Raw genomic sequence first — 115,343 nt, forward strand, 5'->3', positions numbered from 1 at the left:
GGCGCTACGACCCGGAGCGCCGCCGGCTCACCCTGGTGATCGTCTTCGGCCCGGACACCGATGTGCAGCTGCCGGGCGAGTCGCCGGACAACATCTGCCTGGCGGCCGGCGGCGGCCTCATGGTCTGCGAGGACGGCAACGGCGCCCAGCACGTCTACGGGGTCACCCGGCGCGGCGAGGTCTACGCGATGGCCCGCAACCGTCAGAACATCGGCACCGAGCAGGAGCCCGAATGGGGTGAGTTCGCCGGGGTGACGTTCTCCCCGGACGGAGACACGATGTACGTCAACTGCTACACGCCCGGCACCACGTTCGCGGTGACGGGCCCCTGGCGCCGCTAGCCGGCGCTCCGCTCCCGACCCGGGCGCCGGGTGCGAAGCCCGGCGCCCCGCCGGACCATCGAGGCACAGGACCGCGAAGGGGGCCCGGTGACACACAAGGACAGCACCTCCTTGCGGGAGCGGTTGCGCCTGCCCGCCGGTGAGCCGGTCGACCTGAGCCGGTACGACGCCGCCGCCACCCCCGCCGGTCCGCACGGCAAGGCGGCGGGCAAGGCCGCCACGACCCGGATCGGCGAGCGGCTGGCCGTCCTCCAGGAACGGCTGTGGGCGGCGAGCACCGGGGGCGACCGGCGCCGCGTGCTGCTGGTTCTGCAGGGCATGGACACCAGCGGCAAGGGCGGCACGGTCAAGCACGTCATCGGCCTGCTCAACCCGTCCGGCTGCCGGATCACCGCGTTCAAGGCACCCACCGCCGAGGAGCGCGCGCACCCCTTCCTGTGGCGCGTGGAGCAGGCGCTCCCGATCCGCGGCGAGCTGGGCATCTTCGACCGCTCCCACTACGAGGACGTGCTGGTCGCCCGCGTCCGGGAGCTCGCGCCCGCCCCCGAGGTCGCCCGGCGCTACGAGCAGATCAAACGCTTCGAGCGGTCCCTCACCGGCGACGGCGTGACCCTGATCAAGTGCTTCCTGCACATCTCCTACGAGGAGCAGCGGCGCCGGTTGCTCAAGCGCCTCGACAAACCGGAGAAGCGCTGGAAGTTCGCCGCTTCCGACATCGACGACCGCGCCCTGTGGCCGGCGTTCCAGGAGGCCTACGAGATCGCCCTCGAGCGCTGCGGCACCTCGGACGCGCCCTGGTACCTGATCCCGGCCGACCACAAGTGGTATCGCAACTGGGCGGTCAGCACGCTGCTCCTGGAGCACTTCGAGGAGCTGGATCCGCGGTACCCGGAGGCGGACTTCGACGTGGCCGAGTGCCGGAAGCGGCTGCTGGAGCAGCCCTGATCCGCCGTTCGGGCGGACGGCGGGGCGTCGGGACACTGAAGCCGCCGGACGGGGGTACTCGGCGGCTCATGAGCGAGAACCAGCAGGTCAGCAGCTCTTATTGGCTTCAGACGGCACCGGACGGCCGCCACCCGGCGCTGACGGAGGACCTGGACGTCGACGTGGCGGTGATCGGCGCCGGGATCGCCGGGCTGAGCACGGCGTGGGAGCTGACGCGGGCCGGGCGGAGCGTGGCCGTCCTGGAGGCCGGCCGGGTCGCCGCCGGCGTCACCGGACACACCACCGCCAAGGTCACCGCCTTGCACACGCTCGTCTACGACAAGCTGCGGCGCACCCGCGGCCCCGAGGGCGCACGGCTGTACGCGCGGTCCCAGTCGGAGGCGATCGAGCACGCGGCCCGGGTGGCCGAGGAGTTGGGCGTCGACTGCGAGTGGGAGACGAGGAGCGCCTACACCTACGCCCGTGACACCGGCCGCGTGGAGGAGCTGCGCGCCGAGGCCCGGGCCGCGGCCGAGGCCGGGCTGCCCGCGTCGTTCGTGACGGAGACCGGGCTGCCCTTCCCGGTGGCGGGCGCCGTCGAGGTCACCGGGCAGGCGCAGTTCCACCCCCGCAAGTACCTGCTGGCCCTCGCCGCCGACCTGGTCGAGCGCGGCGGGCGGATCCACGAGGACACCACCGTCCTCGGCCTGGACGAGGGCGAGCCGTGCAGGCTGTCGACGACGACCGGCGCGACGGTCCGGGCCCGGGACGTCGTCGTCGCGACGCACTACCCGATCTTCGACCGTGCCCTGCTGTTCGCCCGCCTCTCCACACGCCGCGAGCTGGTCGTCGCCGGCACGATCCCCGCGGACCAGGACCCGGACGGCATGTTCATCACGCCCGACGAGGACACCCGCTCGGTGCGCACCGCGCCCCACGAGGACGGCCGGCGGCTGCTCATCGTCACCGGTGAGCACTTCACGCCGGGCACGGGCGACCCGCGGGCCCGTTTCGAACGCCTCACCGCCTGGGCCACCGGCCACTTCCCGGACCTGGAGGTCACCCACCGGTGGGCGACCCAGGACACCGAACCCACGGACACGGTGCCGATGATCGGCCCCCTGCACCCGGGCGCCCGCCACACGTACGTGGCCACCGGCTTCGGCGGCTGGGGCATGACCGGCGGCATCATGGCGGGCCGGCTGCTGACCGCGCAGATCACCGGCGAGGAGTGCGAGTGGAGTGCGCTGTACGACCCGCGCCGGGTCATGCCCGCGCTGCGTGAGGCGCCGGCGTTCCTCAAGACGCAGGCCAAGGTCGCCGGGCACTTCGTGGGAGACCGGCTGCGGCCTTCCCCGCCGGTGGAATCCCTGCCGCCCGGCGAGGGCGCCGTGGTCCGTGCGGACGGTCACCGCGTCGCTGTGTACCGGGACGACGACGGCGGGCTGCACGCCGTCTCCGCCCGCTGCACCCACCTGGGCTGCCTCGTCGACTTCAACGCGGCCGAACGCGCCTGGGAGTGCCCCTGCCACGGGTCCCGTTTCGACACGGACGGCAAGGTGATCCAGGGCCCGGCGACCAAGCCGCTGGAGCAGCGGGACCTCTGACGGTCCGCCCCCGGCCTACGCTGGGCGTATGAGCGAGGACGACTACTGCCTGATCGACGCGACCAGGCCGCCCCGGGCGGACGGACCGCCGTACGCGGAGTGCGTGCTGTGCCGGGAGCCGACGGAGTACCCCGAGTCGTACAAGGGCATCACGCTCTGCCCCGCCTGCGAGTGGCAGGAGGCGCAGCGCACGGCCTGTTCAGGGTGACCTGCGGGAGGCGAGAGCACCGGCCAGGGCCAGCGCCCCGGCCGTGACCAGGGCTGCCGCGCCCAGGGGCAGCAGCGGCAGCGGGACGGTGCCCCGCTGCGACCCGGTGACCAGGCCCCGCACGGCCGCCTGGGCCGGTGAGCCGGTGGCCACCAGCGACAGCAGCGCCGCGAGGAGCAGGGCGGGAACCGCCCGGCCCGGCGACCGCAGCAGGGGCCGGCTGGTGAGCGCGCCGACGGCGGTGCCGAGCAGGGCGCAGGCCAGGGTCGCGAGCAGCCCGGCACCGCAGGCGGCCGGGAGCGGCACCCGGGTGCGGTGGTCGGAGGTGACCGGGTCGCTGAGCAGCGTCACGACGAAGGTCGCGAGCGTGCCGAGCGCCGCCGCACCGGCCAGGGCCACCAGCAGAGCGGCCACATGAGCCCGCGCGGGCCCGGCGGCCGCCGCCACGCATCCGCGTGCGGCGTCGGGTTCGCCCGTGACGCAGAGCCGCGCCAGCCACGCGGCGACGGGCAGCAGGGCTGCTGCCGTGTACCCGAGCGAGTCGAGCACCGGCTGCCCGGCCTGGATGCTGATCGCGAGGAAGGCCGCGTACAGCAGGAATGGCTGCAGCCAGCGCTGCGAGCGCATCAGCAGGGCGGCGTGGTAGCGCGTCAGGGCGGTCATCGGCGGCTCCTGTGGGCGATGTCCCGGGGGTCGACGCACCGGGCGTCCCGCACCCCGACAACAGCCGGCGGCGGTTCTCTGCGGCAGTCTCCCGATGCCGTACACCGAGGGCCCCACACCCCGACGACAACCGGCGACGACCCTCTGCGGCAGGCCGGGGTCGCTCCGCGGGCGGTCACCCCTGCCTCCCCGGGGCGGCCGTCCGCCGTGTCACGCTCACCACGTGCCAGGGCGGGCGGGCCGCAAGCAGGGTGCGGAGCAGGACGTCGGAGTGCGGGGCGGGGACGGACAGACGATAGGTGCCGGGGCCGCTCTCCTCGGCTGAGGTGACCGTCCGGCGCACCTCCTCCGGCAGCCGCCCGTCCGGCGGGCCCTGCGCCTCGACCAGCACCTGCGGACCGGACGCTACCGCGCCCTGCGCGGGCTCCTGCCGGACGACGCCCGCGTCGCGCACGACGTACGTCGCGTCGGGCAGGCCGGCGAGGCGGCGCGGGTCGTGGTCGACGAAGACCACCGAGCCGCCGGCCGCCGTGCGTTCGGCTACCGCGCGCTCCAACTCGGCGCGGGCGGCGGTGTCCAGGCCGGTCCACGCCTCGTCCAGCACCAGCAGCTCGGGCTCCCCCAGCAGGGCCTGGGCGACCGCGACCTTCTGACTGCTGCCCTTCGACAACCGGGCCATCGGCGTCTCGGCGTACGCGAGGGCCCCGAGGCGCGCCAGCCACTCCCCTGCGGCCCGGGCCGCCGCCGCCCGGGTCAGGCCGTGCACGGTGCCGAGGTGGGTGAGGTAGCCGGCGGCGGTGAAGGGCAGGGCCGGCGGAAACCGCTCGGGGACGTAGGCCGTGCGCGGCCGGCCGGTGATGCGGCCCTCGCTCGGCGCATCGATGCCGACGAGCAGCCGCAGCAGCGTGGACTTGCCGCTGCCGTTGGCGCCCTCGACGCGGACGAGCCGGCCGGGGGCCACCGCCAGGTCGATTCCGCGCAGCACCCAGGGGCCCCGCAGACCGTAGCGGCGGCCCACGTCGCGCAGGCACAGGTCGGGTCGCATGCGGCCATCCTGCACGATCTTCCGGCTGGCACACTGGGGTTCGTGAGCGAAGACCCGACGCCCGTGAGCGAGAGTGCCAGTCCCTTCCGGTCCGAGCCCTCGGCGCGCGACGAGGCACCGCAGTTCGTGCTGCCGCTCGTCGTGCGGATCGAACGGGCGGACCCGCCGGCGCGCACGGACGCACTGGAGACGGCCGCGCGGGCGGTGCTGACGATCCTGGCCGACGAGCGGTCGGCCGGCGAGGGCGAGTGGGCCGGGGCGATGCGGGACTGGCAGGACGCCAGGATCCGCAAGGTCGTGCGGCGGGCGCGCGGCGCCGAGTGGCGGCGGGCCGAGGCGCTGCCCGGCATCACGGTCACCGGCAAGGCCGCCGAGGTGCGGGTCTTCCCGCCCGTCCCGCTGGACGGCTGGCCCAAGGACCTGGCCAGGCTCCAGGTCTCCGGCACCGACCTGGACGACCCGCAGCCGCCGGTGGACGCGGACCCGTCCGCCCCCGTGCTGTGGCTGAACCCGGACCTCGGCATGTCGGCGGGCAAGGCCATGGCGCAGGCCGGGCACGCCGCCCAACTGGCCTGGTGGGAGCTGCCCGACGAGGAGCGGGCCGCCTGGCGCGACGCGGGTTTCCCGCTCGCCGTCCGGACGGCCGGCGCGGCCCGCTGGCCCGGACTCACCGGCAGTGGGCTGCCGTTGGTGCGCGACGCGGGGTTCACGGAGATCGCGCCCGGCTCGTGCACGGTGGCCGCGGACCACCCGGCGCTGCGCCGACGGCCGCACGGGACCGGCCGCGCGGCACCCACCCGTTCGGAGTAGCCGCGGGCGCGGCGGCCTGGGACGAGTGCTCCAGTGGGGTTACCAGCCGACCGACTCCAGGAGGCAGCCATGACCAGCGCCGCGCCCCCTCCCCCCGCCCCGCCCGCCCCCGGCGGCCGGATGCCCGACGGCTCCGGCGCGGGCGGTTCCGGCGATCCGTGGGCGGCCGGGGGACTCGCTCTCGGTGGCATCCTGATGGTCGTCTACGGCCTCTTCGCGGTGCTCCAGGGCATCGCGGCGATCGCCGGCGACGAGGTGTACACGAGCTTCGGCCAGTACTCCTTCGCGTTCGACCTGACCGCGTGGGGCTGGATCCACGTGATCGTCGGGGTGCTCGTGGTGGCCGCCGGGCTCGGTCTGTTCGCCGGAGCCGCCTGGGCCCGGGTCGTGAGCGCGGTCGTGGTCGGCCTGGCGCTCATCGCGAACTTCCTCTGGCTGCCGTACCAGCCGTTCTGGTCGATCATCATGATCGTGACCGGCCTGTTCGTCCTCTGGTCGGTGTTCAACTACCGCTCCTCCCGTCCGGTGTAGAGCCCCGGTCAGGGCGGCGGGCGCCGCTCGCGCTCCGCGACCACCGCGTGCATCCGGCGCGTCAGCGCGGTGGCCGCCGCCGTGAGGAACACGAAGGTGTAGACGATCTGGACGACGGTCACCATGCGGGCCTCCTGCCCGCGCGGGGTGATGTCGCCGTAGCCGACGGTCGCGAGCGTGACGACGGTGAAGTACAGCGCGTCGACCCGGGTGCGCAGGCCGGTGAACTGACCCGGCTGCTGCGCGAGGGCGTAGTACCCGGACGAGAAGACCAGCACGGCCAGGCACATCAGCAGGGAGATCATGATGCCCGACCGGGCCTGCGGCTTCTCCAGCACGACGTCGCGCACGTGGCGCAGCAGCAGTGCGGCGACGAGCGTCAGGCACAGCACGAACAGCGGCCAGCCCAGCCAGGGGCGGTCGGCGCCCAGGCCCTCCAGCGGCAGCAGGAAGTAGGCCGTGCCGCCCGCCAGGAGCACCGCTCCGGCCCCGATCCGCAGCCGGCGGACGGCCGCCTCCCCGAACTCCTTCTCCCGCCTCCGCGCGGGGCGGTGGGGCTGCTCGCTGCCTTCGGGCATAGGTCCGGTCTACGACGGATCGGGACGGGACGCGACCCTTGCGCCTCCGTCAGTGGGGACGACGGCCGGGCCCCCGAACCTCAAATGTTGCTCTGAAGGCGGGCCGTGCGGGGTTCGGGGGCGAGCGGCTGGGCCATACCCCCCTCACGTTCGAGGAACGGGCCGGGTGGAGGAGGGGACGATGGAGCGACTGGGGACGGGCATCGGGTGGCGACCGGAGATCGCGGACGCCGTGGAGCGCATGCCGGGCATCGACTGGGTCGAGGCGGTGGCCGAGAACGTCTGCCCCGGGCACCTGCCCGACTCCCTGCGGCGGCTGCGTGAGCGCGGCGTCACCGTGGTGCCGCACGGCGTCTCGCTCGGCCTCGGCGGCGCGGACCGGCCCGACGCCGGACGGCTGACCGCACTGGCCGAGCGCGCGGAGGCCCTGGGCTCCCCGCTGGTCACCGAGCACATCGCGTTCGTACGGGCGGGTGGGCCGCTGACCGTCTCCCCGCACCTGGAGGCGGGCCATCTGCTGCCGGTGCCGCGGACCCGGGACGCCCTGGACGTCCTGTGCGAGAACGTGCGCATCGCCCAGGACGCGCTTCCGGTGCCGCTGGCCGTCGAGAACATCGCCGCACTGGTCTGCTGGCCGGGCGAGGAGATGACGGAGGGCCAGTTCCTGTACGACCTCGCCGACCGCACGGGCGTTCGTCTCCTCATCGACGTGGCCAACCTGCACACCAACCACGTCAACCGCGGCGAGGACCCGTCCAAGGCCCTCGCCGAACTGCCCCTGGAGGCCATCGCCTATGTCCACGTCGCCGGCGGCTTCGAACGCGACGGCGTCTGGCACGACAGCCACGCCCACCCCGTCCCCCGGCCGGTGCTCGACATCCTGACGGACCTCGCCTCCCGCGTCAGTCCTCCGGGCGTCCTCCTGGAACGGGACGAGAACTTCCCGGAACCGGCGGAACTGGAAGCCGAGTTGACCACGATCCACCGCGCGCTGGAGGCGGGGGCGGTCGAACGCGTGAAGACAGAGCTCCGCTCGGCCGCCGACAACGCCGTGCGGCGGGCGGGAACCGGAGCGGTCGGTGACGAACCGCTGCTCACGGCGACCGCCGCCGGGCGGCGGGAAGCGACCGCGGGCCGCGGCGGTGAGCTGCCCCCGGCAGCCGACGCCGGAGCGCGGGTAGCCGCTTCCGGCGGAAACCGTGCCGTGTGGCACGGCCATGAGACCGGGGCGGCCGGGGCGACACGGGGCGTCTCCGGCCTGCCCCATCCAGAAGGGGACGCCGACGCCCGGCAGCGGCTCGGGCTGGCGCAGGCCGCGTTGCTGTCGGCGCTGGTCGCGGGCACGCCCGTGCCCGAGGGGTTCGACCGGGTGCGGATCGGTGTCCAGGCGCGGGCGCTCGCCGCGAAGCGGGCGGACGTCGTGGCGAAGGTCGCTCCCGAGTTGCCGGTGATCCTCGGGGACGGGTACCGCACGGCGTTCCTCGGCTACGCCCAGGCCCGCCCGATGACCGCCGGGTACCGGCGCGACGCCCTCACCTTCGCCGAGCACCTGCTGTCCGCCGGGCTCCCCGGGGACGCGCGGGCGCGGCGGGAGCTGCGGGAATGGTGGCTGGAGCGGTCGGGCCCGGCACCGCGCTCCCGGCGGCCCGGCCACCGCCTCGCCGGCGCCACGCGCAGGGTGCTGCTGCGGCGTTGACGGGTGAGGAGCCCGGCGCGGCCCTCACCCCTCGTCTCACTCCTGCCGGGTTCCGGGCGGAGGCCCCCCGCGCATCGCACCGGCCTTCTCCGGCACGGCGTCTCCCGCCGGGGCGTCACCGCGGCCGTAGTGGTGCGTGGTGAACATGTAGAGCAGGCCGGTGCCCAGCACCACGCCGCCGCACAACAGGACGATCCAGTTCTCCCACCAGGACTTCTCCGGGGTGCGGGCCCAGCAGATGTTGATGATGGCGAGGATGCCGTAGACCAGCGCCGCGACGTTCACCGTGAGGCCCCAGCGGCCCAGGGTGAACTCCCCCGCCGGGCGCCAGCCCTTGAGCCGGGCACGCAGTGCGGCCAGGACCACCATCTGGAACGAGCCGTAGATGCCGAGGATCGCGAACGAGACGATGTTGGTGAGGGCGTCCTCGGAGAGCAGCGACGCGAAGGCGATGACCAGCGGCACCGCCGCGGAGACGAACAGCGCCCAGCTCGGCACCGCACGGGCGTGGACGAACCGCCGCAGCAGCGCGTGTCCGACGATCATCTCGTCCCGGGCGTAGGAGTAGATGAGCCGCCCGGCCGCGGCCTGGAGGCTGATCGTGCAGGACAGGAAGGAGATCAGCACCACGGCCATCACCATCCGCGCCCCGGTCTCGCCCATGGCGTCGTACAGCACGTCCACCACCGGGTCGGCCTGTTCGCCCGAGATGATCGCGTTGAAGTCCGTGACCGACAGCAGCAGCGACATACAGGTGAACGTGGCCGCCGCGCCGCCGATGTAGATGGTGCGGCGCATCGCGCGGGGGATGACCCGGCCCGGGTGGGCGACCTCCTCGGCGGTGTCGCCGCACGCCTCGAAGCCGTAGTACTGGTAGAGGCCGATGATGCCGGCTGCCAGGAACGCCGGCAGGTAGGAGCCGTCTCCCCCGGTGCCGTAGGTGTCGAAGATGACGCCAAGGCCCTGGTGACGGTGGGTGGCCAGCAGGTAGACGCCGACCACGAGGGCTCCGATGAGCTCGCCGGCGAAGCCGATGAGCGCCGCCGTCGACAGGGCCTTGGTGCCCATGTAGTTGATGAGGATGGCGACGACGATGAGCACGGCGGTGCACAGCACGGTGGTGTGCACGGTGGCTCTGAAGCCGAAGAGGATGGCGATGTAGGGGCCGGCGCCGTAGGCGACGGAGGTGATGGTCACCAGCAGCGCCCACATGTACACCCAGCCGGTCATCCACGCCCAGCGCTTGCCCCACAGCCGCCGGGCCCAGGGGTAGACACCGCCCGCGATCGGGTACTGGGCGACGATCTCGCCGAAGATCAGCGCGACAAGGAACTGGCCGCAGCCGGCGACCAGGAACGCCCAGATCATCGGCGGTCCGCCGTCGGCGATCGCGATGCCGAAGAGGGTGTAGGTGCCCACCACCGGGGAGAGGTAGGTGAAGCCGAGGGCGAAGTTGGCCCAAGGGCTCATGTCCTTGCGGAACTCGGAGCCCGGCTCTCCCGAGGGGGCGCCGGACGCCGGTGCGGGAGGCTGTGTACCGGTCACTGCTGGGACCTCCGAGCCGCGGTGATCAGGTCGGCGGCCCGTTCGGCGGCGAGCAGCACGGTCACCATCGGGTTGATGGTGGGCATCGTCGGGAACACCGACGCGTCGACGATCCGCACGCCGTCGAAGCCGCGCAGTCTCAGCTCGGGGTCGCAGACGGCCATGGGGTCGTCCGCGGCGCCCATGCGGCAGGTGCCGGCCGGGTGGTAGACGGTGTGGGCCGCCCGGCGGCCGTACTCCGACAGGTCGGCGTCGGACACGACGTCCGGGCCGGGCGCGACCTCGCGGACCAGCCAGTCGCGCAGCGGGTCGGTCGCGGCGACCTCGCGCGCCACCTTCAGGCCGTCCACGATGGTGCGCTCGTCGTGGCCCTCGGGGTCGGTGAAGTACCGGAAGTCCAGGGCGGGGTGCTCGGCGGGGTTGTTGCTGCGCAGCCACATGCGGCCGGTGGAGCGGGCCCGCGGCACGTTCGGCGTCATGCACACCCCGTGCCGCGGGACGGGGTAGCCGAGGCGCTCGGTGTTGACGGTGAACGGCACCTGGTAGAAGTGGAACATCAGGTCGGGGCGCGGCTGGCCCTTGTCGCGGCGCAGGAACAGGCCGGCGTCGGAGTCCATCGCGGAGTTGGGCGGCAGCGGCCCCGCGGTCTCCCAGACGATCACGGACTCGGGGTGGTCCAGGAGGTTCTCCCCGACGCCGGGCAGGTCGGCCCGTACCGCGATGCCCAGGGCGCGCAGGTCGTCGGCCTGTCCGATGCCGGAGAGCATCAGCAGACGCGGGGTGTCGATGGCGCCCGCGCACAGCAGGAGTTCGCGCTCGGCGCGCACGGTGGCGGGTTCGCCGTCGGCGCCCCGGACCGCGACCCGGGTCAGCCGGCCGGACTCGTCGGGGATCAGCCGGTGGGCCCAGGTCTCCAGCTTCAGCGTGAGGTTGGGCCGGTCCAGCACCGGGTGGAGGTACGCGACGGACGCGGAGGAGCGCAGGTTGCCCTCCGGCTGGTAGGCCAGCGAGAAGAAGCCGGTGCCGTCGGTGAAGGGTTCGGCGTTGAAGTCGTCGACGACGGGGACGCCGAGGGCGCGGGAGGCGGCGGTGACGAAGTCCTCGGCGATGGGATTGCGGTCGGCTTCGGCCACCGGGACGATCTGTGTGAGCAGCCGGTCGCGGTAGGGCAGGATCGTCGCCGGGTCCCAGCCGGAGCCGCCGTGGCCGACCCAGTCGTCGAGGTCCTGCGGCAGCGGCAGGAAGCTGATCAGGGTGTTGTGCGAGGAGCAGCCGCCGAGCACGCGGGCCCGGGAGTGCAGGATGTGCGAGTTGCCGCGCGGCTGCTCGACGGTGGTGTAGCCGTAGTCGAACTCCGTGTCCAGCAGGTTGATCCAGTTGCGCAGGCGCAGGATGCGCTCGTCGCCGACATCACTGGGGCCGCCCTCGATGACGCAGACGCGGCAGTCGGGGTCCTCGCTCAGCCGGGCGGCGAGCACGCAGCCGGCGGTGCCGCCGCCGACGATGACGTAGTCGTAGGCGGACTCGTCACCGTGCGCGGGAGTGGTGGCCATGCGGTGCCTTTCTTCGGTGGCCGGTCAGCCCTTGAACCAGCCGGAGGGGGCGGGGGCGAGGTTCTGGTAGATGTGCTTGGCCTCCTGGTACTCGCGCAGCCCCGTGGGGCCGAGTTCGCGCCCGACGCCGGAGCGGCCGAAGCCGCCCCACTCGGCCTGCGGTACGTAAGGGTGGAAGTCGTTGATCCACACGGTTCCGTGCCGCAGCCGCTGGGCGACGCGCTGGGCGCGGCTCGCGTCCGAGGTCCACACACCGCCGGCCAGGCCGTAGCGGGTGCCGTTGGCCAGTTCGACCGCCTCGTCCTCGCCGCGGAAGCGCTCGACGGTGACCACCGGGCCGAAGACCTCCTCCTGGACGATGCGCATGGACCGGTCGCAGTCGGCAAAGATCGTCGGCAGCAGGAAGAAGCCGCGGCCGAGGGCCGGGTCGTCGGGGCGGGTGCCTCCGGTGACGAGCCGGGCGCCCTCCTCTTTGGCGACGGCGATGTAGGCCTCGACCTTCTCGCGGTGCTCGGCTGAGCTGAGCGGGCCGCTCTCGGTGCCCTCGTCCAGGCCGTTGCCGAGCCGGATCGCCCGGGCGCGCTCGGCGTAGGCCTCGACGAACCGGTCGTGCAGGGAGTCCTCGACGAGCAGGCGTGAACCGGCCGAGCAGACCTGCCCGGAGTGCAGGAAGGCGGCGTCGAGGGCGTAGTCGACGGCGGCGTCGAAGTCGGCGTCGGCGAAGACGATGTTGGGGTTCTTGCCGCCCAGTTCCAGGGCGATGTTCCGCGGCCCCTCGGCGGCGGCGGCCATGATGGCCCGGCCGGTGTTCAGGCCGCCGGTGAAGGAGACCAGGTCGACGTCGGGGTGGCTGGTCAGGGCCGCGCCGACGGTCGCCCCGGAGCCCAGCACGAGGTTGGCGACGCCGGGTGGGGCTCCGGCCTCCTCGATGAGCCGGATCATGGCGATGGTGGTGAGGGGTGTGGTCTCGCTGGGCTTGAGGACGAAGGTGTTGCCGGCGGCGAGGGCCGGGGCGACCTTCCAGGAGGCCTGCAGCAGCGGGTAGTTCCACGGGGCGATGAGCGCGCACACGCCGACGGGCTGGTAGACGACGCGGCTGAGGACCTCCGGGCCGACGTCGACGACCCGGCCGCCGTCCTTGCCCGCTAGTTCGGCGAAGTAACGGAAGGCGTTCGCCACGTCCTCCACGTCGATGCGGGCCTCGGTGAGCGTCTTGCCGGTGTCGAGGGTCTCGGTGCGGGCGATGTCCTCCCGGTCGCGCAGCAGCAGGTCGTGGACGCGCAGCAGGAGGTCGGCCCGGTGGCGGGAGGGGGCGTTCGCCCAGTTCTCCTCGGCGAAGGCGCGCCGGGCGGCGCGCACGGCGCGGTCGACGTCGGTGGCGTCGGCCTCGTCGACGGTGGTGACGACCGAGGCGTCGTAGGGGTTGACCACCTCGCGCCTGCCACCGGCCGCCGCCTGCGTCCACTGGCCGTCGATGTACAGCTCACCCACCGCGGGGCCTCCTTCGCGTCCGGCCGGAGCCCTTTCGGCTCGACGGTCAGCAACATGGCCCATCGGGCGGGCGGCGGCCACGGGGCACACCGCCGCGACGGCGTCCGGGCGGCCCAGTAGACCCGGGTGGGCTAGTCGCCCGGACCCGGGCACGCGCACCCGGTGCCGGGCCTGACACCCGGATCACATACGCGGAAAACACCCCTACGGCAGTTGAGGAGAACACGCTCCCGCCACCCGCCCACAGCCCGCCACCGAGCTGAAGCGGAACGTCACATACCGACAACACTCGGTCCGGAGTGAACAAGGCATGGTGTTTTCGGGACCGTGTCCCATACAAACAACATATGCTCTGGGTCCTTTTCCTGCTGGCGGCCTGGGCCGTGGCCGGCACGGCGTGCACGCGTCTGTGCCTGGCCGCCGTACGCGCCGCGGCCGTGGACGCGGACACCGGCCCGGGTCGTGAACTCACGCTGTACGAAGCCGCGTTCCTCTCCGGCGGCCCCCGCCGGGTCGCCGACGTCACGCTGGTCGCGATGGCCCGTCAGCGCCGGCTGCTCCTGGCACACACAGGCTGGGCGACGGTCGTCGACCCGCGCGGGCGGGACGAGATGGAGCGGTCGGTGATAGGGGCCATCGGTCCCGAGGGGCAGTCCCTGATCGCGCCGGTGCGCTCCACGGCCGCTGCGGCCGACGCGGTGCGCGGGATCGCCGAGGGGCTGGTGCGCGCGGGGCTCGCGGTGCCGGACAGCGCCCGCACGACGGTCGCGACGGCCGTCCGGCAGGTCCGCGTGGCCGCCGTTGCCGTCCTCGGGCTGGGCGTGGCCGCGCTGCTGACGCCCGCTCCGCCGGACATGCCGCGGCACCTGGTCGCCCTGTGGTTCGCGCTGCCGCTCGCCCTGACCCTGAGCTGCCTGGCGGTCGCGCGGGTCGAGATCCACCCCTACTCACGCTGGGCCTCCCCGGCCGGGCGGCAGCTGCTCGGCACGCTGACCCGGAGCGCGGACGACACCGCCGACGACCGTACGTACCTCACCTCGGTGGCCGTGCGCGGCGTCAGCGCGATCGGCGAACCGGACCTGCGCGCCGCTTTCGCGCACCGCGAGTCGCACGGCTGACCGGGCGGGGACGCACAAGGGGCACGCAGCCCGACACCGGCGGACGGTGCTTGCCTTCCCCCCGCACCGAACGAAACATCCCTTTTGTCGCCACCGTGCACCGAAGGGATACGTATGAGAGCCGCCCTCCTCTACTCGGCCGCCGGGTCCTTGCTGTTGAGCACCCTCGCCGGGACCCCTGACACCGAGGACCCGGCGGGGGCGGCGGAGCGGCGCGGCACCGCCGTGGCGGCCGCACGGGCGAAGGCGGCAGGTGTCGATTTCGGCCCCTGCCCCGACGCGCAGGACCTGCCCGGCAGCATGCGGTGCGGCACGGTGCGCGTCCCGCTGGACTACGCCCGCCCGGGCGGCGAGCAGATCGAACTCTCCGTCAGCAGGACCCGGGCCACGCAGAAGGACCCGCACCACGGCGAGCAGCCGGTCGGGCGGCAGGGCGCCCTGGTCTACAACCCGGGCGGGCCGGGCGCGACCGGCCTGTACTTCCCGCTCATCGGGCTGCTCCCGGAGTGGAAGCGGATGGCGGCCGCGTACGACCTCGTCGGCTACGCGCCGCGCGGGGTCGGCCGTTCGGCGCCGCTGTCGTGCACGGACCCGGAGCAGTTCTTCAAGGGGCCCTCGCAGGCACCGGCCCAGCCCTCGGAGTCGTACAAGAGGGAACGCATCGCGCGGGCGAAGGCGTACGCGCGTGGCTGCGCCGAGCGCGTGGGCGGCGCCCTGCGGCACTACCACTCCCTCAACAACGCCCGTGACCTCGACGTGCTGCGCGCCGCGCTCGGCGAGGAGCGGCTGACCTTCATGGGCTCGTCGTACGGAACGTACTTCGGTGCCCTGTACGCGACGATGTTCCCGGGGCACGTGCGGCGGATGGTGTTCGACTCGGTGGTCCACCCCGGCCCGCACCGGATCTGGTACCGCAACAACCTCGCCCAGTCGGCGGCGTTCGAGCGCCGCTGGGCGGACTTCCGGGCCTGGGTCGCCCGGCACCACGACGTGTACGGGCTGGGCGCGACCGCGCGGGAGGTGCTGCGCAGCTACCAGCGGGCGAGCGCGCTGCTGGCGGCCGAACCGGCGGGTGGGAAGGTCGGACCGGGCCAGTTGCAGGGGGCGTTCCTGCAGGCCGGGTACTACGACGACCAGTGGCCGCACCGCGCGCACGCGCTGTCGGCCTATCTCAAGGGTGACCCGAAGCCCCTGATCGAGCAGGCGGAACAGCGTCCGGAGGCGGCGGCCGAGGCGGAGAACTCACGCGCGGTGTATCTGGCCGTCGAGTGCAACGACGCCCCCTGGCCCACGGACTTCGCGGTGTGGGACCGGGACAACACCCGGCTCGCGCGGATGGCACCCTTCGAGACCTGGGGCAACGTGTGGGCGAACCTGCCGTGCGCCTACTGGCGGGCGCCCCGGCAGCGGCCGCTCGACGTCGGCACCGGTCCGGGCGAGCTGCCGCCGACGCTGATCCTGGCCGCCGAGCGGGACGCCGCCACCCCGTACGACGGGGCCCTCGACCTCCACAACCGTCTCGCGGGCTCGGCGCTGGTGACGGAGCGCGACGCCGGCGCCCACGGGCTGGCGGGCGGCCCGAACACCTGCGTCAGCGGCCATCTGGAGGCGTATCTGCTGGAGGGGCGGCTGCCGGGACGGCGCGCGGACTGCGCCCCGCACGCCGAGCCGAAGCCGACGGCCCCGGACAAGCCGGGGGCCTCGGCTCTCAGAGGCGTCCGCTGAATCAGGCCAGCGAGGCGACCAGCTCGGTGATGTCCTTGCGGCGGCCCGTGTAGAACGGCACCTCCTCGCGCACGTGGCGGCGGGCCTCCGAGGCGCGCAGGTGACGCATCAGGTCGACGATGCGGTACAGCTCGTCGGCCTCGAAGGCGAGGATCCACTCGTAGTCGCCGAGGGAGAACGAGGCGACGGTGTTGGCACGCACGTCCGGGTAGCCGCGGGCCATCTTGCCGTGGTCGGCGAGCATGCGGCGGCGGTCCTCGTCGGGCAGCAGGTACCAGTCGTAGGAGCGCACGAAGGGGTAGACGCTCACGTAGTCGCGGGGCGTCTCGTCGGCGAGGAACGCCGGGATGTGCGCGCGGTTGAACTCGGCGGGGCGGTGCAGCGCCATGTTCGACCAGACGGGCTCCAGGGCGCGGCCCAGCTTCGTCCGGCGGAAGAGGTTGTACGCCTCCTGCAGCGCGTCGCTGGTCTCCGCGTGCCACCAGATCATGAGGTCGGCGTCGGCGCGCAGGCCCGAGACGTCGTACGTGCCGCGGATCGTCACGTCCTTGGCGGCGAGCTGGTCGAACAGCTCCTGGACCTCGTCGGCGTACCCGGCGCGGTCCTCGGGGAGGACGTCCTTCAGCTTGAAGACGGACCAGAGCGTGTAGCGGATGACCTCGTTGAGGTCCTTGGCCAGCTTGCCCTTGTTCGGGATCCTGCCGGACTCGGGGGTGGGGGCGTCGTTGCTCATGGCCTCATTCTCCCGCTCCGCCGTGCAAGCTCTGCACCGGGTGGGCGGTGAGCTCCCGAACGGCGACCGGGTCACCGTGGACCTGGTCGACGGCGGCGTACGCGCTCGCGATGCAGGCGGGGATGCCGACGCCGTCGTACGCGGCACCGCAGACGGCGAGGCCGGGGAGGCGGGCGATGTGCTCGCGGATGCGGGCCACGCGCGCGTAATGGCCGACGGGGTACTGGGGCAGGCCGTCGTCCCAGCGGGTGACGCGGGTGGCGACGGGTGTGGCGTCGAGGCCGGTCGCCGCCTTCAGGTCCTGCCGGGAGACGTCGGCCAGCTCGCTGTCGTCGCGCTCGAGGATCTCCGTCTCGCCGTACCGCCCGACGGAGGTGCGCAGGACGACCAGTCCGTGGTTCTCGTCGGCGATCCAGCCCCATTTCTGCGAGGCGAACGTGGACGCCTTGATGGTGTGGCCGTCGACCGGCGGCACGAGGAAGCCGCTGCCGTCGGGCAGGGCTGTCTCGCTGCGGCGGTAGGCGAGGGTGACCAGGGCCATGGAGGCGTACTCGACGGCGTCCAGCTCGGCGGCGGCCCCGGGGTTCTCGGCGCGCAGCAGCCGGGCGGCCGCGGGGGCGGGCGCGGCGACGATCACGGCGTCCGCGAGCCACTCGTGCCCACCGGAGACGATGTGCCAGCCGCCCTCGGGGGTGCGACGCAGCCCGGTCACCGGCGTCCCCGTGAGGATCTCGCCCCCGCGGGCCCGGACCGAGTCCGCCACCGCGAGGGGCAGGGTGCCGATGCCGCCCCGGATGCCCATGAAGACCGGGCCGGTCTGCCGGGCCGCGGCCGCCTTGGCCTGGAGCTCGCGGACCCCTGCCGTCAGGGAGGTGTGGCTCCGGGCCACCTGGAAGAGCTGCGGAACGGCCGAACGCATGGAGATGCGGTACGCGTCACCCGCGTACACCCCGCCCAGCATGGGCTCCAGCAGGCGGTCGACGACCTCCCGGCCGAGGCGCCGCGCCACGTACTCCCCGACCGCCACGTCGTCGCCGACCTCGGTGCGGGGCAGCTCGGCGTCCCGCTCGATGCGGGCGAGGCCCTCCTCGGACAGCACACCGGCCAGTGCGGACGCGGTGCCGGGCACGCCCATCACATGCCCCTTGGGGAAGGGGCGCAGGGCGCCGCGGGTCCACAGCGAGGCCGTCGCCGTGGCCGGGGGCTGGAGGCGGTCGGCGAGGCCCACCTCGCGCGCGAGCGCCACGGCCTCGGGCCGACGGGCCAGCAGCGACTCGGCGCCGAGGTCCACCCGCGCGCCCGCGACCTCTCCGGCCAGCAGCTTGCCGCCGACCCGGCCGGAGGCTTCCAGCACGGTCACCCGCGCCCCGCGGTCCAGCAGCCGGTGCGCGGCGGCCAGCCCCGCGATGCCCGCCCCGATGACGACGACCCGCCCTTGCACTTCGCGCATGCCCCCAGCCTCTCAGATCCCTCTGACGGCGCCGCCGCGCCCCGGTGTCCTTCACGAGTCCCGACCGTGACCGCATCGGGACCGTCCCGGGCCAAACGTTCTGCGCCGTCCGGGCGTCGAAGAAGCGTCAGCAGAATCGACCCTCGGGGGATGCCCGTATGCGCACACGACGATCCGTACGACACCCCGCATCGGCCCTGGCCGCACTCCTGGTGGCGGCCGCCCTCGCGCTCACGGGGTGCAGCGCGGGGGACGACGCGGCGGGCGGCAGCAGCTCCGCCGCCGACCGCGGGGCGGACGACAAGGGCGTCTCGGGCGAGGCCGCTCCCGGCGGCACCGGAAGCGGCGCCAAGGCCGCGGCACCGCCGAAGCTCGCCGCGAGCCACATCATCCGCACGGCCTCTCTGACCGTGCAGGTCAAAGACGTCCCCAAGGCCCTGGACCAGGCCCGCACCGGCGTCGAGAACGCGGGCGGCTACGTCGGCAACGAGACGACCACCCGGGACTCCGAGGGCCATGAGCGCACCCGGGTCGTGCTGCGCGTGCCCGCCGAGAAGTACGACGGGGTGCTCGCCGAACTGGAGGGCTCCGGCAAGCTCCTCGACCGCAGCGCGAAGGCCGAGGACGTCACCGACCAGGTCGTGGACGTGGAGAGCCGGATCAAGACGCAGCGTGCCAGCGTGGCCCGGATCCGCGAGCTGATGGACCAGGCCGGCAAGCTCGGTGACGTGGTGACCCTGGAGGGCGAGCTGAGCACCCGCCAGGCCGACCTGGAGGCGCTGCTCGCCCGGCAGAAGTCCCTGAAGGACCGCACCAGCCTGGCCACCATCACCCTGTCGCTGTCCGAGACCCCGGTGAAGAAGGCGGCCGAGGACGGCGATCCCGGGTTCGTGGACGCGCTCGCGGGCGGCTGGAACGCCTTCGTGACGATGCTGCGCTGGCTGGCGGTGGCCATCGGCGCGCTCCTGCCGTTCGCGGCGGTGGCCGCGCTGATCGTCCTGCTGTGGCTGCGGGTCGTGCGCCCCCGCCTGCCGCGCCGCCCCGCGCCGGTGTCCGCGACGACCGCGCTCGGCCCGCTGCCGACGGCCCGGCCGGCGCCGGAGTCGACGCACCAGCGGCACCCGGGTGAAGGGGACTGAAGTGCCCTGCTCCCGTAGCGTGTTCGCATGAACATGAGCCGTGCACGGGAGCGACTGGTCGTCATCGGCGGTGACGCCGCGGGTATGTCCGCGGCGTCACAGGCGCGCCGCCTGAAGGGCCCCGGCGAGCTGGAGATCGTGGCGTTCGAACGGGGCCACTTCACGTCGTACTCGGCGTGCGGCATCCCCTACTGGGTCGGCGGCGACGTCACCGACCGGGACGAGCTCGTCGCCCGCACGCCCGAGGAGCACCGCGCCCGGGACATCGACCTGCGCCTGCGCACCGAGGTGACCGAGCTCGACGTGGACGGGCAGCGGGTACGCGCGCGTGACGTCGACTCCGGCGAGGAGTCCTGGACGTCGTACGACAAGCTCGTGATCGCGACCGGCGCCCGGCCGATCCGGCCGGACATGCCCGGGACGGACGCGGCCGGGGTGCACGGTGTGCAGACGCTGGACGACGGCCAGGCGCTCCTCGACACGCTGGAGGGCACGCGTGGCCGCCGCGCGGTGGTGGTCGGGGCCGGCTACATCGGCGTGGAGATGGCCGAGGCCCTCATCAAGCGCGGCTACGAGGTGACGGTCGTCAACCGCGGCAGCGAGCCCATGTCGACCCTCGACCCCGACATGGGCCGCCTGGTGCACGAGGCCATGGAGGGCCTCGGCATCACGATGGTGAACGACGCCGAGGTCACGAAGATCCTGACCGGCGACGACGGGGCGGTGCGGGCGGTGGTCACCGAGGACCGCGAGTACCCCGCGGACGTCGTCGTGCTGGGCATCGGCGTCCGCCCCGAGACGGCCCTCGCGAAGGCCGCCGGACTCCCCCTGGGCCCGCACGGCGGTCTGCTCACGGACCGCTCGATGCGGGTGCGCGGCCAGGAGAACATCTGGGCCGGCGGCGACTGCGTCGAGGTCCTCGACCTGGTCTCGGGCCAGGAGCGGCACATCCCGCTCGGCACGCACGCCAACAAGCACGGCCAGGTCATCGGCACCAACGCCGGCGGCGGCTACGCCACCTTCCCGGGCGTGGTCGGTACAGCGGTCAGCAAGGTCTGCGACCTGGAGATCGCCCGCACGGGCCTGCGCGAGAAGGACGCCCACCGCGTCGGGCTCCGCTTCGAGTCGGTCACCATCGAGTCGACCAGCCGCGCGGGTTACTACCCGAACGCCTCCCCGATGACGGTCAAGATGCTGGCCGAGCACCGCACGGGCCGTCTCCTCGGTGTCCAGATCGTCGGCCGGGAGGGCGCGGGCAAGCGGGTCGACATCGCGGCGGTCGCCCTCACGGCGGGCATGACAGTGGAACAGATGACGGCCCTAGACCTCGGCTACGCCCCACCCTTCTCCCCGGTCTGGGACCCGGTCCTGGTGGCGGCCCGCAAGGCGTCGGCGAAGGTCCGCGGTTCAATCTGAGAGGCGGCAGGTCCACGCCCCGAGGGACGCGGGGCTGTATCGATGTGCGGCTCCGCCGCGTGGGCGCGAACGGCCACCACGGGCCGGCACCCGGCAACGCCCCCGCACCCCTACGGCGAATCCCTTACGCCGTCCCCGCCGTGCCGGTGATCCGGTCGATCGCCTGCCGCGCCTGCTCCGCCGGCGGCCGCGACGGCAAAGAGGACACCGACGCGGCCCCAGCCGTCACCGCCGGCGGCTGCTCCCCCGCCGGCTTCGCGTGCGACGCCACCCGGGTCGAGCGCAACCGGTGGCTCACCGCCTCCTCCAGGGTCACGGGCCGCCGCAACTGGGTCGCCAGCCGCCCCGCCTCCTGGCCGAGGCGGGCCACGTCCTCCCAGGGCAGCCGCACCACCAGCGTCAGCTCCGCCTCACCGTCGGGCAGAGCGTGCATCGCGGGGGTCACTCGGTCGTTCATCGCCTGTTCCTCACGTCGGCCCCGCGACCCGCCTTCCCCGCGCCGCGGGCGGTTGCCGACACATACGCACGCCCCGGCGACTGCGTTCAGCACCGCACCCTTTCGTCCACCGGCACCAGAGTGCGGAATCAGCGGCGGTGCGGGGAGCCTCCCGTGGGCAGCAGCAGGATGTAACGGAGTTCCTGCCGGTATGCCGGGAGCAGGACCTGCGAGGTGACGGTGATCGTCTCGGGGGAGACGTGGGGCAGGCGCAGTTCGTAGCGATGCCCGTGCCGGTGGGCGAGGACCTTCGGACTCCAATCCCACAGCCTGCGGCACTCGGCGTCGTCCAGAACGGTGGCGCACAGCGCGGTGAGATTCTCGTCGTCCCAGGGGAACCAGTGGGCCATGGCCGCGTTGTGGTCGAGGACGTTCCACGCGCCGTCGGTGAGGTAACTGGGGAAGTCGGCCTGCGCCGAAGCGAGTTCCGCCAGCTCCTCCTTGGAGTCCGACGGGCCCTCGCCCGCCGACTGTCCACCTGCATCGCCGAGCGCATCCCTCGCCAACCGGGAGCTGGCGAAGGTCCTCTCGTCCTGGGACTCCTCCCCCGCTCACGTGCACCCCGACGCGCTCGTCGCCCCCTCTTCCCCGAACCGCCGCCCGCGACAGGGGTCCCCTTCCTGCCGAAGGAGCGGCTCCTGTCGCGGGAGGAGAAGACCGCGGCCGCCGACGCCTTCGCCCGCGTGCTGGAGACCTGCGAGTTCACGAGCGGTCCCGCGGTCACCGCCTTCGAGGACGCCGTGGCCGACTACCTGGTGTCGACGCCGTGCCGGTGCTGCTGGCCGTGCCCGCGGCCGGTTGTCTCGCGGCCACCTGGTGGCTGATCCGGGCCACCGGGAACCGTCCGCCGTCGTGAACGGACGAGCCGTCCGGCCGGGTGGCCCACCAGCGCCATGGCGGCATTCGAGGGGCGGCCGGGACGAACCGAGCCCCGACGGTACCGGGCGGGCCCGGGCCGCCTCAGCGCGCGGTCAGCGTGTGCACGTGCTCCACGAGCCTCGTCAGGGCGTCCGGGTCGGTGGACGGCATGACGCCGTGGCCGAGATTGAAGACGTGGCCCTCGAGGTCCTTCGCCGAGTGCAGAACCTCGCGGGTCTTGGCCTCGACGGCCTCGGTCGGGGCGAACAGCACGGTCGGGTCGAGGTTGCCCTGGAGTGCCTTGCCGGGGCCGACCCGGCGGGCGGCCTCGTCCATCGGGACACGCCAGTCGACGCCCACGACGTCCGCGCCGGCCTCGCCCATGAGGCCCAGCAGCTCGCCGGTGCCGACACCGAAGTGGATGCGCGGCACGCCGTAGCCGGCGACGGCCTCGAAGACCTTCGCCGAGGCCGGCAGCACCGAGCGGCGGTAGTCGACGGGGGCCAGCGCACCGGCCCAGGAGTCGAACAGCTGGACCGCCGAGGCGCCCGCCTGGATCTGCACCCTGAGGAACGCGGCGGTGATGTCCGCGAGGCGGTCGAGCAGGTCGCTCCACAGCTCGGGGTCGCCGTACATCATGGCCTTGGCGTTCTCGTACGTGCGGGACGGACCGCCCTCGACGAGGTAGCTGGCGAGGGTGAAGGGGGCGCCGGCGAAGCCGATGAGGGGCGTGGCGCCGAGCTCGCGGGTGAGCAGGCCGATGGCCTCCGTGACGTAGGCGACGTCCTCGGGAGTCAGGTCGCGCAGCTGCGCCAGGTCCTCGCGGGTGCGGATCGGGCGCTCGACGACCGGGCCGACGCCGGGCTTGATGTCGAGGTCGATGCCGATGGCCTTGAGCGGGACGACGATGTCGCTGAAGTAGATCGCCGCGTCCACGCCGTGCCGGCGCACCGGCTGGAGCGTGATCTCGGTGACCAGGTCGGGCCGCATGCAGGACTCGAGCATCGGGATGCCCTCGCGCACCTTGCGGTACTCAGGCAGTGAGCGCCCGGCCTGCCGCATGAACCACACCGGCGTGTGCGGCACGGGCTCGCGCCGGCAGGCCTTGAGGAAGGCGGAGTCGTATGCGGCGGACGGCTGCTGGCCCCGAGGGGCGTCGTTGGCACTCACGGGGCCAAGTTTCGCACGCCGCCGAACGGCGTGATTCAGCCCCTGGAGAGGCGCGGGGTGTCTAGCCCCGCACCCGGGCTCCGGTCCCCGTAATCTTCCCGCATGGCTGCGGCTCAGGGACGACTGTCGGACGGCGCTGGCGGAATGGACGAAGCGAAGGACACCGAGAACGACCGGCGGGAGGCGGACTCCGCCCCGCCGCCCTTCCGGGCCGCCGTCGACGCGCTCAAGGCGGCGCGGCTGCGGCCCCAGATCGAGGTCGAGGCGACGCCCCCGCCCCGGCGGCTCGCTCCTCACAGCTACGCGCTGGAGGCCGCGGTAGTCGACGGCGACCAGGATCTGGCCGACGGCCGGCTGGTGCTGCTGCACGACCCGGCCGGGCACGACGCCTGGCGGGGCACGTTCCGGCTGGTGACGCTGGTGCGCGCGGAGCTGGAGCCGGAGATGGCGGCGGACCCGCTGCTGCCGGAGGTGTGCTGGTCCTGGCTGACCGGCGCGCTCCAGGCGCGCGGGCTGACCTACGGGGAGCCGAGCGGCACGGTCACGCGCGCGAGCTCCCACTACTTCGGCGGGCTCTCCGCGCGCCCGGCCGCCTCGCAGATCGAGATCCGCGCGTCGTGGACGCCGCGCGAGGGCCTGGGCGGCGTCCCGGACACGGCCGCGCACCTGGCGGCCTGGTGCGATCTGCTCGCCCAGATCGCGGGCCTGCCCCCGGCCGTTCCCGGTGACGCGTCGGTGGTGACGCTGCCCCAGCGGCGAGGCCCGCAGTCCCGCTGACCGCCCCCCTGATCAGCCCTTGATCGCCCCCTGATCAACCCCTGACCGCCCCGCACTGATCGACCTTGTGCGGGGCGGTCAACCATGTCCGGTCGACGATCACACCTGAGTACCCCTCTTGGCCGAATCACTTTGTCGATACGGCCACTTTCGACCGCGTATCGACGCAGACCGAAACCGTTCGACCTTCGAGTGATCGACCGCGTGTCCGAATTGCACGGATTGTTATCACCGATTCGTGATCATTCTCTAAAGGCGGACGGGTTCGGTGCCGAAGACGACTGTGACCTTGAAAGCACGGTTCGTCCCGGCTTCACCCCCCACGAGCCGGCCCCGTCCCGCACCCCAGGAGGCCTGGTGTCCGTTCTCCTCGAGCAGCCCGCAAGCCTGGTCGCCTACCGCCCGAACAAGCCGACCGCCATGGTGGTCGTGGCCGACCCGCGCGTCCGCTCCACCGTCACCCGCCACCTGTGGGCGCTCGGTGTGCGCGACGTCATCGAGGCCTCGTCCATCGCGGAGGCTCGTCCCCGCATCGGCAACCCCCGCGACATCTGTGTCGCAGACGTCCACCTGCCCGACGGCTCCGGCCTCACGCTGCTGTCGGAGACCCGCGCCGCCGGCTGGCCCAACGGGCTCGCCCTCTCCGCCGCCGACGACATCGGTGCCGTGCGCAACGCACTGGCCGGCGGCGTGAAGGGTTACGTCGTCACCGGCACTCGTACCAACGTCGGGCTCCCCACCCGGCCGGGCGCCGCCCCCATCGGCGCCGCAGCCGCGCGACTGCACCGCCGCCCCCCGGGTTCCCCGAGCCACCCGGGCGGCTACCGCGAACTGTCCGGCCGCGAGGTCGAGGTGCTGAGGCTGGTCGCGGAGGGCCAGTCGAACAAGGCGATCGGCGTCTCGATGGGCCTGTCGGCCCTGACCGTCAAGAGCCACCTCGCCCGTATCGCGCGCAAGCTCGGCACGGGCGACCGCGCCGGCATGGTCGCGGTGGCGCTGCGGACCGGGATCATCCACTGACCCGTTCCGCCGTGACCCCTCGTGATCACCCCCTCACGTGACACGGGACCGGCCGTCGGCCCCGGCCACGTCACTCACGGTTCGTGAACCCGCCGCTTCCCCGACATGACTGGTTTGCGACCCTCGAGCGCCCGCCGCCGGAACGTTCCGTCGGCGGGCGCTGTCCACACATGGATACCCTTGACATGTGACCGACGCCCACGACACCGCAGCAGACAGCTCACTGCGAACCACCGGAGGCGCCCCTCCGGACGACGGCGGATCTTCTGCTACGGAGGCGCCGATCCCTCTGCTGGAGCCGCGTGAGGGCATTCCGCCCGTCATCGCGGACGAGACCGCCCTGGCCCGGATGGTCGCCGCCTTCGAGGCGGGGTCCGGGCCCGTCGCCGTCGACGCCGAGCGCGCGTCCGGCTACCGCTACGGGCAGCGCGCCTACCTCGTGCAGCTGCGCCGCGCGGGAGCCGGAACGGCCCTGATCGATCCCGTCGCCTGCCCCGACCTGTCCGCCCTCGGCGACGCCCTGTCCGGCGTCGAGTGGGTGCTGCACGCCGCCACCCAGGACCTGCCCTGCCTGCGCGAGATAGGCATGGTGCCGACGCGGCTGTTCGACACGGAGCTGGCCGGGCGGCTCGCCGGGTTCCCCCGGGTCGGCCTCGGCGCGATGGTCGAGAGCGTGCTGGGCTTCGTCCTGGAGAAGGGACACTCCGCCGTCGACTGGTCGACCCGGCCCCTGCCCGAGCCCTGGCTGCGCTACGCGGCGCTGGACGTCGAACTGCTCGTGGACCTGCGCGACGCGCTGGAGAAGGAGCTGGACCGGCAGGGCAAGCTGGAGTGGGCCCGTCAGGAGTTCGACGCGATCGCCTCGGCTCCGCCGCCCGAGCCCCGCAAGGACCCGTGGCGTCGTACGTCCGGCATGCACAAGGTGCGCCGACGGCGGCAGCTGGCCGTCGTACGGGAGCTGTGGCAGGCCAGGGACCGGATCGCGCAGCGGCGGGACGTGTCGCCGGGCAAGGTGCTGGGGGACGCTGCCATCGTCGAGGCCGCGCTGGCGGTTCCGGCCAATGTGCACGCGCTGGCCGCGTTGAACGGTTTCGGCCACCGGGTGGGCAAGCGGCAGCTGGAGCAGTGGCAGGCGGCCGTGGACCGGGCCAAGGCGCTGAGCGAGGCGCAGCTGCCGCAGCCGGGGCAGCCGGTGACCGGCCCTCCGCCGCCGCGTGCCTGGGCCGACAAGGACCCCGCGGCCGCGGCGCGGTTGTCCGCGGCCCGGGCCGGGGTGTCGGCGCTGGCCGAGCAGCTGAACATGCCGCAGGAGAACCTGATCACGCCGGACACGGTGCGGCGGGTGTGCTGGGAGCCTCCGGCGGTGGTCGGCGCCGAGTCGGTGGCCGCCGCCCTGGCCGGGTACGGTGCGCGGCCGTGGCAGGTGGAGCAGGTGACGCCGGTTCTCGTGGAGGCGCTGTCCGTCAAGGAGGCCTAGCCGCCGTCGGGTCTCTCGTCGAACGGCGGCTGCGGGCGGTCTTCGGCTTGTCGCGCGGTTCCCCGCGCCCCCAAACAGGGACGCCTACTTCGTGGCGCCTTGCGTGAAACCGTTGTAGATGAACCGCTGAAGGAACAGGAAGACGACCAGGGTCGGGACGATCACGAGGATCGCGCCCGCCGAGATCGTCTCCCAGTGGGCGCCGAAGGGGCCCTTGAAGCGGAACAGCGACGTCGAGATCACGCCAAGATCTTCGGAGGGCATGTAGAGGAAGGGGATGTAGAAGTCGTTGTAGACGGTGATCCCCTTCACGATCACGACCGTCGCGATCGCCGGTTTCAGCAGCGGGAAGATGATCTTGCGGTAGACCGTGAAGGCGTTGGCGCCGTCCAGGCGGGCGGACTCGTCCAGTGAGACCGGGATGGACCGGACGAACTGCAGGAAGATGTAGATCGAGACGATGTCCGTGCCCATGTAGAGGGCGATCGGCGCCCACAGGCTGTCGAACATGCCGAAGCTGTTGACGATCTGGAAGGTGGCCACCTGCGTGGTCACGCCGGGGACCAGCGCGGCGACCAGGAACAGGGCCAGGACCGCCTTGCGGAAGCGGAACCGGAAGCGGTCGATGGCGTAGGCCGTCATCGAGCCGATGAGGACCGTGCCGCCGATGGCGACGACCAGGATGATCGCCGTGTTGCCGAAGGCCGAGAGCATCCGGCCGTCCTGGAACGCCGTCACGTAGTTGTGGAAGTTGAACGGGTCGTCGGGCAGCGCGAGCGCCCCGCTGCCGTCGGCCATCTCCCGCTCGGACTTGAGGGAGGTCAGGAACACCGCGGCCAGCGGGAGCAGGACCACCGCGGTCGCGGCGATCAGCGACAGGTACACGAGGACGCGGGTCACCGCGCGGCGGGTCATACGAGGTCCACCTTGTCGTCGGGGGCGAGGCGCCGCTGCACCCAGGTCACCGCCAGGACGATCAGCAACAGCACGACCGCGGCCGCCGAGGCGAGGCCCGTCTTGTTGAACTGGAACGCCAGTTTCACGGTCTGGATCACGAACGTCTCGGTGCCGGTCGCGCCGCCCGTCATGATGTACGGGATCTCGAAGACCGACAGGGAGCCCGAGATCGACAGGATCACGGTGAGGGACAGCACCGGCTTGATGCCCGGCGCGATGATGTACCGGAACTGGTGCCAGCGGTTCGCGCCGTCCAGCTCGGCCGCCTCGTACAGCTCCCCGGGAATCGACTGGATCGCGCCGAGGAAGAGGACGAAGTTCAGGCCCAGGTAGCGCCAGACGGAGACGCCGGCCAGGGAGGTGTTCGCCGACTCCGGGGTGCCGAGCCAGGCCCGGTCCGTCTCGACGCCGAACAGGCTCAGCACCGAGTCGAGGGTGCCGCCGTCCTGGAAGAAGTAGAGGAAGACGAACCCGATCGCCACCCCGTTGATCAGGTACGGGAAGAAGAGCACGCCCTTGAAGAAGTTCCGGAAGCGGACGTCGAAGCTGAGGATCGTGGCGAAGTAGAGCGCGGCGACGATCTGGACGACGGAGGCCGCCAGGTAGTAGCCGCTGACCCAGAAGACCTCGAACAGCTCGGCGCGGGTGAAGAGTTCGGTGTAGTTCTCGGCGCCCGTGTAGTGCAGTTCGGGGCTCACTCCGTCCCAGTCGGTGAAGCTGTACGCGACCATGTTGGCGATCGGCGCGTAGGTGAAGACGACCAGGAGAGTGAGCGGGGCGAGCAGGAAGAGCCAGGGGGTGGTCCCGCGCCACAGGCGTGCCGGGCGCGGGGCGGGAGCCGGGGCGGGGGCGGCGGTCGCCTTCGCGGCGGCCTCGACGGCCGCCGTCTCGGTGGCGCCCGTCATCAGGACCCCAGTGACTTCTGCGTCTCGGTCCACTTCTCGCCGAGGCCGTCCAGGAAGTCGTCCGGGTCGCCCTTCCTGGCGCCGCGGGCCAGGTCGACGAGTTCCTGGCGGTAGTCGGGCTTGTTGATGCCGACCTCGGACTGGTTGTCGATGCTCTTCACCTCGGCGCCCTTGCTGTCGTCGAGTTCGAGGAGCTTGACGCCCGCCTCCTCGTACGGCTTCAGCACACCGGGCAGCGGGGCGTCCTTGAGCGGGGACAGCGCCAGGTTGTCCTGCGCGTAGCCGGACTTCTCGGTGAACCAGTCCAGCCAGGCGCGGGCGGCCTCCTTGTGCGAGGAGTTGACGTTGACGGCCTGGTTGTAGTCGGGCGACGTCACCGCGCAGAACCTGCCGTCCTTCTGGGCGGGGAAGGGCATGAACCCGATGTCGTCCGGTTCGGCGCCGGCCTGCTTCGCCGCGCCCTGCATCTGGATGACCGCCCAGGAGCCGAGCCACATGGTGGCGATCTCGCCCTTGGCCAGCTTGGGCTTGGACGCCTCCCAGTTGGTGGTCGTCGGGTCCTTCTCGACGAGCCCCTCGTGCACGATGTCGTAAAGCAGGGTGTCCGCCACGCGCAGGTCGGCTCCCTCGGCCCAGGGGTTGCCCTCGGCGAGCCTGGTGGTGGCCTGCTCGTCACAGCCGACCGAGCCGTTGACGCCCGTCCACTGGCTGAGCGGCCACTTGTCCTTGAAGTTCGTGTAGTAGGGGATCGCGTCGGTCTTCGACTTGATCGCCTTGAGGCCGGCGATGAACTCGGCCGGTGTCGTGGGCCATTCGGTGACCCCGGCCTGGCTCCACACCTTCTTGTTGTAGATGAACCCCGGAAGGGCGCCGAGCGGGCTCTGGCCGTAGACCTTGCCGTCGACCGTCGTGAAGTCGGTGAAGCGGTACTTCTTGCTCCGCTCCGCCTGGCTGCCCAGCGAGGCGAAGAACCTGGGGTAGTCCTTCTTCTCGATCACCGAGGGAATCATCAGGACGTCGCCGTAATTCTCCGTGTTCATACGGATCTTGACTTCGCCCTCGTAGTCGGTGATGCCGTCGAACTCGACCTTCACCTTGGGGTACGTCTTGTTGAACTCGGCGGCGTACTTCTTCATCGTCCCGTCCTGCACGAGGTCGGTGCGGTGGGTGAGGACGGTGATGGTTCCGCTGACCTTCGCGGGATCGTCGGGCGCCTCGGCGTCGGCGCCCTTCGAGGAGCCTCCGGTGCCGGTGCAGCCGGAGGCCAGCAGGGCGGCGCCCGCGGCGAGGGCGAGGAGGGTACGGCGGTTCATGTGCATCAGCTCCGTTCGCTGAGGGGAACTCGGGACGGACGAGCACGTGCGGTATGGCTGGTTCGGAACTCTGACAGCGCTTACTCAACCGGTAAAGTCCCAATCCCGCCAACGATGCGAAAACCGACACACGACTCTTCACTGGACCGGTTAAGGGAGTGCGCATGCTGGAGGCCACACCGCTCGGCGACGGATGGATCCTGCGGCACGACTCGGACAGGCTGCCCGCCACCGTGCCGGGGTGCGTGCACACCGACCTGATGACGGCCGGGGTGATCCCGGATCCGTTCCTCGGCCGGAACGAGACCGAGGTTGCCTGGGTGGGGCGCCGCGACTGGACCTACGAGCGGGAGCTCGGGGACTCGTCCGCGCAGGAGCAGACCGACCTGGTCTTCGACGGGCTCGACACCGTCGCCGAGATCTCCCTGGACGGGCGGCTGCTGGGGAGGGTGCGCAACATGCACCGCTCGTACCGGTTCGACGTGACGGGCCTGTCCGGACGGCTGTCCGTGCGGTTCGTCTCGGCGTACGCGGAGGCGGAGGCCGTACGCGGCCGGCTGGGCGAGCGGCCGGCCGCCTACACGGAGCCCTACCAGTACCTGCGCAAGATGGCCTGCTCCTTCGGCTGGGACTGGGGGCCCACCCTGGTGACCGCCGGGATCTGGCGGCCGGTGCGCCTGGAGCGGTGGTCGACGGCCCGGATCGCCCGGGTGCGCCCCCTGGTGACCGTCGAGGAGGGCGCCGGGGTCGTCGAGCTGGCCGTGGACGTCGAGCGGACCCGGGTCGAGGCACCGCTCGCCGTGGAGGCGACCGTCGCCGGGGTGCGGGCGCGGGCCGAGATCGAGGGGGCGGGCGGGGTCGTACGGCTGCGCGTCCCGGACGCGGAGCTGTGGTGGCCGCGCGGGTACGGCGAACAGCCTCTCTACGACGTCGAGTTGACGCTGCTGCACGGTGAGGACGCCCTGGACGTGTGGCGGCGGCGGGTCGGCTTCAGGACGGTGGAGCTGGACCAGGGGCCCGACGCGCACGGCACCGGCTTCACCCTTGTCGTCAACGGCGAGCGGCTCTTCGCGCGGGGCGTCAACTGGATCCCCGACGACGTCTTCCCGTCCCGGATCACCCGCGAGCGCTACCGGGAGCGCCTGGAGCAGGCGGCCGGGGCGGGCGTGGATCTCGTACGGATCTGGGGCGGCGGGATCTACGAGAGCGAGGACTTCTACGACGCTTGCGACGAGCTCGGGCTGCTGGTCTGGCAGGACTTCCCGTTCGCCTGCGCGGCCTACCCGGAGGAGCAGCCGCTGCGCGGCGAGGTGGAGGCCGAGGCGCGGGAGAACGTCGTACGGCTGATGCCGCACCCCTCGCTCGTGCTGTGGAACGGCAACAACGAGAACCTGTGGGGCTTCAGGGACTGGGAGTGGGAGCCGCGGCTGGCCGGGGACTCCTGGGGCGAGGGGTACTACCTGGGCCTGCTGCCTCGTGTGGTGGCCGAGCTGGACCCGACCCGGCCCTACACGGCGGGCAGCCCCTGGTCGGGGTCGTGGGACCACCATCCGAACGACCCTGCCCACGGCACCCACCACTCGTGGGAGGTGTGGAACCGGGAGGACTACGCGGACTACCGGTTGAGCGTGCCGCGCTTCGTCGCCGAGTTCGGCTGGCAGGCCCCGCCCGCGTACAGCACGCTGCGAGGGGCCCTGCCCGGGGAGGAGCTCGCGCCGGACTCCCCCGGCATGCTGCACCACCAGAAGGCCGACGACGGCAACGGCAAGCTGGAGCGGGGGCTCGAGCGGCATTTCGCCGTACCGGAGGGCGACTTCGACCGGTGGCACTACCTGATGCAGCTCAACCAGGCGCGGGCGATCGCGGCCGGGATCGAGCACTGGCGTGCGCACTGGCCGGTGTGCGCGGGCACGATCGTCTGGCAGCTCAACGACTGCTGGCCGGTGACGTCCTGGGCGGCGATCGACGGGGACGGCCGGGAGAAGCCGCTGTACCACGAGCTGAGGCGGCTGTACGCGGACCGCCTGCTGACGATCCTGGCGGGGGACGGCGGGTATGAGCTGGCCGCCGTGAACCAGGCGGCCGGGGACTGGACGGGGGCGCTCACCCTGCGCCGGATGTCCGTGGCGGGAGAGGTGCTGGGGCAGGCGGGTGTGAAGTTCACGGCAGGGGCCCGGGCCGTGGCCCGGGTCGAGGTGCCGCGCGAGCTGACGCCCGCCGGGCCGAAGGAGTTCCTGGTCGCCGACGTGTGGGGGTCCCCCCGCTCGAGCGAAGCCGAGAGTGGGGGAGGGCTGCGGGCGGTGCACTTCCCGCTGCCGGACCGTGACGTCGCCTACCCGCGGCCCGAGTTCGATGTCGCGCTCGCGCCGGGCGGCATCACCGTGACCGCCCGCACCCTGGTCCGGGACCTGCTGCTCCAGGCGGACCGGCTGGCGCCGGGGGCGCGGGCCGACCGGGGGCTGGTCACCCTGCTGCCGGGCGAAGAGGTGACCATCGGGGTGCGCGGCTGGAAGACTCCGGACGCGGAGACCGCCCGTTCGGCCCTGTACTGCGTGGAGCCCACCCGATGACGGCAACGCCGACCCCTCGCGTCACCATCAAGGACGTCGCCGCGCGCGCCGGCGTCTCGAAGGGTGCCGTGTCCCTCGCCTTCAACCACAAGCCCGGGCTCTCGGAGGCCACCCGGGACCGGATCTTCCGGGCGGCGCGCGAACTGGGCTGGGCGCCGAGCCTCACGGCTCGCACCCTGGCCGGATCGCGGGTGGACGTGGTGGGCCTGGCGGTGTGCCGGCCGGCGCGGGTCCTGGGGCTCGAACCCTGGTACATGGAGTTCGTCTCCGGTGTGGAGAGCGTGCTGGCCGAGCACTCCAGCTCGCTGCTGCTGAGGCTGGTGCGGAACATGGACGAGGAAGTGGGCGTCCAGGAGGCGTGGTGGCGGGCGCGGCAGATCGGCGGGTCGATTTTCGTCGACTTCCGCGCGGACGATCCGCGGGCGGCCCTGACGCAGCGCCTCGGGATGCCGGCGGTCGCCGTCGGGCATCCGTCGCTCACCGGGGGGCTCACATCGGTGTGGACGGACGATGCCACGGCCGTGACGGAGGCGGTGCGGTATCTGGCCGCCCTCGGACACCGCCGGATCGCCCGGGTGGGCGGGGCCGCGGACCTCGGGCACACGGCGATCCGGACGGCGGCGTTCGACGAGGCGGCGGGCGCGCTGGCGCTGGCCGGGGCGTGGCAGGTCGCGACGGACTTCTCGGGGGACGCGGGGGCGCGGGCGACGCGCTCGCTGCTGACTTCGGCACCGGCCGACCGGCCGACCGCGATCGTGTACGACAACGACATCATGGCGGTGGCGGGGCTGGCGGTGGCGGCGGAGATGGGGCTGCGGGTGCCGGAGGACGTGTCGTTGCTGGCCTGGGACGACTCGCAGCTGTGCCGGCTGACGCATCCGACGCTTTCGGCTATGAGCCATGACGTGCACGGGTTCGGGGCGGAGGTGGCCAGGACGTTGTTCTCGGTGATCACCGGAGGGGAGGGTGGTTCCCATCCTGTGCCTACACCGGTGCTGACGCCTCGGGGCTCCACAGCGCCGCCTCGGTAGCGGCCGTACGAGGGTGCGGGCGGTCGTGGGTTGCTCGCGCAGTTCCCCGCGCCCCTGAAAAGCGGGGCGCCGCGCGACTCGGCGGTGTGACCTTCACCGCTCCGCCTGCCAGGACTGTGCAGCTACGTTACCCATAAGTAGCATGGGCCTGAGCGCGCGCTCAGCGCATCGCAGCAGCAATGCAGATCCTGACCCTGGAGGAGAGCCATCGTGCCTCGTACCGTCAGGGACGTCGTCTTCGTCGACGGCGTCCGCACCCCGTTCGGCAAGGCGGGCCCGAAGGGCATCTACCACGAGACCCGTGCCGACGACCTCGTCGTGAAGGCGATCCGGGAGCTGCTGCGCCGCAACCCCGGACTCGACCCGAAGAAGATCGACGAGGTCGCCATCGCCGCGACCACGCAGATCGGTGACCAGGGCCTGACCATCGGCCGCACCGCCGGCATCCTCGCCGGTCTCCCGCAGTCCGTGCCGGGCTACTCCATCGACCGCATGTGCGCCGGCGCCCTGACCGCCGTCACCTCGGTCGCCGGTTCCGTCGCCTTCGGCGCCTACGACATCGCCATCGCGGGCGGTGTCGAGCACATGGGCCGCCACCCGATGGGCGAGGGCGTGGACCCGAACCCGCGGTTCGTCTCCGAGAAGCTGGTCGACGAGTCGGCCCTCTTCATGGGCATGACCGCGGAGAACCTCCACGACCGCTACCCGCAGATCACCAAGCAGCGCGCCGACGAGTACGCGGTGCGCTCCCAGGAGAAGGCCGCCAAGGCGTACGCCAACGGCAAGATCCAGGCCGACCTGGTGCCGGTCTCGGTACGCCGCACCTCCCCCGAGGCCGGTGAGACGGGCTGGGGCCTGGTCACCGCCGACGAGCCGATGCGCCCGGGCACCACCCTGGAGAACCTCTCCGGGCTGAAGACCCCGTTCCGTGTGCACGGCCGGGTCACCGCCGGTAACGCGGCCGGTCTGAACGACGGCGCCACCGCCTCGCTCATCGCCTCCGAGGACTTCGCGCGCGAGCACGACCTCCCCGTGAAGATGCGCCTGGTCTCCTACTCCTTCGCGGGCGTGGAGCCGGAGGTCATGGGCTACGGCCCGATCCCGGCGACGGAGAAGGCGCTGGCCCAGGCCGGCCTGTCGATCTCCGACATCGGCCTGTTCGAGATCAACGAGGCCTTCGCCGTCCAGGTCCTGGCCTTCCTGGACCACTACGGCATCGCCGACGACGACGAGCGCGTCAACCAGTACGGCGGCGCCATCGCGTTCGGCCACCCGCTGGCCTCCTCCGGCGTCCGCCTGATGACGCAGCTGGCCCGCCAGTTCGAGGAGCAGCCGCACGTCCGCTACGGCCTGACCACCATGTGCGTCGGCTTCGGCATGGGCGCGACGGTCATCTGGGAGAACCCGCACTTCGAGGGGGACAAGTGAGCACCACCGCCGAGCTTCTCAAGCAGGCTTCCGAGCTGTTCCCGGACGAGGTCGTCACGAGTGCGCACGTACGCCACTTCGACCTCCCCCTGGGTGCCGGGCGCTTCGCGCTGATCACCCTGGACAACGGCCACGACCACACCAAGCCGACCACCTTCGGCCCGGCCTCGCTGGCGAATCTGAACACCGCCATCGACCAGGTCGAGAAGGAGGCGGCGGACGGCGAGATCATCGGCGTCGGCATCACCGGCAAGCCGTTCATCTTCGCGGTCGGCGCCGACCTCAAGGGCGTGGAGATCCTCAAGGAGTACGAGCACGCGCTCGCCATCGGCAAGGGCGGCCACGAGGTCTTCAAGCGGCTGTCGAAGCTGGCCGTGCCGACCTTCGCGTACTACAACGGCGCCGCGATGGGCGGCGGTGTCGAGGTCGGTCTGCACTGCACCTACCGCACCGTCTCCGCGGCCCTGCCGGCGTTCTCGCTGCCCGAGGTCTTCCTCGGCTTGGTGCCCGGCTGGGGCGGCTGCACGCTGCTGCCGAACCTGATCGGCCCCGAGAAGGCCGTATCGGTGATCATCGAGAACAGCCTCAACCAGAACAAGCAGCTCAAGGGCAAGCAGGTCTACGAGCTCGGGATCGCCGACGCGATCTTCGAGGGCGCGGACTTCCTTGAGCAGTCGCTGATCTGGACCGCCGCCGTCCTCAAGGGCGAGCTGGAGATCGAGCGCCCGGTGATCGACCGCGGCGAGGGCTGGGACCAGGCCGTCGCCAAGGGCCGTTTCATCGCGGACTCCAAGGTGCACGGCGCGGCCCCGGCCGCCTACCGCGCCCTGGACATCATCGCCGCCGCCAAGAACGGCGACCTCCAGCAGGGCTACGACGCCGAGGACAAGGCCCTCGCCGACCTCATCATGGGCGGCGAACTGCGCTCCGGCATCTACGCCTTCAACCTGGTGCAGAAGCGCGGCAAGCGCCCCGCCGGTGCCCCGGACAAGAACCTGGCCCGCCCGGTCACCAAGGTCGGTGTCGTCGGCGCCGGTCTGATGGCCAGCCAGCTCGCGCTGCTGTTCCTGCGCCGCCTCGAGGTGCCGGTCGTGCTGACCGACATCGACCAGGAGCGTGTCGACAAGGGTGTGGGCTACGTCCACGCCGAGATCGACAAGCTGCTCGGCAAGGGCCGCATCAACCAGGACAAGGCCAACCGCCTCAAGGCGCTGGTGTCCGGTGTGCTGGACAAGGCCGAGGGCTTCTCGGACGCCGACTTCATCATCGAGGCGGTCTTCGAGGAGATCGGCGTCAAGCAGCAGGTGTTCGCGGAGGTCGAGGCGGTCGCCCCGGCGCACGCGATCTTCGCCACCAACACCTCCTCGCTGTCGGTCTCCGAGATGGCGTCGAAGCTCAAGAACCCCGAGCGGGTCGTGGGCTTCCACTTCTTCAACCCGGTGGCGGTGCTCCCGCTCCTGGAGATCGTCCGCGGCGAGAAGACCGACGACGCCTCCCTGGCCACGGCCTTCGCCGTCGCCAAGAAGCTGAAGAAGACCGCGGTCCTCACCAAGGACGCCCCGGCGTTCGTCGTGAACCGCATCCTGACCCGCTTCATGGGCGAGATCCAGAACATCATCGACGAGGGCACCCCCGTCGAGGTCGCCGAGAAGGGCGTCGAGCCGCTCGGTCTGCCGATGTCGCCGCTCGTCCTGCTGGAGCTGGTCGGCCCCGCGATCGGTCTGCACGTCTCGGAGACCCTCAACCGGGCCTTCCCGGACCGCTTCACGGTCTCCCCGAACCTCGCGGCCGTCGTCAAGGCCGGCAAGCGCGGCTTCTACGTCTACGACTCCGGCAAGCCGGAGCTGGACCCCGAGGTCGCCGCGCTGCTGAAGCAGGGCGACACCGTCCTGACGGAGGAGCAGGTCCGCGACCGCGTGCTCGACGCGGTGGCGCAGGAGATCGGCATCATGCTCGACGAGGGCGTCGTCGCCGAGGCGCAGGACATCGACCTGTGCCTCATCACGGGCGCCGGCTGGCCCTTCCACCTGGGCGGCATCACGCCGTACCTGGACCGCGAGGGTGTCTCCGAGCGCGTGAACGGCAAGCGGTTCCTGGCGCAGGGCGTCGCGAGCGTTCCGGCGTAACGCGTTACCCCTGAGGGGGGTGGGGCGTACGGTAACAATCCGTGCACCCGCCCCCCTTTCGCAGTCCTGCGGGGCGTCGCCTCGTCGCCGGACACGGCCGACCTGCTTCGAGGCCTTCGACGACACTCAAGAGGAAGTAGCTGGTTCCGCTTCTTGCAAGCGGTCAGATCTCCCGCCAGGCCTCCAGTGCCAGCCCCGGCTCGTCCTTGCGGCGGGTGAGCAGCACGGTCCCCGTCGAGGGCGACAGGGAGGCCGCGACGACCTCCTCGTGCTCGTCGAGCGCCACCGACACGACGGCGTCGGCAGGCAGCCGGGGGCCGGACTCGGTCCACCAGGCGCCGGCCGGCTCCTGCTCGGTCGGATACGCGGCGAAGGCGACCCGGCCGCTCGCCGACCGCTGGGCGAGCACGGTGCAGTCGTATCCCTCGATGACACACCGCACGGCGGAGACGGGCCCCGGGCCGGCGGAGGGCAGCAGGGTCACCGGCTTCGCTCCGGGACGCCAGGCGCACAGGTCGCCGGAGTCGTCGGTGAAGAAGAGGGTGGTGTGCTCGGCGGACGTGGCGAGCGCGCGCAGGGTGCCCGGACGGACGGGAGCGTCGACGCCCTCGGTCCGCACCGGCTTCTTGCCGTCCGACTCCTGCCGCCAGCGCAGAATCCCGCCGGGTACGGCGGCGTACAGCTCGACCAGCCCCGACTCGCCGGTGACCGCGGCCAACTCCCCCTCGACGTCATGCCCTTCGAGGTCCAGCCAGCCTCCCCAGCCGCCCTTCACCTTCTGGTTGCGCAGGCTGACTCCGCCTTTCGCGTTACGGACGAAGACATAACCGCGCCCCGCCCCGTCCACGGTCACGGCGGGCGGCCCCGTACGGTCACCGTTCTTGTCCGGGTGGCCGATGGGAGTCCAGTCCAGGGGCGCGAGGTGGGGGCGGAAATGCGTGGAGTGCACGAGCCCGGACTCCCCCGGCGCGGTGGGCCGCCAGGCCGCCAGGTGCGCGTAGCCGTCGGCGCCTTGTCCGACCGCCGCCCCCGGGTGCAGCTTCTGGGCACCGCCGACGGTTCGCGGGTCCTCCTCCCAGGGGCCTGAGGGGCCGCGCTCCGCCCGGCACAGGACGGCGTCGCCGGAGGGCAGATACACGGTGAGGCGGCCGTCGCGGCCGCGGATGAGCCAGTCGCCGTTCACCAGTTCACTTTATGCGGGTCCGACGGCTCGGCGCGCGGCCCACCCCCGCCGTGCGACCCTGGCCGCATGAACGAGCCTTCGCCTCTCCTCGTCGTGGTCGACGCCGCCAACGTCGTCGGGTCGGTCCCGGACGGGTGGTGGCGGGACCGCCGGGGTGCGGCGGAACGGCTGCGGGACCGGTTGGCCGCGGAGGGGGTTCCTGCCGTGTCCGGCCCGGTGGAGGTCGTCCTGGTGGTGGAGGGGGCCGCGCGGGGGGTGGAGTCCGTGCCCGGGGTGCGGGTGGCGTCTGCGCCGGGCAGTGGGGACGATCACATCGTGGAGGTGGTCGCGTCGGCCGGCGACCGTCCCGTCCTGGTCGTCACGGCGGACCGGGAGCTGCGCAGGAGGGTCGGGGAGCTGGGGGCGGAGGTGGCCGGGCCGCGTTCTGTCCGTTCGTAGGTCCTGGGCGATGTGGCTGGGGCCGGGTGGGTCCGCAGCCCGGCGGAGCGGGGTGCCTCCCACCCGTGCCGCCCCCAGCGACACGACTGCCCGCAGCTAGGCGAGTCACGACGCGCCCGCACCCGCGTACGGCGAGAAGGGGCCGTGTCGGGGGGTATCCGCCCGCAGCGGTTGGCGCGTCAACGGACAGTCAGTCGGTAAGGGTGTCCATCGCGCCGTTCCGAGGACGGACACCCCCCGGCGCGGCCCCGACCCACATACGGCGAGCGGGCGCAGACACCCCGGCGGTCAGGCGAAGGCTAAGGCGTGTCACCACCCACGCTCGGCTGCTCCTCCCCCGTCTCGCGGCGGGCGAGGCGGCTGTGGGTGCGGCCGTACAGGAAGTAGACGAGGAAGCCTGCGGCCATCCAGATGGCGAAGCGGACCCACGTCTCGGCCGGCAGGTTGATCATCAGCCACAGCGAGGCACACACCGACAGGATCGGAAGGACCGGCACCCACGGCGTGCGGAACGCCCGGGGCAGGTCGGGCCGGCTCTTGCGAAGGATGATCACACCGATCGCGACGACCACGAAGGCGAACAGCGTGCCGATGTTCACCAGCGCGGCGAGCTCCGTCAGCGGCGTGAACCCGGCGAGGATCGCGATGATCACGCCGAGCAGGATGGTCGGCCGGTGCGGCGTCTTGAACCGCGGGTGGACGCGCGAGAAGAACCGCGGCAGCAGCCCGTCCCGGCTCATCGCGAAGAACACCCGGGTCTGCCCCAGCAGCAGGATCATGCACACCGTCGTCAGGCCGACCGCGGCGCCGAAGCTGATGAAGCCCGCGAACCACGGATGTCCGGTGGCCTTGAAGGCGTCGGCGAGCGGCGCGTCCACGTCCAGTTTCGTGTAGTGCTGCATGCCGGTGACGACGATCGACACGAGGACGTACAGCGTCGTGCAGATGATCAGGGAGCCGATGATGCCGCGCGGCATGTCCCGCTGCGGGTTCTTCGTCTCCTCCGCGGCCGTGGCCACGACGTCGAACCCGATGAAGGCGAAGAACACGACCGAGGCCGCGGTGAAGATGCCCATCACGCCGAAGTTGGAGGGTGCCCAGCCGAACATCAGCTGGATCAGCGGCGAGTCCAGGCTGGACCCGGCCTCCACGGGCTTCGCCTTGGGGATGAACGGGTCGTAGTTCTTCCCCTCGATGAGGAACGCACCCGCGATGATCACCACGAGGACGACCGTCACCTTGATGGCGACGACGAGCGAGGTGATCCGCGCCGACAGCTTCATGCCGACCACGAGGATGGCCGTGAGGACGAGGACCAGCACAGCGGCGAGGATGTCGAAGCCGAAGACATCGGAGCCCTCACGGCTGCCCAGCCCCGCGGGCATCGTCCAGCCCGCGTTCTCCATGAGCGACTGGATGTAGCCGGACCAGCCGACTGCCACCACCGCCGTGCCCAGCGCGAACTCGAGGACCAGGTCCCAGCCGATGATCCAGGCGGGCAGCTCCCCGAGCGAGGCGTACGAGAACGTGTAGGCGGACCCGGCGACCGGAACCGTGGAGGCGAACTCGGCGTAGCAGAGGGCGGCCAGCGCACAGGCGACGCCGGCGGCCACGAACGCCAGGGCGACCGCGGGCCCCGCGTTGTCCTTGGCGACTGTGCCGGTGAGAACGAAGATGCCGGTGCCGATGATCACACCGACGCCGAAGACGGTCAGATCCAGCGCGGACAAGGACTTCTTGAGCGCGTGCTCTGGCTCCTCGGTGTCGCTGATGGACTGCTCGACCTTCTTCGTCCGGAAGAGGGTGCTGCTCACGGGGTACCTCCCACGCTTGTCGTCCTCGACATGATCGAGAGGTGGCACCCTCCGTATGCCCCGGCACGGGCCAATTCACGCCAATGGGCCGGTTCCGCCACCCTCATGGTGGGAAAACCGGCCCATCTCGAACCCGTTCGGCCGTGTCGGCCGTGTCGGCCGTCTCGGCCGCGTCAGTCGCGCGCGGCGTCCACGGCGTCCGCCGCACTGCGCTCGAAGCGCCCGTCCAGCTTGGCGACCAGACCGGTCACCTGCCGGGCGATGTCGGGCGCGGTGAGCCCGATCTCGGCGAGGACCTCGGCCCGCGAGGCGTGGTCGAGGAAGCGCGGCGGGATGCCGAAGTCCCGCAGCGGCACGTCGACCCCCGCGTCGCGCAGGGCCTGCGCGATCGCCGAGCCGACCCCGCCGACGCGGCTGTTGTCCTCGACGGTGACGACCACGCGGTGCTGCTCGGCGAGCGGGGCCATGGCCTCGTCGACGGGCTTGACCCAGCGAGGGTCGACGACGGTCGTGGAGATGCCCTGCTTGTCGAGGAGCGCGGCGATCTCCAGGCACATCGGCGCGAGGGCGCCGACGGAGACCAGCAGCACGTCCGGCCGGTCGGTGCCGGGTTCGCGCAGGACGTCCATGCCGCCGACGCGCCGCACGGCGGGCACGGCGGGGCCGACGGCGCCCTTGGAGAAGCGGACCACGGTCGGCGCGTCGTCGACGGCGACGGCCTCGCGCAGTTGGGCGCGCACCTGGTCGGCGTCGCGCGGGGCGGCGAGCCGCAGCCCCGGGACGACCTGCAGGATCGACATGTCCCACATGCCGTTGTGCGAGGCACCGTCGGTGCCGGTGACGCCGGCGCGGTCGAGCACGAAGGTGACGCCGCACTTGTGCAGGGCCACGTCCATCAGCACCTGGTCGAAGGCGCGGTTGAGGAAGGTGGCGTAGACGGCGAACACCGGGTGCACGCCGCCCGTGGCCAGGCCGGCCGCGGAGACGGCACCGTGCTGCTCGGCGATGCCGACGTCGTAGACCCGCTTGGGGAAGCGCTTGGCGAACTTGTCCAGGCCGACCGGCTGGAGCATCGCGGCCGTGATGGCGACGATGTCCTCGCGCTCCTCGCCGAGCTTGACCATCTCCTCGCCGAAGACGGAGGTCCAGTCGGCGCCGGAGCTCGCGATGGGCAGGCCCGTGTCGGGGTGGATCTTGCCCACGGCGTGGAAACGGTCCGCCTCGTCCTGGAGGGCGGGCTGGTAACCGCGGCCCTTCTCGGTGAGGCAGTGCACGATCACCGGCCCGCCGAACCGCTTGGCCTTGGCGAGCGCGGACTCCAGGGCCTCCAGGTCGTGCCCGTCGATCGGGCCGACGTACTTCAGGCCGAGGTCCTCGAACATGCCCTGCGGGGCGATGAAGTCCTTCAGTCCCTTCTTGGCGCCGTGCAGAGTGTCGTAGAGCGGCCGTCCGACGACGGGCGTGCGCTCCAGGACCTCCTTGGTGCGGGCGAGGAAGCGCTCGTAGCCGTCGGTGGTGCGCAGGGTCGCCAGGTGGTTGGCGAGACCGCCGATGGTCGGCGCGTAGGAGCGCTCGTTGTCGTTGACGACGATGACGAGCGGGCGGTCCTTGGCGTCGGCGATGTTGTTCAGCGCCTCCCAGGCCATGCCGCCGGTCAGGGCGCCGTCACCGATCACGGCCACGACGTGGTCGTCGCGCTCCATGATCTGGTTGGCCTTGGCGATGCCGTCGGCCCAGCCGAGGACGGTCGAGGCGTGCGAGTTCTCGATGACGTCGTGCTCGGACTCGGCCTGCGAGGGGTAGCCGGACAGGCCGCCCTTCATCTTCAGCTTCGAGAAGTCCTGGCGGCCGGTGAGCAGCTTGTGGACGTAGGACTGGTGGCCGGTGTCCCAGAGCACCTTGTCCCTGGGCGAGTCGAAGACCCGGTGCAGGGCGATGGTGAGCTCCACCACGCCGAGGTTGGGGCCGAGGTGACCGCCGGTCTTGGAGACCGCTTCGACGAGGAAGCTCCGGATCTCCTCCGCCAGCTGGTTCAGCTCCTCCGGGTTGAGCCGGTCCAGATCGCGCGGTCCCCTGATACGGGTCAGCAGCGGCACCCGTGCCTCCTTGCAGTAGAGCTGTTGCCGGGCTTGTCGAGTCTAATGTTCCGCCTGCGCGGGCGGCGCCGTGGCCTTGCGTCGTACGTCACGCGTTCGGCTCTACCCATGGTGCGCCACCTCTACGACACAGCTGTGCCCGGTACCTGGGAGGCACCGGGCACAGGGGGGTTGTCGGGCGCTATGCGCGCCCGGCGGTCTTCTGTGTCTTGCGGGTGACGGCGTCGATCACGACCGTGGCCAACAGCACACCACCGGTGATCATGTACTGCACCGGGGAGGCGATGCCCTCCAGGGCGAGGCCGTACTGGATGGACACGATCACCAGGACACCGAGCAGCGCGTTCCAGGTGCGTCCGCGGCCACCGAACAGCGACGTGCCGCCGATGACCGCCGCGGCGATCGCGTTCATCAGCAAGTCACCGCCGCCGGCGCCCTGGTTGGCCGCGGCAATCTTGGAGGCGATGAACAGGCCGCCCACCGCGGCGAAGGTGCCGGAGATCGCGAACACCGAGATCCGGACCATCTCCACGTTGATACCGGCCCGGCGGGACGCCTCCACGCTGCCGCCGAGCGCGAACACCTTCCGGCCGTACGGCGTGCGGCGCAGCACGAAGTCCGTGACCAGCAGCACCACGATGAAGATCACCACGGCGAGCGGCAGGCCCTTGTACTGGTTGAAGACGATGGCGACGGTGAAGGCGAGAACCGCCAGCAGCACGGTCCGCACGATGGTCTCGCTCAGAGGCCGCGACGGCACGCCCGCGGCCTCGCGGCGCCGGTTGCCGAGGAAGGAGCTGACGAAGAACCCGGCGGTCACCACCGCGGCCAGCGCGTAGGCGGCGGCCACGTCGGAGAAGTAATAGCTGGTCAGCTGGACGACGATCCCGTCCGGGTCAAGGTTGATCGTGCCGTTGTCGCCGAGGATCTGGAGCATGAGGCCGTTCCAGAACAGCAGACCGGCCAGGGTGACGGCGAACGCGGGGACGCCGATCTTCGCGAAGAAGAAGCCGTGCAGCACACCGGCGACGGTGCCGGTGAGGATGGCCAGCACGAAGGCGAGCCACTCGTTCATGCCGTTGGTGACGTTCAGCACCGCGAACGACGCACCCGCCACACCGGACACCGAACCGACCGACAGGTCGATCTCGCCGAGCAGCAGTACGAAGACGATGCCGACGGCGATCATGCCGGTGCCGACCATGGCGACGGACATGTCGGACAGGTTGCCCGCGGTGAGGAAGTTGGAGTTCAGGCTCGTGAAGATGAGCCAGATGATCGCCAGGCCGATGACGACCGGGATGGATCCCAGGTCACCGGACTTCATCTTCCGCTTGAACTCGGTGACGTAGCCCTTGAGGCCCTGCTCGCGCACCAGCAGCCGGGGGTCGACCACCGTGACGGCGGCCTTGGCCGCCTCGGGGTTCTCCACGACGTGGTCGTCCGGAGCCGCGGAGGTCTTGTCGATGCTCACTTGGAAACCTCCCCGTTCGTGCGCGCCGCACGGCGGGTCACGGCGTTGTCGGTGGCGCCGGTGATGGCGGAGATGATCTCTTCCTGCGAGGTCGACTTGACCTCGAAGACGCCGTTGTTGCGGCCGAGGCGCAGCACGGCGACCTTGTCCGCGACGGCCTTCACATCGGCCATGTTGTGGCTGATGAGGATCACGGCGTGGCCGCGCTCGCGCAGCCGCTCGACCAGGTCGAGGACCTGAGCGGTCTGCTCGACGCCGAGGGCGGCGGTGGGCTCGTCGAGGATGACCAGCTTGGGCTCGCCGAGCATGGAACGGGCGATGGCCACGGTCTGGCGCTGACCGCCGGAGAGCGAGGCGATCGGGATGCGCACGCTGGGGATGCGGATCGACAGCGTGTCGAGCAGCTCGCGGGAGCGGCGCTCCATCTCCACCTCGTCCAGGACACCGCGCTTGCGGATCTCCCGTCCCAGGTAGAGGTTGCCGACGACGTCGATGTTGTCGCAGAGCGCGAGGTCCTGGTAGACGGTCGCGATGCCCAGGTTCTGGGCGTCGTGCGGCTTGTTGATCTGGACGGACCTGCCGTCCCATTCGATGACGCCCTCATCGATGGGGTGCACGCCGGCGATCGTCTTGACCAGCGTGGACTTTCCGGCGCCGTTGTCGCCCACCAGGGCGACCACTTCACCGGCGTGGACCTCAAGCTCTACGTCGGTGAGCGCCTGAACGGCACCGAACCGCTTGGAGACCCCGCGCAACGCCAGCACGGGCGTAGCGGACACGTGAACCATCTCCTTCGCCGCCTGACCCGGCGGGAGGTTGTGCAGAAGGGTGGGAGGAGTGATCACTCCGGCGCCCCGCATAGCTTGCGGGGCTGATGTGGCGGGGCGCCGGAGGAACTCGGGGGCAACCGGTCCCCGCATGGAGTCACGGGAGTCCGGCTCGGACTCCCGTACTCCGCAGGGGACTTGGCGGTTGCCTACTCGAGACCGATCTTGTCGCAGGCGGCCTTGTACTTGCCCGCGCAGATCTCGTTCACGGTGTAGATGCCGTCCTTGATGACGGTGTCCTTGATGTTGTCCTTCGTCAGCGAGACGACCGGGACGAGGACGGAGGGGACGGCCTTGGTGGTCGGGCTGTCGACCTTGTCCTTGGCGATCGAGTCGAGCGACTTGCCCTGGGCGAGGGCGACGGCCATCTCGGCCGCGACGTCCGCCTCCTGCGGGTAGGGCTTGTAGACGCTCATGTACTGCTCACCGGTGACGATGCGCTGCACACCCGCGAGCTCGGCGTCCTGGCCGGTGACGGGGATGTCGGCGATGCCCGCGGCCTTGAGGGCCGTGATGATGCCGCCCGCCATGCCGTCGTTGGCGGAGTAGACGCCGACGATCTTGTCCTTGCCGAGGGCGGAGATGGCGCCCTCCATGTTGGAGTTGGCGTTCTCCGGCTTCCACTCCTTGGTGTCGTACTCGCGGCCGATCTTGACCTTGCCGTCGAGCACGGAGTGCGCGCCCTGCTTGAACTGGGCGGCGTTCGGGTCGGTGGACGACCCGTTCATCATGACGATCTGGCCGTCCTTGGCCTTGTCGCCGAGGGCCTTCAGCAGGGCCTCGCCCTGGGTCTTGCCGACGGTGACGTTGTCGAACGAGGTGTAGGCGTCGATCGGGCCCTCGGCCAGGCGGTCGTAGGCGACGACGGGGATGCCGGCGTCCTTGGCCTTCTTCACCGAGCCGGCGATGGCCTTGGAGTCCACCGCGTCCACGATCAGCACGTCGACCTTGTTGGTCACCATCGTGTCGACCTGCTGGTTCTGCGTGCTGGCGTCCTGCTTGGCGTTGGCGTAGACGACCTCGCCCTTGCCGTTGGTGAGCTCCTTGACCTTCTTCTCGATGAGAACCCGGTCGAACTTCTCGTAGCGGGCGGTCGCGTTCTCGGGAAGGAGCAGGCCGACCTTGATGTCGTCGCCCTTCTTGGCGGACCCGGTGGAGTCGGCCTTGTCGCCCGACTCCTTGGCGCTGCCACAGGCAGCAAGCGAAACGGCCATCGCACCGGCGGCAATAGCAACAGCGGCGCGACGCATACGCGTGTTCACTTCAGAAACCTCCCTGACGAGGCCGCGACATTGCGGCCGAGGTGGCTGGAAGTCAACTCGGCCACACGTGCGACGTCAAGAAGTAAATCCTTAACGAGATGGCAACGGTGCCATCCGTTCTCTAAGTGAAGGCAGGGGTGGCTGCCCGCAGTGCACTGGGGGCAGTTCCGTCCAGAAGGGTCGAATCACCCATCTCGCTGAGGGCGAGAGCGAGCGCTCCGAGCACCTCCGCACGGCCGCCGAGGGCACCGGGGAGAACGGACAACTGGCGTGCCGCACTGGGGATCGCATAGCGGCCGACGGACTCCCGGATCGGCCCGAGCACCAGCTCACCGGCCTCGGCGAGATCACCGCCGAGGACCACCCGGCTCGGGTTCAGCAGGTTGCAGAGATTGGCCACTCCACTGCCGATATGGCGGCCGACGTCGGCGATCACCCGACGACAGCCCGGGTCTCCGTCCCGCGCGAGCCGTACGACGCCTTCCATGGTCAGGTCGGTGCCATGACTGGACTGGAGGAGCGGCAACACGTAGCGCGCCGCCGCGAAGGTCTCCAGGCAGCCGCGGTTTCCGCAACGGCAGACCGGGCCGGATTCATCGAGTGTAATATGTCCGATTTCTCCGGCGGTGCCGCCGGGGCCCCGGTAGATCCTGCCGCTGATCACCAGTCCGGCGCCGACGCCGCTGGCGACCTTGATGTAGGCCAGGTCGCGGACGCCCCGGCCGCTGCCCCAGACCATCTCGCCGAGGGCGCCGAGGTTGGCGTCGTTGTCCACGTGCACGGGGACGCCGAGGCGGCCGCGCAGCTCCTCGGCGGGCTTGGTGCCGGTCCAGCCGGGGAGGATGGCGGTCGAGCCGAGCGTGCCGGACTCTACGTCGATGGGGCCGGGGACGCCGAGACCGACACCGGCGATCTTGGTGCTGTCGACGCCGGTGGCTTCGATCAGGCGGGTGACCAGTTGTTCCGCGCGGTCGAAGCCCTGGGTGGACGAGGCGTCGACGTCGAGGGGTTCGGATTCCTCGGCGAGGACCTGGTGGGCGAGGTTGCCGATGGCGACCCGGAGGTGGGTGTGGCCGAAGTCGACGCCGATGACGATGCCGGCGTCGCCGCTCAGCGACACGCTGCGGGCCCTGCGGCCGCCGGCGGACGTGGGTGTGACCTCGACGGTGCCACCGTCCTTCAGCTCCCGGACGATGTTGGAGACCGTGGCCGCGGACAGGCCTGTCGTCCGCGCGATCTCGGCCTGGGTGAGGGAACCCGCCAGACGCACGGCACGTACGACCCGCTCGAGGTTGGCTCGGTGCAGCGATGACTGCGACCCCGGAGTCTCCACGACGACCTCCTGCGCACGGGGCCGCATCGATGGGGCCCCGTCTTTGTCCAACTAGTGAACTCTAAGCTGAGCCGTTCGGGTTGCCTCCCGTCAAGAGGTTGAACTGATTCCGGGGTGTGTACGAGTCGTCGCGGAGCGCTATGTGGGGGTACGCGCTTTCTGCCTGCGGCGCTTGTGCCGGTTCGGTGGGGGTGCGCGTCTTCGCCTTGCGCCGGGTGGTGGGTCGGGGCCGCGCCGGGGGGTGTCCGTCCTCGGAACGTCGCGATGGGCTTGCACACCGACTGACTCTTCGTTGACGCGACAACCGCTGCGGGCGGACACCCCCCGACACGTCCCCTTGCGTCCGACGGCGGGTGCGGGTGCGTCCCCGCCTAGCTGCGGGCATGCGTGCCGCTGGGGGCGGCACGGGTGGGCGCAGCGGCACCCCGCTCCGCCGGGCTGTGGACCCACCCGGCCTCAGCCCCGATCGGTCCGGGCTACTTCAGTGCCCCCGCAGTGAGCCCCTGCACCACCTGCCGCTGGAAGATGATGTACGCGGCGAGTACCGGCAGCATCGCCATCACCAGGCCCGCGAAGAGCCCCGACCAGTCGCCCTTGTAGCCCTGGCTGACCGCCAGCTGGACCAGGCCCTGGGTGAGGACCCGCTTGTCGGGGTCGGTGTTGAGGACCGTGGGGAGCATGTACTGGTTCCACTGGCCCAGGAAGTTGAAGATGCCGACGCTGATCAGGCCCGGCTTGGCCATGGGCAGCATGATCTGGAAGAACGTGCGGCTGTGGGAAGCGCCGTCCACGAAGGCCGCTTCGGCGATCGACGTCGGCAGGGTGCGGAAGAACGCCGTGAGGAAGAACACCGTGAACGGCAGCGAGTAGGCGATGTAGACCAGGATCAGGCCATGGATGGTGTTCAGCAGGCCCATGTTGTTCACGACGTAGAACAGCGGGACCAGCGCGAGCATGATCGGGAAGCTCATGCCGCCGATGAACAGGAAGTAGATGAACCGGTTGCCCGGGAAGTCGAAGCGGGCCAGGACGTAGGCCGCCATGGAGCCCAGGACCAGCGTGCCGATGAGTGAACCGCCGACCACGAGGACCGTGTTGAGGAAGTAGTCGCTCATGTTGGCCTGGGTCCACGCCCGCGACCAGTTGTCGAAGTGCAGGGAGTCCGGGAGCGACCAGGGCGAGCTGAAGATGGAGCGGTCGTCCTTGAAGGACGTCATGACCGCCCAGAGCAGCGGCATGACCACCATGAACGCCCAGATGACCAGGACGCCGTGGGAGAAGACGTTGAGGACCGTGCCCTCCTTCTTCTCCTTCACGGGAGGGGGCGGCCGGAGGTCCGTCTTGGTGATCGGGGCTCCGGACTCGGCCGGGAGCGGCGCGGGGGTTTCGGTCGTCTTCATCGGTCAGTACTCCAGCCGCTCGCGACGGCCCAGCCGCATCACCACGGCGGCGAAGGCCAGCGTGACGACGAGCAGTGCGACGCCGATGGTGGTGGCGTAGGCGGCCTGCCCGTCACGGAACGCCTTCTGGTACACGTACAGGACCATGACGGTGGTCGAGTAGTCGGGGCCGCCCGGCCCGGTCGTCATGATCTGCACGACCGCGAACGACTCGGCGCCCAGGGCGAGGATGCCCATGTAGACCCAGCCGGACTGCACCGTGTCCCAGAGGAGGGGCAGCGTGATCCGGAAGAACGTGGTGACGCGGTTCGCGCCGTCCAGCAGGGCCGCCTCGTACATGTCCGAGGGGATGGAGGCCATGCCGGCGGAGAAGAGGACCACGAAGAAGCCGACCGTGGACCAGACGAGGACCCCCATCACCGCCCAGAGGGCCAGGTCGGGGTCGCCCAGCCAGAGGGGCTGGAGGTTGTCGAGGCCGATGCCGCGCAGGAGCGAGTTGATCGCGCCGCTGTCCGGGTTGTACGCGAACGCGAACAGCAGCGCGACGATGGCGATCGAGAGGACCTGCGGGAAGAAGTAGACGATCTTGTAGAACGAGGAGCCCCGGACACCGGTGATCACCGGGCCGTTCTTCCTCTTTCTGCCACCCACGTTGATCATGAAGGCGAAGAACAGCGCGAGGCCGATCGTCACCACCGGCAGCAGGAGGGCGAACAGCAGGCTGTGCTGCAACGACTTCCAGAAGATGTCGTCGTCGAGCATGCGGCTGTAGTTGTCGAAACCGACCATCTTGAATTCGGGGCTCAGGCCGGTCCAGTCCGTGAACGAGTAATAGATGGACTGGATGAACGGCCAGACCACGAAGAGCGCGTACAGTCCCAGGGGCAACGCGAGGAAGCCCACGATGAACCGGTACTTGCCGTGCTGCATCGCCACTCCGGTGCCGTGTGCGGAATTGGTTTTCCGGTGCCGTTACTGGTGCTTGTAGTGCTTGATGGAGTTGTCGTTGGCGGCCTCGTCGGCAAAGCCCTGGATCTTCTTGATGGCCTCGGCCGGGGTCAGGCGGCCGGCCATCATCTCGCCCAGGCCGGAGACGCCGATCTTCTCCTTCTGCAACTGCACGTACCAGTCCTGCATACGGGGATTCACCACGTTCTCGCCGGCCTTGTCCAGTGCCGCGACACCGGATTTCAGGCCGGGGGTGAGGGCGATGCCGTCGGTGCCGCCGTTGTACGCGGTCAGCGACTTCACCTTGCCGGTGAAGTTCTTCGAGGAGGCCTCGCTGAGCATGATGCGCAGCTGCTCCATGCCGCCGGGGGCGTTCTTCGCCTTGGCCGGGACGATGAAGGGCTCGCCGCCGGAGGCCCAGATGGTGCCGAACGGCATCTTGTCGGAGGAGTCGATGCCGGTGGGCGCGGAGACGGCCAGGTCGAAGTCCTTCGGGATGACGTTCGCCGACTCGTTCTCCACCCAGGAGCCGTTCGGGATGAACAGCGCTTTGCCCTCGGCCCAGGCCGTCTGCGACTGGATGTGGTCCAGGCCCGGGGTGCCCTTGAGGACGTAGCCCTTCTTGTAGAGCTCGTAGTACGCCTCGAAGCAGGCCTTGACGGCCGGGTGCTTCCAGGCGTTCGGCTCGAGGTTGTCGATGGCGTCGAGGACCTCGCGGCCGCCGACCTTCCCGATCATCGGGTAGAGCGAGAAGGGGATGTAATACGGGTATTTGCCCGCATACGTCCAGCCTGCCATGCCCTTCTTCTTGGCCTTCGCGCAGACCGCGAGCATCTGGTCCCAGGTCTCGGGGTACTGCTCGTCGAGCGAGTCCAGGGCCTTCTGCGAGTACCAGACGCCGTACACCGTGTAGGCGTAGTAGAGGATCCAGACCTTCTCGCCGTCGAACTGGCCCATCTCGACGATGCCGGGGCGCAGCGTGTCGCGGACCTTCTTGTCCGGGTCGTCGTAGGAGGGTGCGTCCAGCAGCGGGGTGAGGTCGGTGAGCTGGTTCTTGCCGACCAGGACGCCCATGTCCATCTGCTCGGCGCCGGAGTTGTCGATCAGGTCCGGCGGGGTGCCCTGGTTGAAGCGGGGCTGGAGGGTGGACTGGATCTTCTGGGTGGCGGAGAACTTCACCTGAACCTCGGGGAAGTTCTTCTCGTAGATCTTCACGGCGTCCTCGGCGTATTCCTTGCCGAAACCGCCGTCGAACAGGACGAATTCCATGCCGGCCGTGTCGTTGACGGCGAGCGGGTTCTTCGCGGTCTTCTTGCCGGCCTTGGCCTTGTCGCCGCTGTCGTCGCCGCCGCTGCTCGCACAGGCGGACAGGAAACTCATGGTGGGGACGGAGATCAGCCCGAGCGCGGCGGACCTCTTGATCAGATCACGACGGCCGACACCCTCGGTGCCGTGGTTCTCGGCGGAAGTGGATCCCATGCTCAAGTCCTCGCCTTCTCCAGGACTCAGGCGGTGAACCGGATCCTTCCGGGCACCGCGATCGGGTCAAGCTGGGTCGTGCAGGAACGTGCGGGTGGTGATGTGCAGATCGGGTGAAGCGTGCGACAGGTATAGTCCACTTCCCGCCAGCGGATCAACATCGAACACAGAGTTGGCCGTGGGTCTTATCCGAGTTGAGACCTCGCGGAAGTATGAGCGGCCTGTGGGTGCTCCGCCGGAAATATCCCGGTCACGGCGCCCGAATGCCACAGGCAACACCCTTGACACTCCCGGCCACTTGGGCGACTACTGGTCCTTGCGCAACGAAGGTGACAACGTTGTCCACTGCGCAGGGAGGGTACCCGTTGATGCAGCGGAAAGCTCGGCACAGATGGGGTTCGGCGGTCGTGTCGGCGACCGCCTTCGCTTTGGCCCTGGGCTCACAGGGCGTTGCAGTCGCACTGCCTCAGGACCCCGGGAAACCCGTCCGGGGATTCGCCTCCTCCTTCGAGGCGGACGACCCGGTTCCGGACTGGCTGAACACCGTCGACAGCGCCCCCGACGGCGGCAAGCGGGCCTCGGGCGTCGACGGCGGCTACAGCAGCGGCATACCGGGCAACGTGACCGACCGCGTCACCGACGTCCGGGCCAGCGCCGAGAACACGGGCGGCGGCGAGGTGAAGGAAAATCTCGTCGACGGCGAGCCGAGCACCAAGTGGCTCGCCTTCGAGCCCTCCGGCTGGGCCGAGTTCGACCTGGACAAGCCGGTCGAACTGGCGCGTTACGCGCTGACGTCGGCCAATGACCATGACGAGCGCGACCCGAAGGACTGGGCCCTGAAGGGCTCCGCCGACGGGAAGGAGTGGAAGACGCTCGACACCCGCTCCGGCGAGTCCTTCTCCGAGCGCTTCCAGACGAAGACGTACGACCTCGCCGAACCCGGGGAGTACCGGCACCTCCGGCTGGAGGTCACCGGGAACAACGGGGGTGACATCCTCCAGCTCGCCGACCTCCAGCTGTCCACGGGCGGCACCGACGGGCCCGTCCCGCAGGACATGCTCTCCCTGGTCGACCGCGGTCCGAGCGGCTCCCCCACCGCCAAGGCGGGCGCCGGGTTCACCGGAAAGCGGGCCCTGCGGTACGCCGGCCGGCACACCGCCGAGGGGCGGGCGTACTCGTACAACAAGATCTTCGACGTGAACGTGGCCGTCGGCCGGAACACGCGGCTGGCCTACCGCGTCTTCCCGTCGATGGCGGACGGCGACCTCGACTACGACGCCACCAACGTCTCCGTCGACCTCGCCTTCACCGACGGCACCCACCTGAGCGACCTGCGCGCCACCGACCAGCACGGTTTCCCGCTGACCCCGCGGGGGCAGGGCGCGGCGAAGATCCTCTACGTCAACCAGTGGAACCACGTGGCCTCGCGCATCGGGTCGGTCGCGGCCGGGAAGACCGTGGACCGGATCCTGGTGGCGTACGACTCCGCCGAGGGCCCGGCGAGATTCCGGGGCTGGCTGGACGACGTCCGCATCGAGTCCGTCGCGCCCGAACGGCCGAAGGCGCACCTGTCCGACTACGCGGTGACGACCCGGGGCACCCATTCCAGCGGCGGCTTCTCGCGGGGCAACAACTTTCCGGCGACGGCGGTGCCGCACGGCTTCAACTTCTGGACGCCCGTGACCAACGCGGGTTCGCTCAGCTGGCTGTACGACTACGCGCGGGGGAACAACGCGGACAACCTGCCGACGATCCAGGCGTTCAGCGCCAGCCACGAGCCGAGCCCCTGGATGGGTGACCGGCAGACGTTCCAGGTGATGCCGTCCGTGGCCACCGGGACCCCGGAGTACGGGCGGGAGGCCCGGGAGCTGGCCTTCCGGCACGAGAACGAGACGGCGCGGCCGTACTACTACGGGGTGCGGTTCGAGAACGGGCTGAAGGCGGAGATGGCGCCGACCGACCACGCGGCGGTGCTGCGCTTCACCTACCCCGGCGACGAGGCGAGCGTCCTCTTCGACAACGTGACGGACCAGGCGGGCCTGACGCTCGACAAGGAGAACGGGACCGTCACCGGCTACTCGGACGTCAAGTCCGGTCTGTCGACGGGCGCGACGCGGCTGTTCGTCCACGGCGAGTTCGACCAGCCGGTGACCGAAGGCGACTCCAGCGGCGTCAAGGGCCACCTGCGCTTCGAGGCCGAGGACCGGACCGTCACCCTGCGTCTGGCGACCTCGCTCATCAGCCTCGACCAGGCCGAGGACAACCTCCGCCAGGAGATCCCTCAGGGCCGCTCCTTCGAGGCGGTGAAGAAGAGCGCCCAGCGGCAGTGGGACCGGCTGCTCGGCAGGGTCGAGGTGGAGGGCGCGACCCCCGACCGGCTGACGACGCTGTACTCCAGCCTGTACCGCCTCTACCTGTACCCGAACTCCGGCTTCGAGAAGGTCGGTGGCAGGCACCGGTACGCCTCGCCCTTCTCCCCCATGCCGAACCCGGACACCCCGACGCACACCGGCGCGAAGATCGTCGACGGCGAGGTGTACGTCAACAACGGCTTCTGGGACACCTACCGGACGACCTGGCCCGCCTACTCGCTCCTGACCCCGTCCCGGGCGGGCGAGCTGGTCGACGGATTCGTGCAGCAGTACAGGGACGGCGGCTGGACCTCCCGCTGGTCCTCCCCCGGCTACGCGGACCTCATGACGGGCACGTCCTCGGACGTGGCGTTCGCCGACGCGTACGTCAAGGGCGTCGACTTCGACGCGGAGGCGGCCTACGAGGCGGCGGTGAAGAACGCCACGGTCGTACCGCCGAACCCGGGCGTCGGCCGCAAGGGCATGACCACCTCCCCGTTCCTCGGCTACACGAGCACCGAGACCCACGAGGGCCTGTCCTGGGCGCTGGAGGGTTACCTCAACGACTACGGCATCTCCCGCATGGGCCAAAGGCTCTACGAGGAGACCGGCGAGCGGCGCTACAAGGAGGAGTCGGAGTACTTCCTGAACCGTGCCCGGGACTACGTGAACCTCTTCGACGCGAAGGCCGGCTTCTTCCAGGGCCGGGACGCGAAGGGCGACCGGCGGGTGGAGTCGTCGAAGTACGACCCGCGGGTGTGGGGGTACGACTACACCGAGACGAATGGGTACGGGTACGCATTCACCGCTCCGCAGGACAGTCGGGGTCTGGCGAACCTGTACGGCGGCCGGAAGGGTCTCGCGGACAAGCTCGACGACTACTTCTCCACCCCGGAGACGGCCTCCCCCGAGTTCGTCGGGTCCTACGGCGGTGTCATCCACGAGATGACCGAGGCGCGGGACGTCCGGATGGGCATGTACGGGCACTCCAACCAGGTCGCCCACCACGCGATCTACATGTACGACGCGGCGGGGCAGCCGTGGAAGGCGCAGGAGAAGGTCCGCGAGGTGCTGTCGCGGCTGTACACGGGCAGCGACATCGGGCAGGGCTACCACGGTGACGAGGACAACGGCGAGCAGTCGGCCTGGTTCCTGTTCTCCGCGCTCGGCTTCTACCCGCTGGTGATGGGCAGCGGCGAGTACGCGATCGGATCGCCCCTGTTCACCAAGGCGACCGTGCATCTGGAGAACGGGCGCGACCTGGTGGTGAAGGCGCCCCGGAACAGCGCGCGGAACGTGTACGTGCAGGGGTTGAAGGTGAACGGCCGGACCTGGACGAAGACCTCACTGCCCCACGCGCTGGTCGCCGGGGGCGGTGTCCTGGAGTTCGACATGGGCCCGCGGCCGTCGTCCTGGGGCACGGGCGAGCACGCGGCGCCCGTGTCGATCACCCGGAACGACGAGGTGCCGTCGCCGCGCGGCGACGTGCTGAAGGGTGACGGCGCCCTGTTCGACGACACGTCGGCGACGGACGCGACGGTGACCTCCGTGGATCTGCCGGTCTCCGAGGGCTCCGAGGCGGTGCAGTACACGCTGACGTCGTCGGCGGACCGGGCGAGGGCACCGGCCGGCTGGACGCTCCAGGGCTCCTCCGACGGGACGACTTGGCGGACGCTGGACCGGCGCTCCGGTGAGTCCTTCGCGTGGGACAGACAGACCCGCGCGTTCTCCGTGAGGTCGCCGGGTACGTACGAGAGGTACCGCCTGGTCCTCGACGGTGAGGCCACCCTGGCGGAGGTCGAACTGCTCTCCTGAGCAGCCGAGTTGGGGGTCCGATGCCGCTTCCCGTGCCCGTCCTGCCCGAAGGTGTGGATCCGGCCTGGTTACCGCCCGCCGCGTTCCGCGCGGTCGGTGGCAGGCGGACGCTGATCCGGGGATCGGGGCCGTTGGTGGAGACGGTGCACGGGGAGGTGGCCGAGGCCTGCCGGCGGTTCGGGGGCCGGGTCGTGCGGGACGCCGTCGCGGACGGCGCCTACGACCTGGTTCTCGGCCTCGGTACCGGCGAACTCGGTGACGAGGGCTTCACCCTCGCGCGTGAGGGCGGCACGACGACCGTCACCGCCTCCGGCGGCCGGGGGCTGCTGTACGGACTGTTCCACGTCGTCCGTCTCGGGGAGGCGGCGTTCCGGGGCGGGTGGGCGCCGCAGGCCCATCGCCCGGCGCTCGCGCTGCGGATGCTCGATCACTGGGACAACGTGGCCGTGCACCCGGTCATGGGCCAGGTGGAGCGCGGGTACGCGGGCGGCTCGCTGTTCTGGGAGGGCGGCAGGGCCCGGGGCGAACTCGAGCGGGTGCGGGCGTACGGCAGGCTGCTCGCGGCGTGCGGGATCAACGCACTGTCCGTGAACAACGTCAACGTGCACGCGGCCGAGGCGCGGCTGCTGACCGACCGCATCGGTGAAGTGGCCGAGATCGCCGGGGCGTTGCGCCCCTACGGCATCCGCACCCACCTCTCCGTCTCCTTCGCCTCCCCGGTCACGCTCGGCGGGCTGCCCACGGCCGATCCGCTGGACAAGGCGGTACGCGACTGGTGGGCCGGGGCGACGCGGCGGGTGTACGCGGCGATTCCCGACTTCGGCGGGTACGTGGTGAAGGCCGACTCGGAGGGACAGCCGGGGCCGTTCGCGTACGGCCGCAGTCACGCCGAGGGCGCGAACCTGCTGGCGGCGGCGCTGGAGCCGTTCGGCGGCACGGTGCACTGGCGGGCCTTCGTCTACGACCACCGCCAGGACTGGCGGGACCGCACGACGGACCGGGCCCGGGCCGCGTACGACCATTTCGTGCCGCTGGACGGGGAGTTCGCGGCCGGCGCCGTGCTCCAGGTGAAGCACGGGCCGATGGACTTCCAGGTGCGGGAACCGGTCTCGCCGCTGATCGGGGCCATGCCGCGGACCCGGCTGGCGGTCGAACTGCAGGTCACCCAGGAGTACACCGGGCAGCAGCGGCACACGTGCTGGCTGGGGCCGATGTGGAGCGAGGTGCTGCGGTTCCGGCACGAACAGGGCTCGGACGTAGCGGGGTTGGCGCGGGGCGGGCTCGTCGCCGTGTCCAACGTGGGTGACGACCCGTTCTGGACGGGGCATCCGCTGGCGCAGGCCAATCTGTACACCTTCGGGCGGCTGGCCTGGCAGCCGGACGCCGAGCCGGGCGCGGTGCTCGACGAGTGGATCGGGCTCGGCTTCCCGGACGCCCCCGCACGGCTGGCCGACGGTCTGCACGCCGTGCTGGACGGCTCGTGGCGGACGTACGAGAAGTACACCGCTCCCCTGGGTGTCGGCTTCATGGTGCAGCCGGGGCACCACTACGGCCCGGTGTGGAGGGGTACGAGTACAGCCCGTGGGGGACCTATCACTTCGCCGACCGGGACGGCGTCGGGGTCGACCGCGGTGTGACGGGCGGTACGGGGTTCGCCGGGCAGTACGGCCCGCCGTGGGCCGAGCTGTACGAGTCGCCGAAGACCTGCCCGGACGAGCTGCTGCTGTTCTTCCACCACGTGCCGTACGGGCATGTGCTGAAGAGCGGGAAGACGGTGATCCAGCACATCTACGACACCCACTTCGAAGGAGTCGAGGAGGTCGAGGAAGCCCGGGCGGTATGGGCCTCGCTGGCCGGGCTGGTGGACCCGGCGCGCCACGCCCGGGTGGCGGAGCGCTACGAGGAGCAGCTCCGCAGTGCCCGTGAATGGCGCGATCAGGTCAACAGCTACTTCTTCCGCGCATCCGGGGTGCCGGACGCGCGGGGGCGGCGGATCCACTGAAGGATCGCCACGCCCATCGGGTCGAGGACCAGGGGTTCGCCCTGGTCCACCCGCTTGCCGGTGAGCAGGTCGGTGGCCGTGCCGAGCGCTGTCAGGTGGGCGGGCGCGGGGGCGTGGTTGAGGAGGAAGAGCAGACGGGTGCCGTCGGGGGCGACCCGGGTGGCGGTCTCCACCGCCGGGTGGCCGGCGTAGGGGCCGCGCAGGTCGTGGCGGTTCAGGATCCGGCGGACGACCTGCGCGGTGCCCTGCTGGTCGAGGGCGGTGGCGACGTACCAGGCCTCGCCGTCGCCGAAGGGGTGGCGGGTGACGGCGGGGGTGCCGGCGTAGAAGTCGGTGCCGTAGCCGGCGACCGGTTCGGCGCCGCGCGGGAGCACGATCTCGAAGACGAGCCCGGCCCGCGCCCCCAGTTCGGGGACGGTCTGGGTGAACTCCGGCGGGCGGGCGTCCCATTCGTCGACACGGATGCCCATGAGGGGCGCGAGCGGGCCGGGTACGTCGGTGAGGAAGGCGCGGTCGTGCTCGTCGACGCGGCCGGAGAGGAACGTGGTCAGGACCGTGCCGCCGCGGGCGGCCACGGCTTCGAGGCGCGGGGCGAGGTCGCCCTTGACCATGTGCAGGACGGGGGCGAGGACCACGTCGTAGGGCGTGAGGTCGGCGGTCTGCGGGATCACGTCCACGTCGGCGCCGGCCTCGCGGGCCGCCCGGTAGTAGGCGTGGACCACGTCCGGGTACTTCACCAGCCGGGACGGGCCGTCGGAGATCTCCAGGGCCCACCAGCTGTCCCAGTCGAAGAGGAGCGCGGTGCGGGCGGGGGTCCGGGCGCCGAGGGTCCGCCCGCCCAGGGCCTCCAGCTCCGCTCCCAGGGCGGCGACTTCCCGGAAGACCCGGGTGTCGTCGCGGCCCGCGTGGCCGATGACGGCCCCGTGGTACTTCTCGCAGGCACCTCGTGAGGCGCGCATCTGGAAGTAGAGGGCGGCGTCCGCGCCGTGGGCGATGGCCTGGAAGGTGGCGAGGCGGAGTTCGCCGGGGCGCCGCAGCGGGTTGACGTCACGGCACGCCGTCGTCGACGGGGTCTGCTCCATCAGCCAGAACGGGGCACCGTCCTTCAGGCCCCGCATCAGGTCGTGGGCGAGGGCGGCCCGGGTCGGCGGGGCGTCCGGGGGCGGGTAGTTGTCCCAGGACGCGAAGTCGAGGTGGGGCGCCCAGCGGTGGTAGTCGAGGGGACGAAAGAGGCCCATGAAGTTGGTGGTGACGGGTGTGTCGGGGTCGTGGGCGCGGATCACCTCCTTCTCGGCCAGGAAGCAGCCGAGGAGGGCGTCGGTGGTGAAGCGGAGGTAGTCCAGGGTGATGCCTTGGAAGGCGGTGTGGTCGGGGCCGCGCCAGTGCTCGGTGAGGGCGTTCGGCGGCTCGATCTGGTCCCATGCGGTGTAGCGGTGGGACCAGAAGGTGGTCCACCAGGCGTCGTTGAGGGCGTCGAGGGTGGCGTGCCGGTCCCGGAGCCACTCCCGGAACGCCTCGGCACACAGTTCGCAGTAGCAGGCGCCGCCGTACTCGTTGTTGATGTGCCAGGCGAGCAGGGCCGGGTGGTCTGCGTACCGTTCGGCGAGGCGGGCGGCCATCGCGGTGGCGTGTTCGCGGTACGCCGGTGCGCTGGGGCAGAAGGTGTGACGCTGACCGTAGCGGTGGCGGCGGCCCTCGAAGTCGGTGCGGTTGACCTCGGGGTGCCGCTTCGCGAGCCAGGGCGGGACGGCGGCGGTCCCGGTGGCGAGGCAGACCCGGCGTCCCTCGGCGGCGGCCCGGTCGAGCGTGTCGTCCAGTTCTGTGAAGTCGTAAATGTTCGGGGCGGGTTGGGTGAGGGACCAGGTGAAGACGCCGACGGTGAGGGTGTCGATGCCGGCCCGGGTGAACAGGCGGTGGTCCTCGTTTCGGACGTCCCGCGGCCACTGCTCGGGGTTGTAGTCGCCGCCGTAGCGGATCTTGCGCGTCATGCGGTGAAGTCCTTCCGCGTCTCGGCGATCACCGAGCGGCTGCCGTGCAGCAGGGACAGCAGCAGCGGCGCGGCCAGCAAGGCGGGCAGGGCCTCCGTCAGCAGGGTCGCCGACGCGGCCGTCAGGACCAGCAGGGAGACGGCGGCGAGGGTGGCGCGGCCGTGCCGGAACAGGAAGTACGCGGCGAGGCGAGCGGTGTCCCGGGCGCGGAAGGCGAACAGGGAGGTCAGGACGAGAGCGTGCGCGCCCCAGAGCAGGGAGCCGGTGCCGATCACCGCGAGCAGCAGCGCCCACCAGCCGGGCAGGCCGGTGGCGGAGAAATGCGTGAGGGTGAAGGCGATGACCGTCAGCCACACCAGCAGGGGCGCCCACAGCTTCAGCGCCGGTACGGCGTTGAGCCGCCAGCCGCGCAGGCAGTCCCGGGCCGGGTGCAGCTCGGTGAGGTCGTGGCTGCGGTGGTGGAGGGCGTAGAGCGCGGCGGACAGGGCCGGCCCGAGGGGCAGCAGGCACAGCGCGGCGAGGGGAAGGTTGGCGGGGTCGGGGCCGAGCAGCAGCAGTGCGGCCAGGCCCGGGGAGGCGGTGAGGAGGAGCAGCGCCTCGACGGTCAGGAGGGTGTGGGTCAAGGCGGAGGCGCGGGAGAGGGTTCCGGTGCCGAAGCCGGAGGTGCGCACGGTGCTCATGCGGCGGCCTCCCGGCCGGGCGGCCGCCGCACGTGCCTGTGGCCCTGCAGGGCCCGGGGCGGGTGCACCGCCGTGCCGTGGGTGAGCCGGCTGCTCGGCGTGCCGGGGAGGCGGATCACCCGTTCTCCTTCCTGAACCGTTCGTAGGCCTTGTTGTGCAGGTCGACGAGCTGCTGCATGTTCTTCGACTTCAGCTCGGCGAGGTAGGAGTCCCACTGGGACAACGGGCGTTTGCCGAGGACGAACTGGAGGGTGTTCTGGATGACGTGGTCCTTGAGCGGGGTCTCCCAGAGGGTGGCCTGCTCCTGTTCGAAGGACTGGAGGGGGTGGGCCGGGTCGATGGGCAGTTGCCGACGCTGGGCCATGGCGTCCTGGAACTTCTTCTCGTCCGGGCTGAACATCGAGGAAACGAGCTCCCAGCTGCCGCCGTAGGCGAAGACGCCGTCGTAGAAGCCGAAGTCCTTCTGCATGTCCTTCGGGGCGTCCGGGTCGGAGCCCATGAGACTGATGCCGGACTTCGGCTCGTACCGGCCTCCGGAACGCGTGTAGGTGACACCCTCGATGCCCCAACGGGCCAGCCGCTGGCCCTCGTCGGAGTACCAGAGCCAGTCCACGAACTGCATCATGGCGACGAAGCTGTCGCTCTTCAGCGCCTTGCTGGAGATCATGACACCGTTCTCCAGCCGGCTGCCGCCCAGCACCACGGGACCGGCGGGCCCCAGCGGCACCGGCACCATCTCGATCCTCGCGCCCTTGACCTGCTTCTCCAGGTTGTACCGGTAGTCCTGCACCAGCACCTGCGGGTTGGCGCTCATCACGTAGGACTTCTCGGCGAGCAGCTTCTGCAGCGCCTGGTCGTCGGTCTGGCTGAAGCTCTCGGGGTCCATCAGCTTCTCGGCGACGAGCCTGCGCAGGTACTCGACCATCTGGCGGTAGGCGTCCTGCGCGCCGGTGAAGACATACTTCTGCGCCTTGTGGTCGAAGCTGATGTTGTCGTACGTCCAGCCGGACCTGACGCCGAAGGCCTGGCCGAGGTAGCTGAACAGGGCGCCGCAGGGGAACGGGGTGTTGGTGCTCCAGCGGTCGGTGAGGGGGTACTTGCCCGGGTGCTCCTCCTTGAGCGCCTTGAGGACGTCGTACACCTCGTCCCAGGTGGCGGGCAGACTCAGGCCCTGCTTGTCGAGGACGTCCGTGCGGAAGGACAGGGAGTAGCCGGCCTTGGCCTTCTCGTGCAGGCCGGGCAGCAGGTAGTAGCTGCCGTCGGACTGGCGGATCGAGTCGAGCTCGGGCTCCAGCTTCCACTTGCGCACCTTCTCGCGGAAGTTGGGCATCAGCTTCACGTAGTCGCTGACCGGCAGGATCGCGCCCGAGGACACGAAGGCGACCTCGGAGGGGTGGTACGTCTTCGGGATCAGGAAGGGTGCGTCGCCCGCGCCGATGAGCACGCTGCGCTTCTTCTCGTAGTCGGCGAGCGGCACGTCGAGCGGCTTGAGGGTCACGCCGGTGCGCTCGGTCAGCTCCTTCCAGAACAGCCAGTCGTTCTTCATCGGGTAGACCGGGTTGTTGTTGTGCAGCACCGCGAAGGACAGCGGCCGGGAGGCCTTGAACTGCTGCCCGGCCCGGTAGTTCTTCATGGCCCCGTCCTGTTTCTTCGACAGGTCCTTGCCGTCCCCGCCGTCGTCACCGCCACCGCAGCCGGTGACCGTGGCGAGGCCGATGAAGCCGGCCGCGGCGAGCATCCGGCGCCGCGACAGCTGTCCTTCGTTCTTCACGGGAACCCCCTTGTTCCGTAGTCGAGTTGCGGAGCGGTGCGCGGTCAGCCCTTGACCGCGCCGAGCATCACGCCCGAGACGAAGTAGCGCTGGACGAACGGGTACACGCACAGGATCGGCAGGGCGGTGAGGACGATGGTCACCGACTGGATGTTCGCGCCGACCTGGCTGAGCTGCTCGGTTCCGGCACCGGCGTTGCCGCCGCCGGTGGCGCCCTGGATGAGGTTGCGCAGGTAGACCGTGACCGGCATCAGCTCGGTGCGGTCCATGTAGAGGAACGCGCTGAACCAGGAGTTCCAGAAGGACACCGAGTAGAAGAGCACCATGGTCGCCACGACCGCCTTGGACAGCGGCAGCACGATTCTCAGCAGGGTGCCGTAGGTGCTCAGGCCGTCGATCTGCGCGGCCTCCTCCAGCTCCGTCGGCAGGTTCTCGAAGAAGGCCTTCATCACCAGCAGGTTGAAGACACTGATCGCGTTCGGCAGGGCGATCGCCCAGACGCTGTTCTTCAGGCCGAGGCTGGTGACCAGGATGTAGTTCGGGATCAGGCCGCCGGTGAAGAACATGGTGAACACGGCGACGCCGACGAGCACGCCCCGGCCCCTGAGGTGCTTCTTCGACAGGACGTAGGCGTAACAGGTCGTCAGGATCATGGCGATCGCCGTCGCCACGACCGTGTAGAGGACGGTGTTGCCGTAGTTCCGCCAGAACATCGAGTCCTGGAACACGATCCTGTACGTGGTGAGGTTGAACCCCCTGGGCAGCAGGGTCACCTCACCGGCCCGGATCTGCCGCTCCCCGCTGAAGGACCGCGCGAGGATGTTGACGAAGGGGTAGAGGGTCACCAGCACGACGAGCGTGAGGATCACCCCGTTGACACCCTGGAAGACCCGCTGGGAGCGGCTCGGCCTCACCACAGGCTCGTCCCCACCGTGCGGCGCGAGAGCGTGTTGGCGGACGTGATCAGGACCAGGCCGATGACCGCCTCGAACAGGCCGATGGCGGCGGCGTAGCTGAAGCTGTTGGACTCCACGCCGGAGCGGTAGACGTACGTCGAGATCACATCCGCGGTGGGATAGGTCAGGGGGTTGTACAGCAGCAGCACCTTCTCGAAGCCGACCGCCATGAACGTGCCGACGTTGAGGATCAGCAGCGTGATCATGGTGGGGCGGATGCCGGGCAGGGTGACGTGCCAGATCTGCCGCCAGCGGCCCGCGCCGTCGATACGGGCGGCTTCGTACAGGTCCTCGTCGATCGTGGTGAGCGCGGCGAGGTAGAGGATCGTGCCCCAGCCTGCGGTCTGCCAGATCTCTGAACCCACGTAGACGGTGCGAAACCACCCGGGTTCCTGGATGAAGCGCACCGGGTCGTGTCCGAGCACGCCCAGGAGGTGATTGACGGGGCCGTCGCTCGCCAGCATCTGCATCGTGATGCCCGCGACGATCACGATCGACAGGAAGTGCGGGAGGTACGACACCGACTGCACGAACCGCTTCAGGGAGCGCCGGCGCACCTCGTTCAGCAGCAGCGCGAGCACGATCGGGATCGGGAAGCAGAAGACGAGCGTGAGCCCGCCCAGCCACAGGGTGTTGCGGAACACCTGCCAGAAGGTGGGGTCGCTGAGGAACATCCGCACATAGCGCAGGCCCACCCATTCCTCACCGAAGATCGATCCGCCGGGCTCGAAGCGCCGGAAGGCGATGACGTTGCCGATCATCGGCAGATAGCGGAAGACCAGGAAGAACAGCAGCGGCAGGATCGCCAGCGAGTACAACTGCCAGTCGCGGCGCAGTGCCCGCCGCCATCCGGTCCGGTCGGGCACCCGTTTGCCGCGCCGGGGAGCGGCCCGGGCCGACGGCCGGCCCTGGGCGCCCGGCGGGGCCGGTGTGGTGGACGTGCTCATTGCTCGGGCCTCCCGTGGACATGGGACGCGGAACCGAAACTTTCGAGCTCTTGCCGGTAACTTGCGGCAACCTATGGGGCTCAGAAAGCGCTGTCAATGGGTGCTGCGACACTCAGGCGGGGCGCCTGGGGCGCGTTGGAATCCCATGAGACCTGGGTATGACCCCGGAATCACGCGCGTTGCTCGACCGCAAGTTTCTGGATGACCACCGATTCCTGCGAGGTGTCACCGTGCCCGCGTTCGACCTGCCGCTGCCCGAACTGGAGCGCCACCGCCCGGACATCGAGGAGCCCGCCGACTTCGACAGGTTCTGGCAGGACACCCTGGAGGCGGCCGGGGAGGCGGACCCCGTGGTGTCGGTGCGGCCGGTGGAGACGGGCCTTCGGCTGACGCGGACCTGGGACGTGACGTTCCGGGGTTTCGGGGGCGACCCGGTGCGGGCGTGGTTCAGCCGGCCGGCCGAGGCGGACGAACCGCTGCCCGCCGTGGTCGAGTTCGCCGGCTACGGGCGCGGTCGCGGCCTCCCGCACGAGCGCCTGACGTGGGTCAACGCCGGGTACGCGCACCTACTCATGGACAACCGCGGTCAGGGCGACCAGTACGGATGCGGCGGCGACACCCCCGACCCGCACGCCGTCGCGCCGGGCGGGCCCGGGCCGGCGGTGCGCGGGCTGCTCGCCGCCGAGGACTACCACTACCGGCGCCTGATCACGGACGCCGTGCGCGCCGTCGCGGCCGTACGGGAGTTGCCGGGTGTCGATCCCGGGCGGGTCGCCGCCCTGGGCAACAGCCAGGGGGGAGGGCTGGCCCTGGCGGTCGCGGGGCTCGCGCCCGGCCTGGCGGCACTGCTGACCACGGCGCCGTTGCTGTGCGGGATCCGGCGCGCCCTGGACCTCACGGAGGCCGGGCCCTACGGCGAGATCGCCGCCTACCTCTCCGTCCACCGGGGCGCCGAGCGCGCCGCCTTTCGCACCCTCTCCTACGTCGAGGGCGTCTCCTTCGCCCGCCGCGCACAGGCCCCGGCCCACTTCGGGGTGGGCCTGCGGGACACGGTGTGTCCGCCGAGCGGGGCGTACGCCGCCTTCAACCGCTACGCCGAACTGACCGGCGCGGACCCGCGCAAGGAGATCCACGCCTATCCGTTCAACGGGCACGAGGGCGGCGACGCGTACAGGTGCGGCGGCAACTGGATTGGCTGCGGCGGGTGTTGGGCTGACGGCGGGGCGGCACGAGGCCGGCCGGCCCGTCGGCGACGCAGCCGGGAGGCTGCGCCATCCCGCCCGCCCCTCCCCTGGGTCATCCCGCGACCGGGGACTCCGCGGTGCAGCCGCCGGCACTCACCAGACCCTCGGCACTCTGCTCCTCGATCACCTTGCCCTTGTGGATGATCTTGCAGGTGATCCGGGAGCCCTCGGGGTCGGCGGCGACCGGCATGACCGCGGCGGGCATGATGCCGCGCAGCGTGACCGTCTTCTTCCACGGGAGTTCGGGCTTCGACACCGACTCGATCTTCGGGTCCATGGCCTTGCCCCCGCCGCCGTGGAATTCGATCGAGTCGATGTTCTTCCCCGTCACCTCGTAGGTGACCTCGTACGTCTCGTCCACCGCCTTGTCGACCTGGTCGACCGCCTCGGAGCAGGCCGTGAGGCCGAGCGCGAGACCGGTGACGGCGACGGAACAGACGGCGGCGCGAAGAGTGCGCTTCACAGAGATCCCCCCGGATCATGATGGTCGAGTCCCGCAGCCAACCGCAAAGGGAAAGTAAAGTCAACTTGCTTTCCGTGCGGGTCTGTTGGGCCGTCACCGGGGGCGGCCCGCCACACCCCCGCTGACTTCGGTGGAGGCGTTGGACACCTCGGCAGGGGCCCTCGGCCCAGACCCTTGCCCCCGGAGCCGTTTACATCTGCGCCGCCGGGCGCTAACTTCCGCAACAGCGGGGTGGGAGCGCTCCCATTACGGTGGACCGGAACCCGCCCTCGAGCCGCTCCCATCCCGCGCGTCCGCACCCGCACATCCGGCAGGCCCGTACCCCCACGAACGGATGGTGCTGTCATGATCCCGACAAGCGAGCCGGGAGGATCGGCGATGCCCCGACCAGCGCTGAACTCCCGGGCCAGAGCCCTCTTCCTCGTGCTGCTCTCCCTCCTCGTCACCGTCCCGGCCATCGGCCTGGTCATGACGTCCGGTGGCGAGGCGGAGGCGCACGGCACCCCCATGAAGCCCGGCAGCCGTACCTTCCTGTGCTGGCAGGACGGCCTGACGGACACCGGCGAGATCAAGCCGGTCAATCCCGCCTGCCGAGGCGCGCAGCAGGTCAGCGGCACCACCCCGTTCTACAACTGGTTCTCGGTGCTCCGCTCGGACGGCGCCGGGCGCACCCGGGGCTTCGTACCGGACGGCGAGCTGTGCAGCGGCGGCAACACCAACTTCACCGGGTTCGACAAGCCCGGCAAGGACTGGCCGCTCACCCATCTCACCTCGGGCGCGACCGTCGACTTCTCGTACAACGCCTGGGCGGCGCACCCTGGTTGGTTCTACGTCTACATCACCAAGGACGGCTTCGACCCGACCAAGACGCTCACCTGGAACGACATGGAGGAGCGGCCCTTCCTGAGCGTCGACCACCCGCCGCTGAAGGGCTCCCCGGGCACGGTCGAGGCCAACTACTCCTGGACGGGCAAGCTCCCCGCCGGCAAGTCGGGACGGCACATCATCTACATGGTCTGGCAGCGTTCCGACAGCCAGGAGACCTTCTACTCCTGCTCCGATGTCGTCTTCGACGGCGGCAACGGCGAGGTGACCGGCATCAAGGAGCCGGGCACCCCGTCCGAGCCGGTGCCCGGCACCTGCACGGCCACCCGGAAGACGACCGGCACCTGGAACGGCGGCCACCAGTCCGAGGTGACCGTCACCAACACCGGCACGGTCCCGATGCTCGGCTGGATGGTCGACTGGACCCTCCCGGCGGGCCAGAAGGTCGAGAGCCTGTGGAGCGGCAGCGCGACCTACAACGGCCAGGCGGTGATGGTCCACAACGCCGCCTGGAACGGCTCCCTCGCGCCGGGCAAGAGCGCGACGTTCGGATACGTCGTCTCCGGGGCGGGAGGTGACAGTACGAGCAGTCTGCCCTGCAGGGTGGGCTGAACCGCCGGACGGGCGGGCCCGGTGACCGGGGCGACGGTGACCGGGCCCGTCGGCGCGACACGCTCCGGGCGGGCCGGGCGGGGGCACCGGCCGGTTCCCTCCCCGGAGTCCCGGCGGCGAAGGTTGCGCCATGGCGGCACACCTCGCCCTGGCCCGCTTGATGGGGGTCGGCGAACTGCGCGGCCTCGCTGATCTGCGGTGACGGCCTCCTGCCCGGCGAGCACTCGCCCTGCATGTCTCTCTGGCCGACTGGGGCACCACCGTCTCAGCGGTCGGCCGTGGACACCAGGCGGCGCAGTGACACGCGGGCCGGTGGAGCCCTGGTCGGTTCGCCGCCGGGGCGGCCTTGGAGGCCGGTCTCTCCGACGCCAACCGGGCCGGGCGCCCCATATGTCGTGGTTATCCAGGTGTGCGATTCTGTTGTGTGGGTGCCCTGCCGCTCGTGTGCGGCGTGGATCCGCCATGGGAGGCGCGACCCCGCGCCGCCGTTCCCGTGCCCGCGTCGTCGTCGCCCGAGTTCCGGGGACTCCCACCTGCCGGTGGCTGCGGCATGGACGGGAGGTGGATGCGGACATGCCCCATTACGGCGATGCCCGGGCCGCGATCCCCGGTCTTCGGGCGCCGGGGGACGGGGGCACCGGTCCGCCTCGCCCCGCTTCGGAACCGGCCGCGCGAGCGCGGCTCCTGGCGTTCGCGGGGGTGACGCTGGCGGCGGTGTACGTACGCGGCGAGGACGGGGCCGAGCTGCGGCTGGTGGAGGCTGTCGGTGCCGAGTCCGAGCAGCGGTACCGGTTGCCGGGGCGGGTGGCCGTCCCGGTTGCGGGGGGATCTCCCGGCGCGGGATCGAGCGGTTACAGCGGGCCGACTCCGGACGTCGACACCCCCGGCGCCCCTTCCCCCGCCCCCTCCCCCCGTGCCGGTCCCGGCGCTGTCCCTTCCGGCCCGGAGACGGGAGGCGGCGGCCCGGCCGTCGCCGAGGCCTATCTGCGGGGGCGGCCCGTGTGGCTCGCGGGTGTGGTGCTCGCCGGAGGGGAGGACGGCGTGGCCGCCTCCGCCCCGCTCGGAGCCCTGCCGCTGGGGGCCGCGGGCGGCTGGCTGGGCTGTCTCGTCGTGGTGGGAGAGGCCGGGGAGGGGTTCGGGTCGGAGCAGCGGGAGTTCCTGGAGCAGTACGCCGAGGCCGTCGCCGAGCGGCTGCGGGGCGAGGCCGACCGGTCGGCGCCCTCACCCCTGCTGGATTCGGCCCTGCGCGCCATGGGAGTCGGGTCCTTCGCCCTGTCGCCCGGGACCGGGCTGGTCGAGACGGATCCGGCGCTGCTCGAACTCGTCGGCATCCCCGAGGGCGGTTTCGACGGCAAGACCGACACCCTGCTCTCGGTCAGCGTGCCGGAGGACGTCCCCGCGCTGATGTCGGTCATCGAACCGTCCGCGCAGGCTCCGGGCCGCCGTGAGCTGGAGTTCCGTATCCGCAGGCCCACCGGTGAACTGTGCTGGCTGCGGCTGAACTGCCGGGTGCTGAAGGGGCCCGACGGCGCTCCCGAGCGGGTGCTGGGCGTGGTGAGCGCGGCGCCCGTGCTGCGCCGCAGCGCCAGCGACGTCGCCCGGATCCAGTGGCTGACGGCCGCGCTCGACGACGCCACGACCGTCCGGGACGTCAGCCGGGTCGTCGTCGCCGCGTTGCGCGAGCCACTGGGTGCCGACCGGGTGGCGCTCGCCGAGCTGCTGGAGGACCGGCTGGCGGTCACCGTGCTCGATCCGCCGGGTGCCGGCGCCTGGCCGGAGCTGTGGCGCCATGAGTGGCGCTCGGAATGGCCCGACGCGCCGGTCTCCGCCCTTCCCACGCTCCAGGCGGCACTGCGGGACGGGCGGATGAGCCTGTGGCAGGCGGGTTCCGTCCTGGAGCCGGGGCTCGCGGGGATAGGCCCCGGCGGGCTCGCGGTGCTGCCGCTGCCGGCCAGGAGCGGGGTGGCGGGGGTGTGCCTGGTGGGCTGGGACACCCCGCACGAGTTCGCCCCCGAGGAGCGGGCCCTGCTGACCGCCACCGCCGGACTGGTCGGGCAGGCCCTCAAGCGCGCGCACGCCTACGACGCCGAGCAGGAGCTCGCGACGATGCTCCAGCGCAGCCTGCTGCCCCGCCGGCTCCCCAAGCTGCCCGGGGGCACGGCCGTGGCCCGCTATCTGCCCGCCCGGCGCGGGCTCCAGGTGGGCGGCGACTGGTACGACGTGATCGCGCTGTCGGAGAACAAGGTGGCCCTGGTCATCGGGGATGTGCAGGGACACAGCGCCGGGGCCGCGACGATCATGGGCCAGATGCGTACGGCGGTCCGCGCCTACGCCGTGGAGGGGCATCCGCCGGATGTGGTCGTCGCGCACGCCAACCGGCTGCTCGTCGGCATGGAGACCGACCTCTTCGCCACCTGCTGCTATGTCGAGCTGGACATGGAGGAGGGCAACGCGCTGTTCGTGCGGGCCGGGCATCTGGCCCCGCTGGCGCGGCATCCCGACGGCGGCACCGCGGAGATCGCGGTCGAGGGCGGGCTCCCGCTGGGTGTCCTCGCGGACGCGGAGTTCCCGCTGACGGCCCTGGCGCTCGCGCCGGGATCGGTGCTCGCGCTGGTGACGGACGGTCTGGTCGAGTCGGCGGACCTGCAGGTGGACGAGGGGATGCGGCTCGTGCGCCAGGCGCTGGCCGCGGCCGATCCCGCCGACCCGGGACGGATGGCCGACGAGCTGCTCGGCGAGGCCGGGCGGCGTGAGGACGACGTGGCGGTGCTGCTGCTGCGCTACGACGGGATGCGGGTACGGCCGGTGCGGGCGGGCTGGGTGGTGTGGCGGCTGCCGGACGCGGTGATGCACGCCCGCCGGTTCAGTGCGCGCACGCTGCGTTCGTGGGGCATCGCCGCCGAGGCCGACACCGTCCTGCTGGTGGTGTCGGAGCTGGTCACCAATGCGCTGGTGCACACACAGGGCGCGGTACGCGTGGAGCTGACCCTGGCTGCGGACCGGCTGCGGGTGACCGTGAACGACTCCTCGCCGCGGGCACCGGCCAAGCCGGTGGTCGTGGACTGGGAGTCGACGGGCGGGCGCGGGCTCTTCCTGGTCGAGGCCATGTCGGCGGCCTGGGGTTCGGTGCCGGTGGGCGGCGGCAAGCAGGTGTGGAGCGAGATCGTCGTCACGCGCCGGGAGACGGAACCCGGTGAAGAGCCGGACGAGGAACCGAAGAGCGAGCCGGAGGAGGAGCGCAGGCCGGGCCGGGTCTGGGGCCTGGGCCGCGACCGGACCTGGGGCCTGGGCCGCAACCGGGACCGCCGCAAGGCCCGCGACCAGGGCCCGCGCGGCAACGGGGAGCAGGCCACGAACCGTGGCGGCGACCAGGCCGTTCGCGACCCCGGAACCGACGAGGGGGGTCCCTGATGCGCGGCCTCGGTCTGCGCGGTGCCGCCGGGCTGCTGGCGATCCTGCTGGCCGTGTCCCTCACCGCGTGCACGGACAGCGGTGGGGAGGGCGAGGGCGAGCTGACCATCGGGCTGCTGCTGCCGAGCCGGGCCGTGCCCCGCTGGGAGAAGTGGGACCGGCCCCTGATCGAGAAACGGGTCAAGGAGCTGTGCTCGGAGTGCAGGGTCGTGTACGCCAACGCCGAGAACGACGCGGCGAGCCAGCGGCAGCAGATGACCTCCATGATCACCCGGGGCGTCTCGGCCCTGCTGCTGGACGTCGTCGACCCCAAGGCCCTGCGCTCCTCGGTGCACGCGGCGCAGCGCGAGGGCATCCCGGTCGTCGCCTACGACCGCCTCGCCGAAGGCCCGATCTCGGGTTTCGTCACTTTCGACGGCGCCGAGGTCGGCAGGCTCCAGGGACAGGAGCTCCTGAACGGCATGGGCGCCAGGGCCGACGGTGGCGGTGTCGTCATGATGAACGGCGACCCGTCCAGCCCCAACGCCGCCTGGTACGAAGGCGGGGCGCGGGCCGTCCTGAAGGACGAGGTGCGGATCCTGAAGTCGTACGACACCGTGGGGTGGCGTACGGAGAACGCGCACGACCACATGTCCGCCGCGGTCAGTGCCCTCGGTCCGAGCGCGATCGACGGGGTGCTCGCGGCCAACGACTCCATCGCGGCCGGTGTCATCTCGGCCCTCAAGAGCGCCCGTGTCTCGCCGCTGCCCCCGGTCACCGGGCAGGACGCCGACCTCGACGCCGTGCAGCGCATCGTCGAGGGCGAGCAGTACATGACCGTCTACAAACCGTTCCGGCAGGAGGCCGAGGCGGCCGCCGCGATGGCCGTCGCCCTGGCACGCGGCAACGACATCGACTCCCTGGTCACGACGAAGGTGGACAGTCCCACGACCGAGGACGTCCCGGCGATCCTGCTCACCCCCACCGCCGTGACGCGCGAGACGATCGGTCGGACGCTCATCCGCAACGGTGTCTACACGCTCGACCAGATCTGCACTCCGAAGTTCCGCCCGGCCTGTGCCCGCGCCGGGCTCACCCGGTGAGCGAGGTGGTCCCCGTGGCCCATCCCCCCGTCCTGGCCCTGCGCGGCATCACCAAGCGGTTCGGCGGCGTCCAGGCGCTGGTGGACGTCGACCTCCAGGTCCGGGCCGGTGAGGTCGTGGCCCTGGCGGGCGACAACGGAGCGGGCAAGTCCACGCTGGTCAAGGTGATCTCCGGGGTCAGTCCAGCCGACCGGGGCGTCATCGAGTGGGAGGGGCGCCTCGTGCAGATCAAACGCCCGCACGACGCCCACGCCCTGGGCATCGCGACCGTCTACCAGGACCTCGCCATGTGCGACAACCTGGACGTCGTCGGCAATCTCTTCCTCGGCCGTGAGATCGACCGGGTGGGCGTCCTCGACGAGGTGGAGATGGAGCGCCGTGCCCGTGACCTGATGCGCGCGCTGTCGATCCGCGTCCCCGACGTGCGGGTGCCGGTCGCCGCGCTGTCGGCCGGGCAGCGGCAGGCCGTCGCGATCTCCCGCTCGCTGATGGGCGCCCCCAAGGTGCTGCTGCTCGACGAGCCCACCGCCGCCCTCGGCGTGGAGCAGACCAGTCATCTGCTCGACCTGATCGAGGAGGTCCGCGACCGCGGTATGGCGATCATCCTCATCAGTCACAACATGGGCGACATCAAGGCCGTCGCGGACCGGGTCGCCGTGCTGCGGCTGGGCCGCAACAACGGTCTGTTCGACGTGAGCACGGTGACCCAGGAGCAGATCATCTCCTCCGTCACGGGGGCGGCGGACAACGCCGTGGCCCATCGCTCGAGGGGGGACGAGGAGGCGTGGCCGTGAGCCGCGGCGGGCCGCACCGGGACGGCGGGCCGGCGGGACCGGGCAGCGCCGGGCCGGTCACCACCGATCGCGGGCAGGGCGCCACCCGCGGCTGGCGGGACGGTGTGCGCCAGTACGCGCTGGAGGTCCGCGGCAGTGTGCGGGGCGGCGAGCGGGGGCCGCTCCTGGTTCTCGGCGGGCTGCTCGTGATCTGGATCGTGTTCCAGGGGCTGGACGACAAGTTCCTCTCGCCGCGCAACCTGTCCAACCTCAGTGTCGACATCGTCGGGACCGGGCTGGTCGCCGTCGGGATCGTGTTCGTGCTGCTGATCCGGGAGATCGATCTGTCGGTCGGTTCGGTCAGCGGCCTGGCGGGGGCGGCGTTCGCCGTACTGAACGTGAACCACGGGGTGCCGGAGTGGCTGGCGGTGATCGTGGCGGTGGCCGTGGGGACGGCCGTGGGCGCCTTCCACGGGTTCTTCCACGCCTGGCTCGGCGTGCCGGCGTTCGTGGTGACGCTGGCCGGGCTGCTGATCTGGAACGGTCTGACGCTCTACCTGCTGGGTGCGAGCGGCACGATCAACATCGACGAGGAGGGCCTGGTCGCCTCCCTGACCAGCCGGCACTTCGGCGACGACCTGGTGGCGTACGGGCTCGCCGGGCTCGGCACGGCCGGGTACTTCCTGGCCGCCCACCGTCGGCGCAGCCGCCACCGGGCGGCCGGGATGCCCTACCGGACGGAGGGTGACATCGGGATGCGCACCGGTCTCCTCGCGGTGGTCGCCTTCGCCGGTGCCTACACCCTCAACCGGTTCCAGGGGCTGCCGCTGGCGCTGCTGATCTTCCTGGTGGTGCTGGTGGTCTCGGACTATCTGTTGCGCCGTACCCGCTACGGGCGGCGGGTGTACGCGCTCGGCGGCGGGGTCGAGGCGGCGCGGCGGGCCGGCATCGGGGTGGAGCGGGTGCGGATCGCGATGTTCATGGTGTCGGGGACGCTGGCCGCGTTCGGCGGGCTGTTCGTGGCGTCGGGGCTGACCTCGGCGAGCCCCACGACGGCCCGGGCCGCCGGTTCGGGGATGCTGCTGATCAACGCCATAGCGGCGGCCGTCATCGGCGGGACCAGTCTGTTCGGCGGGCGGGGCTCGCCCTGGTCGGTGCTGCTGGGTGTGGTGGTGATCCAGTCGATCGCCTCGGGGATGGGGCTGCTGGGAGTCCAGGACGCCGTGCAGTTCATGATCACCGGCGGGGTGCTGCTGGCCGCGGTGGCGGCCGACGCGCTGTCCAGACGCGCTCAGGCCCGGCGCGGCAGGCCGTGAACCATGATCTGCCGCTGCTTCACTCCTGACTGCTCTTCTCACGAAATGTCTAGCAGTCGGTAAAGGTGGGTATGCAGTGATATGTCATGAAACGCAGTCGCCTCCTCCAGGCGGCCGTGGCCCTCATGGTCGCGGCCGGACTGGTCCTCGCCGGGTGCGGCGACGCCGATCTGCCCGGCGGCGAGGAGCAGGCCGATATCAGCGTGCTCGCGACGGACGTACCGCAGATCCAGACCCTGAAGAAGCTCACCAAGAGGCATTTCACGGCGGAGACCGGCATCACCGTCGATTACACCCTGCTCCCGGAGAACGAGGCGCGGGAGAAGATGAACCGCGAGTTCGCGACCCAGGCCGGCACCTACGACGTGGCGAGCGTCAGCGCGTACGAGGTGCCGATCTACGCGGACAACGGCTGGCTCGCCCCGCTGGACTCCTATGTGAAGGCCGACGAGGACTTCGACCAGGAGGACGTCTTCCCGAACCTGGCGTCCTCGCTGACGGGCGACGACGGCAAGCTCTACGCCGAGCCGTTCTACGGTGAGGGCTCCTTCCTGATGTACCGCAAGGACCTGTTCCGCAAGGACGGGCTGACGATGCCGCCGAACCCGACCTGGCAGCAGGTCGCCGACCTCGCCGCCCGGGTCGACGGAACCGACGGCGCGAGCGGCATCTGCCTGCGCGGCCTGCCCGGCTGGGGCCAGAACCTCGCCCCCATCAACACGGTCGTCAACACCTTCGGCGGCGCCTGGTACGACTTGGACTGGAACGCCCGGCTGACCTCACCGGAGTTCAGGAAGGCCGTCGGGTTCTACGTCGACCTGCTTCGCTCCCACGGCCAGCCCGATCCCGAGCGGATGGGCGTGCTGGAGATCCTGGACAGCTTCGTCGAGGGCAAGTGCGCCATGATGTACGACGCCACGTCGCTGGCCTCGTCGATCGAGGCCGACAGTTCCCCGGTCAAGGGCAAGGTGGGCTACGTCCCGGCCCCGCACGAGAAGACCGGCAAGGCCGGCTGGGTGTGGACCTGGGCCTGGGGCATCCAGCAGGCGTCCGAGCACAAGGACGCCGCCTGGGAGTTCATCTCCTGGGCCTCCTCCAAGCAGTTCCAGGAACTGGTCGGCCAGGAGATGGGCTGGACCGCGGCCCCCGCCGGTAATCGCAAGTCTCTGTACGACAGGCCCGAGTACCAGCAGGCTGCCGGTGCCTGGTACCGGCAGGAGTACACGGCGGCGACGGACTCGGCCGACCCGAAGGACCCGGGAGTCGGCCCCCGCCCCTACACCGGCATCGGCTTCCTCGGCATCCCCGAGTTCGCCGTGCTGGGTACGGCGGTCTCCGAGCAGATCGCCGCGGCCATCGCCGGCCGGCAGTCCGTGGACGCGGCCCTCGACAAGGCGCAGGACCTCGCCCAGGCCGCGGCGGCGAAGTACCGCGGCGAGTGAGGCGGCTTCCACGGTGGATCCGGTGAACGGCGCGGGCCGCGCCCCCGGTCACCCGGGGGCGCGGCCCGCGAACTGCCGTCGTGGTCCGCTTACTTGCGGATCAGGCTGCGCAGCACGTACTGCATGATGCCGCCGTTGCGGTAGTAGTCCGCCTCGCCGGGGGTGTCGATGCGGACGACCGCGTCGAACTCGACGCCGGTGTCGGTGGTGACCTTCACCGTGCGCGGGGTGGTGCCGTTGTTGAGCTCCTCGACGCCGGTGAAGTCGAAGGTCTCCTCACCGGTGAGACCGAGCGACGCGGCGGTCTGGCCCTCGGGGAACTGCAGCGGCAGGACGCCCATGCCGATGAGGTTCGAGCGGTGGATGCGCTCGTAGGACTCGGCGATGACGGCCTTGACGCCCAGGAGCGCGGTGCCCTTGGCGGCCCAGTCGCGGGAGGAGCCGGAGCCGTACTCCTTGCCGGCCAGGACGACCAGCGGGATGCCGGCGGCCTGGTAGTTCTGCGAGGCGTCGTAGATGAACGACACCGGCGCGTCGGCCTGCGTGAAGTCGCGGGTGTAGCCGCCCTCGGTGCCCGGCGCGATCTGGTTGCGCAGGCGGATGTTGGCGAACGTGCCGCGGATCATGACCTCGTGGTTGCCGCGGCGGGAGCCGTAGCTGTTGAAGTCGCGGCGCTCGACGCCGTGCTCCGTGAGGTACTGGCCGGCCGGGGTGTCGGCCTTGATGGCACCGGCCGGGGAGATGTGGTCGGTGGTGACCGAGTCGCCCAGCTTGGCGAGCACCCGGGCGCCGGAGATGTTCTCGACCGGGGACGGCTCGTGGGCCATGCCCTCGAAGTACGGGGGCTTGCGCACGTAGGTGGACTCGGCGTCCCACTCGAAGGTGTTGCCGGTCGGGATGGGCAGCGCCTGCCACTGGGCGTCGCCCGCGAAGACGTCGCTGTAGGACTTGGCGAACATGTCCTCGCCGATGGCGTTGGCGACGACGTCGTTCACCTCGGCCTCGGAGGGCCAGATGTCCTTCAGGAAGACCGGGTTGCCGTCCTGGTCGGTGCCCAGGGCATCACGGGTGATGTCGACCTTCATGGAGCCGGCGAGGGCGTAGGCCACGACCAGCGGCGGGGACGCCAGGTAGTTCATCTTGACGTCGGGGTTGATCCGGCCCTCGAAGTTCCGGTTTCCGGAGAGGACCGAGGTGACCGCGAGGTCGTGGTCGTTGACGGCCTTGGAGACCTCCTCCGGCAGCGGGCCGGAGTTGCCGATGCAGGTGGTGCAGCCGTAGCCGACGAGGTTGAAGCCGACCTTGTCGAGGTACGGGGTCAGGCCCGCCTTCTCGAAGTAGTCGGTGACGACCTTGGAGCCCGGGGCGAGGGTGGTCTTGACCCACGGCTTCCGGGTCAGGCCCTTCTCCACCGCCTTCTTGGCCACCAGCGCGGCGGCGACCATGACGTACGGGTTGGAGGTGTTGGTGCAGGAGGTGATGGCCGCGACCGTCACCGCACCGTGGTCGATCTCGTACGACGAGCCGTCGGGGGCGGTCACGGTGACCGGGTTGGACGGCGTGCCGTTCGGGATCGTCGAGGGTGCGTCGGAACCCGGGAAGGACTCCTTGCTGGCCTCGTACTCGTCGTTGACGTAGTTGCGCACGTCCTGCGTGAACTGCTCGGCGGCGTTCGCGAGGACGATGCGGTCCTGCGGGCGCTTCGGGCCGGCGATGGACGGCACGACGGTCGACAGGTCGAGCTCGAGCTTCTCGGAGAAGTCGGGCTCGGCGGCCGGGTCGAGCCAGAGGCCCTGCTCCTTGGCGTACGCCTCGACCAGGGCGAGCTGCTGCTCGCTGCGGCCGGTGAGCCGCATGTAGTTGATGGTCTCGTCGTCGATCGGGAAGATCGCGGCGGTGGAGCCGAACTCCGGCGACATGTTGCCGATGGTGGCGCGGTTGGCCAGCGAGGTGGCGGCGACGCCCTCGCCGTAGAACTCGACGAACTTGCCGACGACGCCGTGCTTGCGCAGCATCTCGGTAATGGTCAGCACGAGGTCCGTGGCGGTCGTGCCGGCCTGCAACTCACCGGTGAGCTTGAAGCCGACGACGCGCGGGATGAGCATGGAGACCGGCTGGCCGAGCATGGCGGCCTCGGCCTCGATGCCGCCGACGCCCCAGCCGAGGACGCCGAGGCCGTTGACCATGGTGGTGTGCGAGTCGGTGCCGACCAGGGTGTCCGGGTAGGCCTTGCCCTCGCGGACCATGACGACACGGGCCAGGTGCTCGATGTTCACCTGGTGGACGATGCCGGTGCCGGGCGGGACGACCTTGAACTCGTCGAAGGCGGTCTGGCCCCAGCGCAGGAACTGGTAGCGCTCCTTGTTGCGGCCGTACTCCAGGTCGACGTTCTGCTTGAAGGCGTCGTTGGTGCCGAACTTGTCGGCGATGACGGAGTGGTCGATGACCAGCTCGGCCGGCGCCAGCGGGTTGATCTTCGCCGGGTCGCCGCCCAGCTCCTTGACGGCCTCACGCATCGTCGCGAGGTCCACGACGCAGGGAACGCCGGTGAAGTCCTGCATGATCACGCGGGCCGGCGTGAACTGGATCTCCTGGCTGGGCTGGGCCTGCGAGTCCCAGCCGCCGAGGGCACGGATGTGGTCGGCGGTGATGTTCGCGCCGTCCTCGGTGCGGAGCAGGTTCTCCAGCAGGACCTTGAGGCTGTAGGGCAGGCGGGCCGAGCCCTCCACCTTGTCCAGCCGGAAGATCTCGTACGACTCGTCGCCCACCTGCAGCGTGCTGCGGGCGTCGAAGCTGTTCGCCGACACGACAGTCTCCTTCATTGATGTGCGCGTACCACCACGATCCTGCCGCCACGGCATCTCGGCCGATCCGCTAAGGTAAGGCTAAGTTAGGCATGCCTTACCGAGGGTGGCGGCTTGCGGTGCTCTCTCGGCAGATATCTCGATGTCGAGATAACTCTAGTACACGAGCGCCGGATGGTCATGCCCCGGCGCCCCTCGCGCGGTCATGCGCGCTCTTTTCCCGGGTATCCGAACCAGGTCCGCACACGACGAACCGGGTATCCACGCACGACGGAGAGGAGACAGGCATGCCGCTCACGTTCCGCAAGAGTTTCCGGATCCTTCCGGGGGTGCGACTGAACATCAACAAGCGCTCCTGGTCCATCACCACCGGCGGCGGAAAGAACGGCCCGCGCCACACCCGCAGCAGCACAGGACGCCGCACGACATCGATGGACCTTCCCGGGCCTTTCGGATGGCGGCGCACCACCCGGGCACGCCAGCGCTGAGGGACCCGGGCGGAATTAACATCTCGTCACCCGTTCGGACCCCCAGCTCGGGTTACATCTCATATCTGAGATAACCTCGGCCTCATGGCAGACGACTACCTCGTACGCATCGGCAAGCTCATCCGTGACGCCCGGCAGCACCGGGGCTGGACACAGTCGCAGCTGGCCGAGGCGCTCGGCACCAGCCAGAGCGCCGTCAACCGGATCGAGCGCGGCAACCAGAACATCAGCCTTGAGATGATCGCGCGCATCGGGGAGGCCCTCGACAGCGAGATCGTGTCGCTCGGCTACGCCGGTCCGATGCATCTGCGGGTGGTCGGCGGGCGCCGGCTGTCCGGCGCCATCGACGTGAAGACGAGCAAGAACGCGTGCGTGGCGCTGCTGTGCGCCTCACTGCTCAACGAGGGGCGCACGGTGCTGCGCCGCGTCGCCCGCATCGAGGAGGTGTACCGCCTCCTCGAGGTGCTGAGCTCCATCGGCGTGCGCACCCGGTGGATCAACGACGGCGTCGACCTGGAGATCGTGCCGTCGGCCGAGCTGAACCTGGCGTCGATCGACGCGGACGCGGCCCGCCGCACCCGCTCCATCATCATGTTCCTCGGCCCGCTGCTGCACCGCATGGACCACTTCAAACTGCCCTACGCCGGCGGCTGCGACCTCGGCACGCGCACGATCGAGCCGCACATGATCGCGCTGCGCCGCTTCGGCCTGGACATCGCCGCCACCGAGGGCCAGTACCACGCCCGGGTGGACCGCGCGGTGAGCCCGGACCGCCCGATCGTCCTGACCGAACGCGGCGACACGGTCACCGAGAACGCCCTGCTCGCGGCCGCCCGGCACGACGGCATCACCGTCATCCGCAACGCCTCCTCCAACTACATGGTCCAGGACCTCTGCTTCTTCCTGGAGGCCCTCGGCGTCAAGGTCGACGGCATCGGCACGACCACCCTCACCGTGCACGGCGTGCCCACCATCGACGTCGACGTGGACTACTCCCCCTCCGAGGACCCGGTCGAGGCGATGAGCCTGGTGGCCGCGGCCGTGGTGACCGAGTCGCAGCTGACGGTCCGCCGCGTGCCCATCGAGTTCCTGGAGATCGAGCTGGCCGTGCTGGAGGAGATGGGCCTCGACCACGACCGCACGCCCGAGTACTTCGCCGACAACGGCCGTACCCGGCTGGTGGACCTCACCGTCCGGCCCTCCAAGCTGGAGGCGCCGATCGACAAGATCCACCCCATGCCGTTCCCCGGCCTGAACATCGACAACGTCCCCTTCTTCGCGGCCATCGCGGCGGTCGCCCAGGGCAAGACCCTCATCCACGACTGGGTCTACGACAACCGGGCGATCTATCTGACCGACCTGAACCGCCTCGGCGGCCGGCTCCAGCTCCTGGACCCCCACCGCGTCCTGGTCGAGGGCCCGACCCGCTGGCGCGCCGCCGAGATGATGTGCCCGCCGGCCCTGCGCCCCGCGGTGGTCGTCCTGCTGGCGATGATGGCCGCCGAGGGCACGTCGGTGCTGCGCAACGTGTACGTCATCAACCGGGGTTACGAGGACCTGGCGGAACGGCTGAACTCGGTCGGGGCGCAGATCGAGACGTTCCGGGACATCTGAACGAGCGGATGCGCCGCACCCCGTCCGACTCGCAGGCCGGCGGGTCAGGGAGGGGTGTGGCGAGATGGCCATGGCCTTGCCAGGGGATGCTGAGCGACGCGCGCCACGTGGCGTTACGCGTGGCGGGCGCGGCGCCGTGCGCGCGGTCCCTCCAGGGTGCCGGTGGCCTCGACCACGAGGCGGACGCAGCACGAGAAGGCGGTGAGGAGCGCCGGCGCGAGGAACGCCCCGTCCCAGACGACAGTGGTCATGATGAGGAGCGCCGCCCCCCACACCGCCGCGGCGGCGGCCCCTGCCCGGCGGTGCATCGGGAACAGCAGCCAGGGGACGACCGGGGCGAGGAAGAACATGGCCAAGCCGATGAGCAGTGCTGCGGCGGCCATGGCGGGCACCTCGCTCGTCTCTCACAAGAGGGGTGACCCCTGTCTCGGGGGCCACCGTGACTCTATAGAGCCCCGCGCTTCGCAGCGCCGGCTGGCCCCTTCCGGGACATCTCCCGGTGAGCGCGCCCTCAGGTGTGGGTCCGCCGAAACGGGAAAGTCCGCCCCTGTGGACGCGCTCCTGCTGACCTTCGGGCACAGCACCGCCGGCCGGGACCGGATCGGCGAGCTGCTGCGCGATGCCGGTGTGGCGGCCGTCGTGGACGTGCGGACGGCTCCCGGGAGCCGCCGGAATCCCGATCTGCTGCGGGAGCGGCTCGCCGAGTGGATGCCGGCGGCCGGCTTCGCCTACCGGTGGGAGCCCGACCTCGGCGGGTTCCGCCCGTTGCCCGCCGACAGTCCGGACGTCGTGTGGCGCAACGAGTCCTTCCGCGGGTACGCCGCCCACACCCGCTCCCCCGGGTTCGTCGCAGCGATGGACCGGCTGCTGCGGGAGGCGGCCGGCGCGCGAACCGCCGTGATGTGCAGCGAGGCGGTCTGGTGGCGCTGCCACCGCCGGCTGATCGCCGACTTCGCGGTGCTGGCCCGTGGCGTCCCGGCCCGCCACCTCATGCACGACGGCCGCCTGAGCGCCCATACGCCGACACCGGGAGCCCGTCTGCGCGACGACGGGCTCCTCGTGTACGACGCCCCCACCGAGCCACCCCGGGGCTGAGCCGTCAGTACAGCTTGTTCACCGCCGTCACCGTCGTGGCCTTGAAGTCCGCCACCTGGGCGTGCTGGAAGTTGCCCATCTGGCCCCAGCGGACGACCGTCACGGTCGCGCCGTCGCGGCCGACCGAGAAGAGGCCGATGTCGGAGGAGCCCCAGGCGGAGGCGGTGTGGATGCCGTAGACGTCGGCGCCCTCCTCGACGTTCACCCGGCCGTAGTACCTCTGGGTCGCCTTGATGTCGGGGTCCTGCTGCATCAGCTTCTTCGCGCAGCCGGCGAGGTCCTTGCGCAGCAGCGCCGCGAAGTCCTTCGCCCACTGCTCGCTGCGCCCCTCGACCGTGAGCTGCTGGGCGTTCGTGTCGTACTCCGTCCAGTACTCCCGGTGCGTGGTGATGGACGGCAGCGCGTCGCCCACGCACATCGGCAGCGGGTCGGGCTGGCCGGCGGTGACCGGACCGGCGTACCAGGGCGAGGCCGGGTGCGGCGGCAGCTCGGCCGGCTCCAGGAACCGGGGCGTGTCGGAGGCCGGCGCGGTGGCCGCGACGGCCGGCACGGCGGCCGCGGCGACACCGGCGACGGCCGCCAGCGCGGCCACGGTGGTACGGATGCCTCGGGTACGGATCTTCATGGTCTCCCCCATCGGTTTCCCCCGGCTTTCCCGGGCGGGTGCGCGGGCCTTCGCCCTTGCCCCCCGTACGACCCGCCACCGGCCGCATCCGTTGCCCTGCGGGCCCGCTACGGGTCCGTCCCGATTGTCACCGGCCCGTCACCGCGGACCGAGCCCCTCCCCGAGGGCGGCGACGGCGGCCGGGCCGTGGCCGGCGGCGAGAAGGGGGGCGCGGATGTCGCGCTCCAGGTCGGGCACGTAGCCGATCAGGACATCGGCGGGGCCCTGGACACGGACTTCACCGAGGACGGCGGGCAGGAGGAGGGTGCGGGCGCGGTCCAGCCGGCCCGTCCAGGGGCCGGCGGTGACGGTGACGGGGGCGCCCGCGTTGGTGAGGATCCGCACGGTGGAGAAGCGGTAGGGCCAGGGCGTCGCCGTGCCGGCGGACCAGCGTTCGAGGGCGAAGTGCGGGCCGGCGCAGAGCACGGTGCGTACGACACCGTCGTGCCGGCGAACGTCGAGGCCGGAGTGGAACTCGGGTCGGGGGCCGGGGCGCCACTCGTCGAGGAGGCGGGCGAGGTTGGCGTGCCACTCGTCGTCGGGGACGGGCGAGCCGTCCTCCATGCGGCTGCGCATGGCGTGCTGCTGGATGTCGGACGTCTGCTCGATCTCGTACACGAGGGTGTCCGGGCCGAAGCTGTGCAGGGTGCCGCCGGGGACGTGGACGGTCTGTCCCGCGCGGACCGGCAGGCGGCGCATGACCGCGTCGAAGTCCTGTGCCAGCAGCGCCCGGTGCAGGGTGTCGCGGTCCACGCCGGCGCGTACACCGACCAGGGCGGTGGCTCCCGGTGCGGCGTCCAGGACGTGCCAGGCCTCCGTCTTGCCGTGGGGTTCGCCCTCCAGGCGGCGGGCGGTGGCGTCGTCGGCGTGCAGATGCACCGGGAGTGCCCCGCGGCCGTCGATGAATTTGGTGAGCAGTGGGAAACGGGGCCCGGGCGGGAGCCGCGCTCCGAGCAGTTCGACGGGGTGCTCGGCCATGATCTGCCGGAGGGTGCGCCCGGCGAGGGGGCCGTCCAGGACGGTCGAGGCATCGCCCTCGACGTCGCTGACCTCCCAGGTCTCGGCGATCGGCCCGTCGGGCAACCCGGTGCGGCCCAGCCGTCCGGCGATGGCCCGGCCGCCGAAGACGTGCTGCTTGACGGGGGTGGTGAGCCGCAGCGGATGCCAGTCCACGTCCCTCCTCGGACGGGTCGGTTGCCGGTCTCGGCCCGGAGTACCCCCGGGGCGAGAAGCGCATGCGTGCGGCACCCGGAGGTCCGTGACGAGCCGTGGACCGCGGATGCCGCCGCCTCGCGCCCGGCGCGCGCCGCTCCCCGGCCCGTGATCCGCTTCACACCGGCCGGGGCCCGGGCCCGGGCCTTACAGGGCGTAAAGCGACCGAAGAATGGATAGGGGTCATACGGCGATACGCGAGGAGTGTCCGACGTGCCCGGATGCCGGGTGCTGCGGCTTCAGGGGAGGGAGCGCGCATGGACGGCCGGCTCATGCACGTCGGACCGCAGCCGGAACCCTTGTACCTCGCACCGCGGCTGGAGCCCCGGCTGAGGTCGCTCATGGCCTCGCACGGCACACTGCACTCGCTCGTCGGCGCGCTCGGCTCACCTCTGCACGTCGTGGTGCCGGACCAGATCGCCGAGAACCTGGAGCGGTTCCGGTCGGTGTACCGGGCGCACCATCTGCCGGGACAGGTCTTCTACGCCCACAAGGCCAACCGGTCCAGTGCGCTGCTGCGGCGGCTCGCCGCGACGGACGCGGGCGTGGACGTGGCGTCGCTGGGCGAGTTGCAGCACGCGCTGGGTGCCGGGTTCGACGCCGGCCGGATCATGGCCACGGGTCCGAAGAACCCCGAGTTCCTGTGGCTGGCGGCCCGGGCGGGGGTCACGGTCGGCGTCGACGCCGCCGACGAGCTGGACCGGCTCGCCGCTCTGGTGCGCAAGCACGCGCTAGCGCCGGTGCGGGTGCTGCTCCGGCTGTCGGGCTTCGAGACCTCGGGGGTGAAGGTGCTGAGCCGGCGCAGCCGTTTCGGCACGCCCGTACGGGAGTTGCAGTCGCTGCTGGAGGCGGTCGAGCGGCATGCCGACGCCGTCGACCCGGCGGGGGTGGCCTTCCATCTGGACACGACGAGCGTCGCGGAGAAGGCGACCGCCCTCGAAGGGTGCCTGGCCGCGCTGGAGCTGTGCCGGAGCCGGGGATTGCGGCCCCGGGCCGTGGACGTCGGCGGCGGGTTCGGCGTCAGCTATGTCGCCGAGCGGGAACAGTGGGAGGCGTACACGAGCGGGCTCACCGCGGCCGTGCTCGGCCGGCGTCCGCCGCTGACGTGGGGCGGGCACGGCTACGGGCTGCGCAACGAGTCCGGCACCCTGCGCGGGACGCTCGGCCTCTACCCGGCCCACCGGCCCGTCGCAGGCGCCGCCTACCTGGACGAGCTGCTGGCCCAGCCCGCCGCCTCACTCGGCGGGCGCCCGCTGGCCGCGCTGCTGCTGGAGCACCTCTACGACCTGTACACCGAGCCCGGCCGGGCGCTGCTGGACCAGTGCGGCCTGTCGCTGGCGCGGGTCCTGGAGGTCCGTGGCCAGGAGGCAGACGGGCCGCTGCTCGTACGGCTGGCCGCGAAGGCGGACGACATCGCTCTGGAGGACCACGGAGTGCTGATGGACCCGGTCGTCCTCCCCCGCAGCGGGGCCGGGCGGGGCGAGGGGCCCGTCGCCGTGCACCTCTTCGGCAGTCTCTGTCTGGAGAGCGACCTGATCACCCGGCGCACGGTGTTCCTGCCGCGCCGCCCGGAACCCGGCGACCTGCTGGCCTTCGCCAACACCGCGGGCTACGCCATGGACTTCCACGCCACGCGCGCCCAGTACCAGCCCGCCGCCCGCAAGGTCGCGGCCTGGCAGGACGGCGACGTGTGGCACTGGTGCCTGGACGACCAGTTCTGGCCGATCACGCCCTCGGGGGGAGCCCAGTGAGGTACGACAGCATCACCGAGGCGATAGGCAACACCCCTCTGGTGCGGATAGACCCGGCCGTGCACGGCCTTCGGAACATCGACCTGTACGCCAAGCTGGAGATGCTCAACCCGTTCGGCTCGGTCAAGGACCGGGCCGCCTGGAGCATGGCGGGTCCCCTGCTGGCCGAGGCGGTCGGACACGGCAGCCAGGTCGTCGAGTTGTCCAGCGGCAACACGGCCAAGGCCCTCGCGGTCATCGCGGGTATGCACGGCCTGGGCTTCAAGAGCGTCACCAACCGGATGCGGGTGCCGGAGATCAAGGACCTGCTGCTGTTGCTCGGCGCGGAGATCGAGGAGCTGCCGGGGCAGAGCGAGTGCCTGGACCCGACCGCCACGGACGATCCGCTGACCCTGTTCCACCGGACGCTGTCCGCCTCCGGCAGCGCCTATCTGCACACCGACCAGTACTTCAACCCGCGCAACACCGAGGCCCATCTCACCGGCACCGGGCCGGAGATCGTCAAGGACCTGGACGGCCGGGTACCGGACTGGTTCGTCGCCTGTGTGGGCACCGCCGGTTCCTCCACGGGCGTCGCCCGCGCCCTGCGCGAGGAGGACCCGTCGGTGCGGGTGGTCGGGCTCGTGGCGGCCAAGTCCGACTTCATCCCGGGGATCCGCACCATCGACGAGGTGCAGGAGGTCGGCCTGTTCGACCCGGACACGTACGACACGATGGAGTCGGTCGGCGCCGACGAGGCGATCGAGGGGATGCTGACCCTGAACCGCCGTTGCGGCATCCTCGGCGGACCCACCGGCGGGGCGGCCTACTTCGGCGCGGTCCGTCATCTGCGGGCGCTGGACGAGGAGTCGGAGGAGCGGCGGACCGCCGTGTTCATCGTCTGCGACCGGGTGGAAAGCTATCTGAGCTACGTCCGGCAGCGGCGTCCCGATCTGCTCGGCCGGCCGCCCCGGAAGAACTCGCCCGCCGACCTGTCCGACGCCGAGGTCACCGGGGCACCGTCGGTCACCGTGGCCGAGGCCCGGAGCTGGATCGAGACCGACCGGCCGCTCGTGGTCGACCTGCGCAGCCCGTACGCCTACGCCGCGTTGCACATCGACGGGTCGGTCAACATCGTCGACGAGCTGTTCGCCGAACTCGTCCAAGGCGGACTGCCGTTCAGCAGGCGCCGGCCGGTGCTGCTGGCCTGCCCGGTCGGCGAGCAGTCGGCGCGGTACGCGGCGCTGCTGACCCGGATGGGCCACCCCGACGCGCGCAGCCTGGCCGGCGGCATCATCGCCTGGCGGGACGCGGGCGCGCCCCTGGTGCGGGACTGACCGACATGACCGCACCGATCGTCCCCGAGGATCTGCGCCCGTGGCAGCAGGGGCTGCGCGCCCAGTTCCCCATCGTCACCGGGCATCCGGAACTGGCGTACCTGGACAGCGCGGCCACGGCGCAGAAGCCGCAGGCCGTGCTGGACGCCGTGCAGAGGTACCTGACGACGTCCAACGCCAACTCCGCGCGCGGCACCTACACCTGGGCCAACCGGACCACGGAGCTGGTCGAGCGGACCCGGGAGCGCGTCGCCCGGTTCCTGGGGGACGCGTGGCCGGAGCGCTCCGCCGTCCACTTCACCGGCGGCACCACCGACGGGCTGCGGGCCGTCGCCCGCGACTGGCTGCCGGGGTTCCTGCGCGACGGCGACGAGATCGTCGTCCCGGACGCCGACCACCAGGCCAACATCGTGCCGTGGCTGGAGGCCCAGCGGCTGCTCGCGCGCGAGGGAGTGCACGTGCGGGTGGTGCCGATGCCGTACCAGAGCGGCTCCGGGGACTACGACCACCGGGCGCTGGCCGAACGGGCGGGCCCGCGCACCCGGTTCGTCGCCACCACCCATGTGCACCACGTGTACGGCGGTGACATGAACGTGCGGCGCATCCGTGAGGCCGTCGGCCCGGACGCGGTCATCTGCCTGGACGCCGCGCAGAGCGTCGGCCATCTGCCCGTCTCCGTGGCCGAGCTGGACGTGGACTTCGTCGTGTTCTCGGGCCACAAGGCGCTGGCCCTGCCCGGTTCCGGGGCGGTGTGGGCCCGGCAGGCGCGCGGGCCGGCGTTCGTGCCCGGTGGCTGGAGCGGCACCCCGAACACCGTGGGCATCGCCTCGCTCGAAGCCGCTCTGGACTGGCTGGACGCGGCCGGTCTCGACCGGATCGAGCGCTGGACGGCCGATCTCGCGACCCGCCTCACGGAGGGGCTGCGCCGGCTGGACACCTACGAGATCCTCGGCTGCCCGCTCAGCCTGGCCGCCGACACGAGCGTGCAGCGCCGCCAGGGCATCGTGACCCTGCGGCACCGCGCCATCGACTCGGGCGATCTGGGGTTCATCCTGTTCAGCCACGGGTTCATGGTCCGCTCGGATCATCACTGCCAGGGCGACGCGGGCGAGAAGACCGGTTCGGTGCGGGTGAGTCTGCACGTGTACAACACCGTTGAGGAGATCGACCGGCTGCTGTCGGTTCTCGCCTCACTCCCCTGACATGGCCGACTATGCGTAATGGGAACCGTTTCCACCTGTAGGCTCTGGCCGGCAGGAGTCAGGTGCGATACGGCGAGGTGGCGCGACCGGATGGGGCTGAGTCTGGCGGCGGCGGAGCGATGGGTGGAGCGCTGGGAGCTGCAGCAGCAGCGGTACGCCGTGGACCGCGAGGAGCGGTTCACGGTGATCGCCGATGTCGTCGAGCACGCCACGGCCGGGTGCGCGACCGCACCCCTCGTCGTGGACCTCGGCTGCGGGCCCGGCTCCCTCGCGGCCCGGCTGATCCGGCGGTTGCCGGACGCGGAGATCGTGGCGGTGGACCGGGACCCCCTCCTGCTGGAGCTGGGCCGCACCCACCACCCGGACGCGGCCCGCTACGTCGACGCCGAGATCGGCGCGCCCGGCTGGACGTGGGCCCTGGATCTGGACCGGCCCCTGGACGCGGCCGTCTCCACCACGGCCCTGCACTACCTCGACCGCGACACCCTGCTCGCGACCTACCGGCAGCTCGCCGTGCTGCTGCGCCCCGGGGGCGTTCTCGTCAACGGCGACCACCTCCCCCAGGGCGTGACGGGCCCGGCCGGGATCGCCGCCCACGTCGGGCGGTGCCGGGCCGAGCGGCAGCGCGTGTTCGCCCACGAGGACTGGGACTCCTGGTGGGCGGCGGCCGGCGACGACCCGGAGCTGACCGACCTGCTCGCGGAGCGCCGCCGCCGCGCGGCACCCGACACCGGCCGCCCCGCCGAACTCCCGCTCCCCGCCCACCTGGAACTGCTCCGGCAGGCCGGCTTCGACAAGGCCGGACCGGTGTGGCAGTACGGCGACAGCTGCGTGGTCGTGGCGGTGCGCTAGCCCGGCGCTTCACCCGTGCGCCCCACGTCGGGTGGCGGGCGGGGGCGAGGCCCGCGAAAATACATGCAGGAATCGCTATATGTTAATGTCACCATGCGAACCTCGGCCGAAGCGCCACGGTCGCCCCCAGCACACGCAAGGAGCTCCCCCCATGACCACCGCCCAGCACATCACCCACGAGGACCACGCGCACGCCCACGGCGACGACTGCGGGCACCTCGCCTTCACCCACGGCGACCACACGGACTACGCCCACGACGGCCACATCCACCGGACGCACGAGAACCACACCGACGAGTGCACGGGCGACGGCCACACGGTGCACCAGAACCACGACCACCAGCACGGCGACAACTGCGGCCACCTGGCCGTGCGGCACGACGACCACACGGACTACGTGCACGACGGCCACCGCCACGCCGCCCACGAGGGACACTGGGACGACCACTGACCCCGTCACCCCCCCCCGGAAGATGGAGGGTGAACTGAGAATCGTTGTCATATGCTAATATATGCATATGACAACGACGCCCTCTCCCCCGACGGACGAGCCGGACCCGACCCTGCAGGCGGCCGCCGAGCTGCTGCGCGCCCTGGCCTCTCCCGTACGGCTGGGCATCGTGCGGGAGCTGTCGGGCGGGGGCAAGTACGTCCATGAACTGGTGACCGCCCTGGGCGTGAGCCAGCCGCTGGTCTCCCAGCACCTGCGGGTGCTGCGCACCTCCCGGATCGTCACCGCCCGGCGTCAGGCCCGCGAGACGCGGTACAGCCTCACCGACGACCATGTCGCGCACATCGTGCTGGACTCCATCCGGCACGTCCAGGAGTAGCGCACGGAGTGCCCCTCGGCGCGTGTCACGGGACGAGGGGGCGGACCTCTTCGGCCACGAAGCGGACGAAGCCCTCGGGGTCCGGCTCATCACCGGTGGGTTCGAGGACGACGGTGTCGGCACCGGCGGCGACCAAGCGCTGAACGGCCTCGGCCACCGCACCGGCGTCGCCGGCGACTCCCAGGTCGGGGATCTCGTCCGTGCCCGAGGCGGTGCGCTCGGCCTGGAGGCGGGCGGCGGCGTCCGGCCCGGTGGCGGTGAGGAGATAGACGACCACGCGGTGGGAGCCGGTGCGGCCGGCCGCCGCGCGACCCTCGTCGATGAGCCGGCGGGCCTCGCGCACGCCGTCCGGCGGGGTGGCCTCACTGAGCAGCGTGCCGTCGGCGGCCTCGCCCGACAGGCGCAGCGAACGGGGGCCGGTGACGCCGGCGAGCACATCGGGAGCGGTGGACGGGGGCCAGTCGAGGCCGACGTCGTCGAGCTTCACGTACCGCCCGTCGGTGGTGACGCGCTCGCCGCGCAGCAGCGCCCGGAGCGCGTCCAGGTACTCACGCAGCAGCGTGACCGGCGACTCGGCCCGCGCTCCGACCTGCCCCATCCAGTCCTGTACGCCGTGCCCGACGGTCAGCGTGAAGCGCCCGGGGAAGAGCCGGTCCAGGGTGGCGGCCTCCATCGCGGTGAGGGCGACGTTCCGCAGGGGCACGGGCATCAGTCCGACGCCGACCCGCAGCCGTTCGGTTAAGGCGAGCGCGGCGGACGCGGTGGCGACCCCGCCTTCCAGGAAGCAGTCCTCCCAGAACCACAGCTCCTCCAGCCCCGCCGCCTCGGCGGTACGGGCTATGTCGCGCAGCTTCTCGGGGGGCAGTTGAGGTCGGAAGACAGCACCAAGAGCAGTCATGGCACCTTACTACCCCTGGTGTCCCGGTATGAACAACTGCTTTACGTCGCTTGGCTCTTATACCGGTGAGCCCCCGCGAACCCGGGCCGCTCACCGGTTCCGTTCACCGTCGCGTTCAGCCCCGGGTCAGAGCGATGTCCTGGTTCTTGACCGCATGGAAGACAGGCAGCGGCAGGACGCCGAAGCTGCGCAATTCCATCACGGTCGCCTCGACGTGCGCCGTCCCGGCCACCAGCGCGCCGGATCTGGTCCGGCCCGAGTTCACCCAGCGGTGCTCGGCGCCGTCGCACACGGCCCGGGTGCCGCCGATGCCGTAACGGGTCGTGGAGGCTCCCTGGCTCACGGAGGAGCTGACGAAGACCGGGCCGCTGGAGCCGGCGCAGCGGTAGGTGCCGGACAGGGTGACGGTGCCGTCGGCGGCGATCCGGCCCACCGTGTCGACCGTCACGGAGCCGGTGGGGGCGAGGGCGGACGCGGTGGCGGGCGCCGCGCCCGCGCCCGTGAGCAGGAGCAGCGCGGCACCGGCCGCCGCGCCGAGAAGGGGACGTACACGCATGGGGAAACCTCCCGAAAAGGGTGGAACTGAGATCTCTACTCGTACCGGCCCCACGGGCCGGGCGCCCGTCAGCCTCACCCCTTCGGTGGCCAGTCCGCGCCGGCCGTAGTGGAACCGTCCCGGGAATGTCCGGGGCGTGTCACGCTTCCCGCCGGGCCGTTCCGATGAGTCCGGGACGGGAGGATGGTCTGTCTGTACGAGTCATACGAACCCTTCGGATGGCCCTACCGACGTGGAGGTGCGCCATGTGTGCCCACCAGCCCCAGTGCCCCGCGACCGACTCCCCCTCCCCCTCCGCGCACATCGTGGCGGCCCGTCCCGAGCAGGGCTGGAGCCTGCTGTGCGACGGGACGGTCGTCTTCGACGACACCGGCGAACTGCTCCCCGACGGGCGCGTGGTGCAGCCCCGCCGGGTGACGGCCGAGGGACTGGCCGTCGCGGCCTGACCCGAGGCCGCTTCACGGCGGCACGCCGGTCCCGCTACGGCAGGACCGCGAAGCCGTCCAGTTCCACCATCGCCTCCGCGTCCCACAGCCGGACGACCTGGACGACCGCCATGGCGGGATAGTCGCGTCCGGCCACCTCGCGCCACAGGCGGCCGAGTTCGGGGGCGTGCGCGCGGTACGCCTCGACGTCCGTGGCGTAGACCGTCACACGGGCCAGGTCCGACGCGGCGCCGCCGGCCGCGGTGAGGGCGGTCAGCAGGTTGGCGAGGGCCCTTGCGAACTGCTCGGGCAGGGTGCGGCCGACCACCTTGCCATCGGCGTCGAGGGCGGTCTGGCCGGCCAGGAACACCACCCGTGACCCGGAGGCCACCACGGCGTGGGAGAAACCGGCCGGCGGGGACAGCTCGGGCGGGTTGACGCGCTCGGTGCTCACCGGGCCTCCTGACGGGCGTACAACTCCTTGGCGATGATGCCTCGTTGCACCTCACTGGCCCCCTCGTAGATACGCGGGGCGCGCACCTCGCGGTAGAGGTGTTCGAGCAGGTGGCCGCGTTGCAGGGCCCGGGCGCCGTGCATTTGGACGGCCGCGTCGACGACGTACTGCGCGGTTTCGGTGGCGAGCAGTTTCGCCATGGCGGAGCGCCGGGGCACGTCCGGGTCGCCCGCGTCGTACGCCGACGCCGCCGCGTGGACCATCAGCCGGGCCGCCTCCGTGCGCAGGGCCATCTCGGCGACCTGGTGGGCGACGGCTTGCAGGTCCTTCAGCCTGCCTCCGAAGGCGTCCCGTCCTGCGGTGTGGGCGAGGGTCGCGTCGAGGGCCGCCTGCGCCATGCCGACGGCGAAGGCGCCGACGCTGGGCCGGAACAGGTTGAGCGTCGCCATGGCGACCCGGAAGCCGCGGTCGGCCTCGCCGAGCACGTCGTCGGCCGTCACCGGCACCGCGTCGAAGCCGAGTGCGCCGATCGGGTGCGGCGAGAGCATGTCGAGACCTTGGCCGGTCAGGCCCGGGCGGTCGGCGGGCACGAGGAAGGCCGTGACGCCCCGGGCCCCGGCACCCGGGGTGGTGCGGGCGAAGACGGTGTAGAAGTCGGCCCCGGGGGCGTTGGAGATCCAGCACTTCTCACCGGTGAGCCGCCAGCGGGCGGGGCCGTCGGGGGCGGCGGTGAGGGCAGCGCCCTCCGAGGACCGGCCCTCCTGTGAGACGGCGCGCTTCTCCGCCCGCAGCGCCCGCTCCGCCGCGTCCGGCGACCGGTCACCCCGCAGGCCGGCGTCCGCCTCCGCCCGGAGTTGCAGCGCCGCCGCGTCCGATCCCGCGCCGGGCTCGCTCAGCGCGAAGGCCGCGATCGCCGTACCGGCCGTCACCCGGGGGAGCCAGTATGCGCGTTGGGCCTGTGTGCCGTACGCGTGGACCGGATGGGCGCCGAGGCCCTGCAGGGCCAGGGCCGTCTCGGCCTCCGTGCAGGCGTAGGCCAGGGACTCGCGCATCAGGCACAGGTCGAGCGCGCCCGAGGTGAACAGGCGTCCGAGCAGCCCGAGGCTGCCCAGTTCGGCCACCAGGGCGCGGTTCACCCGCCCCGGTTCGGCCTTGTCGGCCAGCGGGCGGAGCCGCTCCGCGGCCAGGGCGCGCAGTTCGGCGCACCAGGCGAGTTGTGCCGGTTCGAGCGAGAATGCGGTCATCGCCGGTCCCTTCTCCGCCACCCTGCGTTCCGGCTGGGCCACTCCGAGGCTATCGCGGACCGTTGACTGTCGTCACCAACACGATACGCTCCAGAGGCGAGCCCACCACGCCAAGGGGGCGAACCGTATGAATCCACGGGGCACGGCCCACGTCGACACCTTCGCCCGGGACCATCTGCCACCCCCGGACCAATGGCCCGAGCTCCGCTTCGACTTGCCGGAGCTGCACTACCCCGAACGGCTCAACTGCGCCGCCGAACTGCTGGACGGCCCGGCCGACGACCGCCCGGCGTTCCTCACCGTCACCGGCGAGCGGTGGACGTACGGCGATCTGCGCGCCCGCGTCGACCGCGTCGCCCATCTGCTCACCGGCGAACTCGGCGTCGTCCCCGGCAACCGGGTGCTGCTGCGCGGCCCCACCACCCCATGGCTCGCGGCCTGCTGGCTGGCGGTGCTGAAGGCGGGGGCCGTGGCGGTGACGGTGCTCGCCCAGCAGCGCCCGCACGAACTGAGCACGATGTGCGAGATCGCCCGGGTGCGGCACGCCCTGTGCGACATCCGGGCCGTCGACGACCTCGCCAAGGCCGAGATCCCGGGCCTGCGGATCACGACCTACGGCGGTGACGCCCCGGACGACCTCCTGAACCGCCCCGCGCCGGGCACCCCCTACGCGGCCGTGGCGACGGCGGCCGACGACGTGGCGCTGATCGCCTTCACCTCCGGCACCACCGGCCGCCCCAAGGGCTGCATGCACGTCCACCGGGACGTGCTGGCGATCGCCGACACCTTTTCGCGGCACGTGCTGAAGCCGGGCGCCGACGACGTGTTCACGGGCAGCCCCCCTCTCGGCTTCACCTTCGGCCTCGGCGGCCTGCTGGTCTTCCCGCTGCGGGCCGGGGCGAGTGCGCTGCTGCTCGAACAGGCCGGGCCGCGGCAGCTGCTGCCCGCCATCGCCCGGCACCGGGTCTCCGTGCTGTTCACCGCCCCGACGGCGTACCGCGCGATGCTCGACGAGCTCGACGGGCACGACGTCTCGTCCCTGCGCCGCTGCGTCTCGGCCGGCGAGAACCTCCCCGCGGCGACCTGGCAGGCCTGGCACGAGCGCACGGGCCTGCGCGTCATCAACGGCATCGGCGCCACCGAGCTGCTGCACATCTTCATCTCCGCGGCCGACGACCGGATCCGGCCGGGGACCACGGGCGTGCCCGTCCCGGGCTGGTACGCGCGCGTGCAGGACGCCGACGGCGAACCCGTGCCCGACGGGCAGCCGGGGTTGCTCGCCGTGCGCGGCCCGGTCGGCTGCCGCTACCTCGCCGACCCCCGGCAGCGGAACTACGTGCGCGGCGGCTGGAACGTCACCGGCGACACCTACGTCCGCGATCCCGACGGCTACTTCCGCTACGTCGCCCGCGCCGACGACATGATCATCTCGGCCGGGTACAACATCGCCGGGCCCGAGGTGGAGGACGCGTTGCTGCGGCACCCGGACGTGGTCGAGGCGGCGGTCGTGGGCCGGCCCGACGAGGCCCGTGGACAGGTCGTACTGGCCTTCGCCGTCCTCAAGGAGGGCGCGGAACGCGACGCCGAGGCCCTGCGCGCCTTCGTGAAGAGCGAGCTGGCGCCGTACAAGTGCCCACGGGAGATCGTCTTCCTGGACGCGCTGCCGCGCACGGCCACCGGCAAGCTCCAGCGGTTCAGACTGCGCGCCCCGGGGGTACCGGAACGCGACCGGGAATGATCCGTACGACCTAAGATGATCAACGTGTCCGACCAGCATGCACCACGGTCTCTCATCGTCACGCTCTACGGCGCGTACGGCCGCTTCGTGCCGGGCCCCGTGCCGGTAGCCGAACTGATCCGGCTGCTGGCCGCGGCCGGCGTGGACGCTCCGTCCGTACGCTCCTCGGTGTCGCGGCTGAAGAGACGCGGACTGCTCGTTCCGGCCCGCACCGCCCAGGGCGCGGCCGGTTACGAACTGTCCCCGGACGCCCGCCAGCTGCTGGACGACGGCGACCGCCGCATCTACGCCTCGGCTCCGCCCGAGGACGAGGGCTGGGTGCTCGCGGTGTTCTCCGTGCCGGAGTCGGAGCGGCAGAAGCGGCACGTGCTGCGCTCCCGCCTGGCCGGGCTCGGTTTCGGCACGGCCGCTCCGGGCGTGTGGATCGCGCCGGCGCGGCTGTACGAGGAGACCCGGCACACGCTCCAGCGGCTGCGGCTCGACGGGTACGTCGACTTCTTCGGCGGTGACCACCTCGGGTTCGCCCCGACCGCGGAGGCCGTCGCCCGGTGGTGGGACCTGGCGGCCATCGCCAAGGAGCACGAGGCGTTCCTCGACCGCCACGCGCGCGTGCTGCGCGACTGGGAGAAGCGCGAGGAGACCCCGGCCGAGGAGGCCTACCGGGACTACCTCCTCGCGCTGGACTCCTGGCGCCACCTCCCCTACACCGACCCGGGTCTGCCGTCCGAGCTGCTTCCCGCCGACTGGCCGGGGGTCCGCTCGTCGGCCGTGTTCCGGGGGCTGCACGAGCGGCTGCGGGACGCGGGGGCGGGGTTCGTGGGGCTCTGACCGCACGGGCGCCGCCCGCTTTGCCGTGTTTGCTCCGTCGCGGAACGGTCAACGATGTCCGCGAGCGGACGGAGCACGGAGCGGGAGGCGGGCCGAGGCATGACCGTCACCACACCACCGGGCACGGCGGGCGCCCGCGCGGGCCGGCTCCCGTGAGGCGGCTGGGCCGCTCGGTGCACGGCGGGTGGAGGCGGGCCGGTGCCCACACGCTCGTGCGGCAGGGCCGCGAACTGGAGTTGATGCACCGGGCCACGGGGTTCGCCACGCTGGCGCTGGTCACGCTGGCCCCGCTGCTGATCGTGGTCGCCGCCGCCGACCCTCTGGGGCGGGGCGGTTTCGCCTCGTGGCTGGCCGACGGCATGGGGCTGTCCGGGCGGTCCGCGCGGGTGCTCACGGACATCATCAGCCCGCCGCGCAAGGTCATCGGCACCACGAGCGTGCTCGGCGGGGTGGCGCTGGCCGTCTTCGGTGTCGCCTTCGGCGGGAGTGTGCAGAACGGCTACGAGCGGATCTGGGGCCTGCCCTCGGGCCCGTGGCACCGCGTCTGGCGGCAGGCGGTGTGGATGATCGCGATGACCGCGTACCTGTACCAGGAGGTGCAGACACGCACCCTCGTCTCGGGGCCGGAGCGCATCGCGCTGAGCTCGGCGTCCGGGGTGCTGTTCTTCTGGTGGGGGCAGCGCTTCCTGCTGGGCGGACAGGTCCGCTGGCGCGATCTGCTCCCCGGGGCGCTGGCCACCATGCTGGGGCTGGGCGGCCTGCGCATGTTCTCCTACTTCGTCTTCACCCCCCTCATCGTCACCAACGCGATCAGCTACGGAGCGATGGGTGTCGTCCTCGTCGTGGAGTCCTGGCTCATCGGCGTGGGCTTCGTCGTCTACGGCGGGGCGCTCCTCGGCCGCTGGGCACTGGAGCACCACGGGCACCGGGTCCGCACCGGGTAGAGAGCGCTCTGCCGTAGGAACGCACATGCCGCCCCTCAAGACGCCAACCGCCGCTCATGCGAATCAACAGGGGGCTTTCACCTCGCATCTGCGGCATTATCATCGGCGCATACCCAGCAGAGGGAGAAGCCCCCGTGATGACCCGTACCGCGCGCCGGACCCGCCGACCGCTCCAGGTGGCCGCCGTGGGAGCCGCCGCCCTGCTGGCCCTGAGTGCCTGCTCGTCGTCCGGCTCGGATTCCTCGGCGAAACCGGACTCCACCGGGCTCTCGGGCGAGGTGACCGTGTTCGCCGCGGCCTCGCTGAAGGAGAGCTTCACGACGCTGGGCAAGCAGTTCGAGAAGGAGCATCCGGGCACGAAGGTCACCTTCAGCTTCGGCGGCAGCGACTCCCTCGCCGCGAGCATCACGGGCGGCGCTCCGGCCGATGTCTTCGCCGCGGCCAGCCCCAAGACGATGAAGATCGTCACGGGCGCCGGGGACGCCTCGGGCGCTCCCGCGACCTTCGTCCGCAACAAACTGGAGATCGCCACCCTGCCGGGCAACCCGCACAAGGTCGCCGGCCTCCAGGACCTGACCGGGCCGGACCTGAAGGTCGTGCTCTGCGACAAGGAGGTGCCGTGCGGCGCGGCCGCCCAGAAGGCTCTCGACGCTAGCCGGCTGAAGCTCACCCCCGTCTCCTACGAGCAGGACGTCAAGGCCGCGCTGACGAAGGTCGAGCTGAAGGAGGCCGACGCCGCCCTCGTCTACCGGACGGACGTGCGCGCGGCGGGTGACAAGGTGGAGGGCGTGGAGTTCCCCGAGTCCGCCGACGCCGTCAACGACTATCCGATCGCCCTGCTCAAGGACGCGCCGAACGCCGAGGCCGCCAAGGCGTTCATCGCGCTGGTGCGGTCCGCCGAGGGCCAGAAGGTCCTGAGCGGGGCCGGATTCCTCAAGCCGTGACCTCCCCGACCGACCGGCCCCGGGCCGCGGCCGAGACCCTCCGGGGCGGTCCGCGGCGCCGGCGCGTCCGCACGGGCGTCCCGCTGCCGCTGCTGATCCCCGCGCTGATCGGCCTGGCCTTCCTGATCGTGCCGCTGGCCGCCCTGCTCGTGCGGGCCCCGTGGCAAAGCCTGCCCGGGCAGCTGACCAGCCCGGATGTGTGGCAGGCGCTCAGACTGTCCCTGCTGTGCGCCACGGCGGCGACCGCGGTGAGCCTGGTCGTCGGTGTACCGCTGGCCTGGCTGCTGGCCCGCGTCGACTTCCCCGGCCGCGGACTCGTGCGCGCCCTCGTCACCCTGCCCCTCGTCCTGCCTCCGGTCGTCGGCGGTGTCGCGCTGCTGATGGCGCTCGGCCGCAACGGCATCGTCGGGCAGTGGCTGGACTCGTGGTTCGGGATCACGCTGCCCTTCACCACGGCCGGGGTCGTGATCGCGGAGGCGTTCGTGGCGATGCCGTTCCTCGTCATCAGCGTCGAGGGCACCCTGCGGGCCGCCGACCCGCGCTTCGAGGAGGCCGCCACCACCTTGGGGGCGTCCCGCTTCACCGCGTTCCGCCGGGTCACGCTGCCGCTGATCGCGCCGGGCGTCGCGGCGGGCGCGGTGCTGGCCTGGGCCCGGGCACTGGGCGAGTTCGGCGCGACGATCACCTTCGCCGGCAACTTCCCCGGCCGCACCCAGACCATGCCCCTGGCCGTCTACCTGGCCCTGCAGAGCGACCCGGAGGCCGCGATCGCCCTCAGCCTGGTGCTGCTGGCCGTGTCGATCGCGGTGCTGGCGGGGTTGCGCGACCGTTGGATGCGTGCCGGATGACCGAGACCCACCAGCAGCCGAACACGCACGCCGGCACGGCGGCGGACGGGCTCGACGCCCGGCTCGTCGTGGACCGCGGCGACTTCCGCCTCGACGTGGCGCTGACCGTCGCGCGCGGCGAGGTCGTCGCCCTGCTCGGGCCGAACGGCGCCGGCAAGACCACCGCGTTGCGGGCCCTGGCCGGTCTGACCCCGCTCACCGACGGCCATCTGCGGCTGGACGGCACGGAGCTGGACCGCACGCCGCCGGAGGCCCGGCCGGTGGGGGTGGTCTTCCAGGACTACCTGCTCTTCCCCCACCTCACCGCCCTCGACAACGTCGCCTTCGGCCCCCGCTGCCACGGCGCGACCAAGGCTGAGGCCCGGGCGCAGGCCGCCGAGTGGCTGGAGCGCCTGGGCCTCGCGTCGCACAGCGGTGCCAAGCCGCGCGGGCTCTCCGGCGGACAGGCCCAGCGCGTCGCCCTCGCCCGCGCCCTGGCGACCCGGCCCCGGCTGCTGCTGCTCGACGAGCCGCTGGCGGCCCTGGACGCCCGCACCCGGCTGGAGGTCCGCGCCCGGCTGCGGCGCCATCTGGCCGATTTCGAGGCGGTGGCCGTGCTCGTCACCCACGATCCGCTCGACGCCATGGTGCTGGCCGACCGGCTGGTGGTCGTGGAGCACGGCCGGGTCGTGCAGGAGGGCACCCCGGCCGACATCGCCCGCCACCCCCGCACGGACTACATCGCGCGGCTGGTCGGTCTGAACCTCTACCGGGGAGAGGCGGACGGCCACACCGTCCGTCTGGCCGACGGGCCGCCCCTCACCACCACCGAGGTCCTGTCCGGCCCGGTCTTCGTGGCGTTCCCGCCGAGCGCGGTCACCCTCCACCGCGAGCGGCCCACCGGCTCCAGCGCCCGCAACCTGTGGCGCTGCGAGGTGGCCGGCCTGGAGACCCACGGCGACCAGATCCGGGCCGACCTCACCGGTGAGCTGCCCCTCGCGGCCGACCTCACGACGGTCGCCGCGGCCGAGCTGGGCCTCCACCCGGGGGCGGAGGTCTGGGCCACCGTGAAGGCGGCCCAGACCCACGCCTACCCGGTCTGAGACGGCCGGCGCCCCCACGGATCAGGCCGCCGTCCTGACCGGTGCGCCCTCCGGGACGACGGCGGTCTCCCGCACGATGCGGCGGCGGCGCACCGGCAGGACCGTCGGGTGGGCGACGCCCCAGGCCGCGCCCTTGCAGATGATCTCCTTGTAGAGCGCGGCGAGCCGGCCGGTCAGGGCCGCGGACTTGGCGCGGTCGTCGGCGGTGACGTACTGGATCAGGCCGTCCTTGCGGCCCAGGGAGATGCACTGGTTGAAGTAGCGCACCGGCACGCTGGGAACCTTCCCGCCGGTCAGACGGGCCGCGATGGCGTCGGCGGCCTGCCAGGCGGTGGGGACGCCCGAGGCGCACGACATCCGCAGGGGCTTGCCCCCGGGGCCCATCGCCAGGGCCGCGTCGCCGACGGCGTACACGTCCGGGTGCGACAGTGAGCGCATGGTCCGGTCGACCACGATCTGGCCGGTGCCGCTCACGTCCAGGGTGGTGGCCTGTGCGATGGGGTGGACGGCGAAGCCCGTGGTCCACACGGTGACCGCGGCGGGGAGGGTCGTTCCGTCGGCGGTGGTGACGCGGTCGGCGTCGACGGCGGTGACGCCGGTGTGCTCGTGGACGGTGATGCCGAGCCGGTCGAAGGTCTTCCGCAGGTGCCCGCCGCCCTTGGGCGAGAGCCAGTCGCCGAATCCGCCGCGGACGGCCAGGGCGACATCGAGGTCCGGGCGGGCCTCGGCGATCTCGGTCGCCGTCTCCACCCCGGTGAGGCCGCCGCCGACCACGACCACGGACTCCCCGGCGGACAGGCCGGCCAGGCGCTCGCGCAGCCGGAGCGCTCCGGGGCGGCCGGCGACCTCGTGGGCGTACTCGGCGGTGCCGGGCACGCCCTGGTCGTTCCAGCCGCTGCCGAGGGCGTAGACGAGGGTGTCGTACGCCAGGACCTCGTCCTCCCGCTCCCCCGCGCCTTCCGGGGCTGCGACCGTGACGGTCTTGCGGTCCACGTCGAGAGCGGTGACCGTCCCCTGCTTCAGTGCTACGCCGGTGCCCTCGAACATCTCGTCGAAGGGCCGAGGCGCGAGGTCCTGGCCGGCTGCGAGCTGGTGCATCCGGACGCGCTCGACGAAGTCGGGCTCGGCGTTGACGAGGGTGATGGCGACGTCTGCGCGGTGCAGTCGCTTGGCGAGGCGCCCGGCGGCGGTGGCTCCGGTGTAGCCGGCTCCGAGGACGACGATGCGGTGCTGCATGGCGTGGCTCCTGTCATGACGGCTGTCTTCAGCGGGTTTCGCCTCTTGAACCGGGCGGCCCGCCGATTCCTGACAGGGATCCGATGTGAGCCACATCACATCGCAGTCGGCCGGGTCAGAAGACCGTGAGCAGGGGTTCTCCGTGGTCACCGGCGGCCCACAGCCGGGTCGCGCGTTCGAGCTTGTCGGGGTTGACCTGGTTGCGGAACGCGGCGATGCCGTCGGCGGCGACCTCCAGGCACATGACGCCGATGACCCGGCCGTCGAGGACCACCACGAGGGCGGGGTCGCCGTTGGCGGTCCAGGCGTAGACGTCGGGCGAGCCGCCGACCAGGGCGCGCTTGGCAGCGCTGGGCTTGAACAGACCCCGCATGAACTTCGCGACCGCGAGAGCGCCCTCGAACGCCCTGGCGCGGGCCGGGACCTTCCCGCCGCCGTCGCCGACCGCGACGGCGTCCCCGGTGAGCAGCTGCACGAGCGGCTCGGTCTTACCGCTGGAGGCGGCCGCGAGGAACTCGTCGATGATCCGCCGCGCGGCGGCCTCGTCGATCTCGGTGCGGGTACGGGCCCTGCCGTCCGCGACGTGCTTCTTCGCGCGGTGGAAGATCTGCTGGCTGGAGGCCTCGGTGATGTCGAGGATCTCGGCGATCTCCCGGTGCGGATAGTCGAACGCCTCACGCAGGACGTACACCGCCCGCTCGTTCGGGGAGAGCCGCTCCAGCAGGACGAGCACCGCGTACGAGACCGATTCACGCTGCTCGGCGGTGTCGGCGGGCCCGAGCATCCGGTCCCCGGCGAGCAGCGGCTCGGGCAGCCACTGACCCACATACGTCTCACGTCGCGCACGGGCCGAGGTGAGCTGGTTGAGGCACAGGTTGGTGAGCACCTTCGTCAGCCACGCCTCGGGGACCTCGATGCGGTCGGGATCGGCGCCCTGCCAGCGCAGAAACGTCTCCTGCACGGCATCCTCGGCCTCGCTCGCCGACCCGAGCAGCCGATAGGCCACGGCTTCCAGGCGCGGCCTGAAGGCCTCGAACCGGTCCACGTCGTCCAGGGTCAGGGGCATGCCACGGATCCTAACGTCCCCGGTCGCCGCCGCCTCCGAGATCCAGTCGCGGTTTGGGGGCGTCCAGACGGCCCGTCTGGGGGCGGCGGCTGCCCGCGCGGTACGGGGCCGGCCAGGGCGCGCCCGGGCCCGTGTAGCCCTGCTCGGCCGCCGCGTGCAGGGTCCAGTGGGGGTCGTAGAGGTGGGGGCGGGCGAGTGCGCAGAGGTCGGTGCGGCCCGCCAGGATCAGGGAGTTCACATCGTCCCAGCTGGAGATCGCTCCGACCGCTATCACCGGGATGCCGGTGGCGTGGCGGATGCGGTCCGCGAACGGCGTCTGGTACGACCTCCCGTACTCCGGCCGTTCGTCCGCCACGACCTGGCCCGTCGACACGTCGATCGCGTCGGCGCCGTGCGCGGCGAAGGCCCGGGCGATCTCGACGGCGTCCTCGGCACTGGTCCCGCCCTCGGCCCAGTCGGTGGCGGAGACGCGGACGGTCATGGGCCGCTCCCCCGGCCACACGTTCCGTACGGCGTCGAAGACCTCCAGCGGGAAGCGCAGCCGCTTCTCCAGGGAGCCGCCGTAGGCGTCGGTGCGCCGGTTGGTCAGCGGGGAGAGGAACCCCGACAGCAGATAGCCGTGCGCGCAGTGCAGTTCGAGCAGGTCGAAGCCGGCCCGGGCGGCGCGGACCGCGGACGCCGTGAACTGCTCGCGGATATCGGTCAGTTGCGCGCGGGACAGCTCGCGCGGCGTCTGGCTGAACTTCTTGTACGGGAGCGCCGAGGGGGCCACGAGCGGCCAGTTGCCCTCCTCCAGCGGCTCGTCCATGCCCTCCCACATCAGTTTCGTGGAGCCCTTGCGGCCGCTGTGGCCGAGCTGCACACCGATGGCGGTTCCGGGTGCCTGGGCGTGCACGAAGTTCGTGATCCGCTTCCATGCCTCGGCCTGCCGGCCGGTGTAGAGGCCGGCGCAGCCGGGCGTGATCCGGCCCTCCTCGCTGACGCACACCATCTCGGTCATCACCAGCCCGGCCCCGCCCAGCGCCCGGGCCCCCAGATGGACGAGGTGGAAGTCGCCGGGGACGCCGTCGACGGCCGAGTACATGTCCATGGGCGAGACGACGACCCGGTTGCGCAGGGTCAGTCCGCGCAGCCGGAACGGTGTGAACATCGGGGGCGTGCCCGGCGGGCCGCCGAACTCGCGCTCCACCTTCTGCGTGAAGTGGGCATCGCGCAGCCGCAGGTTGTCGTGCGTGACGCGACGGCTGCGGGTGAGCAGGTTGAAGGCGAACTGGCGGGGCGGCTGGTCCAGGTACAGGGGGAGGTTCTCGAACCACTCCAGGCTGGCCCGGGCCGCGCGCTGCGTGGAGGCGACGACCGGTCGCCGTTCCGCCTCGTAGGCGGCCAGGGCCTCGGGCAGCGAGCCCTGCTCCTCCAGGCAGGCGGCCAGGGCGAGCGCGTCCTCGACGGCGAGTTTGGTGCCGGAGCCGATGGAGAAGTGGGCGGTGTGGGCGGCGTCCCCGAGGAGGACGACGTTGCCGTGCGACCAGCGGTCGTTGACCACCGTGCGGAACGTCGTCCAGGCGGAGTTGTTCGACTTCAGGGGACGGCCGCGGAGCGCCTCGGCGAAGATCTTGGCGCAGCGCCCGATCGACTCCGCTTCGCCGAGCTCGTCGAACCCGGCCGCGTGCCAGACCTCTTCGCGCATCTCGATGATCACCGTCGAGGCGTCCGGGGCGTAGGGGTAGCCGTGGAGCTGCATGACGCCGTGTTCGGTCTCGGCGATCTCGAAGCGGAAGGAGTCGAAGGGGAAGTCGGCGGCGAGCCAGATGTAGCGGCAGCGGTGGGTCGTCACCCGGGGGCGGAAGACGTCCGCGCGCGTCTCGCGGGTGGTGCTGTTCACGCCGTCGGCGGCGATGACCAGGTCGTGGGTGTGCGGCAGGTCTTCGGGGGCCTCGGTGTGGAAGCGGAGGTCGACGCCGAGGTCGCGGCAGCGGGCGTGGAGGATCTCGAGCAGCCGTTTGCGGCCCAGGGCCGCGAAACCGTGCCCTCCGGAGGTGTGGCGGTTGCCGCGGTGGACGATGTCGATGTCGTCCCAGCGGGTGAAGTGCTGCTGGAGGGCTTCGTAGACCTTCGGGTCGGCGTGTTCGATGCCGCCGAGGGTCTCGTCGGAGAGGACCACGCCGAAGCCGAAGGTGTCATCCGGGGCGTTGCGTTCCCAGACGGTGATGTGCCGTTCCGGATCGAGGCGTTTGAGGAGGGCGGCGGCGTAGAGGCCGCCGGGGCCGCCGCCGATGATTGCCACCCTCAGGGGGTGGCCGTCCCGCGCGTGCGAGTGCGGGTCCGTTGTGGCTGATCGCGCAGTTCCCCGCGCCCCTGAGGCTGACTCGCTCACCGTCCGCTCCATTTCGGGGGGCGCTTCTCCGTGAACGCCGCGTGGAACTCGGCGTAATCCTCGCCGTTCATCAAGAGCGCCTGTGTCGAGGCGTCGAGTTCCACCGAAGCCGCCAGGGGCATGTCCAGCTCGGACGTGAGCAAGGCCTTGGTCTGTGCGTACGCCAGGGCCGGGCCCTCTGCCAGGCGCCGGGCCAGCTGTTGTGCGGCCTCGTCGGCGGCGCCCTCCTCCGTCAGTTCGCTGATCAGGCCGATGCGCTCGGCCTCCAGGGCGCGGACCGGGTCGCCCAGCATCAACAGGCGGGTCGCGTGGCCCAAACCGACGACCCGGGGCAGGAGGTAGGCCGCGCCCATGTCGCCGCCGGAGAGGCCGACGCGCGTGAAGAGGAACGCGAAGCGGGCGGTCGGGTCGGCGATCCGGAAGTCCGCGGCCAGGGCGAGGACCGCTCCGGCGCCCGCCGCAACGCCGTGCAGTGACGCGATCACCGGGAACGGGCACTCCCGGATCGCGCGGACCACCTGGCCGGTCATCCGGTTGAAGTCCAGGAGCTGCGCGGTGTCCATGCCGAGCGTCGCGCCGATGATCTCGTCGACGTCGCCGCCGGAGCAGAAGCCGCGGCCCTCCCCGGCCAGCACCAGGGCCCGTACGGACCGCTCCCGGGACAGCTCCGCGAGCAGGTCACGCAGGTCGGCGTAGGCGCCGAAGGTGAGCGCGTTGAGCTTGTCGGGGCGGGCGAGGGTGACGGTCGCGACGCCGTCGGCGATCTCGACGCGCAGATGCTCCCAGCCGGGGGTGCGGGCGGCGGAGCCGGTGAAGGGACTCATGACGTGCGGCCTCCTCGGGCGGGCACTGCCTCACTGAGCTCTACCCCTCGAAGCTATCACTCATCCGTGACTGTCGTCATGAGTGCGCGATAGACCGTACGGGTAGGACTTCGGTGTGGGCCCGGCGTGACCTGGCCCGGTCACATCCGTCACAGATCGTCCACACCGGCGTAACGGCGGGAGCAGCTGTGCGCGGCGGCGCGTTCACCTGGGTAAGCCGTCCGGCAAGGGGGCAAGGGCGCCTCCGACGGTGCCCCTCGGACGCCTCCGGAGAGCGGCGCCGTACCATTCATCAGGTTGAAAGCAGGATGTCCTGCTCCATGAACGGACCCGCCTTGTACGAACTCCCCTCAGCCCCCGCCTCCTGGCGCATCGCGCTGCCGCACACCGCGGCGGCGGTCCCCGTGGCCCGTGCCCTGGTCCGTACGGCGCTGACCGAGCTGGATCACGGGGCGGACCGCGACACCGCGGAGCTGCTGACGGCGGAGCTGGTGGCCAACGCGGTGGAGCACACCACGGGCGAGACGCCGATAGAGCTGGTCGTGGAGCTGATGCCGTCGGGCTGCCGGGTGGAGGTGCACGACACCGACCCGGCCCCGCCCGGCGACCTGACCTGTCCGGCCGGCGGACCGCCCGACCCCTGGCAGGAGCACGGGCGCGGGCTGCTGCTGATCCGCGCCCTGAGCTCCTCGTGCGGGCACCGGCCGACCGAGTCGGGCAAGGCGGTCTGGTTCAGGCTGTCCGCGGTGCCGGCCCAGCGACGCCGGTCGGCGTGACCCCGGGCACAGGGCCCGTTCAGGCCAGGGTCGCCACCATGACCGCCTTGATGGTGTGCATCCGGTTCTCCGCCTCGTCGAAGACGACCGAGTGGGCCGACTCGAAGACCTCGTCGGAGACCTCCAGGTACTCCAGGCCGTAGGCCGCGTGGATCTCCTGGCCGACCCTGGTGCCGAGGTCGTGGAAGGCCGGCAGGCAGTGCAGGAACTTCACGTCCGGGTTGCCGGTGGCGCGCAGGACGTCCATGGTCACGGCGTACGGGGCGAGGGCGGTGATGCGCTCGGCCCAGACCTCCTTCGGCTCACCCATGGAGACCCAGACGTCCGTGGCGACGAAGTCGGCGCCCCGGACGCCCTCGTCCACGGTCTCGGTGAGCGTGATGCGGGCACCGCTGGTCACGGCGAGCGCGCGGGCCCGGTCGACGATCTGCTCGGCCGGCCAGTACTCCTTCGGCGCGACGAGTCGTACGTCCATGCCGAGCAGGGCGCCGGTGACCAGGTAGGAGTTGCCCATGTTGAAACGGGCGTCGCCGAGGTAGGCGAAGGAGACCTCGCTCAGCGGCTTGGCGCAGTGCTCCGTCATGGTCAGCACGTCGGCGAGCATCTGGGTGGGGTGCCAGTCGTCGGTGAGCCCGTTGTAGACGGGGACACCGGCGTGCGCCGCCAGCTCCTCCACCTTCTCCTGGCTGTCGCCCCGGTACTCGATCGCGTCGTACATCCGGCCCAGCACCCGCGCGGTGTCCTTGACCGACTCCTTGTGCCCGATCTGGGAGCCGAAGGGGTCGAGGTACGTGGTCGAGGCGCCCTGGTCGGCGGCCGCGACCTCGAACGCGCAGCGGGTGCGGGTGGAGGTCTTCTCGAAGATCAGCGCGATGTTCCGGCCCTGGAGGTACCGGGGTTCGATCCCGTCCTTCTTCGCGGCCTTCAGGTCGGCGGCCAGCTCGACCAGACCGCGGAACTCCTCCTCGGTGAAGTCCAGCTCTTTGAGGAGATGGCGGCCGGCGAGGGCGGTCGGGACAGTCGCCATGAGGGCGCTCCAGGGATACGGGGACACAGACTGCTGGAATACTATACGAAACTCAGCATGCCTATACGAGAGCCTCTCTCGGCCGAGGGCCCCGGGGCAGGAGCCCTAGGGGCCTCCTAGACCGGATCACGTTCGACCGGGCAGCTCATGCACCGCGGCCCACCCCGGCCCCGGCCCAGCTCACTGCCCGGGATCTCTATCACCTCGATGCCCTGTTTGCGCAGGTGGGTGTTGGTGGTGGAGTTCCGCTCGTAGGCGACCACGACCCCGGGTTCGACGGCGAGGACGTTGCAGCCGTCGTCCCACTGCTCGCGTTCGGCGGCGTGCACGTCCTGGGTGGCGGTCAGCACACGGATCTCGTTCAGGCCGAGGGCGGCGGCGATCGCGCGGTGCATGTGCTCCGGCGGGTGGTCCGTGACCTTCAGCTCCTTCTCCCCGACGCCCGGCTCGATGGTGTACGAGCGGAGCATGCCGAGGCCCGCGTACTGGGTGAAGGTGTCGCCGTCGACCATCGTCATCACGGTGTCGAGGTGCATGAAGGCACGCCGCTTGGGCATGTCGAGCGCCACGATCGTCTCGGCGGACCCGGCGGCGAACAGCTTGTGCGCGAGCATCTCCACGGCCTGCGGGGTGGTGCGCTCACTCATGCCGATGAGCACCGCCCCGTTGCCGATGACCAGCACGTCCCCGCCCTCGATGGTCGACGGGTAGTCGGCCTGCCCCTTCGACCACACGTGGAAATTCTCGTCGCGGAACAGCGGGTGGTGCCGGTAGATCGCCTCGAAGTGCACGGTCTCGCGCTGCCGGGCGGGCCAGCGCATCGCGTTGATCGACACCCCGTCGTAGATCCACGCGGAGGTGTCGCGGGTGAAGAGGTGGTTGGGCAGCGGGCCCAGCAGGAAGTCGTCCAGCTCCATGACATGGAAGCGCACCGAGGTCGGCTCGGGGTTGACGTCCAGGAACTCGCGTTTCGTCATGCCGCCGATCAGGACCTCGGCCAGGTCGGACGCGGGCAGGTTCTCGAAGGCGGCTCTGAGCGGGTCGGTGGCCAGCGGGCCGTACTCCTTCTCGTCGAAGACCCTGTCCAGGACGAGGGATCTGGCCGCCGGGACCTCGAGCGTCTCGGCCAGCAGATCACCGAAAAGATGGACCTCGACACCGCGGTCGCGCAGCACGTCGGCGAATCCGTCGTGCTCGGCGCGGGCCCTGCGCACCCACAGCACGTCGTCGAAGAGCAGCGAGGTCTTGTTGCTGGGGGTGAGCCTTTTGAGCTCGAGATCGGGCCGGTGCAGGATGACGCGGCGCAGCCGCCCGGCCTCGGAGTGGACGTGGTATGCCATGCCTCCATCCTGACCGCCTGAGCACAGGTTGACGCGCACCCTGCATGTTTCGGCGTACTTCTGTTCGCGTCTGGATGACGACAACGCCCGGGGTGGGGTGGGCGGCGAACAGCGGGGGTGGGCGACGGCAGGACCATCGCCCACCCCCGGTTCACAGCCGGGGGTCGACCGGCTCCGACTCCAGGGCCAGCACCCCGAACACCGCCTCGTGCACCCGCCACAGCGGCTCACCCTCGGCCAGCCGGTCCAGGGCCTCCAGGCCGAGCGCGTACTCGCGGATCGCCAGGGACCGCTTGTGGTTGAGGAACCGCGAGCGCAGCCGGGCGAGGTTCTCCGGGCGCGTGTACTCCGGGCCGTAGATGATCCGCAGGTACTCGCGGCCGCGGCACTTGATGCCGGGCTGCACCAGGCGGCCCTGGGTGTCGCGGACCACCGCGCCGACGGGCTTGACGACCATGCCCTCGCCGCCGCGGCCGGTCATCTCCAGCCACCAGTCGACGCCCGCCCGGACCGACTCCGGATCGGCGGTGTCGACGTAGAGCCGGCGGGTGGTCTGCAGCAGGCCGCTGCCGTCGTGTTCGACGAGCCGGTCGAGCAGGGCGAGCTGCTCGTCGTGCGGCAGGCCGGCGAGGTTGCGCCCCTGCACCGCGAGGATCTGGAACGGCGCCAGGCGCACGCCCTCCAGGCCGTCGGTGGTCCAGCAGTAGCGGCGGTACGCGGCGGTGAACGCGGCGGCGTTCGTCGCCCGTTCACCGGTGCGGGACAGGAGGTCCGCCACGTCCACGCCGCGTGCCGCCGCGCCCCGCAGGGCGGCCAGCGCCTGCGGGAGCACCGCGCCGGACGCGGCGCCCACGGCGGCGTACTGCGACCGCAGCAGCCCGGACGCCTTCAGCGACCAGGGCATCAACTCGGCGTCCAGCAGCAGCCAGTCCGTCTCCAGTTCGTCCCAGAGGCCGGCCTCGCCGATCGCCGTGCGCGTCCGGTCCAGGATCTCCTCGGTGAGGGCCTCGTCGTCCAGGAAGGGGCGGCCGGTGCGGGTGTAGAGGGACCCCGCCGGGCCGTCCACGCCGAAACGCTTGCGCGCCGCCTCCGCGTCGCGGCACACCAGGGCCACCGCCCGCGAGCCCATGTGCTTCTCCTCGCACACGACCCGCGCGACACCGTCGTCCTTGTACTGGGCGAACGCCTCCGCCGGGTGCTCCAGGTAGCCCTCGACGTGACTCGTGGCCGTCGGGGCCATGGTCGGCGGAAGGTACGGCAGCAGACGCGGGTCCACCGCGAACCGGCTCATGACCTCCAGGGCCGCCGCCGCGTTCTCCTCGCGGATCGAGACGCGGCCCTGGTGCCGGGTCTCCACGACCCTGCGGCCCCGCACGTCCGCCAGGTCCAGCGGGCGGCCGTCCTGCCCACCGGGCGCCTCGGAGCGCAGCGGCTTCGTCGGCTCGTACCAGACCTGCTCCGCCGGGACGTCGGCCAGCTCGCGTTCCGGCCAGCGCAGCGCGGTGAGCTTGCCACCGAAGACCGCGCCGGTGTCCAGGCAGATGGTGTTGTTGAGCCAGGTCGCCTCCGGGACCGGGGTGTGGCCGTAGACGACCGCGGCCCGGCCCCGGTAGTCCTCCGCCCACGGGTAGCGCACGGGCAGGCCGAACTCGTCGGTCTCCCCGGTGGTGTCGCCGTACAGGGCGTGGCTGCGGACCCGGCCGGAGGTGCGGCCGTGGTACTTCTCGGGCAGGCCGGCGTGGCAGACCACCAGCCGGCCGCCGTCGAGGACGTAGTGGCTGACCAGACCGTCGAGGAACTCCCGTACCTCGGCGACGAACTCCTCGCTCTCGCCCGTCATCTGCTCGATGGTCTCGGCGAGGCCGTGGGTGTGCTGGACCTTGCGGCCGCGCAGGTACCGGCCGTACTTGTTCTCGTGGTTGCCGGGCACGCACAGGGCGTTGCCGGACTTCACCATCGCCATGACGCGGCGCAGCACGCCGGGACTGTCCGGGCCGCGGTCGACCAGGTCGCCGACGAAGACGGCCGTACGGCCCTCCGGGTGAACGCCGTCGACGTAGCCCAGCTTGGCGAGCAGCGCCTCCAGTTCGGCGGCGCAGCCATGGATGTCGCCGATGATGTCGAACGGGCCGGTCAGGTGGGTCAGGTCGTTGAAGCGCTTCTCGGTGACGACCGTGGCCTGCTCGACCTCCTCGACGCCCCGCAGGATGTGCACCTTGCGGAAGCCTTCGCGCTCCAGGTGCCTGAGGGAGCGCCGCAGTTCGCGGGTGTGGCGCTGGATGACGCGGCGGGGCATGTCGGCCCGGTCCGTGCGGGCGGCGTTGCGTTCGGCGCACACCTCCTCGGGCACGTCGAGCACGATCGCGATCGGCAGCACGTCGTACTGCTTGGCCAGGTCGATCAGCTGGCGGCGGGCGTCGGACTGCACGCTGGTCGCGTCGACGACGGTGCGGCGGCCGGCGGCCAGGCGCTTGCCCGCGATGTAGTGCAGGACGTCGAAGGCGTCCTTGGTGGCGCTCTGGTCGTTCTCGTCGTCCGAGACGAGGCCGCGGCAGAAGTCGGACGAGATGACCTCGGTGGGCTTGAACTGCCTGCGGGCGAAGGTGGACTTGCCGGAGCCGGTGGCCCCGACCAGCACCACCAGGGACAGGTCGGTGACGGGCAGCACGCGCCCCTGCGTCTCGTCGGTCATGCCGCCTTCGCCTCCTTCGGGCTGGTCATCGTGAACACGGCCATCTGGGTGGGCGGCCCCACCTCGGGGTCGTCGGGGCCCACGGCGACGAACTCGACGCCGTAGCCGTGCCGTTCGGCCACAGCCCCGGCCCAGGCGCGGAATTCCGCGCGGGTCCACTCGAAACGGTGGTCGCCGTGCCGGACGTGGCCGGCCGGGAGGGACTCCCAGCGCACGTTGTACTCGACGTTCGGGGTGGTCACGAGGACCGTCCTCGGACGCGCGGAACCGAACACCGCGTACTCCAGGGCCGGCAGCCGGGGCAGGTCGAGGTGCTCGATCACCTCGCTGAGCACGGCGGCGTCGTATCCCTTGAGCCGGACGTCGGTGTAGGCGAGCGAGCCCTGGAAGAGCTGGACGCGTGAGGCCTGCCGCTCGCCCATGCGGTCCAGCTTGAGCCGACGGGAGGCGATGGTGAGCGCGCGCATGGACACGTCGACGCCGACGACCTCGGTGAACGCCGGGTCCTTGAGCAGCGCCTGCACCAACTGGCCCTGTCCGCAACCGAGATCGAGGACGCGGGCGGCTTTGGACTGCCTCAGCGCCGTCACGATCGCCTCGCGGCGCTGCACGGCCAGCGGGGTCGGCTTCTCCTCGGCCTCGGTCTCCGCCTCGACCGCGTTGTCGATCTCCTCGACCTCGCTGTCGTCGGCCTCCGCGAGACGCACCAGCTCCAGGCGCTCGGTGGCCTGCCGGGTCAGCGCCCAGCGGCGCGCGAGGTAGCGGCTGGTGATCAGCCGCTGCTCCGGGTGGCCGGGCAACCAGCCCTCGCCGACGCGCAGCAGCTTGTCGACCTCGTCGGGGGCGACCCAGTAGTGCTTGGCGTCGTCGAGGACGGGGAGCAGGACGTAGAGGTGGCGCAGGGCCTCGGCGAGGGTGAGCGTGTCCGCTTCCAGTACGAGGCTCACGTAGCGCGAGTCGCCCCACTCGGGGAACTCGGTGTCCAGTGCCACCGGTTCGGCGGTGACGGTCCAGCCGAGCGGCTCGAAGAGCTTGCGCACGAGGTCGGGGCCGCCCCGGGCGGGCAGCGCGGGCACCTCGACCCGCAGCGGCCTGGCCTGGCCGGGCAGCTCCGGCCGGGCGTTGCAGACGCCCTTCATCGCGCTGGAGAAGACGCTGCTCAGCGCCACGGCGAGCAGGGAGGAGGCCGCGTAGGGGCGGTCGTTGACGTACTGCGCGAGGGCCGCGTCCGGGGCACCCCCGCGGCCCTTGCCTTTGCCGCGCCTGACCAGTGCCACCGCGTCCACCTCCAGCAGCAGCGCCGCCGTGCAGCGCCCGGCCTCGGCCTCGGGGTAGAGGACGTGGGCCGTGCCGTAGGAGGTGGAGAACGCCTGCGCCTTGTCGGGATGCTTGTGCAGCAGGTAGCCGAGGTCGGTGGCGGGGCGTTCGGGCGTGCCGGTAGTGGTGATGGTCAGGAACATGCGGAGGGCCTCTCCGGCTGGGTGGACGGTTCGGTGCCGTACGCGCGAGAGCCCCCAGGGAGGGTGATCCTGGGGGCTCGGCAGGACGACGTCCACAGCTTCGCACACCTGTGCCCACCAGCGCCTTCGTTTAAGGAGGGCGGCTCGGCGGGGCCGGTCAGGCCAGCTGCGACTGCACCTGTGCGGAGATCAGCTCCAGGTGGTCGAGGTCGTCGAGGTCGAGGACCTGGAGGTAGATGCGGCTAGAGCCGATCTCGGCGTAGCGGCCGATCTTGTCGACGACCTCGGCCGGGGAGCCGGCCAGGCCGTTGAGCTTCAGCTCGTCCACCTCACGGCCGATCGCGGCGGCCCGGCGGGCGACCTCCGCGTCGTCCCGGCCGACGCAGACCACGAGGGCGTTGGAGTACGTCAGCTCGTCGCCGCGGCCGGCCTCCTCGGCGGCGGCGCGGACCCGGCCGAACTGGCGCTCGCTGTCCTCGACGGAGCCGAAGGGCATGTTGAACTCGTCGGCGTACTTGGCGGCCAGCCGCGGGGTGCGGGACGGGCCGTGGCCGCCGACGAGCACGGGGATCCTCTGCTGGGCCGGCTTGGGCAGGGCGGGAGAGTCCGTGAGGTCGTAGTAGGTGCCGTGGAAGTCGAAGGTCTTGCCGGGGTCCGTCCCCCACAGACCGGTGACGACCTCCAGCTGCTCCTCGAGGCGGGCGAACTTCTCCTTGGGGAAGGGGATGCCGTAGGCCTTGTGCTCCTCCTCGAACCAGCCCGCGCCGAGGCCGAGTTCGACGCGGCCGCCGGACATCTGGTCGACCTGGGCGACCTGGATGGCGAGCACGCCGGGCAGCCGGAAGGTGCCGGCGGTCATCAGGGTGCCGAGCCGGATGCGCTTGGTCTCGCGGGCGAGTCCGGCCAGGGTGATCCAGGCGTCGGTGGGGCCGGGCAGGCCGTCCGCGTTGCCCATGCGGAGGTAGTGGTCGGAGCGGAAGAAGGCGTCGAAGCCGAGGTCCTCGGTGGCCTTGGCGACGGTGAGCAGAGTGTCGTAGGTGGCCCCCTGCTGGGGCTCGGTGAAGATGCGCAGATCCATGCTTCCATCCTGCACGCCGGGATGTGCGATCACGCCGTCGGTCCCCCGTACCGCGCGGTCCCCGGTCGGGTGAAATTACGTCCATACCGCAGGGCCCGGGTGACCGGGCCAGTGACCGGCCCCGATGGTGATCGTTGGCTCGGGCGGAGCCGGAGCCCCCGGCTTCCGCACCGGGGGGTGGACCACCGGGGCGTCACCCGCGCCGGCCTCCCCGGGGGCCGGGGGCCGAGGAGGCCGTCATGTCCGAAGAGACCGTGCCGCAGCAGGGCGGGACCGGGCAGCCGAAAGGGCTGTTGCAGCAGATGGAGGAGCTGATGGCGGCGTTGAACGCGGACCTGTCGGCGCTGGACGCGGACCTCCAGTCGGCGGGGGATGCCGAACGGCGGGTCGTCGAGGAGGGGCCGGCGGGCTAGGGCCTCACAACCGGCCGAGCGGGTCGCGCCTCCTCCCGCTCGGCTCGGACGGGTCGTCCGGGGAAGGCCGCAGGGCCCGGCCGTGCGCCATGACGGGCGCCCCCGTGATCGAGGCGGCCCTGGACAGTCCCGCGCCCGCCGGTACTGTTCCCTACCCCGCTTCTCTCTCCGGCAGCGCCAGTTCCCGGTCCGCGAGTCTGCGGAGCATCTCCAGGACGCGGTCGCGGGACTCGTCCGCCGCGTCGATGGCCTCCATGCACTGCCAGTACGTGCCCTCGTCGTCGGCCGCGCTGGCCAGGGCGACCAGGGCGATGCCGACCTCGCCGAGGAGGCCGCCGAGGTGCATCAGGGTGTGGCGGGCGTCGCCCAACTCGGTGAGCTGGCCCGCCAGCAGCTCACCGGGGGCCAGCACCGGCGGGTCGAGGACACCGCAGCCCCGGCCCGCCAGCTCGGTCAACCCCAGCGCCTCGCCACGCAGTTCGGGTGGTCCGGCGACCGCGAGGCGGCTGCCTATGGCCTGCGCGAGGGCCTGCGCCTGCCACACCTCGGCCAGGGTCTCCCGCGCGTCGCCGCCCGCCGCCAGGGACCGCCTGCTCGTCACGATGAGCCGCACCGCGTCCATGCGCTGCCCCCGTCTTGTCCGACGCGCTGCGCGCGTCCGTCTGCCCACACTCCCTTGTTCACTACCCAGAGTGAAGGGCTGTGAGACGAAAAGCCAGAGGAAGGCGGAAAATTGCGGACAACGATTCGGATTCGGGCCGCTGTTCAATTACGCAGAGTACAAGTGGATTTCTCCACTCCAGACGGTGGGGCGAGCGTCAGATCGGGAACCTCCGCTCGTTCCGGTCGATCTTCGCCTCCAGCGCCGCCAGCGGGTCGATGCCGAGCACCTCGCACAGCTGGAGCAGATACGCGAGCACGTCGGCGACCTCGTCGGTGACACGGTGCGCGGTGTCCGGGTCCGCCATGACCCGGGCCGACTCCTCGGGCGTCAACCACTGGAAGATCTCGACCAGTTCGGAGGCCTCCACGCTGAGCGCGGCGACCAGGTTCTTGGGGGTGTGGTACTGCTGCCAGTTCCGCGCGGCCGCGAAATCGGCCAGGCGACGTTGCAGTCCGGCCACGTCAAGGTGATCAGTCACGGTCCAGGTGTACCACCGTGGCCCCCTCCGTCCCGGCGGCCCACGAACCGTCGCTGACCGCGCCGACGAGCCGGATGTGCCCCCGCTCGCACATCCGGGCCGCGAGACCCAGCAGTTCCCGCCGTTGCCGCGGGTCCAGGCCCCGGTCGAAGCCGTCGGCGAGGATCGTGAGCGACTGCAGGGCGGCGGGCACCTCGCCGGCCGGGTCGACCTCCAGCACGCCGGGTCCGGTGAGGAGGACCAACGCGAAGGCGAGGTAGCGGAGTTCGCCGTGGCCGAGCCGGCCCAGGTCCGTGTGGAAGCCGTCGCCCCGGTCCACGGCGGCGGCGACCGTGCCGTCGCCGTGCAGCCGGGCGAGCACGTCCTCCACCGGCCCGCCGCAACCGGCCCGCACCGCTGCCACGAACTGCGCGTGCCGCCTCCCGCACTCGGCCCGGGTACGCCACAGCACGTCGGCGAGGTTGCCGCAGCCGCCTCGGAGGCGGCCGGAACCGGCCGCCACGGGGCCGCGCATACGGGCGGGTTCGGGGTCGCAGGCGAAGGCGGAGCGCAGGGCGACGACCATCTGCTCGGCCGCCTCCAGCACCCTGCGCTGCCCCGGTGTCTTGCCGGCGACGCGCAGGGGCAGCAGGGCGGTGCCGAGCCGGTCGTCCGGGAGCGGGCCGCGGGTCACGGGTGTCGGCCCGGCCGTGTGCCAGGCGGCCTGCACGGCGCGCTTGCCCGGGTCGCGCAGGGCGGTCTCCAGGAGGACCAGCCCGTCGGACGTCAACCGCTCGCCCACGACCCGCAGCTCCGGCTCGGCCTGTACGGCCACGTCGAGACGGACCGGACCGGCGGGGCCGTCGGCCGTGCAGCCGATGCGGAAGCCGCGGCGGCGCTGTGCGTCGGGCCGGGCTCGCTCCGGCACACAGGCGACCGGGTCGGGGAACGCCTCACCGAGCTCGGCGCCACCCCCCAGCCGGGCGAGGGCCTCGTACGCCCGCAGCGCGCTGGTCTTGCCGCAGCCGCTTCGGCCGACGAGCAGGGTGAGGGGTCCGAGCGGGAACGCGGCGCGGCGGTGGGTGGTGAAGGCGGCCAGACGCAGTTCGGTGACACGCGGGCGGTCGGGGTGGCCGGGGCGAGCGGGTGGGGCGGGGGCGGCGGACCGGTCGTGGGAAGCCGGCCGGCCGGAAGAAGCGGGCCGGTCGGAGGGATCCGGCCGGCCGGAAAGAGCGGGCCGGTCGGGGAGGGCGGGCTGGGTCATAGCCGGACGGTAGGGCTCCGCCGTGGGACGAACCGTTCCGTCTTCGAGGGCTTCCTACGAACGAGCTACTGTCACACCCCGGGGAGCCCCGCGCCTTCCATCAACCCGGTCACCTCGGTCCCCGCCGGCGTCAGCAGGAACACGTTGCGGTCCACCCGGTGCATCCCGCTCGCCAGGCCGAAGACCACACCCGTGCTGAAGTCGAGGACCCGCTTGGCGACCTCCGTCTCCGCGCCGGTGAGGTCGAGGA

At 71.5% G+C, this 115,343-nt stretch carries 96 protein-coding genes and 2 pseudogenes (2 of these 98 cut by a window edge); 46 read left to right on the top strand and 52 right to left on the bottom strand.

What is annotated here, in order from left to right:
- The 4 genes from ABTX60_RS01100 to ABTX60_RS01115 all read left to right on the top strand — a co-directional run.
- Positions 1–341, top strand: partial view of a PhoX family protein gene (locus tag ABTX60_RS01100; protein WP_352094971.1) — the final stretch only. Its footprint begins 1,042 nt before the window's first position; only the last 341 of its 1,383 coding nucleotides appear in the window; the start codon falls outside the window, past its left edge; it ends in the stop codon at positions 339–341.
- A gap of 87 nt (positions 342–428) precedes the next feature.
- On the top strand, positions 429–1,286 hold the full coding sequence (locus ABTX60_RS01105; RefSeq protein WP_352094972.1) for a PPK2 family polyphosphate kinase: 858 nt from the start codon (positions 429–431) through the stop codon (positions 1,284–1,286).
- A 68-nt stretch (positions 1,287–1,354) separates the two neighbouring features.
- Entirely contained in the window at positions 1,355–2,872 is a 1,518-nt protein-coding gene (locus ABTX60_RS01110; protein WP_352094973.1) for an FAD-dependent oxidoreductase, read from the top strand.
- 28 nt (positions 2,873–2,900) lie between these two features.
- Positions 2,901–3,080 carry a hypothetical protein gene (locus ABTX60_RS01115; protein ID WP_062929707.1) on the top strand — a complete coding sequence of 60 codons (180 nt, stop codon included), beginning with the start codon at positions 2,901–2,903 and terminating at the stop codon, positions 3,078–3,080.
- Here ABTX60_RS01115 and ABTX60_RS01120 read toward each other — a convergent pair.
- Positions 3,072–3,743, bottom strand: coding sequence for an ABC transporter (locus tag ABTX60_RS01120; RefSeq protein ID WP_352094974.1), 672 nt, complete (start codon positions 3,741–3,743; stop codon positions 3,072–3,074). The two genes, ABTX60_RS01115 and ABTX60_RS01120, sit on opposite strands and share 9 nt — an antisense overlap.
- Before the next feature lie 175 nt (positions 3,744–3,918).
- Positions 3,919–4,788, bottom strand: coding sequence for an ABC transporter ATP-binding protein (locus ABTX60_RS01125; RefSeq protein ID WP_352094975.1), 870 nt, complete (start codon positions 4,786–4,788; stop codon positions 3,919–3,921).
- Between the two features lie 42 nt (positions 4,789–4,830).
- On the opposite strand from ABTX60_RS01125, the gene ABTX60_RS01130 reads away from it, so the two are divergent.
- Positions 4,831–5,598, top strand: coding sequence for an aminoacyl-tRNA hydrolase (locus ABTX60_RS01130; RefSeq protein ID WP_352094976.1), 768 nt, complete (start codon positions 4,831–4,833; stop codon positions 5,596–5,598).
- Positions 5,599–5,667: 69 nt separating this feature from the next.
- The gene (locus tag ABTX60_RS01135; protein ID WP_352094977.1) at positions 5,668–6,129 is read left to right on the top strand and encodes a DUF7144 family membrane protein; all 462 of its coding nucleotides are present in this window, start codon (positions 5,668–5,670) and stop codon (positions 6,127–6,129) included.
- An 8-nt stretch (positions 6,130–6,137) separates the two neighbouring features.
- Here the strand turns inward: ABTX60_RS01135 and ABTX60_RS01140 are convergent, their stop codons facing one another.
- Complete coding sequence (locus tag ABTX60_RS01140; RefSeq protein ID WP_352094978.1) at positions 6,138–6,707, bottom strand: potassium channel family protein; 570 nt, start codon at positions 6,705–6,707, stop codon at positions 6,138–6,140.
- Positions 6,708–6,888: 181 nt separating this feature from the next.
- On the opposite strand from ABTX60_RS01140, the gene ABTX60_RS01145 reads away from it, so the two are divergent.
- Positions 6,889–8,403, top strand: a complete 1,515-nt coding sequence (locus ABTX60_RS01145) for an MbnB/TglH/ChrH family RiPP precursor modification enzyme (protein WP_352094979.1) — start codon at positions 6,889–6,891, stop codon at positions 8,401–8,403.
- Positions 8,404–8,439: 36 nt separating this feature from the next.
- Here ABTX60_RS01145 and ABTX60_RS01150 read toward each other — a convergent pair whose 3' ends face one another.
- From ABTX60_RS01150 to ABTX60_RS01160, 3 genes are read right to left on the bottom strand one after another with little or no spacing between them, the layout of a single operon-like run.
- Positions 8,440–9,948: an APC family permease gene (locus ABTX60_RS01150; RefSeq protein WP_352094980.1), complete on the bottom strand. Its 1,509-nt coding sequence runs from the start codon at positions 9,946–9,948 to the stop codon at positions 8,440–8,442.
- Positions 9,945–11,501: a GMC family oxidoreductase gene (locus ABTX60_RS01155; protein ID WP_352094981.1), complete on the bottom strand. Its 1,557-nt coding sequence runs from the start codon at positions 11,499–11,501 to the stop codon at positions 9,945–9,947. Before ABTX60_RS01155 ends, ABTX60_RS01150 begins: the two co-directional genes overlap by 4 nt.
- A gap of 24 nt (positions 11,502–11,525) precedes the next feature.
- Positions 11,526–12,992 (bottom strand): aldehyde dehydrogenase family protein, encoded by a 1,467-nt coding sequence (locus tag ABTX60_RS01160; protein WP_352094982.1) that lies wholly within the window; start codon positions 12,990–12,992, stop codon positions 11,526–11,528.
- Positions 12,993–13,339: 347 nt separating this feature from the next.
- Here ABTX60_RS01160 and ABTX60_RS01165 point away from each other — a divergent pair, with 347 nt between their 5' ends.
- Together ABTX60_RS01165 and ABTX60_RS01170 are read left to right on the top strand one after the other, a co-directional pair.
- Positions 13,340–14,110, top strand: a complete 771-nt coding sequence (locus tag ABTX60_RS01165) for a TIGR04222 domain-containing membrane protein (RefSeq protein ID WP_352094983.1) — start codon at positions 13,340–13,342, stop codon at positions 14,108–14,110.
- A gap of 114 nt (positions 14,111–14,224) precedes the next feature.
- Entirely contained in the window at positions 14,225–15,835 is a 1,611-nt protein-coding gene (locus ABTX60_RS01170; protein ID WP_352094984.1) for an alpha/beta hydrolase, read from the top strand.
- Position 15,836: 1 nt separating this feature from the next.
- Here ABTX60_RS01170 and hemQ read toward each other — a convergent pair whose 3' ends face one another.
- Together hemQ and hemG are read right to left on the bottom strand one after the other, a co-directional pair.
- Positions 15,837–16,568 carry a hydrogen peroxide-dependent heme synthase gene (gene hemQ / locus ABTX60_RS01175; protein WP_352094985.1) on the bottom strand — a complete coding sequence of 244 codons (732 nt, stop codon included), beginning with the start codon at positions 16,566–16,568 and terminating at the stop codon, positions 15,837–15,839.
- A 4-nt stretch (positions 16,569–16,572) separates the two neighbouring features.
- Entirely contained in the window at positions 16,573–18,018 is a 1,446-nt protein-coding gene (gene hemG / locus ABTX60_RS01180) for a protoporphyrinogen oxidase (protein WP_352094986.1), read from the bottom strand.
- 158 nt (positions 18,019–18,176) lie between these two features.
- Between hemG and ABTX60_RS01185 the strand changes: the two genes are divergently transcribed.
- The gene (locus ABTX60_RS01185) at positions 18,177–19,157 is read left to right on the top strand and encodes a DUF4349 domain-containing protein (RefSeq protein ID WP_352094987.1); all 981 of its coding nucleotides are present in this window, start codon (positions 18,177–18,179) and stop codon (positions 19,155–19,157) included.
- 27 nt (positions 19,158–19,184) lie between these two features.
- Complete coding sequence (locus tag ABTX60_RS01190; protein ID WP_352094988.1) at positions 19,185–20,573, top strand: FAD-dependent oxidoreductase; 1,389 nt, start codon at positions 19,185–19,187, stop codon at positions 20,571–20,573.
- A gap of 124 nt (positions 20,574–20,697) precedes the next feature.
- Here ABTX60_RS01190 and ABTX60_RS01195 read toward each other — a convergent pair whose 3' ends face one another.
- From ABTX60_RS01195 to hemE, 3 genes are all read right to left on the bottom strand, one after another.
- Positions 20,698–21,030, bottom strand: a complete 333-nt coding sequence (locus tag ABTX60_RS01195; protein ID WP_352094989.1) for a hypothetical protein — start codon at positions 21,028–21,030, stop codon at positions 20,698–20,700.
- A gap of 128 nt (positions 21,031–21,158) precedes the next feature.
- Positions 21,159–21,575 carry a hypothetical protein gene (locus ABTX60_RS01200; RefSeq protein ID WP_352094990.1) on the bottom strand — a complete coding sequence of 139 codons (417 nt, stop codon included), beginning with the start codon at positions 21,573–21,575 and terminating at the stop codon, positions 21,159–21,161.
- Between the two features lie 454 nt (positions 21,576–22,029).
- On the bottom strand, positions 22,030–23,097 hold the full coding sequence (hemE, locus tag ABTX60_RS01205; protein WP_352094991.1) for a uroporphyrinogen decarboxylase: 1,068 nt from the start codon (positions 23,095–23,097) through the stop codon (positions 22,030–22,032).
- Positions 23,098–23,199: 102 nt separating this feature from the next.
- Between hemE and ABTX60_RS01210 the strand changes: the two genes are divergently transcribed.
- From ABTX60_RS01210 to ABTX60_RS01220, 3 genes are all read left to right on the top strand, one after another.
- Complete coding sequence (locus ABTX60_RS01210; RefSeq protein WP_352094992.1) at positions 23,200–23,874, top strand: DUF3000 domain-containing protein; 675 nt, start codon at positions 23,200–23,202, stop codon at positions 23,872–23,874.
- 357 nt (positions 23,875–24,231) lie between these two features.
- Positions 24,232–24,894, top strand: coding sequence for a response regulator transcription factor (locus tag ABTX60_RS01215; RefSeq protein ID WP_097221493.1), 663 nt, complete (start codon positions 24,232–24,234; stop codon positions 24,892–24,894).
- 187 nt (positions 24,895–25,081) lie between these two features.
- On the top strand, positions 25,082–26,371 hold the full coding sequence (locus ABTX60_RS01220; protein WP_352094993.1) for a ribonuclease D: 1,290 nt from the start codon (positions 25,082–25,084) through the stop codon (positions 26,369–26,371).
- An 84-nt stretch (positions 26,372–26,455) separates the two neighbouring features.
- On the opposite strand, the gene ABTX60_RS01225 is transcribed toward ABTX60_RS01220, so the two are convergent.
- The 3 genes from ABTX60_RS01225 to ABTX60_RS01235 are packed head-to-tail and all read right to left on the bottom strand — an operon-like array spanning position 26,456 to position 29,546.
- Positions 26,456–27,286 carry a carbohydrate ABC transporter permease gene (locus tag ABTX60_RS01225; RefSeq protein WP_352094994.1) on the bottom strand — a complete coding sequence of 277 codons (831 nt, stop codon included), beginning with the start codon at positions 27,284–27,286 and terminating at the stop codon, positions 26,456–26,458.
- Complete coding sequence (locus ABTX60_RS01230) at positions 27,283–28,233, bottom strand: carbohydrate ABC transporter permease (RefSeq protein WP_352094995.1); 951 nt, start codon at positions 28,231–28,233, stop codon at positions 27,283–27,285. The genes ABTX60_RS01225 and ABTX60_RS01230 overlap by 4 nt, the downstream gene beginning before the upstream one ends.
- Entirely contained in the window at positions 28,233–29,546 is a 1,314-nt protein-coding gene (locus ABTX60_RS01235; RefSeq protein WP_352094996.1) for an ABC transporter substrate-binding protein, read from the bottom strand. Before ABTX60_RS01235 ends, ABTX60_RS01230 begins: the two co-directional genes overlap by 1 nt.
- A 164-nt stretch (positions 29,547–29,710) precedes the next feature.
- On the opposite strand from ABTX60_RS01235, the gene ABTX60_RS01240 reads away from it, so the two are divergent.
- The 4 genes from ABTX60_RS01240 to ABTX60_RS01255 all read left to right on the top strand — a co-directional run bounded on the left by ABTX60_RS01240 (position 29,711) and on the right by ABTX60_RS01255 (position 36,701).
- Positions 29,711–32,116 carry a glycoside hydrolase family 2 protein gene (locus ABTX60_RS01240; RefSeq protein WP_352094997.1) on the top strand — a complete coding sequence of 802 codons (2,406 nt, stop codon included), beginning with the start codon at positions 29,711–29,713 and terminating at the stop codon, positions 32,114–32,116.
- Entirely contained in the window at positions 32,113–33,147 is a 1,035-nt protein-coding gene (locus tag ABTX60_RS01245; protein ID WP_352094998.1) for a LacI family DNA-binding transcriptional regulator, read from the top strand. Before ABTX60_RS01240 ends, ABTX60_RS01245 begins: the two co-directional genes overlap by 4 nt.
- 210 nt (positions 33,148–33,357) lie before the next feature.
- Positions 33,358–34,575, top strand: a complete 1,218-nt coding sequence (locus tag ABTX60_RS01250) for a thiolase family protein (protein WP_030838745.1) — start codon at positions 33,358–33,360, stop codon at positions 34,573–34,575.
- Positions 34,572–36,701 (top strand): 3-hydroxyacyl-CoA dehydrogenase NAD-binding domain-containing protein, encoded by a 2,130-nt coding sequence (locus ABTX60_RS01255; protein ID WP_352094999.1) that lies wholly within the window; start codon positions 34,572–34,574, stop codon positions 36,699–36,701. The genes ABTX60_RS01250 and ABTX60_RS01255 overlap by 4 nt, the downstream gene beginning before the upstream one ends.
- 163 nt (positions 36,702–36,864) lie before the next feature.
- On the opposite strand, the gene ABTX60_RS01260 is transcribed toward ABTX60_RS01255, so the two are convergent.
- Positions 36,865–37,884: a PLL family lectin gene (locus ABTX60_RS01260; RefSeq protein WP_352095000.1), complete on the bottom strand. Its 1,020-nt coding sequence runs from the start codon at positions 37,882–37,884 to the stop codon at positions 36,865–36,867.
- Positions 37,885–37,950: 66 nt separating this feature from the next.
- On the opposite strand from ABTX60_RS01260, the gene ABTX60_RS01265 reads away from it, so the two are divergent.
- Positions 37,951–38,322: a PIN domain-containing protein gene (locus ABTX60_RS01265; RefSeq protein ID WP_352095001.1), complete on the top strand. Its 372-nt coding sequence runs from the start codon at positions 37,951–37,953 to the stop codon at positions 38,320–38,322.
- Positions 38,323–38,621: 299 nt separating this feature from the next.
- Here ABTX60_RS01265 and ABTX60_RS01270 read toward each other — a convergent pair whose 3' ends face one another.
- The 9 genes from ABTX60_RS01270 to ngcE all read right to left on the bottom strand — a co-directional run bounded on the left by ABTX60_RS01270 (position 38,622) and on the right by ngcE (position 50,955).
- On the bottom strand, positions 38,622–40,136 hold the full coding sequence (locus ABTX60_RS01270; protein ID WP_352095002.1) for an amino acid permease: 1,515 nt from the start codon (positions 40,134–40,136) through the stop codon (positions 38,622–38,624).
- 173 nt (positions 40,137–40,309) lie between these two features.
- The gene (gene dxs / locus ABTX60_RS01275) at positions 40,310–42,232 is read right to left on the bottom strand and encodes a 1-deoxy-D-xylulose-5-phosphate synthase (RefSeq protein ID WP_352095003.1); all 1,923 of its coding nucleotides are present in this window, start codon (positions 42,230–42,232) and stop codon (positions 40,310–40,312) included.
- Positions 42,233–42,413: 181 nt separating this feature from the next.
- The gene (locus ABTX60_RS01280) at positions 42,414–43,706 is read right to left on the bottom strand and encodes a sugar ABC transporter permease (RefSeq protein WP_352095004.1); all 1,293 of its coding nucleotides are present in this window, start codon (positions 43,704–43,706) and stop codon (positions 42,414–42,416) included.
- Positions 43,703–44,494 (bottom strand): ATP-binding cassette domain-containing protein, encoded by a 792-nt coding sequence (locus tag ABTX60_RS01285; protein WP_010033972.1) that lies wholly within the window; start codon positions 44,492–44,494, stop codon positions 43,703–43,705. Before ABTX60_RS01285 ends, ABTX60_RS01280 begins: the two co-directional genes overlap by 4 nt.
- A gap of 188 nt (positions 44,495–44,682) precedes the next feature.
- Positions 44,683–45,783 carry an ABC transporter substrate-binding protein gene (locus ABTX60_RS01290; RefSeq protein ID WP_352095134.1) on the bottom strand — a complete coding sequence of 367 codons (1,101 nt, stop codon included), beginning with the start codon at positions 45,781–45,783 and terminating at the stop codon, positions 44,683–44,685.
- 133 nt (positions 45,784–45,916) lie between these two features.
- A complete protein-coding gene (locus tag ABTX60_RS01295) occupies positions 45,917–47,128 on the bottom strand; it encodes an ROK family transcriptional regulator (protein WP_352095005.1) in 1,212 nt (403 codons plus the stop codon).
- Between the two features lie 476 nt (positions 47,129–47,604).
- On the bottom strand, positions 47,605–48,528 hold the full coding sequence (locus ABTX60_RS01300) for a carbohydrate ABC transporter permease (protein WP_352095006.1): 924 nt from the start codon (positions 48,526–48,528) through the stop codon (positions 47,605–47,607).
- A gap of 3 nt (positions 48,529–48,531) precedes the next feature.
- Positions 48,532–49,458 carry a carbohydrate ABC transporter permease gene (locus ABTX60_RS01305; protein ID WP_352095007.1) on the bottom strand — a complete coding sequence of 309 codons (927 nt, stop codon included), beginning with the start codon at positions 49,456–49,458 and terminating at the stop codon, positions 48,532–48,534.
- Positions 49,459–49,500: 42 nt separating this feature from the next.
- Positions 49,501–50,955 carry an N-acetylglucosamine/diacetylchitobiose ABC transporter substrate-binding protein gene (gene ngcE / locus ABTX60_RS01310; protein ID WP_352095008.1) on the bottom strand — a complete coding sequence of 485 codons (1,455 nt, stop codon included), beginning with the start codon at positions 50,953–50,955 and terminating at the stop codon, positions 49,501–49,503.
- Between the two features lie 368 nt (positions 50,956–51,323).
- Here ngcE and ABTX60_RS01315 point away from each other — a divergent pair, with 368 nt between their 5' ends.
- Complete coding sequence (locus tag ABTX60_RS01315; RefSeq protein ID WP_352095009.1) at positions 51,324–55,121, top strand: GH92 family glycosyl hydrolase; 3,798 nt, start codon at positions 51,324–51,326, stop codon at positions 55,119–55,121.
- Positions 55,122–55,141: 20 nt separating this feature from the next.
- Positions 55,142–57,123: pseudogene (locus ABTX60_RS01320) on the top strand (alpha-glucuronidase).
- Here the strand turns inward: ABTX60_RS01320 and ABTX60_RS01325 are convergent.
- The 6 genes from ABTX60_RS01325 to ABTX60_RS01350 are packed head-to-tail and all read right to left on the bottom strand — an operon-like array spanning position 57,069 to position 63,465.
- Positions 57,069–59,111 (bottom strand): beta-galactosidase, encoded by a 2,043-nt coding sequence (locus tag ABTX60_RS01325; protein ID WP_352095010.1) that lies wholly within the window; start codon positions 59,109–59,111, stop codon positions 57,069–57,071. The pseudogene ABTX60_RS01320 and the gene ABTX60_RS01325 overlap by 55 nt on opposite strands.
- Complete coding sequence (locus ABTX60_RS01330; protein ID WP_352095011.1) at positions 59,108–59,791, bottom strand: hypothetical protein; 684 nt, start codon at positions 59,789–59,791, stop codon at positions 59,108–59,110. The genes ABTX60_RS01325 and ABTX60_RS01330 overlap by 4 nt, the downstream gene beginning before the upstream one ends.
- Positions 59,788–59,910: a hypothetical protein gene (locus ABTX60_RS01335; protein WP_352095012.1), complete on the bottom strand. Its 123-nt coding sequence runs from the start codon at positions 59,908–59,910 to the stop codon at positions 59,788–59,790. Before ABTX60_RS01335 ends, ABTX60_RS01330 begins: the two co-directional genes overlap by 4 nt.
- Complete coding sequence (locus ABTX60_RS01340) at positions 59,907–61,562, bottom strand: ABC transporter substrate-binding protein (protein WP_352095013.1); 1,656 nt, start codon at positions 61,560–61,562, stop codon at positions 59,907–59,909. Before ABTX60_RS01340 ends, ABTX60_RS01335 begins: the two co-directional genes overlap by 4 nt.
- A gap of 44 nt (positions 61,563–61,606) precedes the next feature.
- A complete protein-coding gene (locus ABTX60_RS01345) occupies positions 61,607–62,479 on the bottom strand; it encodes a carbohydrate ABC transporter permease (protein WP_352095014.1) in 873 nt (290 codons plus the stop codon).
- Positions 62,473–63,465 carry an ABC transporter permease gene (locus tag ABTX60_RS01350; protein ID WP_352095015.1) on the bottom strand — a complete coding sequence of 331 codons (993 nt, stop codon included), beginning with the start codon at positions 63,463–63,465 and terminating at the stop codon, positions 62,473–62,475. Before ABTX60_RS01350 ends, ABTX60_RS01345 begins: the two co-directional genes overlap by 7 nt.
- A gap of 230 nt (positions 63,466–63,695) precedes the next feature.
- Here ABTX60_RS01350 and ABTX60_RS01355 point away from each other — a divergent pair.
- A pseudogene (locus ABTX60_RS01355) lies at positions 63,696–64,681 on the top strand (acetylxylan esterase).
- Between the two features lie 80 nt (positions 64,682–64,761).
- Here ABTX60_RS01355 and ABTX60_RS01360 read toward each other — a convergent pair.
- Positions 64,762–65,172 (bottom strand): MmpS family transport accessory protein, encoded by a 411-nt coding sequence (locus tag ABTX60_RS01360; RefSeq protein WP_352095016.1) that lies wholly within the window; start codon positions 65,170–65,172, stop codon positions 64,762–64,764.
- Positions 65,173–65,550: 378 nt separating this feature from the next.
- Here ABTX60_RS01360 and ABTX60_RS01365 point away from each other — a divergent pair, with 378 nt between their 5' ends.
- The 6 genes from ABTX60_RS01365 (at position 65,551) to ABTX60_RS01390 (ending at position 74,633) form a co-directional block, all read left to right on the top strand.
- Positions 65,551–66,609, top strand: coding sequence for a lytic polysaccharide monooxygenase auxiliary activity family 9 protein (locus ABTX60_RS01365; RefSeq protein ID WP_352095017.1), 1,059 nt, complete (start codon positions 65,551–65,553; stop codon positions 66,607–66,609).
- A 573-nt stretch (positions 66,610–67,182) separates the two neighbouring features.
- Positions 67,183–70,020, top strand: coding sequence for a SpoIIE family protein phosphatase (locus ABTX60_RS01370; protein WP_352095018.1), 2,838 nt, complete (start codon positions 67,183–67,185; stop codon positions 70,018–70,020).
- Entirely contained in the window at positions 70,020–71,102 is a 1,083-nt protein-coding gene (locus tag ABTX60_RS01375; RefSeq protein WP_352095019.1) for a substrate-binding domain-containing protein, read from the top strand. The genes ABTX60_RS01370 and ABTX60_RS01375 overlap by 1 nt, the downstream gene beginning before the upstream one ends.
- Before the next feature lie 14 nt (positions 71,103–71,116).
- A complete protein-coding gene (locus ABTX60_RS01380; RefSeq protein WP_352095020.1) occupies positions 71,117–71,896 on the top strand; it encodes an ATP-binding cassette domain-containing protein in 780 nt (259 codons plus the stop codon).
- On the top strand, positions 71,893–73,191 hold the full coding sequence (locus ABTX60_RS01385) for a sugar ABC transporter permease (RefSeq protein ID WP_352095021.1): 1,299 nt from the start codon (positions 71,893–71,895) through the stop codon (positions 73,189–73,191). The genes ABTX60_RS01380 and ABTX60_RS01385 overlap by 4 nt, the downstream gene beginning before the upstream one ends.
- 86 nt (positions 73,192–73,277) lie before the next feature.
- A complete protein-coding gene (locus tag ABTX60_RS01390) occupies positions 73,278–74,633 on the top strand; it encodes an ABC transporter substrate-binding protein (protein ID WP_352095022.1) in 1,356 nt (451 codons plus the stop codon).
- A gap of 89 nt (positions 74,634–74,722) precedes the next feature.
- On the opposite strand, the gene acnA is transcribed toward ABTX60_RS01390, so the two are convergent.
- Entirely contained in the window at positions 74,723–77,440 is a 2,718-nt protein-coding gene (gene acnA / locus ABTX60_RS01395; RefSeq protein WP_352095023.1) for an aconitate hydratase AcnA, read from the bottom strand.
- A gap of 284 nt (positions 77,441–77,724) precedes the next feature.
- Here acnA and ABTX60_RS01400 point away from each other — a divergent pair, with 284 nt between their 5' ends.
- Positions 77,725–77,925 carry a DUF4236 domain-containing protein gene (locus ABTX60_RS01400; RefSeq protein ID WP_352095024.1) on the top strand — a complete coding sequence of 67 codons (201 nt, stop codon included), beginning with the start codon at positions 77,725–77,727 and terminating at the stop codon, positions 77,923–77,925.
- Positions 77,926–78,009: 84 nt separating this feature from the next.
- Entirely contained in the window at positions 78,010–79,539 is a 1,530-nt protein-coding gene (locus ABTX60_RS01405; protein WP_352095025.1) for a helix-turn-helix domain-containing protein, read from the top strand.
- A 113-nt stretch (positions 79,540–79,652) separates the two neighbouring features.
- Here ABTX60_RS01405 and ABTX60_RS01410 read toward each other — a convergent pair whose 3' ends face one another.
- Positions 79,653–79,922: a hypothetical protein gene (locus tag ABTX60_RS01410; RefSeq protein ID WP_352095026.1), complete on the bottom strand. Its 270-nt coding sequence runs from the start codon at positions 79,920–79,922 to the stop codon at positions 79,653–79,655.
- A 166-nt stretch (positions 79,923–80,088) separates the two neighbouring features.
- On the opposite strand from ABTX60_RS01410, the gene ABTX60_RS01415 reads away from it, so the two are divergent.
- Positions 80,089–80,634 carry a DUF488 domain-containing protein gene (locus ABTX60_RS01415; RefSeq protein ID WP_352095027.1) on the top strand — a complete coding sequence of 182 codons (546 nt, stop codon included), beginning with the start codon at positions 80,089–80,091 and terminating at the stop codon, positions 80,632–80,634.
- Positions 80,635–80,638: 4 nt separating this feature from the next.
- On the opposite strand, the gene ABTX60_RS01420 is transcribed toward ABTX60_RS01415, so the two are convergent.
- Both ABTX60_RS01420 and ABTX60_RS01425 read right to left on the bottom strand, forming a co-directional pair.
- Positions 80,639–81,271, bottom strand: coding sequence for a hypothetical protein (locus tag ABTX60_RS01420; protein WP_352095028.1), 633 nt, complete (start codon positions 81,269–81,271; stop codon positions 80,639–80,641).
- Between the two features lie 126 nt (positions 81,272–81,397).
- A complete protein-coding gene (locus tag ABTX60_RS01425; RefSeq protein WP_352095029.1) occupies positions 81,398–82,471 on the bottom strand; it encodes a type I phosphomannose isomerase catalytic subunit in 1,074 nt (357 codons plus the stop codon).
- Positions 82,472–82,767: 296 nt separating this feature from the next.
- Here ABTX60_RS01425 and ABTX60_RS01430 point away from each other — a divergent pair, with 296 nt between their 5' ends.
- The 6 genes from ABTX60_RS01430 to ABTX60_RS01455 all read left to right on the top strand — a co-directional run bounded on the left by ABTX60_RS01430 (position 82,768) and on the right by ABTX60_RS01455 (position 88,461).
- The gene (locus tag ABTX60_RS01430; RefSeq protein ID WP_352095030.1) at positions 82,768–84,261 is read left to right on the top strand and encodes a Y4yA family PLP-dependent enzyme; all 1,494 of its coding nucleotides are present in this window, start codon (positions 82,768–82,770) and stop codon (positions 84,259–84,261) included.
- Entirely contained in the window at positions 84,258–85,577 is a 1,320-nt protein-coding gene (locus ABTX60_RS01435) for a pyridoxal-phosphate dependent enzyme (protein WP_352095031.1), read from the top strand. The genes ABTX60_RS01430 and ABTX60_RS01435 overlap by 4 nt, the downstream gene beginning before the upstream one ends.
- A gap of 5 nt (positions 85,578–85,582) precedes the next feature.
- Positions 85,583–86,779 (top strand): aminotransferase class V-fold PLP-dependent enzyme, encoded by a 1,197-nt coding sequence (locus tag ABTX60_RS01440; RefSeq protein WP_352095032.1) that lies wholly within the window; start codon positions 85,583–85,585, stop codon positions 86,777–86,779.
- A gap of 90 nt (positions 86,780–86,869) precedes the next feature.
- Entirely contained in the window at positions 86,870–87,631 is a 762-nt protein-coding gene (locus ABTX60_RS01445; protein WP_352095033.1) for a class I SAM-dependent methyltransferase, read from the top strand.
- A gap of 151 nt (positions 87,632–87,782) precedes the next feature.
- Positions 87,783–88,082 carry a hypothetical protein gene (locus tag ABTX60_RS01450; protein ID WP_352095034.1) on the top strand — a complete coding sequence of 100 codons (300 nt, stop codon included), beginning with the start codon at positions 87,783–87,785 and terminating at the stop codon, positions 88,080–88,082.
- Between the two features lie 67 nt (positions 88,083–88,149).
- The gene (locus ABTX60_RS01455) at positions 88,150–88,461 is read left to right on the top strand and encodes an ArsR/SmtB family transcription factor (RefSeq protein WP_352095035.1); all 312 of its coding nucleotides are present in this window, start codon (positions 88,150–88,152) and stop codon (positions 88,459–88,461) included.
- Positions 88,462–88,486: 25 nt separating this feature from the next.
- Here ABTX60_RS01455 and ABTX60_RS01460 read toward each other — a convergent pair whose 3' ends face one another.
- Together ABTX60_RS01460 and ABTX60_RS01465 are read right to left on the bottom strand one after the other, a co-directional pair.
- Positions 88,487–89,359, bottom strand: a complete 873-nt coding sequence (locus ABTX60_RS01460) for an LLM class flavin-dependent oxidoreductase (RefSeq protein WP_352095036.1) — start codon at positions 89,357–89,359, stop codon at positions 88,487–88,489.
- Positions 89,360–89,474: 115 nt separating this feature from the next.
- Positions 89,475–89,915: a DUF6299 family protein gene (locus ABTX60_RS01465; RefSeq protein ID WP_352095037.1), complete on the bottom strand. Its 441-nt coding sequence runs from the start codon at positions 89,913–89,915 to the stop codon at positions 89,475–89,477.
- A 245-nt stretch (positions 89,916–90,160) separates the two neighbouring features.
- Between ABTX60_RS01465 and ABTX60_RS01470 the strand changes: the two genes are divergently transcribed.
- The gene (locus ABTX60_RS01470; protein ID WP_352095038.1) at positions 90,161–90,361 is read left to right on the top strand and encodes a DUF5999 family protein; all 201 of its coding nucleotides are present in this window, start codon (positions 90,161–90,163) and stop codon (positions 90,359–90,361) included.
- Positions 90,362–90,395: 34 nt separating this feature from the next.
- On the opposite strand, the gene ABTX60_RS01475 is transcribed toward ABTX60_RS01470, so the two are convergent.
- The gene (locus ABTX60_RS01475) at positions 90,396–90,794 is read right to left on the bottom strand and encodes a RidA family protein (protein ID WP_352095039.1); all 399 of its coding nucleotides are present in this window, start codon (positions 90,792–90,794) and stop codon (positions 90,396–90,398) included.
- The gene (locus tag ABTX60_RS01480) at positions 90,791–92,038 is read right to left on the bottom strand and encodes an acyl-CoA dehydrogenase family protein (RefSeq protein ID WP_352095040.1); all 1,248 of its coding nucleotides are present in this window, start codon (positions 92,036–92,038) and stop codon (positions 90,791–90,793) included. Before ABTX60_RS01480 ends, ABTX60_RS01475 begins: the two co-directional genes overlap by 4 nt.
- A 127-nt stretch (positions 92,039–92,165) precedes the next feature.
- On the opposite strand from ABTX60_RS01480, the gene ABTX60_RS01485 reads away from it, so the two are divergent.
- From ABTX60_RS01485 to ABTX60_RS01510, 6 genes are all read left to right on the top strand, one after another.
- Positions 92,166–93,776, top strand: a complete 1,611-nt coding sequence (locus tag ABTX60_RS01485) for an AMP-binding protein (RefSeq protein ID WP_352095041.1) — start codon at positions 92,166–92,168, stop codon at positions 93,774–93,776.
- A 15-nt stretch (positions 93,777–93,791) separates the two neighbouring features.
- Complete coding sequence (locus tag ABTX60_RS01490) at positions 93,792–94,604, top strand: PaaX family transcriptional regulator (RefSeq protein WP_352095042.1); 813 nt, start codon at positions 93,792–93,794, stop codon at positions 94,602–94,604.
- A 152-nt stretch (positions 94,605–94,756) separates the two neighbouring features.
- Complete coding sequence (locus tag ABTX60_RS01495) at positions 94,757–95,548, top strand: YhjD/YihY/BrkB family envelope integrity protein (RefSeq protein ID WP_502992257.1); 792 nt, start codon at positions 94,757–94,759, stop codon at positions 95,546–95,548.
- Between the two features lie 137 nt (positions 95,549–95,685).
- On the top strand, positions 95,686–96,492 hold the full coding sequence (gene modA, locus ABTX60_RS01500; RefSeq protein ID WP_352095043.1) for a molybdate ABC transporter substrate-binding protein: 807 nt from the start codon (positions 95,686–95,688) through the stop codon (positions 96,490–96,492).
- Entirely contained in the window at positions 96,489–97,340 is an 852-nt protein-coding gene (gene modB / locus ABTX60_RS01505) for a molybdate ABC transporter permease subunit (RefSeq protein ID WP_352095044.1), read from the top strand. Before modA ends, modB begins: the two co-directional genes overlap by 4 nt.
- A complete protein-coding gene (locus ABTX60_RS01510) occupies positions 97,337–98,422 on the top strand; it encodes an ABC transporter ATP-binding protein (RefSeq protein WP_352095045.1) in 1,086 nt (361 codons plus the stop codon). The genes modB and ABTX60_RS01510 overlap by 4 nt, the downstream gene beginning before the upstream one ends.
- Positions 98,423–98,443: 21 nt before the next feature.
- On the opposite strand, the gene ABTX60_RS01515 is transcribed toward ABTX60_RS01510, so the two are convergent.
- The 4 genes from ABTX60_RS01515 to ABTX60_RS01530 all read right to left on the bottom strand — a co-directional run bounded on the left by ABTX60_RS01515 (position 98,444) and on the right by ABTX60_RS01530 (position 103,922).
- Positions 98,444–99,658: an NAD(P)/FAD-dependent oxidoreductase gene (locus ABTX60_RS01515; RefSeq protein WP_352095046.1), complete on the bottom strand. Its 1,215-nt coding sequence runs from the start codon at positions 99,656–99,658 to the stop codon at positions 98,444–98,446.
- A 115-nt stretch (positions 99,659–99,773) separates the two neighbouring features.
- Positions 99,774–100,724 carry an RNA polymerase sigma factor SigJ gene (gene sigJ / locus ABTX60_RS01520; protein ID WP_352095047.1) on the bottom strand — a complete coding sequence of 317 codons (951 nt, stop codon included), beginning with the start codon at positions 100,722–100,724 and terminating at the stop codon, positions 99,774–99,776.
- A 10-nt stretch (positions 100,725–100,734) separates the two neighbouring features.
- On the bottom strand, positions 100,735–103,110 hold the full coding sequence (locus ABTX60_RS01525; protein ID WP_352095048.1) for a bifunctional salicylyl-CoA 5-hydroxylase/oxidoreductase: 2,376 nt from the start codon (positions 103,108–103,110) through the stop codon (positions 100,735–100,737).
- Positions 103,095–103,922 carry an enoyl-CoA hydratase family protein gene (locus tag ABTX60_RS01530; protein ID WP_352095049.1) on the bottom strand — a complete coding sequence of 276 codons (828 nt, stop codon included), beginning with the start codon at positions 103,920–103,922 and terminating at the stop codon, positions 103,095–103,097. Before ABTX60_RS01530 ends, ABTX60_RS01525 begins: the two co-directional genes overlap by 16 nt.
- Before the next feature lie 308 nt (positions 103,923–104,230).
- On the opposite strand from ABTX60_RS01530, the gene ABTX60_RS01535 reads away from it, so the two are divergent.
- A complete protein-coding gene (locus tag ABTX60_RS01535) occupies positions 104,231–104,698 on the top strand; it encodes an ATP-binding protein (RefSeq protein ID WP_352095050.1) in 468 nt (155 codons plus the stop codon).
- A gap of 19 nt (positions 104,699–104,717) precedes the next feature.
- On the opposite strand, the gene argF is transcribed toward ABTX60_RS01535, so the two are convergent.
- From argF to ABTX60_RS01560, 5 genes are all read right to left on the bottom strand, one after another.
- Positions 104,718–105,725 (bottom strand): ornithine carbamoyltransferase, encoded by a 1,008-nt coding sequence (argF, locus tag ABTX60_RS01540; RefSeq protein WP_352095051.1) that lies wholly within the window; start codon positions 105,723–105,725, stop codon positions 104,718–104,720.
- A gap of 116 nt (positions 105,726–105,841) precedes the next feature.
- Positions 105,842–107,065: an arginine deiminase gene (locus ABTX60_RS01545; RefSeq protein WP_352095052.1), complete on the bottom strand. Its 1,224-nt coding sequence runs from the start codon at positions 107,063–107,065 to the stop codon at positions 105,842–105,844.
- 151 nt (positions 107,066–107,216) lie between these two features.
- Positions 107,217–109,757: a polynucleotide kinase-phosphatase gene (locus ABTX60_RS01550; protein WP_352095053.1), complete on the bottom strand. Its 2,541-nt coding sequence runs from the start codon at positions 109,755–109,757 to the stop codon at positions 107,217–107,219.
- On the bottom strand, positions 109,754–111,217 hold the full coding sequence (locus tag ABTX60_RS01555) for a 3' terminal RNA ribose 2'-O-methyltransferase Hen1 (RefSeq protein WP_352095054.1): 1,464 nt from the start codon (positions 111,215–111,217) through the stop codon (positions 109,754–109,756). Before ABTX60_RS01555 ends, ABTX60_RS01550 begins: the two co-directional genes overlap by 4 nt.
- 157 nt (positions 111,218–111,374) lie before the next feature.
- Positions 111,375–112,295 (bottom strand): LLM class F420-dependent oxidoreductase, encoded by a 921-nt coding sequence (locus ABTX60_RS01560; RefSeq protein WP_352095055.1) that lies wholly within the window; start codon positions 112,293–112,295, stop codon positions 111,375–111,377.
- A 239-nt stretch (positions 112,296–112,534) separates the two neighbouring features.
- Here ABTX60_RS01560 and ABTX60_RS01565 point away from each other — a divergent pair, with 239 nt between their 5' ends.
- Entirely contained in the window at positions 112,535–112,708 is a 174-nt protein-coding gene (locus ABTX60_RS01565; protein ID WP_352095056.1) for a hypothetical protein, read from the top strand.
- A gap of 151 nt (positions 112,709–112,859) precedes the next feature.
- Here ABTX60_RS01565 and ABTX60_RS01570 read toward each other — a convergent pair whose 3' ends face one another.
- The 4 genes from ABTX60_RS01570 to ABTX60_RS01585 all read right to left on the bottom strand — a co-directional run.
- Positions 112,860–113,330, bottom strand: coding sequence for a DUF6099 family protein (locus tag ABTX60_RS01570; protein WP_352095057.1), 471 nt, complete (start codon positions 113,328–113,330; stop codon positions 112,860–112,862).
- 196 nt (positions 113,331–113,526) lie between these two features.
- Entirely contained in the window at positions 113,527–113,850 is a 324-nt protein-coding gene (locus ABTX60_RS01575; RefSeq protein ID WP_352095058.1) for a nucleotide pyrophosphohydrolase, read from the bottom strand.
- Entirely contained in the window at positions 113,843–115,093 is a 1,251-nt protein-coding gene (locus ABTX60_RS01580) for an AAA family ATPase (protein WP_352095059.1), read from the bottom strand. Before ABTX60_RS01580 ends, ABTX60_RS01575 begins: the two co-directional genes overlap by 8 nt.
- A 71-nt stretch (positions 115,094–115,164) precedes the next feature.
- Positions 115,165–115,343 carry the 3' end of a cell division protein SepF gene (locus ABTX60_RS01585; protein ID WP_030838486.1) on the bottom strand. Its footprint extends 217 nt past the window's final position, so the window shows 179 of its 396 coding nt (coding positions 218–396); the start codon falls outside the window, past its right edge; it ends in the stop codon at positions 115,165–115,167.

Source organism: Streptomyces sp. NPDC126510, assembly GCF_040302345.1.
In the GTDB taxonomy this organism is placed as follows: domain Bacteria; phylum Actinomycetota; class Actinomycetes; order Streptomycetales; family Streptomycetaceae; genus Streptomyces.

Bases quoted from the DNA above. Each gene is read 5' to 3' on its own strand.
- ABTX60_RS01110 (WP_352094973.1), top strand. From the start codon at position 1,355: ATGAGCGAGAACCAGCAGGTCAGCAGCTCTTATTGGCTTCAGACGGCA.
- ABTX60_RS01115 (WP_062929707.1), top strand. From the start codon at position 2,901: ATGAGCGAGGACGACTACTGCCTGATCGACGCGACCAGGCCGCCCCGG.
- ABTX60_RS01120 (WP_352094974.1), bottom strand. From the start codon at position 3,743: ATGACCGCCCTGACGCGCTACCACGCCGCCCTGCTGATGCGCTCGCAG.
- ABTX60_RS01125 (WP_352094975.1), bottom strand. From the start codon at position 4,788: ATGCGACCCGACCTGTGCCTGCGCGACGTGGGCCGCCGCTACGGTCTG.
- ABTX60_RS01135 (WP_352094977.1), top strand. From the start codon at position 5,668: ATGACCAGCGCCGCGCCCCCTCCCCCCGCCCCGCCCGCCCCCGGCGGC.
- ABTX60_RS01140 (WP_352094978.1), bottom strand. From the start codon at position 6,707: ATGCCCGAAGGCAGCGAGCAGCCCCACCGCCCCGCGCGGAGGCGGGAG.
- ABTX60_RS01145 (WP_352094979.1), top strand. From the start codon at position 6,889: ATGGAGCGACTGGGGACGGGCATCGGGTGGCGACCGGAGATCGCGGAC.
- ABTX60_RS01155 (WP_352094981.1), bottom strand. From the start codon at position 11,501: ATGGCCACCACTCCCGCGCACGGTGACGAGTCCGCCTACGACTACGTC.
- ABTX60_RS01165 (WP_352094983.1), top strand. From the start codon at position 13,340: ATGCTCTGGGTCCTTTTCCTGCTGGCGGCCTGGGCCGTGGCCGGCACG.
- ABTX60_RS01170 (WP_352094984.1), top strand. From the start codon at position 14,225: ATGAGAGCCGCCCTCCTCTACTCGGCCGCCGGGTCCTTGCTGTTGAGC.
- hemQ (WP_352094985.1), bottom strand. From the start codon at position 16,568: ATGAGCAACGACGCCCCCACCCCCGAGTCCGGCAGGATCCCGAACAAG.
- hemG (WP_352094986.1), bottom strand. From the start codon at position 18,018: ATGCGCGAAGTGCAAGGGCGGGTCGTCGTCATCGGGGCGGGCATCGCG.
- ABTX60_RS01185 (WP_352094987.1), top strand. From the start codon at position 18,177: ATGCGCACACGACGATCCGTACGACACCCCGCATCGGCCCTGGCCGCA.
- ABTX60_RS01190 (WP_352094988.1), top strand. From the start codon at position 19,185: ATGAACATGAGCCGTGCACGGGAGCGACTGGTCGTCATCGGCGGTGAC.
- ABTX60_RS01195 (WP_352094989.1), bottom strand. From the start codon at position 21,030: ATGAACGACCGAGTGACCCCCGCGATGCACGCTCTGCCCGACGGTGAG.
- ABTX60_RS01210 (WP_352094992.1), top strand. From the start codon at position 23,200: ATGGCTGCGGCTCAGGGACGACTGTCGGACGGCGCTGGCGGAATGGAC.
- ABTX60_RS01225 (WP_352094994.1), bottom strand. From the start codon at position 27,286: ATGACCCGCCGCGCGGTGACCCGCGTCCTCGTGTACCTGTCGCTGATC.
- ABTX60_RS01230 (WP_352094995.1), bottom strand. From the start codon at position 28,233: ATGACGGGCGCCACCGAGACGGCGGCCGTCGAGGCCGCCGCGAAGGCG.
- ABTX60_RS01235 (WP_352094996.1), bottom strand. From the start codon at position 29,546: ATGAACCGCCGTACCCTCCTCGCCCTCGCCGCGGGCGCCGCCCTGCTG.
- ABTX60_RS01240 (WP_352094997.1), top strand. From the start codon at position 29,711: ATGCTGGAGGCCACACCGCTCGGCGACGGATGGATCCTGCGGCACGAC.
- ABTX60_RS01245 (WP_352094998.1), top strand. From the start codon at position 32,113: ATGACGGCAACGCCGACCCCTCGCGTCACCATCAAGGACGTCGCCGCG.
- ABTX60_RS01265 (WP_352095001.1), top strand. From the start codon at position 37,951: ATGAACGAGCCTTCGCCTCTCCTCGTCGTGGTCGACGCCGCCAACGTC.
- ABTX60_RS01285 (WP_010033972.1), bottom strand. From the start codon at position 44,494: ATGGTTCACGTGTCCGCTACGCCCGTGCTGGCGTTGCGCGGGGTCTCC.
- ABTX60_RS01290 (WP_352095134.1), bottom strand. From the start codon at position 45,783: ATGCGTCGCGCCGCTGTTGCTATTGCCGCCGGTGCGATGGCCGTTTCG.
- ABTX60_RS01300 (WP_352095006.1), bottom strand. From the start codon at position 48,528: ATGAAGACGACCGAAACCCCCGCGCCGCTCCCGGCCGAGTCCGGAGCC.
- ABTX60_RS01305 (WP_352095007.1), bottom strand. From the start codon at position 49,458: ATGCAGCACGGCAAGTACCGGTTCATCGTGGGCTTCCTCGCGTTGCCC.
- ngcE (WP_352095008.1), bottom strand. From the start codon at position 50,955: ATGGGATCCACTTCCGCCGAGAACCACGGCACCGAGGGTGTCGGCCGT.
- ABTX60_RS01315 (WP_352095009.1), top strand. From the start codon at position 51,324: ATGCAGCGGAAAGCTCGGCACAGATGGGGTTCGGCGGTCGTGTCGGCG.
- ABTX60_RS01325 (WP_352095010.1), bottom strand. From the start codon at position 59,111: ATGACGCGCAAGATCCGCTACGGCGGCGACTACAACCCCGAGCAGTGG.
- ABTX60_RS01330 (WP_352095011.1), bottom strand. From the start codon at position 59,791: ATGAGCACCGTGCGCACCTCCGGCTTCGGCACCGGAACCCTCTCCCGC.
- ABTX60_RS01350 (WP_352095015.1), bottom strand. From the start codon at position 63,465: ATGAGCACGTCCACCACACCGGCCCCGCCGGGCGCCCAGGGCCGGCCG.
- ABTX60_RS01365 (WP_352095017.1), top strand. From the start codon at position 65,551: ATGCCCCGACCAGCGCTGAACTCCCGGGCCAGAGCCCTCTTCCTCGTG.
- ABTX60_RS01370 (WP_352095018.1), top strand. From the start codon at position 67,183: ATGCCCCATTACGGCGATGCCCGGGCCGCGATCCCCGGTCTTCGGGCG.
- ABTX60_RS01375 (WP_352095019.1), top strand. From the start codon at position 70,020: ATGCGCGGCCTCGGTCTGCGCGGTGCCGCCGGGCTGCTGGCGATCCTG.
- ABTX60_RS01390 (WP_352095022.1), top strand. From the start codon at position 73,278: ATGAAACGCAGTCGCCTCCTCCAGGCGGCCGTGGCCCTCATGGTCGCG.
- ABTX60_RS01400 (WP_352095024.1), top strand. From the start codon at position 77,725: ATGCCGCTCACGTTCCGCAAGAGTTTCCGGATCCTTCCGGGGGTGCGA.
- ABTX60_RS01405 (WP_352095025.1), top strand. From the start codon at position 78,010: ATGGCAGACGACTACCTCGTACGCATCGGCAAGCTCATCCGTGACGCC.
- ABTX60_RS01410 (WP_352095026.1), bottom strand. From the start codon at position 79,922: ATGGCCGCCGCAGCACTGCTCATCGGCTTGGCCATGTTCTTCCTCGCC.
- ABTX60_RS01420 (WP_352095028.1), bottom strand. From the start codon at position 81,271: ATGGGGGAGACCATGAAGATCCGTACCCGAGGCATCCGTACCACCGTG.
- ABTX60_RS01430 (WP_352095030.1), top strand. From the start codon at position 82,768: ATGGACGGCCGGCTCATGCACGTCGGACCGCAGCCGGAACCCTTGTAC.
- ABTX60_RS01440 (WP_352095032.1), top strand. From the start codon at position 85,583: ATGACCGCACCGATCGTCCCCGAGGATCTGCGCCCGTGGCAGCAGGGG.
- ABTX60_RS01445 (WP_352095033.1), top strand. From the start codon at position 86,870: ATGGGGCTGAGTCTGGCGGCGGCGGAGCGATGGGTGGAGCGCTGGGAG.
- ABTX60_RS01450 (WP_352095034.1), top strand. From the start codon at position 87,783: ATGACCACCGCCCAGCACATCACCCACGAGGACCACGCGCACGCCCAC.
- ABTX60_RS01455 (WP_352095035.1), top strand. From the start codon at position 88,150: ATGACAACGACGCCCTCTCCCCCGACGGACGAGCCGGACCCGACCCTG.
- ABTX60_RS01460 (WP_352095036.1), bottom strand. From the start codon at position 89,359: ATGACTGCTCTTGGTGCTGTCTTCCGACCTCAACTGCCCCCCGAGAAG.
- ABTX60_RS01465 (WP_352095037.1), bottom strand. From the start codon at position 89,915: ATGCGTGTACGTCCCCTTCTCGGCGCGGCGGCCGGTGCCGCGCTGCTC.
- ABTX60_RS01470 (WP_352095038.1), top strand. From the start codon at position 90,161: ATGTGTGCCCACCAGCCCCAGTGCCCCGCGACCGACTCCCCCTCCCCC.
- ABTX60_RS01480 (WP_352095040.1), bottom strand. From the start codon at position 92,038: ATGACCGCATTCTCGCTCGAACCGGCACAACTCGCCTGGTGCGCCGAA.
- ABTX60_RS01485 (WP_352095041.1), top strand. From the start codon at position 92,166: ATGAATCCACGGGGCACGGCCCACGTCGACACCTTCGCCCGGGACCAT.
- ABTX60_RS01490 (WP_352095042.1), top strand. From the start codon at position 93,792: ATGATCAACGTGTCCGACCAGCATGCACCACGGTCTCTCATCGTCACG.
- modA (WP_352095043.1), top strand. From the start codon at position 95,686: ATGACCCGTACCGCGCGCCGGACCCGCCGACCGCTCCAGGTGGCCGCC.
- ABTX60_RS01510 (WP_352095045.1), top strand. From the start codon at position 97,337: ATGACCGAGACCCACCAGCAGCCGAACACGCACGCCGGCACGGCGGCG.
- ABTX60_RS01515 (WP_352095046.1), bottom strand. From the start codon at position 99,658: ATGCAGCACCGCATCGTCGTCCTCGGAGCCGGCTACACCGGAGCCACC.
- sigJ (WP_352095047.1), bottom strand. From the start codon at position 100,724: ATGCCCCTGACCCTGGACGACGTGGACCGGTTCGAGGCCTTCAGGCCG.
- ABTX60_RS01525 (WP_352095048.1), bottom strand. From the start codon at position 103,110: ATGGAGCGGACGGTGAGCGAGTCAGCCTCAGGGGCGCGGGGAACTGCG.
- ABTX60_RS01530 (WP_352095049.1), bottom strand. From the start codon at position 103,922: ATGAGTCCCTTCACCGGCTCCGCCGCCCGCACCCCCGGCTGGGAGCAT.
- ABTX60_RS01535 (WP_352095050.1), top strand. From the start codon at position 104,231: ATGTCCTGCTCCATGAACGGACCCGCCTTGTACGAACTCCCCTCAGCC.
- argF (WP_352095051.1), bottom strand. From the start codon at position 105,725: ATGGCGACTGTCCCGACCGCCCTCGCCGGCCGCCATCTCCTCAAAGAG.
- ABTX60_RS01545 (WP_352095052.1), bottom strand. From the start codon at position 107,065: ATGGCATACCACGTCCACTCCGAGGCCGGGCGGCTGCGCCGCGTCATC.
- ABTX60_RS01550 (WP_352095053.1), bottom strand. From the start codon at position 109,757: ATGACCGACGAGACGCAGGGGCGCGTGCTGCCCGTCACCGACCTGTCC.
- ABTX60_RS01555 (WP_352095054.1), bottom strand. From the start codon at position 111,217: ATGTTCCTGACCATCACCACTACCGGCACGCCCGAACGCCCCGCCACC.
- ABTX60_RS01560 (WP_352095055.1), bottom strand. From the start codon at position 112,295: ATGGATCTGCGCATCTTCACCGAGCCCCAGCAGGGGGCCACCTACGAC.
- ABTX60_RS01565 (WP_352095056.1), top strand. From the start codon at position 112,535: ATGTCCGAAGAGACCGTGCCGCAGCAGGGCGGGACCGGGCAGCCGAAA.
- ABTX60_RS01570 (WP_352095057.1), bottom strand. From the start codon at position 113,330: ATGGACGCGGTGCGGCTCATCGTGACGAGCAGGCGGTCCCTGGCGGCG.
- ABTX60_RS01580 (WP_352095059.1), bottom strand. From the start codon at position 115,093: ATGACCCAGCCCGCCCTCCCCGACCGGCCCGCTCTTTCCGGCCGGCCG.